The sequence below is a fragment of the Cupriavidus sp. 05T41 genome (genome assembly GCF_056396525.1).
In genome coordinates, this window is sequence record NZ_JBFTLQ010000018.1 from 1 (window position 1) to 102,764 (window position 102,764).

The 102,764-nt window shown below is 67.5% G+C and carries 95 protein-coding genes, 1 tRNA gene and 1 pseudogene; 60 read left to right on the forward strand and 37 right to left on the reverse strand.

Annotation, left to right across the window (positions count from 1 at the left end; all coding sequences use genetic code 11):
- From AC1DKV_RS13105 to AC1DKV_RS13140, 8 genes are all read left to right on the forward strand, one after another.
- The coding region (locus tag AC1DKV_RS13105; RefSeq protein WP_477137619.1) for an acetate--CoA ligase family protein at positions 1 to 723 on the forward strand (723 nt) is incomplete at its 5' end.
- A gap of 54 nt (positions 724 to 777) precedes the next feature.
- On the forward strand, positions 778 to 1,764 hold the full coding sequence (locus AC1DKV_RS13110) for a tripartite tricarboxylate transporter substrate binding protein (RefSeq protein WP_441624333.1): 987 nt from the start codon (positions 778 to 780) through the stop codon (positions 1,762 to 1,764).
- Positions 1,765 to 1,801: 37 nt separating this feature from the next.
- Entirely contained in the window at positions 1,802 to 2,686 is an 885-nt protein-coding gene (locus AC1DKV_RS13115) for an SDR family oxidoreductase (RefSeq protein ID WP_441643362.1), read from the forward strand.
- Between the two features lies 1 nt (position 2,687).
- Complete coding sequence (locus AC1DKV_RS13120; RefSeq protein ID WP_441643363.1) at positions 2,688 to 3,854, forward strand: acyl-CoA dehydrogenase family protein; 1,167 nt, start codon at positions 2,688 to 2,690, stop codon at positions 3,852 to 3,854.
- Positions 3,855 to 4,041: 187 nt separating this feature from the next.
- Positions 4,042 to 5,292, forward strand: a complete 1,251-nt coding sequence (locus AC1DKV_RS13125) for a SpoIIE family protein phosphatase (protein WP_441624338.1) — start codon at positions 4,042 to 4,044, stop codon at positions 5,290 to 5,292.
- 59 nt (positions 5,293 to 5,351) lie between these two features.
- Positions 5,352 to 5,921 carry a SiaB family protein kinase gene (locus tag AC1DKV_RS13130; protein ID WP_441624340.1) on the forward strand — a complete coding sequence of 190 codons (570 nt, stop codon included), beginning with the start codon at positions 5,352 to 5,354 and terminating at the stop codon, positions 5,919 to 5,921.
- 21 nt (positions 5,922 to 5,942) lie between these two features.
- The gene (locus AC1DKV_RS13135) at positions 5,943 to 6,332 is read left to right on the forward strand and encodes a DUF1987 domain-containing protein (protein WP_441624342.1); all 390 of its coding nucleotides are present in this window, start codon (positions 5,943 to 5,945) and stop codon (positions 6,330 to 6,332) included.
- A 17-nt stretch (positions 6,333 to 6,349) separates the two neighbouring features.
- Entirely contained in the window at positions 6,350 to 7,084 is a 735-nt protein-coding gene (locus AC1DKV_RS13140; RefSeq protein WP_441624344.1) for a GGDEF domain-containing protein, read from the forward strand.
- 19 nt (positions 7,085 to 7,103) lie between these two features.
- Here the strand turns inward: AC1DKV_RS13140 and AC1DKV_RS13145 are convergent, their stop codons facing one another.
- Together AC1DKV_RS13145 and AC1DKV_RS13150 are read right to left on the reverse strand one after the other, a co-directional pair.
- On the reverse strand, positions 7,104 to 8,075 hold the full coding sequence (locus AC1DKV_RS13145) for an ABC transporter substrate-binding protein (RefSeq protein ID WP_441624352.1): 972 nt from the start codon (positions 8,073 to 8,075) through the stop codon (positions 7,104 to 7,106).
- 28 nt (positions 8,076 to 8,103) lie between these two features.
- Positions 8,104 to 9,201 carry an LLM class flavin-dependent oxidoreductase gene (locus tag AC1DKV_RS13150; RefSeq protein ID WP_441624346.1) on the reverse strand — a complete coding sequence of 366 codons (1,098 nt, stop codon included), beginning with the start codon at positions 9,199 to 9,201 and terminating at the stop codon, positions 8,104 to 8,106.
- Positions 9,202 to 9,463: 262 nt separating this feature from the next.
- Between AC1DKV_RS13150 and AC1DKV_RS13155 the strand changes: the two genes are divergently transcribed.
- Entirely contained in the window at positions 9,464 to 9,721 is a 258-nt protein-coding gene (locus AC1DKV_RS13155) for a hypothetical protein (protein WP_441624348.1), read from the forward strand.
- A 74-nt stretch (positions 9,722 to 9,795) separates the two neighbouring features.
- Here AC1DKV_RS13155 and AC1DKV_RS13160 read toward each other — a convergent pair whose 3' ends face one another.
- Positions 9,796 to 10,566, reverse strand: coding sequence for a ferredoxin--NADP reductase (locus AC1DKV_RS13160; protein ID WP_441624350.1), 771 nt, complete (start codon positions 10,564 to 10,566; stop codon positions 9,796 to 9,798).
- A gap of 391 nt (positions 10,567 to 10,957) precedes the next feature.
- Between AC1DKV_RS13160 and AC1DKV_RS13165 the strand changes: the two genes are divergently transcribed.
- On the forward strand, positions 10,958 to 11,824 hold the full coding sequence (locus AC1DKV_RS13165; protein WP_441643364.1) for a class I SAM-dependent methyltransferase: 867 nt from the start codon (positions 10,958 to 10,960) through the stop codon (positions 11,822 to 11,824).
- Positions 11,825 to 11,980: 156 nt separating this feature from the next.
- Here AC1DKV_RS13165 and AC1DKV_RS13170 read toward each other — a convergent pair whose 3' ends face one another.
- A complete protein-coding gene (locus tag AC1DKV_RS13170; protein ID WP_441620495.1) occupies positions 11,981 to 12,919 on the reverse strand; it encodes a LysR substrate-binding domain-containing protein in 939 nt (312 codons plus the stop codon).
- A gap of 157 nt (positions 12,920 to 13,076) precedes the next feature.
- Between AC1DKV_RS13170 and AC1DKV_RS13175 the strand changes: the two genes are divergently transcribed.
- From AC1DKV_RS13175 to AC1DKV_RS13195, 5 genes are all read left to right on the forward strand, one after another.
- A complete protein-coding gene (locus AC1DKV_RS13175; RefSeq protein WP_441620497.1) occupies positions 13,077 to 14,096 on the forward strand; it encodes a tripartite tricarboxylate transporter substrate binding protein in 1,020 nt (339 codons plus the stop codon).
- 7 nt (positions 14,097 to 14,103) lie between these two features.
- Positions 14,104 to 15,672 (forward strand): UxaA family hydrolase, encoded by a 1,569-nt coding sequence (locus tag AC1DKV_RS13180; RefSeq protein ID WP_441649855.1) that lies wholly within the window; start codon positions 14,104 to 14,106, stop codon positions 15,670 to 15,672.
- Positions 15,673 to 15,726: 54 nt separating this feature from the next.
- Positions 15,727 to 17,205, forward strand: coding sequence for an NAD-dependent succinate-semialdehyde dehydrogenase (locus AC1DKV_RS13185; protein WP_441620500.1), 1,479 nt, complete (start codon positions 15,727 to 15,729; stop codon positions 17,203 to 17,205).
- A 61-nt stretch (positions 17,206 to 17,266) separates the two neighbouring features.
- A complete protein-coding gene (hpaI, locus tag AC1DKV_RS13190; RefSeq protein ID WP_441620502.1) occupies positions 17,267 to 18,070 on the forward strand; it encodes a 4-hydroxy-2-oxoheptanedioate aldolase in 804 nt (267 codons plus the stop codon).
- Between the two features lie 123 nt (positions 18,071 to 18,193).
- Positions 18,194 to 19,642, forward strand: coding sequence for an FAD-binding oxidoreductase (locus AC1DKV_RS13195; protein WP_441620504.1), 1,449 nt, complete (start codon positions 18,194 to 18,196; stop codon positions 19,640 to 19,642).
- Between the two features lie 69 nt (positions 19,643 to 19,711).
- On the opposite strand, the gene AC1DKV_RS13200 is transcribed toward AC1DKV_RS13195, so the two are convergent.
- Entirely contained in the window at positions 19,712 to 20,515 is an 804-nt protein-coding gene (locus AC1DKV_RS13200) for a 5'-3' exonuclease (protein WP_477137620.1), read from the reverse strand.
- A gap of 192 nt (positions 20,516 to 20,707) precedes the next feature.
- Here AC1DKV_RS13200 and AC1DKV_RS13205 point away from each other — a divergent pair, with 192 nt between their 5' ends.
- Both AC1DKV_RS13205 and AC1DKV_RS13210 read left to right on the forward strand, forming a co-directional pair.
- Complete coding sequence (locus AC1DKV_RS13205; protein ID WP_441620507.1) at positions 20,708 to 20,950, forward strand: hypothetical protein; 243 nt, start codon at positions 20,708 to 20,710, stop codon at positions 20,948 to 20,950.
- A 325-nt stretch (positions 20,951 to 21,275) separates the two neighbouring features.
- A tRNA-Met gene (locus AC1DKV_RS13210) sits at positions 21,276 to 21,351 on the forward strand.
- An 89-nt stretch (positions 21,352 to 21,440) separates the two neighbouring features.
- On the opposite strand, the gene AC1DKV_RS13215 is transcribed toward AC1DKV_RS13210, so the two are convergent.
- From AC1DKV_RS13215 to AC1DKV_RS13250, 8 genes are all read right to left on the reverse strand, one after another.
- Positions 21,441 to 22,610, reverse strand: a complete 1,170-nt coding sequence (locus tag AC1DKV_RS13215; RefSeq protein WP_441620509.1) for a xanthine dehydrogenase family Fe-S subunit — start codon at positions 22,608 to 22,610, stop codon at positions 21,441 to 21,443.
- Positions 22,611 to 22,618: 8 nt separating this feature from the next.
- Positions 22,619 to 23,446: an FAD binding domain-containing protein gene (locus AC1DKV_RS13220; protein ID WP_441620511.1), complete on the reverse strand. Its 828-nt coding sequence runs from the start codon at positions 23,444 to 23,446 to the stop codon at positions 22,619 to 22,621.
- Positions 23,447 to 23,448: 2 nt separating this feature from the next.
- A complete protein-coding gene (locus tag AC1DKV_RS13225) occupies positions 23,449 to 25,911 on the reverse strand; it encodes a xanthine dehydrogenase family protein molybdopterin-binding subunit (protein WP_441620513.1) in 2,463 nt (820 codons plus the stop codon).
- A 247-nt stretch (positions 25,912 to 26,158) separates the two neighbouring features.
- Positions 26,159 to 26,800 (reverse strand): isochorismatase family protein, encoded by a 642-nt coding sequence (locus AC1DKV_RS13230; RefSeq protein WP_441620648.1) that lies wholly within the window; start codon positions 26,798 to 26,800, stop codon positions 26,159 to 26,161.
- A gap of 14 nt (positions 26,801 to 26,814) precedes the next feature.
- Complete coding sequence (locus AC1DKV_RS13235; protein WP_441620515.1) at positions 26,815 to 27,861, reverse strand: 2,5-dihydroxypyridine 5,6-dioxygenase NicX family protein; 1,047 nt, start codon at positions 27,859 to 27,861, stop codon at positions 26,815 to 26,817.
- 26 nt (positions 27,862 to 27,887) lie between these two features.
- Positions 27,888 to 28,733, reverse strand: a complete 846-nt coding sequence (locus tag AC1DKV_RS13240) for an alpha/beta fold hydrolase (RefSeq protein WP_441620517.1) — start codon at positions 28,731 to 28,733, stop codon at positions 27,888 to 27,890.
- A gap of 23 nt (positions 28,734 to 28,756) precedes the next feature.
- On the reverse strand, positions 28,757 to 29,509 hold the full coding sequence (locus tag AC1DKV_RS13245; protein WP_441620518.1) for a maleate cis-trans isomerase family protein: 753 nt from the start codon (positions 29,507 to 29,509) through the stop codon (positions 28,757 to 28,759).
- Between the two features lie 38 nt (positions 29,510 to 29,547).
- Positions 29,548 to 30,510 (reverse strand): amidohydrolase family protein, encoded by a 963-nt coding sequence (locus AC1DKV_RS13250; RefSeq protein ID WP_441643365.1) that lies wholly within the window; start codon positions 30,508 to 30,510, stop codon positions 29,548 to 29,550.
- A 278-nt stretch (positions 30,511 to 30,788) separates the two neighbouring features.
- Between AC1DKV_RS13250 and AC1DKV_RS13255 the strand changes: the two genes are divergently transcribed.
- The 10 genes from AC1DKV_RS13255 (at position 30,789) to AC1DKV_RS13300 (ending at position 40,903) form a co-directional block, all read left to right on the forward strand.
- Positions 30,789 to 32,393 carry an MFS transporter gene (locus tag AC1DKV_RS13255; RefSeq protein WP_441620522.1) on the forward strand — a complete coding sequence of 535 codons (1,605 nt, stop codon included), beginning with the start codon at positions 30,789 to 30,791 and terminating at the stop codon, positions 32,391 to 32,393.
- Positions 32,394 to 32,579: 186 nt separating this feature from the next.
- Positions 32,580 to 33,857: an ABC transporter substrate-binding protein gene (locus tag AC1DKV_RS13260; protein ID WP_441620524.1), complete on the forward strand. Its 1,278-nt coding sequence runs from the start codon at positions 32,580 to 32,582 to the stop codon at positions 33,855 to 33,857.
- Positions 33,854 to 34,621 (forward strand): ABC transporter ATP-binding protein, encoded by a 768-nt coding sequence (locus AC1DKV_RS13265; protein WP_441620526.1) that lies wholly within the window; start codon positions 33,854 to 33,856, stop codon positions 34,619 to 34,621. The genes AC1DKV_RS13260 and AC1DKV_RS13265 overlap by 4 nt, the downstream gene beginning before the upstream one ends.
- On the forward strand, positions 34,618 to 35,349 hold the full coding sequence (locus tag AC1DKV_RS13270; RefSeq protein WP_441620528.1) for an ABC transporter ATP-binding protein: 732 nt from the start codon (positions 34,618 to 34,620) through the stop codon (positions 35,347 to 35,349). Before AC1DKV_RS13265 ends, AC1DKV_RS13270 begins: the two co-directional genes overlap by 4 nt.
- A 77-nt stretch (positions 35,350 to 35,426) precedes the next feature.
- Positions 35,427 to 36,311, forward strand: a complete 885-nt coding sequence (locus AC1DKV_RS13275; RefSeq protein ID WP_441620530.1) for a branched-chain amino acid ABC transporter permease — start codon at positions 35,427 to 35,429, stop codon at positions 36,309 to 36,311.
- The gene (locus AC1DKV_RS13280; protein WP_441620532.1) at positions 36,311 to 37,369 is read left to right on the forward strand and encodes a branched-chain amino acid ABC transporter permease; all 1,059 of its coding nucleotides are present in this window, start codon (positions 36,311 to 36,313) and stop codon (positions 37,367 to 37,369) included. The genes AC1DKV_RS13275 and AC1DKV_RS13280 overlap by 1 nt, the downstream gene beginning before the upstream one ends.
- A gap of 85 nt (positions 37,370 to 37,454) precedes the next feature.
- Positions 37,455 to 37,772 carry a non-heme iron oxygenase ferredoxin subunit gene (locus tag AC1DKV_RS13285; protein ID WP_441620534.1) on the forward strand — a complete coding sequence of 106 codons (318 nt, stop codon included), beginning with the start codon at positions 37,455 to 37,457 and terminating at the stop codon, positions 37,770 to 37,772.
- An 11-nt stretch (positions 37,773 to 37,783) separates the two neighbouring features.
- Positions 37,784 to 39,070 carry an NAD(P)/FAD-dependent oxidoreductase gene (locus tag AC1DKV_RS13290; RefSeq protein ID WP_441620536.1) on the forward strand — a complete coding sequence of 429 codons (1,287 nt, stop codon included), beginning with the start codon at positions 37,784 to 37,786 and terminating at the stop codon, positions 39,068 to 39,070.
- Between the two features lie 13 nt (positions 39,071 to 39,083).
- Complete coding sequence (locus tag AC1DKV_RS13295; protein ID WP_441620538.1) at positions 39,084 to 40,373, forward strand: aromatic ring-hydroxylating dioxygenase subunit alpha; 1,290 nt, start codon at positions 39,084 to 39,086, stop codon at positions 40,371 to 40,373.
- A gap of 5 nt (positions 40,374 to 40,378) precedes the next feature.
- Entirely contained in the window at positions 40,379 to 40,903 is a 525-nt protein-coding gene (locus tag AC1DKV_RS13300) for an aromatic-ring-hydroxylating dioxygenase subunit beta (RefSeq protein ID WP_441620540.1), read from the forward strand.
- 48 nt (positions 40,904 to 40,951) lie between these two features.
- Here the strand turns inward: AC1DKV_RS13300 and AC1DKV_RS13305 are convergent, their stop codons facing one another.
- Both AC1DKV_RS13305 and AC1DKV_RS13310 read right to left on the reverse strand, forming a co-directional pair.
- Positions 40,952 to 41,482 carry a MarR family winged helix-turn-helix transcriptional regulator gene (locus AC1DKV_RS13305; protein ID WP_441620542.1) on the reverse strand — a complete coding sequence of 177 codons (531 nt, stop codon included), beginning with the start codon at positions 41,480 to 41,482 and terminating at the stop codon, positions 40,952 to 40,954.
- 87 nt (positions 41,483 to 41,569) lie between these two features.
- On the reverse strand, positions 41,570 to 42,790 hold the full coding sequence (locus AC1DKV_RS13310; RefSeq protein WP_441620650.1) for an MFS transporter: 1,221 nt from the start codon (positions 42,788 to 42,790) through the stop codon (positions 41,570 to 41,572).
- Positions 42,791 to 43,128: 338 nt separating this feature from the next.
- Between AC1DKV_RS13310 and AC1DKV_RS13315 the strand changes: the two genes are divergently transcribed.
- Positions 43,129 to 44,106, forward strand: coding sequence for an aldo/keto reductase (locus tag AC1DKV_RS13315; RefSeq protein WP_441620544.1), 978 nt, complete (start codon positions 43,129 to 43,131; stop codon positions 44,104 to 44,106).
- A gap of 30 nt (positions 44,107 to 44,136) precedes the next feature.
- Here the strand turns inward: AC1DKV_RS13315 and AC1DKV_RS13320 are convergent, their stop codons facing one another.
- Positions 44,137 to 45,486 (reverse strand): MFS transporter, encoded by a 1,350-nt coding sequence (locus tag AC1DKV_RS13320; protein WP_441620546.1) that lies wholly within the window; start codon positions 45,484 to 45,486, stop codon positions 44,137 to 44,139.
- 295 nt (positions 45,487 to 45,781) lie between these two features.
- Between AC1DKV_RS13320 and AC1DKV_RS13325 the strand changes: the two genes are divergently transcribed.
- From AC1DKV_RS13325 to AC1DKV_RS13335, 3 genes are all read left to right on the forward strand, one after another.
- Positions 45,782 to 46,543, forward strand: a complete 762-nt coding sequence (locus tag AC1DKV_RS13325) for a metallophosphoesterase (RefSeq protein WP_441620548.1) — start codon at positions 45,782 to 45,784, stop codon at positions 46,541 to 46,543.
- Between the two features lie 338 nt (positions 46,544 to 46,881).
- Positions 46,882 to 47,295: a MarR family transcriptional regulator gene (locus AC1DKV_RS13330; RefSeq protein WP_441620550.1), complete on the forward strand. Its 414-nt coding sequence runs from the start codon at positions 46,882 to 46,884 to the stop codon at positions 47,293 to 47,295.
- A 265-nt stretch (positions 47,296 to 47,560) separates the two neighbouring features.
- Positions 47,561 to 48,919, forward strand: coding sequence for a BON domain-containing protein (locus tag AC1DKV_RS13335; protein ID WP_441620552.1), 1,359 nt, complete (start codon positions 47,561 to 47,563; stop codon positions 48,917 to 48,919).
- Here the strand turns inward: AC1DKV_RS13335 and AC1DKV_RS13340 are convergent.
- Positions 48,916 to 49,854 carry a LysR family transcriptional regulator gene (locus AC1DKV_RS13340; protein ID WP_441620554.1) on the reverse strand — a complete coding sequence of 313 codons (939 nt, stop codon included), beginning with the start codon at positions 49,852 to 49,854 and terminating at the stop codon, positions 48,916 to 48,918. The two genes, AC1DKV_RS13335 and AC1DKV_RS13340, sit on opposite strands and share 4 nt — an antisense overlap.
- 197 nt (positions 49,855 to 50,051) lie before the next feature.
- Here AC1DKV_RS13340 and AC1DKV_RS13345 point away from each other — a divergent pair, with 197 nt between their 5' ends.
- Both AC1DKV_RS13345 and AC1DKV_RS13350 read left to right on the forward strand, forming a co-directional pair.
- Entirely contained in the window at positions 50,052 to 51,032 is a 981-nt protein-coding gene (locus tag AC1DKV_RS13345; RefSeq protein ID WP_441620556.1) for a tripartite tricarboxylate transporter substrate binding protein, read from the forward strand.
- Positions 51,033 to 51,034: 2 nt separating this feature from the next.
- Positions 51,035 to 52,480, forward strand: a complete 1,446-nt coding sequence (locus AC1DKV_RS13350) for a M81 family metallopeptidase (RefSeq protein ID WP_441620558.1) — start codon at positions 51,035 to 51,037, stop codon at positions 52,478 to 52,480.
- Positions 52,481 to 52,554: 74 nt separating this feature from the next.
- Here the strand turns inward: AC1DKV_RS13350 and AC1DKV_RS13355 are convergent, their stop codons facing one another.
- The 3 genes from AC1DKV_RS13355 to AC1DKV_RS13365 form a co-directional block, all read right to left on the reverse strand.
- On the reverse strand, positions 52,555 to 52,875 hold the full coding sequence (locus AC1DKV_RS13355; RefSeq protein WP_441620560.1) for a high-potential iron-sulfur protein: 321 nt from the start codon (positions 52,873 to 52,875) through the stop codon (positions 52,555 to 52,557).
- A 478-nt stretch (positions 52,876 to 53,353) separates the two neighbouring features.
- Positions 53,354 to 53,719, reverse strand: a complete 366-nt coding sequence (locus AC1DKV_RS13360; protein WP_441620562.1) for an RcnB family protein — start codon at positions 53,717 to 53,719, stop codon at positions 53,354 to 53,356.
- Positions 53,720 to 54,083: 364 nt separating this feature from the next.
- A complete protein-coding gene (locus tag AC1DKV_RS13365; RefSeq protein WP_441620563.1) occupies positions 54,084 to 55,214 on the reverse strand; it encodes a methyl-accepting chemotaxis protein in 1,131 nt (376 codons plus the stop codon).
- A gap of 203 nt (positions 55,215 to 55,417) precedes the next feature.
- Between AC1DKV_RS13365 and ku the strand changes: the two genes are divergently transcribed.
- The 3 genes from ku (at position 55,418) to AC1DKV_RS13380 (ending at position 57,727) form a co-directional block, all read left to right on the forward strand.
- Complete coding sequence (ku, locus tag AC1DKV_RS13370) at positions 55,418 to 56,308, forward strand: non-homologous end joining protein Ku (protein WP_441620565.1); 891 nt, start codon at positions 55,418 to 55,420, stop codon at positions 56,306 to 56,308.
- Positions 56,309 to 56,338: 30 nt separating this feature from the next.
- Positions 56,339 to 57,157, forward strand: coding sequence for a tetratricopeptide repeat protein (locus AC1DKV_RS13375; RefSeq protein WP_441620567.1), 819 nt, complete (start codon positions 56,339 to 56,341; stop codon positions 57,155 to 57,157).
- A gap of 171 nt (positions 57,158 to 57,328) precedes the next feature.
- The gene (locus tag AC1DKV_RS13380; protein ID WP_441620569.1) at positions 57,329 to 57,727 is read left to right on the forward strand and encodes a hypothetical protein; all 399 of its coding nucleotides are present in this window, start codon (positions 57,329 to 57,331) and stop codon (positions 57,725 to 57,727) included.
- An 11-nt stretch (positions 57,728 to 57,738) separates the two neighbouring features.
- On the opposite strand, the gene AC1DKV_RS13385 is transcribed toward AC1DKV_RS13380, so the two are convergent.
- From AC1DKV_RS13385 to AC1DKV_RS13410, 6 genes are all read right to left on the reverse strand, one after another.
- Positions 57,739 to 57,867, reverse strand: coding sequence for a hypothetical protein (locus AC1DKV_RS13385; RefSeq protein WP_441620571.1), 129 nt, complete (start codon positions 57,865 to 57,867; stop codon positions 57,739 to 57,741).
- Between the two features lie 256 nt (positions 57,868 to 58,123).
- Positions 58,124 to 58,954: an MlaA family lipoprotein gene (locus tag AC1DKV_RS13390; RefSeq protein WP_441620573.1), complete on the reverse strand. Its 831-nt coding sequence runs from the start codon at positions 58,952 to 58,954 to the stop codon at positions 58,124 to 58,126.
- A 540-nt stretch (positions 58,955 to 59,494) separates the two neighbouring features.
- Positions 59,495 to 59,695 carry a hypothetical protein gene (locus AC1DKV_RS13395; RefSeq protein ID WP_441620575.1) on the reverse strand — a complete coding sequence of 67 codons (201 nt, stop codon included), beginning with the start codon at positions 59,693 to 59,695 and terminating at the stop codon, positions 59,495 to 59,497.
- Between the two features lie 39 nt (positions 59,696 to 59,734).
- The gene (locus AC1DKV_RS13400) at positions 59,735 to 60,295 is read right to left on the reverse strand and encodes a carboxymuconolactone decarboxylase family protein (protein ID WP_441620577.1); all 561 of its coding nucleotides are present in this window, start codon (positions 60,293 to 60,295) and stop codon (positions 59,735 to 59,737) included.
- 195 nt (positions 60,296 to 60,490) lie between these two features.
- Positions 60,491 to 61,414 carry an isocitrate lyase/PEP mutase family protein gene (locus tag AC1DKV_RS13405; RefSeq protein ID WP_441620579.1) on the reverse strand — a complete coding sequence of 308 codons (924 nt, stop codon included), beginning with the start codon at positions 61,412 to 61,414 and terminating at the stop codon, positions 60,491 to 60,493.
- Between the two features lie 5 nt (positions 61,415 to 61,419).
- Complete coding sequence (locus AC1DKV_RS13410) at positions 61,420 to 62,382, reverse strand: tripartite tricarboxylate transporter substrate binding protein (protein WP_441620581.1); 963 nt, start codon at positions 62,380 to 62,382, stop codon at positions 61,420 to 61,422.
- A gap of 146 nt (positions 62,383 to 62,528) precedes the next feature.
- On the opposite strand from AC1DKV_RS13410, the gene AC1DKV_RS13415 reads away from it, so the two are divergent.
- Positions 62,529 to 63,440 carry a LysR family transcriptional regulator gene (locus AC1DKV_RS13415; protein WP_441620583.1) on the forward strand — a complete coding sequence of 304 codons (912 nt, stop codon included), beginning with the start codon at positions 62,529 to 62,531 and terminating at the stop codon, positions 63,438 to 63,440.
- Positions 63,441 to 63,549: 109 nt separating this feature from the next.
- Here the strand turns inward: AC1DKV_RS13415 and AC1DKV_RS13420 are convergent, their stop codons facing one another.
- Positions 63,550 to 65,484 carry an FTR1 family iron permease gene (locus tag AC1DKV_RS13420; RefSeq protein ID WP_441620586.1) on the reverse strand — a complete coding sequence of 645 codons (1,935 nt, stop codon included), beginning with the start codon at positions 65,482 to 65,484 and terminating at the stop codon, positions 63,550 to 63,552.
- Between the two features lie 214 nt (positions 65,485 to 65,698).
- Complete coding sequence (locus AC1DKV_RS13425) at positions 65,699 to 66,793, reverse strand: NADH:flavin oxidoreductase (RefSeq protein WP_441620588.1); 1,095 nt, start codon at positions 66,791 to 66,793, stop codon at positions 65,699 to 65,701.
- Between the two features lie 283 nt (positions 66,794 to 67,076).
- Here AC1DKV_RS13425 and AC1DKV_RS13430 point away from each other — a divergent pair, with 283 nt between their 5' ends.
- A complete protein-coding gene (locus AC1DKV_RS13430; protein ID WP_441620590.1) occupies positions 67,077 to 67,859 on the forward strand; it encodes an IclR family transcriptional regulator in 783 nt (260 codons plus the stop codon).
- A gap of 21 nt (positions 67,860 to 67,880) precedes the next feature.
- Here the strand turns inward: AC1DKV_RS13430 and AC1DKV_RS13435 are convergent, their stop codons facing one another.
- Entirely contained in the window at positions 67,881 to 68,855 is a 975-nt protein-coding gene (locus AC1DKV_RS13435; RefSeq protein WP_441620592.1) for a homocysteine S-methyltransferase family protein, read from the reverse strand.
- A gap of 376 nt (positions 68,856 to 69,231) precedes the next feature.
- Positions 69,232 to 70,107: a LysR family transcriptional regulator gene (locus tag AC1DKV_RS13440; protein ID WP_441620594.1), complete on the reverse strand. Its 876-nt coding sequence runs from the start codon at positions 70,105 to 70,107 to the stop codon at positions 69,232 to 69,234.
- A gap of 96 nt (positions 70,108 to 70,203) precedes the next feature.
- Between AC1DKV_RS13440 and AC1DKV_RS13445 the strand changes: the two genes are divergently transcribed.
- From AC1DKV_RS13445 to AC1DKV_RS13490, 10 genes are all read left to right on the forward strand, one after another.
- The gene (locus tag AC1DKV_RS13445; protein ID WP_441620651.1) at positions 70,204 to 71,082 is read left to right on the forward strand and encodes an HpcH/HpaI aldolase/citrate lyase family protein; all 879 of its coding nucleotides are present in this window, start codon (positions 70,204 to 70,206) and stop codon (positions 71,080 to 71,082) included.
- Between the two features lie 78 nt (positions 71,083 to 71,160).
- On the forward strand, positions 71,161 to 72,111 hold the full coding sequence (locus tag AC1DKV_RS13450; protein ID WP_441620653.1) for a tripartite tricarboxylate transporter substrate binding protein: 951 nt from the start codon (positions 71,161 to 71,163) through the stop codon (positions 72,109 to 72,111).
- 37 nt (positions 72,112 to 72,148) lie between these two features.
- Entirely contained in the window at positions 72,149 to 73,342 is a 1,194-nt protein-coding gene (locus AC1DKV_RS13455) for a CoA transferase (RefSeq protein ID WP_441620596.1), read from the forward strand.
- A complete protein-coding gene (locus AC1DKV_RS13460) occupies positions 73,335 to 74,243 on the forward strand; it encodes an amidohydrolase family protein (RefSeq protein WP_441620598.1) in 909 nt (302 codons plus the stop codon). Before AC1DKV_RS13455 ends, AC1DKV_RS13460 begins: the two co-directional genes overlap by 8 nt.
- Before the next feature lie 25 nt (positions 74,244 to 74,268).
- The gene (locus tag AC1DKV_RS13465) at positions 74,269 to 75,234 is read left to right on the forward strand and encodes a tripartite tricarboxylate transporter substrate binding protein (RefSeq protein WP_441620600.1); all 966 of its coding nucleotides are present in this window, start codon (positions 74,269 to 74,271) and stop codon (positions 75,232 to 75,234) included.
- A 458-nt stretch (positions 75,235 to 75,692) separates the two neighbouring features.
- Positions 75,693 to 76,001 carry a c-type cytochrome gene (locus AC1DKV_RS13470; protein WP_441620602.1) on the forward strand — a complete coding sequence of 103 codons (309 nt, stop codon included), beginning with the start codon at positions 75,693 to 75,695 and terminating at the stop codon, positions 75,999 to 76,001.
- A 73-nt stretch (positions 76,002 to 76,074) separates the two neighbouring features.
- The gene (locus tag AC1DKV_RS13475) at positions 76,075 to 76,692 is read left to right on the forward strand and encodes a twin-arginine translocation signal domain-containing protein (RefSeq protein ID WP_441620604.1); all 618 of its coding nucleotides are present in this window, start codon (positions 76,075 to 76,077) and stop codon (positions 76,690 to 76,692) included.
- A 108-nt stretch (positions 76,693 to 76,800) separates the two neighbouring features.
- The gene (locus AC1DKV_RS13480; RefSeq protein ID WP_441620606.1) at positions 76,801 to 78,369 is read left to right on the forward strand and encodes a GMC family oxidoreductase; all 1,569 of its coding nucleotides are present in this window, start codon (positions 76,801 to 76,803) and stop codon (positions 78,367 to 78,369) included.
- 41 nt (positions 78,370 to 78,410) lie between these two features.
- The gene (locus AC1DKV_RS13485; protein WP_441620608.1) at positions 78,411 to 78,761 is read left to right on the forward strand and encodes a ribbon-helix-helix domain-containing protein; all 351 of its coding nucleotides are present in this window, start codon (positions 78,411 to 78,413) and stop codon (positions 78,759 to 78,761) included.
- Between the two features lie 20 nt (positions 78,762 to 78,781).
- A complete protein-coding gene (locus AC1DKV_RS13490) occupies positions 78,782 to 79,177 on the forward strand; it encodes a VOC family protein (protein ID WP_441620610.1) in 396 nt (131 codons plus the stop codon).
- 38 nt (positions 79,178 to 79,215) lie between these two features.
- Here AC1DKV_RS13490 and AC1DKV_RS13495 read toward each other — a convergent pair whose 3' ends face one another.
- The gene (locus AC1DKV_RS13495; protein ID WP_441620612.1) at positions 79,216 to 80,169 is read right to left on the reverse strand and encodes a glycosyl hydrolase; all 954 of its coding nucleotides are present in this window, start codon (positions 80,167 to 80,169) and stop codon (positions 79,216 to 79,218) included.
- Positions 80,170 to 80,238: 69 nt separating this feature from the next.
- Positions 80,239 to 82,305 (reverse strand): di-heme oxidoreductase family protein, encoded by a 2,067-nt coding sequence (locus AC1DKV_RS13500; protein WP_441620614.1) that lies wholly within the window; start codon positions 82,303 to 82,305, stop codon positions 80,239 to 80,241.
- 757 nt (positions 82,306 to 83,062) lie between these two features.
- On the opposite strand from AC1DKV_RS13500, the gene AC1DKV_RS13505 reads away from it, so the two are divergent.
- From AC1DKV_RS13505 to AC1DKV_RS13520, 4 genes are read left to right on the forward strand one after another with little or no spacing between them, the layout of a single operon-like run.
- A complete protein-coding gene (locus tag AC1DKV_RS13505; protein ID WP_441620616.1) occupies positions 83,063 to 84,337 on the forward strand; it encodes an ATP citrate lyase citrate-binding domain-containing protein in 1,275 nt (424 codons plus the stop codon).
- A 21-nt stretch (positions 84,338 to 84,358) separates the two neighbouring features.
- Complete coding sequence (locus AC1DKV_RS13510) at positions 84,359 to 87,058, forward strand: CoA-binding protein (RefSeq protein WP_441620618.1); 2,700 nt, start codon at positions 84,359 to 84,361, stop codon at positions 87,056 to 87,058.
- A gap of 18 nt (positions 87,059 to 87,076) precedes the next feature.
- Complete coding sequence (locus AC1DKV_RS13515; protein ID WP_441620619.1) at positions 87,077 to 88,390, forward strand: CitMHS family transporter; 1,314 nt, start codon at positions 87,077 to 87,079, stop codon at positions 88,388 to 88,390.
- 12 nt (positions 88,391 to 88,402) lie between these two features.
- Entirely contained in the window at positions 88,403 to 89,614 is a 1,212-nt protein-coding gene (locus AC1DKV_RS13520) for an ABC transporter substrate-binding protein (RefSeq protein WP_441620621.1), read from the forward strand.
- 2 nt (positions 89,615 to 89,616) lie between these two features.
- Here AC1DKV_RS13520 and AC1DKV_RS13525 read toward each other — a convergent pair whose 3' ends face one another.
- Complete coding sequence (locus AC1DKV_RS13525) at positions 89,617 to 90,711, reverse strand: ABC transporter substrate-binding protein (protein WP_441620623.1); 1,095 nt, start codon at positions 90,709 to 90,711, stop codon at positions 89,617 to 89,619.
- A 93-nt stretch (positions 90,712 to 90,804) separates the two neighbouring features.
- Here AC1DKV_RS13525 and AC1DKV_RS13530 point away from each other — a divergent pair, with 93 nt between their 5' ends.
- From AC1DKV_RS13530 to AC1DKV_RS13540, 3 genes are all read left to right on the forward strand, one after another.
- A complete protein-coding gene (locus tag AC1DKV_RS13530) occupies positions 90,805 to 91,485 on the forward strand; it encodes a response regulator (protein ID WP_441643367.1) in 681 nt (226 codons plus the stop codon).
- Positions 91,469 to 92,875: a sensor histidine kinase gene (locus AC1DKV_RS13535; RefSeq protein ID WP_441620627.1), complete on the forward strand. Its 1,407-nt coding sequence runs from the start codon at positions 91,469 to 91,471 to the stop codon at positions 92,873 to 92,875. The genes AC1DKV_RS13530 and AC1DKV_RS13535 overlap by 17 nt, the downstream gene beginning before the upstream one ends.
- 509 nt (positions 92,876 to 93,384) lie before the next feature.
- On the forward strand, positions 93,385 to 94,932 hold the full coding sequence (locus tag AC1DKV_RS13540) for a sensor domain-containing diguanylate cyclase (protein ID WP_441620629.1): 1,548 nt from the start codon (positions 93,385 to 93,387) through the stop codon (positions 94,930 to 94,932).
- A 179-nt stretch (positions 94,933 to 95,111) separates the two neighbouring features.
- Here the strand turns inward: AC1DKV_RS13540 and AC1DKV_RS13545 are convergent, their stop codons facing one another.
- Entirely contained in the window at positions 95,112 to 96,683 is a 1,572-nt protein-coding gene (locus AC1DKV_RS13545; protein WP_441620631.1) for a methyl-accepting chemotaxis protein, read from the reverse strand.
- A gap of 423 nt (positions 96,684 to 97,106) precedes the next feature.
- Positions 97,107 to 98,333, reverse strand: a complete 1,227-nt coding sequence (locus tag AC1DKV_RS13550; RefSeq protein ID WP_441620633.1) for an MBL fold metallo-hydrolase — start codon at positions 98,331 to 98,333, stop codon at positions 97,107 to 97,109.
- Positions 98,334 to 98,518: 185 nt separating this feature from the next.
- Here AC1DKV_RS13550 and AC1DKV_RS13555 point away from each other — a divergent pair, with 185 nt between their 5' ends.
- From AC1DKV_RS13555 to AC1DKV_RS13575, 5 genes and pseudogenes are all read left to right on the forward strand, one after another.
- A complete protein-coding gene (locus AC1DKV_RS13555) occupies positions 98,519 to 99,205 on the forward strand; it encodes a M24 family metallopeptidase (RefSeq protein ID WP_441620635.1) in 687 nt (228 codons plus the stop codon).
- Positions 99,206 to 99,304: 99 nt separating this feature from the next.
- Positions 99,305 to 99,472, forward strand: a complete 168-nt coding sequence (locus AC1DKV_RS13560) for a rubredoxin (RefSeq protein WP_441643368.1) — start codon at positions 99,305 to 99,307, stop codon at positions 99,470 to 99,472.
- Between the two features lie 10 nt (positions 99,473 to 99,482).
- Entirely contained in the window at positions 99,483 to 100,637 is a 1,155-nt protein-coding gene (locus tag AC1DKV_RS13565) for an FAD-dependent oxidoreductase (RefSeq protein ID WP_441620639.1), read from the forward strand.
- Positions 100,638 to 100,671: 34 nt separating this feature from the next.
- Positions 100,672 to 100,872, forward strand: a pseudogene (locus tag AC1DKV_RS13570) (porin); the annotation flags it as partial.
- Positions 100,873 to 101,209: 337 nt separating this feature from the next.
- Positions 101,210 to 101,683 carry a DUF6130 family protein gene (locus tag AC1DKV_RS13575; RefSeq protein WP_441620640.1) on the forward strand — a complete coding sequence of 158 codons (474 nt, stop codon included), beginning with the start codon at positions 101,210 to 101,212 and terminating at the stop codon, positions 101,681 to 101,683.
- A gap of 399 nt (positions 101,684 to 102,082) precedes the next feature.
- Here the strand turns inward: AC1DKV_RS13575 and AC1DKV_RS13580 are convergent, their stop codons facing one another.
- On the reverse strand, positions 102,083 to 102,340 hold the full coding sequence (locus AC1DKV_RS13580) for a hypothetical protein (protein ID WP_441620644.1): 258 nt from the start codon (positions 102,338 to 102,340) through the stop codon (positions 102,083 to 102,085).
- A 62-nt stretch (positions 102,341 to 102,402) separates the two neighbouring features.
- The gene (locus tag AC1DKV_RS13585) at positions 102,403 to 102,669 is read right to left on the reverse strand and encodes a hypothetical protein (protein WP_441620646.1); all 267 of its coding nucleotides are present in this window, start codon (positions 102,667 to 102,669) and stop codon (positions 102,403 to 102,405) included.
- Positions 102,670 to 102,764: the final 95 nt, after the last annotated feature.

The window sequence follows — 102,764 nt, forward strand, 5'->3', positions numbered from 1 at the left end:
GCGCTGCGTGCCGCGCGCGGCCAGGCGCGCACGCTGCCGGCGCCCGCGCCGTCGTGCGCGCGCATGGACGAGTACGAGGCGAAACAATACCTCGGCGCCCATGGCGTGCCGGTCGGCGACGTGCGCGCGGCCACCACGCCCGCGGCGGCCGCGGACGCCGCGGAGGCGCTTGGCTACCCGGTGGTGGTCAAGATCCTGAGCCCCGATATCCCGCACAAGACCGAGGTGGGCGGCGTGCGCCTGCACCTCGCGGACGCCGCATCGGTCCGCGCGGCTGCCGGGGAGATTGCGGCGGCCGCGAGCCGGGCCGCGCCCGCGGCGGAGCTGCGCGGCGTGCTGGTGCAGAAGATGGAAGCCGGCGAGTGCGAGCTGATCGTCGGCGTCACGCGCGACCCCGTGTTCGGGCTTGCGATGACGGTCGGCCTGGGTGGCATCTTCACGGAGGTGTTCCAGGATGTGTCGCACCGCCTGCTGCCGGTGGACCAGGAGATCGCGCACGCGATGCTCGCCGAGCTGCGCGGCTATCGGCTCATGACCGGCTACCGCAACCGCCCACCCGCCGACGTCGAGGCGGCGGCGCGCGCGATCGCCGCGGTTTCCGATGCCGCCCTCGCGCTGGGCGACACGCTCTCGGAGCTGGAGATCAACCCGCTGCTGGTCAAGGCGGCGGGCCACGGCGCGGTGGCGCTCGACGCACTCGTTCTCCAGGAGCACCACGACTGAAACCGCGCGCAGTACCTCGCTGATCGGAACCACAAAATCAAGACGGAGACACCGATGAAACCAGCAGCCTTCGATCGCAAACGCCGCCAGACCATGTTGACGCTGGCGCTCGGCACTGCCCTGCCGGCGCTCTCGCGGCACGCGGCAGCGGCCGCATTCCCGGCCCAGCCGGTCACGCTCACCGTGCCCTTCGGCGCGGGCGGCGCCACCGACACCGTCATCCGCGCCCTGGCGGAAAGCGCGGGCAAGACCCTGGGCAAGCCCGTGATCGTCGAAAACCGCCCGGGCGCGTCCGGGCTGCTCGGCGCGAACCTGGTGGCGCGCGCCCGCCCCGACGGCTATACGCTCACCGTGATGCCGGAGCCGGTCTTCCGCCTGCCGCACCTGCAGAAGACGCAGTTCGACCCGCTCCAGGACTTCACCTACATCATCCATCTCAGCGGCTATCCGCTCGGCGTGGCCACGCGCAGCGAAACGCCCTGGAAGACCTGGCAGGACCTGGTCGAGGACGCCAGGCGGCGCCCCGGCAAGATCAGCTACGGCACCACCGGCACGGGCGGCACCATGCACGTGACGATGGAGGAGATCTGCCAGAAGGCGGGCATCCAGCTCAACCACGTGCCCTACAAGGGCGAGGCGGAGATCATCACGGCGACGCTCGGCGGGCACATCGACCTGGGCATCACCGCGGGCACCATCGGCAGCTACGTCGATGCCGGCAAGGCGCGCTGGCTGGTGCTGTGGACGGCCCGGCGTTCGCGCCACTGGCCCGCCGTGCCCACGCTGCGCGACCTCGGCATCGATATCGTCTCGACCGGCCCGTTCGGCATCGCCGGCCCGCGCGACATGGACCCGCAGGTGGTGCGCGTGCTGCACGACGCCTTCAAAAGCGCGCTCTACGAGCCGTCCACGGCCAGGCTGCTCGACCGGCTCGACCAGGAAATGGCGTACCTCGACAGCGCCGACTACACGGCGTTCGCGCGCCAGCGCTTCGAGAGCCAGGGCAAGCTGGTCAAGCGGCTGGGACTGAGCGCCGGCTGAACGACATCCATCGCGAATCCAACCGAAAGGACAAGGCATGCAATACCGATCCGTATTCCACCGGGACCTGTTCGCCGGGCAGACGGTGCTGATCACCGGTGGCGGCAGCGGCATCGGCCGCTGCACGGCGCACGAACTGGCCAGTCTCGGCTGCCGGCTGGCGCTGGCCGGGCGCAAGCTCGAGAAGCTGGAGCAGGTGCGCGCGGAGATCGTCGCCGCGCAGCCGGATGCTACCGGCCGGGTCAGCGTGCACGCCTGCGACATCCGCGATGAAGCCCAGGTGCGCGACACCGTGGCCGCGGCGCTGGCGGCACATGGCCGCATCGACGGCCTCTTCAACAATGCCGGGGGCCAGTATCCGTCGGCCCTGCGCGATATCAGCCTCAAGGGCTGGGAAGCCGTGGTGCGCAACAACCTGACAGGCGGCTTCCTGGTCGCGCGCGAATGCTTCACGCAATGGATGGAGGCCAACGGCGGCGCCATCGTCAACATCATCGCCGACATGTGGAACGGCATGCCGGGCCTCGGGCACTCCGGCGCGGCGCGCGCCGGCATGTTGTCGTTCACCGAGACGGCCGCGTGCGAATGGGCGGCGTCGGGGGTGCGCGTCAATGCGGTGGCGCCCGGCTGGATCGCCTCTTCCGGCTTCGATACCTACCCCGAGGCGTTCCAGCAGAAAATCCGGCAACTCGGGCGCAAGGTCCCCCTGCAGCGCCTGGGCACCGAGGCGGAGGTCTCGGCCGCCGTGGTATTCCTGCTCTCGCCGGCGGCGGCCTTCATCACGGGATCGACGCTGCGCGTGGATGGCGGCGTGCCCAATGCCAAGCACACCTGGCCGCTGCCCGAGCACCGGCGCTCGGTGCCGTTCGACGGCTTTCCGCTCTACCAGGCACCGCAATGCCTGGACCCGTCCGCACAATGAGATGCCCAGCCACGATATGATCCTGCAGCCGCCGAACCCCCGTTACTACACCGCCGAGCACGAGGCCTTCCGCGCCTCCGTGCGGCGCTTCTTCGACAAGGAAGTCGCGCCCAATGCCGAGGCCTGGGACGAGGCCGAGAGCTTTCCGCGCGAGCTCTACCGCAAGGCCGCCGAGGCGGGCCTGCTGCAACCCGGCTTTCCCGAGGCCTATGGCGGCGCGCCCTGCGACGCGTTCTATCGCATGATCCTGTTCGAGGAGCGCGCCTGGGGCGGCTCCGGCGGCATCGCGTCGGGGCTGTTCTCGCACACGATCGGCGCGCCGCCGATCGCCGCGGCCGGCAGCGAAGCGCTCAAGGCCAGGGTCCTGCCGCAGATCCTCGCGGGCGAGAAGATCTCCGCGCTCGCCATCAGCGAACCCGCGGCGGGCTCCGACGTCGCGCACCTGGCCACCACCGCAAGGCGCGACGGGGATCACTACGTGGTGAACGGCACCAAGCTGTACATCACCTCGGGCATGCGGGCCGACTATTTCACCGTGGCGGTGCGCACCGGCGGCCCGGATGCCAGGGGTGTTTCGCTGCTGCTGATCGAGCGCGATACCCCGGGCTTCACGCGCACGCCGCTCAAGAAGATGGGCTGGTGGGCTTCCGACACCGCGCAGCTGTTCTTCGAAGACTGCCGGGTGCCGGCGGAGAACCTGATCGGCGAGGAAGGCAAGGGCTTTGCCGCGATCATGAAGAACTTCAATCATGAGCGCCTGGCGCTCGCGGCGGCGGCTTGCGGCTACGCGCAGGTCTGCTTCCACGACGCGCTGGCGTGGGCGCGCGAGCGGCAGACGTTCGGCAAACGGCTGGTGGAACACCAGGTGGTGCGGCACCAGTTCATCGATATGGCCACCCGTATCGAATCGACGCGCGCCATGCTGGACGACCTGGCCAGCCGGCTCGACGACGGCGCGGCGCCGGTGGCGCAGATCGCCATGGCGAAGAACCTCGCCACGCAGACCTTCCAGTTCTGCGCCGACCGCGCAGTCCAGTTGCTCGGCGGCATGGGCTATATGCGCGGCAGCCGGGTGGAGCGCCTGTATCGCGAGGTCAAGGTGATGATGATCGGCGGCGGCGCCGAGGAGATCATGAAGGACCTGGCCGCGCGGCAGCTCGGCCTCTGAAGGCGCGCCCGCCACTCCGCCGCGCGAGCCCGTCGCAGCGGGCCGGCGCGTGCCGGCGCGTGTCGGCGGCCGGAGCGGTCCTTCTTGAAATACCCCCGTAAATCCCCTCTTTTCTTCAAACCGTCACAAAGCCGACATACGCCACTCCTAGAATCGGCGGTTTCCAAATCATCCGGATTCCCTGGCGATGTCTGACGTTCCGGCCGGTTCCAGTGGGGTTGAAACCCGTGCAGGGCGTGCCCGCTTCCGGCAGCCTTGCGCGGAGGATCTGTGCGCCGCCACGCCATCCGTGACCACGGAGCAGACCAACCAGGACGTCCTGGATGTCTTCGGCAAGCACCGCGACCTGGACAGCCTGCCGGTGACCGAGGATGACAGGCCGATCGGGCTGATCAACCGCGCGATCTTCATGTCGCAGATGAGCAAGCCCTATCACCGGGAACTGTACAACCGCAAGAGCTGCATCGCCTTCATGGACAAGGAGCCGCTCGTGGTGGACGCGGCCATGAGCATCGAGGCGCTCACCTTCAAGGCGGTGGAATACGGTGAAAAGGCGCTCGCGGACGGCTTCATCATCGCGCGCGACGGCCATTTCCTCGGCCTCGGGCGTGGCCTGCAGCTGATGCGGGTGGTGGCCGACATGCAGGCGGAGAAGAACCGCCAGATCATGCACAGCATCGACTACGCCAGCATCATCCAGCGCTCGATGCTGCGGCCCTCGCGCGAGGCCATGGCCCGCACGCTCGGCGATGCCGGGCTGGTGTGGGAGCCGCGCGACGTGGTGGGCGGGGATTTCTATCACTTCGCGGCATTCGAGGACGGCTGGTTCGCGGCCCTGGCGGATTGCACCGGGCACGGCGTGCCGGGCGCCTTCATGACGCTGATCGCCTCGTCCATCCTGACGCAGGCGATCGAGCAGCGCGGCCCGCGCGACCCCGGCGCGCTGCTGATGGCGGTCAACCGCGGCATCAAGCAGATGCTCGGCCAGGTGGAATGCAACGGCGATACGCCTGAATCCAATGACGGCCTGGACGCGGCCTTCTTCTGGTTCGACAACGCCAGCCGGCGGCTGTCCTTCGCGGGGGCGAAGAGCTCCCTGTTCGTGCTGCATGCGGGCGACGACGACGGCGAGATGGTGGACGGCGAGCGCATGGGCGCGGGCTATGTCGACACCGGCATGGATTTCGCATGGCGCAACCGCACCGTGCAGACCGCGCCGGGCAGCCTGGTGTTCGTGACCACCGACGGGCTGGTCGACCAGATCGGCGGGCCCAAGGAGATCGCCTTCGGCAAGCGCCGTATCCGCGAGGCGGTGCGGGCCGCCCGGCTCGAGCCGGCCGCGCGCATCAACCAGGCCGTGCTGGCGCAGTACGGCGCCTGGCAAGGCCAGCAGAGCCGCCGCGACGACCTCACCTTCTTCTGCTTCCGCGTTCAATAGCCGGGAATGCGTGGCGGGGCCTGACAACAACGCCGATGACAACGTCGATGACAACGCCGATGAGCGGTACTTCGATTGACCATGAATACGGGGCCTTCTTCGAAATGGCCCGGGAACGCAACGTGATCTTCTACTACGTGGGCTATTTCTCCCAGAACATCATCGCTGCCATGTCGGACGCGGTGCGGCTTCAGCTGGCGGTCAGCGGCGTGGACAACGGCACGCGGCGCAAGCTGTTCTCGTCGTTCGTGGAGATGGCGCAGAACATCGTCCATTACTCGTCTGACGCGCTGACGCCACCCACGCAGGACACCAACCAGCTGCGCCACGGCTCGGTGTGCATCAGCATGATCGACGAGCGCTACCGCCTGATGTGCTCCAACCCCGTGGCGATCTCGCGCGTGGCACAGCTGCGCGCCGCGCTGGAGCCGCTGCGCACGATGACGCTGGACCAGATCAAGCAGGCCTACAAGGAGACCATGCGGGCCGAGGCACCCGAGGGAAGCAAGGGCGCCGGCCTGGGCTTCCTGACCGTGGCGCGCGACGCCAGCGCGCCCCTGGAGTACAACTTCCAGCCGATCGACGCCGATCCGGCTTCGACCATGTTCCACCTGGTCGCCACGATCTGAGCAGGACGAGAAAAGAACGTCATGGAAAACCTGTTCATCGCCGCAACCCCCTCCTCGCCCGAGGTGAATCTCGACTTCGCGCGGCATACGCTGTCGCTCAAGGGCGAGTCCTATCCCGAGAACGCCGCCGTGTTCTACGGCGATGTGATCGTGCGCCTGCGCAAGTACCTGGCCGCCTGCGAGGACACCGAGGTCACCGCGCATGTGGCGCTGACCTACTTCAACAGCTCCAGCACCAAGGTGCTGTTCAGCATGTTCGACGCCATGAACGACGCCGCCGACAAGGGCAACCACGTGATCGTGAACTGGTACCACGACGTCGACGACGACACCATCCTGGAGTTCGGGCAGGAGCTGCACGCCGATTTCCCTGCCATCGAGTTCATCGACCACGCCACCACCGCAGGCTGATACGCGCCGATCCGCCGATGTCCGAGCCTGATCTTTTCGAGTCGGAGAACAGCGCCCTGGCCGGGGCGCGCGCGGTCTTCGGCGACCCGCGCGCCAGCGCCGAGGCGTACCGCCGCACGCTTGGCGAGCTGATTGGCCACTACGAGCGGCTGATGCGCGAGACGCGGCGCCTGATCCGGCGCAGCGACCGCGAGGAACTGGAAATGAACCGGCTCAACCAGCGCCTGCAGGAGCTGGCGCGCGAGCTTGCGTTCCGCGCCACGCGCGACACCCTCACCGGCGCGCTCAACCGCGGCGCGGTGATCGAGCAGGCCGGCATGGTCCTGGCCGGCGGCAGCATGGCGCTGATCGTGCTGGACATCGACCACTTCAAGCGGGTCAACGACACACTCGGCCACCCGGTGGGCGACGCGGTGATCCGCGGCATCACCGACTGCCTGGCGCAGGCCGTACTGGATGCGGGCACCGTCGGGCGCATGGGCGGCGAGGAGTTCGCGGCCTTGCTGCCGGCGCGCTCGCTCGCCGCCGCGATGGAACTGGCCGACCGCATCCGCCTGCGCATTGCGGCCTGTGTCTTTGCCGAGGCGCCCGGGCTGCAGGTGACGGCGAGCTTCGGCGTGAGCTGGAACCCGCGCGGCACCAGCTTCGAGCACGCCTACGGGCGCGCCGACGAAGCACTCTACGAAGCCAAGCGCAGTGGCCGCAACCGGGTGGTGTGCGCGCTGGCGCCCGAACCCGTCCTGCCGCTCTGAGCGCCGGGCCGGCGGCTGGCTACGCCGCCGCCTGGGCGGCCAGCGGGAAGCCCGTATCGAAGGTGGTGCGCACATCCAGCCGCTGCCGGAGCAAACCCGCCTTCAGGTAGAAATCCGCCGTGCGCTGCTGCTCCGCGATCAGCGTGGCATCGATATTGCGCCACTGCGTGCGGCGCCGCTCGAACTGCAGCCGTGCCGCTTCGGGCGGGATGCCGATGATGCGCGCCAGCGCCGCGGAGAAGCCATCCACATGCTGGTAGGACCACGCCTGCGCGCGCGCCGCGCGCTGCAGGAAGTCGCGCAGCACTTCGCGCCTGGCAGCCAGCGCGCTGTCGGTGGCGGCCAGGTAGCTCAGGCCCGACCACAGGCCGCGGCCGTTGACCAGCACGCGCGCGTGCCCGCTGGTCTCGGCCAGCGCGGTGTAAGGCTCCCACGTGGCCCAGGCATCGATCGAGCCGTTGACCAGCGCCAGCTTGGCGTCCGCCGGCGGCAGGAAGCGCAGGTTGGCGTCCTCCGGCTTGAGCCCCGCCGATGCGAGCGCCTTGAGCGTGACGAAGTGGCCGATGGAGCCGCGGTTGGTGCCGATGTTCTTGCCGCGCAGGTCCGCCGCGGTCTTCAGGGGCGAATCCGCGCGCACCAGGACGGCGGTGCCGAACGGGTCCGAGCGGTTGGCGCCGATGATCTTGATGGGCGTGCCCGCGGCCAGCGCGAAGATGACCGGCGCGTCGCCGATGGGGCCGCAATCCACCGCGCCGGCGTTGAGCGCTTCGGCCAGTGGCGCGGCGGCGGGAAACTCCGTCCACTGGATGTCGTAGGACAGGTTCTTCAGTTCGCCCGCGCTCTCCAGCAAGGCGCGCAGGCCGCCCTTCTGGTCGCCGGCCTTGAGCACGGGACGCGCCTGCGCCGCCGCGGCCAGCGGCAGCGTGCCGCTTGCCACTGCCACGCCCGCCGCCGCGCCCAGGCGCAGGAATTGTCTTCTGGATGCCGTCATGTTGCGGTTCGTCATATGCCTGTCGTCGTCACGCCGCGCGGCGCCCGGCGCCGGTTGCCGCCTCGCGCTGCGCCACCAGTTCGCGCACGCGCGGGATCAGCTCGCGGCCGTAGTCCACCGCGTCTTCCAGCGGATCGAAGCCGCGGATCAGGAAGGTGGTGACGCCAAGGTCGTAGTAGTCCAGCAGCGCATCGGCCACCTGTTCGGGCGTGCCGACCAGCGCGGTCGAGTTGGAGCGTGCGCCGGTCAGCTTCGCGATCTCGGTCCACAGGCGCTTGTCCACGCGCGGGCCCTGCCCGGCCGCGGCCAGCAGGCGGCGCGCGCCTTCGCTTTGCTGCGGGCCGCCCTGCCCCAGGCCCGCCGCGTCGCGCAGGCTGCGCGTCTGCGCGAGGATGCGCTCGGCGCGCTCCCAGGCCAGCGCTTCGGTCTGCGCCAGGATCGGGCGGAACGAGACCGAGAAACGCACCTGCCGGCCGTTCTGCGCGGCCTGGGCACGCACGCGCGTGGTGATGTCGCGCACCTGGTCCAGCGATTCGCCCCACAGCGCGTAGACATCGGCATGACGCCCGGCGACCTCGATGGCGGCGTCCGAGGCGCCGCCGAAGAAGACCGGCACATGCGGGCGCTGCGCTGGCTTGACCTCCGAGAAGCCCTGCGTGAAGCGGTAGTACCTGCCTTCATGATCGAACGGTTTGTCCTCGGTCCAGATGCGGCGCAGGATGCCGAGGTACTCATCGGTGCGCGCGTAGCGCTCGTCATGGCTGAGGAAATCGCCGTCGCGCTGCTGCTCCGAGTCCGAGCCGCCGGAGATGAAATGCACGCCGAGCCGGCCGCCGCTGAACTGGTCGAGCGAGGCGATCTGCCGCGCCGCCAGCGTGGGCGCGGTAAAGCCGGGCCGGTGCGCCAGCATGAAATGCACGCGCTCGGTCACGGCCGCCGCGTAGGAAATGGTGAGCGTGGCCGAGGGCCCGGTGGAGTGATGTGGCACCAGCACGCGGTCGAAGCCGGCCTGTTCGTGCGCCTGCGCGAAGGCTCGCACATAGTCGCGATCCACCACCGGCCCGCTGGCCGGATGGATCTCCGACTGCTTCTGGGTCTGGATCATGCCAATGATTTCCACGCTCATCGAAGACTCCTGTTCCTGGTTCGGGATGCGGCGGCATGGGCGATGGGCCCGGTCCGCGCGGACAAGCCGTGAACATACGCCGCGCCTGCGCGGTTCTTAACGAATAAGAACGCAAGTGAATATGCGGTTCACGCCAGGGCGCCCAAAGCCGGTGGGCGCATATCGATGGGCAGTTTCCTTCTTTGCGCCGGCGCTCAGGCGCGCGGTAGCCTGCCGGGCGCGAGGCATGACGGCCTTGCCGGCAAAGCGGGGAAGCAAGGCAATGGAACGAACGACGGAACAAGCGAGCGCGATCGCGCAAGGGGCGGCAGGCCCCGTACCGGCTGACGAAGCGGGTGGTCCGGCGTGCGCGGGACATGGCGTGCGGCGCGGCGCCTGGCGCGGGCGCGCAGGCGCGGCCGCAGGCGCGGCGGGACTATGCCTGGCGCTGGGAGCGGACTCGGGATGGATGCAACTGGCGGGGGTCTTCCTGACCACCCTGGGCATGCACTTCTGGGTGATGTCCCGCCAGCAGGCCTAGCCGCCGGGAAAAACCCCGCCGGGAAGCGAGGGCGACATCCCTGTCGCCCGTCGTATCAGGTGTGAGCGGCAGGCTCAGCCGACGAAGGCCTTTTCCAGCACAAAGTGGCCCGGGTGGTTCATATTGCCTTCGACGAAGTGCTGCTCGACCAGGATGTTGCGCACATCCTTGAGCATGTCGGGGCTGCCGCACAGCATGATGCGGTCGTTCTCGAGCGAGAACGAGGGCACATCCAGGCGCTCGAACAGTTCGCCCGAGGCGATCAGGTCGGTGATGCGGCCCTGGTTGTCGAATTCCTCGCGGGTCACGGTGGGGAAATACACCAGCTTGTCGCGCACCAGTTCGCCCAGGTATTCATGCTGCGGCAGGTGCTCCTGGATCAGTTCGCGGTAAGCCAGTTCCTCGACGAAGCGGCAGGTGTGGGTCAGCACGATCTTGTCGTAGCGCTCGTACACTTCCGGGTCGCGGATGATCGACAGGAACGGGGCCAGGCCGGTGCCGGTGGCCAGCAGCCACAGGGTCTTGCCAGGCAGCAGGTTGTCGACCAGCAGCGTGCCGGTGGGCTTCTTGCCGACGAAGATCTGGTCGCCTTCGCGCAGGTGCTGCAGGCGCGAGGTCAGCGGGCCGTCAGGCACCTTGATGCTGAAGAATTCCAGCGTTTCCTCGTAGTTGGCGCTGGCGATGCTGTAGGCGCGCAGCAGCGGGCGGCCGTTGACCTCCAGGCCCACCATGGCGAACTGGCCGTTCTCGAAGCGGAAGCCAGGATCGCGGGTGCAGGTGAAGCTGAAGAGCGTGTCGGTCCAGTGGTGGACGGAGAGGATGCTTTGCTGGTTGAGATTGCTCATGAAAAAGGCGCTGGAGAGCGCTTTGTAGCGCCGGCGTCGAAGGGCCTCGTGCCAATGGCGGGCGAAAGCTTGCCGGTTGCGTTCAACAAGGCGGCTCCGGTCCGAAGGCTGGAAGACACGCCGACTCAAAAGTGAGAAAGATAGCGGATTTTAGGAGAAAACGCAGGCCGCGTGCCAATTCATGCCCGATAACATGGTCTTATGCGGGTTTCGGGGCGTCCGCACCGGCGTTTTTCGCGCGCCTTCGCGCTGCCCGCCCTGCTTTGCGGTGATCCAAAAGACACTTATGCATGCTTGACACGATGCAGCACCGCGTCCGGAATCGTGTGCGATGATGCACTTCAGCACGCCGCGCGGCCGCCGCCGCGCCCTGCCTCAGACAAGGAACACCATGATCCAGATGTCTTCACTGCACATCCCGGCGCGCAAAGCCGTGCTGCTGGCGTGCGCCGCCGCGCTCGGCCTGGCGGCCGGTGCCGCCCGCAGCGTCGGGGCCGCGGGCGGCGATGCCGCGCTGGCCGCGGCCATTGCCGGCCCGCAGCGCAGCGCGGCCAATAAAGCGCGCGACGCCTGGCGGCATCCGCGCGAGACGCTGCGCTTTTTTGGCCTGCAGCCAGGCCAGACGGTGGTGGAGATCGCACCGGGTGGCGGCTGGTACACGGAAATCCTGGCGCCCACGCTGCGCGAACACGGCAAGCTGTACGCCGCGCACTACGCGGTGGGGCCGGCCAGCGAGGAAAGCATGAAATCGAGGGCGAACTTCGCGCAAAAGCTGGCGCGCGATCCGGCCAGCTACGACAAGGTGGTGGTCGGCACGCTGCCGCTGCGCAGTGCCGGCGATTTCGCCCCGGCCGGCAGCGCCGACCTGGTACTGACCTTCCGCAATATCCACAACTGGATCAAGGATGGCCACCTGGACGAGAGCCTGCGCGCCTTCCATGCGGTGCTCAAGCCCGGCGGCGTGCTGGGCGTGGAGGAGCACCGCGCCCCGCCGGGCACGTCGCTGGAGCAGATGATCGCCACCGGCTATGTCACCGAGGATTTCGTGATCGACCACGCGCGCGCGGCGGGCTTCGCCCTGGCCGGCCGCAGCGAGATCAACGCCAACCCGCGCGACGACCACGACCACCCCGACGGTGTGTGGTCGCTGCCGCCCACCTTGCGCGGCGGCGATCGCGACCGCGCGGCCTTCCAGGCCATCGGTGAATCGGACCGCATGACGCTCAAGTTCGTCAGGCCGCCCGCGAGCCAGCCTTAGTCTCGCCGCCGTGCGCTCATCCGTGGCGCCGGCGCAATCTCCGGAAACCGCCCGGCCAGCCAATTCCGCCCGCCGCGCAAGGGGGTGGCGAACGATCGGGTCCGGCCGGATTCGCCCGCGCGAGGCGCGAAGCAGGCGACTATCGAGGCCGCGATATCAGGCGGCAAGTTGCGCCGCGGCCGCGCGCAGGCACGCCACCAGCTGGACGCTGCTGGGCGTGGGCCGGCCTTCGCGCAGCGTGATCACGCCGACCGGCGGCAGTTCCAGCGACAGGTCCATGGCCAGGACGTGGACGCGCTCCTCGCGCTCGAGCTGCCGCGCCACGGAGCGGGCGAGGAAGCCCACCGCCTCGCCCTGGCCGACGAAGGTGCTGATGGCCAGGTAGGACGAGGATTCGATCAGGTCGGTGGGCGGCTGCAGCCCATGGCGGTAGAACTCCTGCTCGATCTTGACGCGCAGCGATGCCCACGGCGGCGGCACCACGCACGGCACGCCGGCCAGGTCCGGCCAGCCCGGACGCCGCTTGCGCGCCAGCGCGTGACCCTTGCGTACCACCGCCACCATGGGCTCGTTGTAGAGCGCTTCGGTGAGCAGGTCGGGCGCCGCGTAGCCAGGCTCGAGCCGGCCCACGATCAGGTCCAGCTCGCTCAGGCGCAGCTTGGGCAGCAGGTGCGGCAGGTCGCCCTCTTCGACCAGCACGGTGGCCTGTGCCGAGCGCTGCTTGAGCAGGCTCACGGCCTGCGCCAGCAGCACCGGCAGCGCGGCGCCCATCGATCCCACGCGCGTGCGGCCGGCGGCGCCGCTGGCCTCCGCGGCGATCTCGTCGCGCGTGCGCTCGTATTGCGCCAGCACCGAGCGGGCAAAGCGCACCAGCGATGCGCCCGCCGGCGTGGGCTCGGTGCCGCGCGTGGAACGCGTGAACAGCGTGAGGCCGAGCGTCTTCTCCACTTCGGTGAGCATCTTGGACACCGCCGGCTGGCTCACCGAGAGGAAGTCGGCGGTGTGACCGAGGTGGCGGAACTCGTCCAGCGCCACCACCAGTTGCAGGTGGCGCAGCTTGATATTGGAGCGCAGGGCGCGGTCGATCTGGGGCATGGACCGATTCTACTTAACTTTCAGGTTATGAAGCCATTCCGATCTTTGATTGGATTGTTATGAAGCGGACCCCCACAATCGGGCCTCGCCGATGCGCAACCGTTGCTGCGCGATCCATCCGGCCCACGACACCTATAACGACCTGCGAGGACGACACATGACCGCACCCCACGGCTTCAATCCCGGACGCCGCCGCCTGCTCATCGGCGGCGCCGCTGCCACCGCTGCCTCGGTCTCGGGCGCCGGCCTGCTGCTGCCGGCCCTGGCCCGGGCCGCCGCGTACCCGGAGCGGCCGATCACCTTCATCTGCCCGTGGCCCGTGGGCGGCACGGCCGACCAGTCCATGCGCGCGCTGTGCCAGGTGGCTTCGGTCGTGCTCAAGCAGTCGATCGTGGTGGAGAACCGCGCCGGCGCCTCGGGCATGATCGGCACCAAGGCACTGGCGCGCGCGAAGCCGGACGGCTACACCATCGGCCAGGTGCCGATCTCGGTGACGCGCTTCTCGCAGCTCGGCATGCTGCAGATGGACCCGCGCAGCGAGCTGACCTACCTGGCGCGCACCTCCGGCCAGACCTTCGGCATCGCGGTGCCGGCGGGTTCGCGCTTCAAGTCGCTCGGCGAAGTCGTGGCCGAGGCCAAGGCGCACCCCGGCAAGCTCACCTACGCGCATGCCGGCATCGGCGGCGCCACCCACGTGGGCATGGAAGAGTTCGCGCAGGCCGCGGGCATCCGTTTCAATGCGATCGCCTACAAGGGTGGCGCGCAGGCCCTGCAGGATGTGCTGGCCGGGCAGGTCGACCTGCTGGCCGATTCCAGCTCGTGGGCGCCGCACGTGGAAGCCGGCAAGCTGCGCCTGCTGGCCACCTGGGGTGCCCAGCGCACGCCCCGCTTCAAGGACACGCCCACGCTCAAGGAGCTTGGCTACAACGTGGTGGTGGAAGCGCCCAACGGCATCGGCGCGCCGGTGGGACTGGACCCGGCCATCGAGAAGACGCTGCGCGATGCGTTCCGCCAGGCCGTGGCCAGCAAGGAATTCCAGCAGGTGGCGGCGCGCATCGACGCGCCCGTGATGTACCTGGACGGCCCGGAATACAAGCGCTACGTCAGCACGGTGTACGAACAGGAGACCCACCTGATCCAGCGCCTCAAGCTCAAAGAACTGCTGCAACAAGGTTGACCGCCCCGTGAACACTGCCGCCCCCGCCACGCCCGCCACGCCCGCCACGCCCGCAGCCCCCGGCTGCCTGATCCGCCTGCACGCGAACGACAACGTGCTGATTGCCCGCGATGCGCTCGCGCTTGGCCAGAGCCTGCCCGGGCTGGGACTGCGCGTGCGCGCCCAGGTGCCGGCCGGGCACAAGATCGCCGCCTGCGCGATCGCCAAGGGCACGCAGATACGCAAGTTCGATACCGTGATCGGCGTGGCCGCGCGCGATATCGAGGCCGGCGACCACGTGCATTCGCACAACCTGGCGCTGGTGGACTTCTACCGCGACCCGGCCTTCTGCGAGGACGTGCGGCCGGTGGATTACGTGCCCGAGGCCGAGCGCGCCACCTTCATGGGCTTCGTGCGGCCCGACGGCCGCGTGGGCACGCGCAATTTCATCGGCATCCTGTCTTCGGTGAACTGCTCGGCCACGGTGATCCGGCATATCGCCGACCATTTCACGCCGCAGCGCATGGCGGCCTATCCCAACGTGGACGGCGTGGCGGCCTTCGCGCAGAGCAGCGGCTGCGGCATGTCGTCGCCCAGCGAACACTTCGACGTGCTGCGCCGCACGCTGGCGGGCTATGCGCGCCACCCCAACCTGGCCGGCGTGCTGATCGTCGGACTGGGCTGCGAGCGCAACCAGGTGGCGGCGCTGGTGGAATCGCAGGGCCTGGTGCCCGGCAGCCACGTGCGCACCATGGTCATGCAGGAAGTCGGCGGCACGCTCGCCACCATCCAGGCGGGCATCCGCGCCATCGAGGAAATGCTGCCCGAAGCCAACGCCGCGGTGCGCCAGCCGGTGCCGGCCAGCCACCTGAAGATCGGCCTGGAGTGCGGCGGCTCGGACGGCTTCTCAGGCATCAGCGCCAATCCGGCGCTGGGCGCGGCGATGGACATCCTGGTGCGCCACGGCGGCACCGCCATCTTGTCCGAGACCCCGGAAATCCATGGCGTCGAGTACATGCTCACGCGCCGCGCGGTAACCCCGGAGGTGGGCCAGAAGCTGCTCGACCGCCTGGCCTGGTGGGAGCGCTACACCGCCGGGCAAAACGCGCAGTTCAACGGCGTGGTGGGCCACGGCAACCAGCAGGGCGGGCTGGCGAACATCTTCGAGAAATCGCTGGGTTCGGCCATGAAGGGCGGCACCACGCCGCTGCAGGCCGTCTACGAATACGCCGAGCCCATCGACCAGGCGGGCTTTGTCTTCATGGACTCGCCCGGCTACGACCCGGTGGCCGCCACCGGCCAGATCGCCAGCGGCGCCAACCTGATCTGCTTCACCACGGGGCGCGGCTCCATGTTCGGCTCCAAGCCAGCGCCCACCATCAAGCTGGCCAGCAACACGCCGATGTACACGCGCCTGGAAGGCGACATGGACATCAACTGCGGGCTGGTGCTGGACGGCGAGCTGAGCGTGGCCGAGATGGGCCAGCGGATCTTCGAGCATATCCTGCGGGCCGCCTCGGGCGAGGCAACCAAGAGCGAAGCGCTGGGCCTGGGCGACAACGAGTTCGTGCCCTGGCACCTGGGCATCGTCAGCTGAGTCCCCGCCCAAACGCGCGCCAAACCCGAACAACCCCTGAATCCCGGCAAGCCCATGACCTCGCTTCCCCTGTCCTATCCCGCGCTGCTGCGCACCGGCAACTTCATCCAGGGCGCATGGTGCGCCAGCGATGCCGGCCAGCGCTTCGACGTCCGTAACCCGGCCACCGGCGCCGCCTTCGCCTGCGTGCCCGACAGCACCGCCGCCGACGCGGCGCGCGCCGCCGATGCCGCGCATGCCGCCTTCCCGGCCTGGAGCCGCCGCCCGGCGCGCGAGCGGGCGCAACTGATCAAGCGCTGGCACGCGCTGATCCTCGAGCACCGCGACGACCTGGCAAGCATCATCTCCAGTGAGCAAGGCAAGCCTCTGCAGGAGAGCCGCGGCGAAGTGCTGTATGGCGCGTCCTATGTGGAGTGGTTTGCGGAGGAAGCCACCCGCATCAGCGGCGAGATCGTGGCCGAGGCCGTGCCCGGGCGCAAGATGCTGGTGCTCAGGGAGCCGGTCGGCGTGGTGGCGGCGATCACGCCGTGGAATTTCCCGCTGGCCATGATCGCGCGCAAGATCGCGCCGGCGCTGGCCGCCGGCTGCACGGTGGTGGCCAAGCCGGCGGAGGACACGCCGCTGACCGCGCTGGCGCTGGTCTACCTGGCCGAGCTGGCGGGCTTCCCCGCGGGCGTGCTGAATATCGTCACCGCCTCGCGCGAAGGCACGCCGGCGGTGGTGGACAGCTGGCTGGCCGACAGCCGCGTGCGCAAGATCACCTTCACCGGCTCCACGCCGGTAGGCAAGCACCTCGCGCGCGAATCCGCCGGCACGCTCAAGAAGCTCTCGCTGGAGCTGGGCGGCAACGCGCCCTTTATCGTGTTCGACGATGCCGACCTCGATGCCGCGGTCGACGGCCTGATGGCGTCCAAGTTCCGCAACGGCGGCCAGACCTGCGTGTGTCCGAACCGGGTCTACGTGCAGGCCGGCGTGCACGACGATTTCGTCGAGCGGCTGGCGCTGCGCGTGGCGGCGCTGCACGTGGGCCCGGCCACCGAGGAAGCGGCCCAGATCGGCCCCATGATCAATGCCCGCGCGGTGGAGAAGATCGCCCGCCACGTGGAAGACGCCGTCGCCAAGGGCGCGCGCCTGGTGGTCGGCGGCGAACGCGTGCGCCGCAACGACGGCCCGCACTACTACGCGCCCACCGTGCTCACCCACGCCACCCCGCACATGGCCCTGTCCAGCGAGGAGACCTTCGGCCCGGTGGCCGCCGTGTTCCGCTTCACGCACGAAGACGAAGTGGTGCGCGACGCCAACGACACGCCGTTCGGCCTGGCGGCCTACTTCTACTCCAGCGACGTGCGCCGCATCTGGCGCGTGGCGCAGGCGCTGGAGACCGGCATCGTCGGCGTCAACGAAGGCGCCATTGCCTCCGAGGCGGCGCCGTTCGGCGGCGTGAAGGAATCGGGCTACGGCCGCGAGGGATCGCGCCACGGGCTGGATGACTACATGCACACCAAATACATCTGCCAGGGCCAGTTGGGCTGAGAGGCGCGCTAAACTTCAGGCCACCCACCGCCGCAACCCGACCAACACCATCCGGAACATCATGCCCGCAAACAACCCCTTCAAGGCCGCGCTCGCGGCCGGCAAGCCCCAGATCGGCCTGTGGCTGTCGATGGCATCGCCCTACCTGGCCGAAGTCTCGGCCACGGCCGGCTTCGACTGGCTGCTGGTCGACGGCGAGCACGCGCCCAACGAGCTGGGCGACATGCTGCATGCGCTGCAGGCGATCGCGCCCTATCCCTCCCAGCCCGTGGTGCGCGCGGTGGCGGGCGAAGTGCCGCTGATCAAGCAGTTGCTCGATATCGGCGCCAAGAGCCTGCTGGTGCCGATGGTGGATACCGCCGAGCAGGCGGCCGCCATGGTGGCTGCCACGCGTTATCCGCCGCAGGGCGTGCGCGGCGTGGGCAGCGCGATCGCCCGGGCCTCGCGCTGGAGCGCGCGCACCGACTACCTGGCGGTGGCCGACGATGAGATCTGCCTGCTGGTGCAGGCCGAGACCGTGACCGCGCTGAAGAACCTGCCAGCCATCTGCGCGGTGGACGGCGTGGACGGCGTGTTCATCGGCCCGGCCGACCTGGCCGCGTCGATGGGCCACCGCGGCAACCCGGGCCATCCCGAGGTGCAGGCCGCCATCGAGGGCGCCATGCGCACCATCGTCGCCAGTGGCAAGGCCGCCGGCACGCTGACCTCCGACACCAGCCTGGCCCGGCGCTACCTGGAGCTGGGCTGCACCTTCGTGGCCACCGGCGTGGACGTGATGCTCTATGCCGGCGCGGCGCGCCGCCTGGCCGCGGAATTCATCGGTTCCGCCGCGGCGCCGGCCGCCGGCCCTTCGGCAGCCTACTGAACGCCGCCCGCCAACCGGCTCATTTCCCGCTCAACCTCCGCTCTCCGCTCTCCTGAGCGCCCGGCCGCGCGCGACACCCGCGCGCGCGCCGCGCCTGCCCTCCTGGCCACGCCACACACCGACATGCCTGCCACCACCCCCGACCACAGCCCCGCAACCACGCTCGAAGCCATGCGCGCCATCGTCGGCGCCGGCGCCTGCCTCAGCGGCGACGCCGACACCGAAGCCTTCGTCACGGACTACCGCCGCCTCTATCGCGGCAAGGCCCAGGTGGTCGTGCTGCCCTCCACCACCGAGCAGGTCAGCGCGGTGATGGCGTGGTGCCACGCGCACGACGTGCCGGTGGTGCCGCAGGGCGGCAACACCTCGCTGATGGGCGGCGCGGTGCCGGACGCCAGCGGCAGCGCCGTGGTGCTCAGCCTGGCGCGCATGAACCGCGTGCTGGCGGTGGACACCGTCAACGACACCATGACCGTGCAGGCCGGCGTGACGCTCAACGCGGCGCGCACCACCGCCGAGCAGGAACAACGCCTGTTTCCGCTGCGCATCGGCTCCGAGGGCTCGTGCCAGATCGGCGGCAACCTGGCCACCAACGCGGGCGGCACCGCCGTGCTGCGCTACGGCAATATGCGCGACCTGGTGCTGGGCATCGAGGCGGTGCTGCCCGATGGCCGCATCTATTCGTCCCTGCGCGGGCTGCGCAAGGACAATACCGGCTACGACCTCAAGCAGCTTTTCATCGGCTCGGAAGGCACCCTCGGCATCATCACGGCCGCCGTGCTCAAGCTGATGCCGCTGCCGCGCGCCAGCGCCGTGGCCCTGGTGGCGGTGACGGACCCGGAGGCCGCGGTGCGGCTGCTGGGCCTGGCCAAGCAGCATGGCGGCCAGGCTGTCACCGCCTTCGAGCTGATCTCCGCGCCGGCGCTCGAGCTGGTGCTGGAATACCTGGGCGACGTGGCCTCGCCGCTGTCCGGCCAACCGGCCTGGATGGTCCTGATCGAGCTGACCTCCGGCGGCAGCAGCGAAAGCCTGGATGCCACCCTGATGGAAATCCTGGAAGCCGGGCTGGAGCAGCAACTGGTGCAGGACGCGGCAGTGGCCGCCAGCGTGGCGGATGCGCAGTCCTTCTGGCGCATCCGCGAGGAAATCTCGGACGCGCAGACCCGCACCGGCGGCAGCATCAAGTGCGATGTCTCGGTGCCGCTGTCGCGCATCGCCGCCTTTATCGGCGAGGCGTCGGCCAGGGTGCTGGCGCTCGAGCCGGCCGCGCGCATGGTGATCTACGGCCATATGGGCGACGGCAACGTGCACTTCAACCCGCTGCGGCCCAGGGACACCAGTGCGGCGGATTTCCTTGGCCGGTGGTATGCGCCCATCACCGAGGCGGTGGACTCGCTGGCGCACGCCGAACATGGCTCGATCTCCGCCGAGCACGGCATCGGCGTGGCCAAGCGCGACGACCTGAAGCGCTACAAGTCGCCGGTGGAGCTGGAGCTGATGTGGCAGGTCAAGCGCGCGCTCGACCCCAAGAACCTGCTCAACCCGGCCAAGATGCTGCCCGCGCTCGACTAGGCGAGGCCGCGGGCACGGCATGCGCAAGGCGTGCGCAGGGCATGCGGGAGCCACGTCGCGGCATCGCCGCTAGGCCTGCTCGGGCAGCCGCAGCATGTTCCATGTGAGCCCGAGCTGCGAATCGGTCCTGAGCGAAAGCAACTGGCGCGACAGGCGCGCGAGATGGGCCTGTTCCGCCAGGTTCTTGCCGATCACGCCCTTCTCCTCGCCCGCGTTGGCAAGCACGCCTTCGAGGTCGCCGTACTGCACCAGGAGCCGGGCGGCGGTCTTGGCGCCGATCTTGCTGATGCCGGGGATATCGTCCGAACTGTCACCCAGCAGGGCAAGATAGTCCGCCAGCTGGTGGCTGGCCACGCCGAACTTGTCCATCACGTAGGTCTCGTCGAACCAGGACCGCTCGCCGTTCTTCGCGGTGGCGAAGTGGTTGCGCACGACGGCGCCGTCGGCGATGAGCTGGAGCACGTCCTTGTCGGTGCTCACGGGAATCGCCGCGCCGTCCTTGGCGGCAATCCAGCGGTAGTAGGCGGTGCCGATGATGTCGTCGGCCTCGTAGCCGTCGATGGCGACGGTCTGCAGGCCCAGCACCTCGGTCAGCGTCAGGCGGAAATCGGGAATCACCTCGGCCAGTTCGGGATCCATGGGCTTGCGGTGCTGGCGGTACTGCGGGTACAGATCGTGGCGCCAGGTCTTGCCGCCGGCGTCGAAGGCAGCCAGCGCATGCGTGGTGCGGCACTCGGTGAGCGCGCGCCGGAACGAGGCCAGCGCCGAGATCACGGCGCCCTCGACCTTGGCCGGGATGTCTTGCGCCGGGTTGGCCTCGTAGACGCGGCGCAGGATGTTCAGGCCGTCGATCAGCAGGAGAGTTTGCGTCATTGTGCTTGTGGTGCATCTTGCGTCAGACCCTCTATTCTGACGTGCCGGGCCGGCGGCGCAACCGCGCCGCGCGGCGCGCAGCCGCGCAGGCCGGCATAAAACAGCGACGGCACCGGCGGGATTGGCGAGAACCCGGGCTTGCGCGCGCGCCTCAGTCCGTCTAGTCTGAGCAAATCCAACCCGCGCCCGGAAATGAACAACAATCACGACACCCGACAGGCAGTAATCGACGCCCTGCAGAAAACGGGCACCCCGATGGATGCATATCAGGTCGCCAAGGCCGCGGGCGTAAGCCCGATCCAGGCCGCGCGCACGCTGACCAAGCTCAGCACCAAGGGCATCGTCCAACCCCAGGATCCGCTCAGCGGGGAAGCCGACCTGTCGGCCCGGTTCACGCTGGCGCCCGTACAGAAGGCGGACGGCAGCACCGGCTAAGTCTGCGTTCCCTGCGCGAGTGGGGATCCTGCGATCCTTTGTGGCCGCTTGTGGCCGCCTATGGCCGCTTGGTGCCTCTTGTGAGCGCCTTGCGGCCCCTGAGCCGGCGGCATTTTGCCTGCGCAGCAGCGGCCGGGCGCTTCCCCGCACGCCTCGACGTTGACCGCGAATGCGGTTTTTCCCACTTCGTACCGCGCAGATGCCGGGCGTTTCGGGATCTTTGCGCGCTGGAACGGCTGAATTCACGCCCCACTCCCACCTGCGACGAAAAAAGAAAATCCAATGAGGACTTTCCATTACGCCCCGATCCGGGTATATTTCGTTTCGCGGGGTGGAGCAGTTGGCAGCTCGTCGGGCTCATAACCCGAAGGTCGCAGGTTCAAGTCCTGCCCCCGCAACCAGATTCCCAAAGCCCGTACGGTTCACCCCGTACGGGCTTTTTGCATTGGGCTTTTTGCCTTGGCCGGCCGCGCCGGCGCGGCCGCCCGCCTCAATCCCCGCCCGCGCCGAACAGGCGCTTCACGCGTTCCCACATCACGCCGAGCATCATGGCCACCGGGTTCATGGTCGCCGCCTTGCTCCGCTCGCTCTCCGAGAGCGACGGATCCATCCTGCGGGTGACGTTCTTGCCGAAGTCCGCCATCATGCGCCGCACGAAATCGCGCACCAGGCCCGAGCGGGAAAACTGCGCGAGCGGGCCCTGCAGGGAGTACTGCAGGTCGATCAGCACCTCGGTCTCGGCCGGCGAGACGGCCTTGAGCACGTAGGTGATGTCGCCGGCCGCCTTGGAGTTGCTCAGCGAGTCCTGGCCGGCGCCCTTGAGCACCCCGCGCCGGTTCTGCTCGTCGCGCTCCAGCCGCGCGGCGCCGTTGAAGCGCGCGGCCATGGGGCCGAACTTGATGGCCACATGGCCCTTGACGCGCTCGCCGTCCTGCTCGGTCAGCGCGGCGCCAGGCAGGCAGCTCGCCACGGCCGGCAAGTCCGCCATGAAGCGCCATACGTCGTCGACCGGGAACGGCACCTTGAAGCCGCCGTCGATGCGCGACCAGCCCTTCTTGTCGGCACTGCGCCCCGACTCTTCCGGGGCCGGGGCCGCACCCGCGGCGACCGCGGCGCCATCGGCGTCCGGCGTGAAACAGGCGAAGCCGCGGGGCGTGCCCCCTGGTGCCGCCTGCGCTGCGTTTGCCGCGGCGGGTGGCTGCCGCTGCGCCAGCACGGAACGGATCGCGGCCACGATGCCCATGTAGCCGGTGCAGCGGCACAGGTTGCCGGACAGCTCGTGGCGGATGGTGGCCTCGTCGGCATGCGGCAGGCGCAGCACGATATCGCGCGCGGTGGCCAGCATGCCGGGCGTGCAGTAGCCGCATTGCAGCGCGTGATGCTGGTTGAAGGCCACGCGCAGTTCGCGCATCACGGGATCTTCGTCATAGCCTTCGATGGTCACCACCTTGCTGCCGGCGCAGCCGGCGGCGAAGGTGATGCAGGAACGCACCGGCTTGTCGTCCACCAGCACGGTGCACGCGCCGCACACGCCGTGCTCGCAGCCGAGGTGGGTGCCGGTAAGGCCCTGGCCGTCGCGCAGGAAGTCGCCCAGGTGGGTACGGTGCGCGCAGGCACCGCTGGCGGCGCGGCCGTTGATGGTCAGTGCAATGGTTTCCACTGCGGCCCTCAGTTGAAAAGTTGTTCGATGCAGCGCGTCGCCGCGGTGCAGTAGAGCTTGCGGTCGATCGCGTCCTTGCCTGGCGTGGCCTGGGCCACGGCGGCAGCGATGGCCTGCGCGTCCAGCGCGGCTGGACCGCGCGTGGCGACCTCGCGCGCCAGCCCGGGCAGCAGCGCGGGCGCGCCGTCGAGCGCGCCGAGCACGATGCGGGCGAAGCGCGCGGAAGGATCGAAATACGCGGCGCAGCTGGCTTCGGCGAACTCGCCGGTCTTGCGGCACAGCTTGTGGTATCCCCAGCGCGCGCCATCGCCCTGGCGCGGCACGTGCACGGCGGCGATGACCTCGCCCTCGCCAAGCGCGGTGGTGTAGGCGCCCAGCATGAACTGCGTCATCGGCACCATGCGTGTGCCGGCCGCGCTGGCCAGCTCGATATCGGCGCCCAGCGCGGTCAGCGCCACCACCCAGTCGGCGGCGGGATCGGCATGGGCAAGGCTGCCGCCGATGGTGCCGCGGTTGCGGATGGCGCGGTAGGCGATGCCGCGCGCCACGGACTGCAGCATGGCGCCGCGCAGCTCGGCGAAGACGCCGTCCTCGATCTGCGCGTGCGTGACCGCCGCGCCGATACGCACACGCTGGCCCTGCGGCCCGACCGTGCGCAGCTCTTCGAGCTTCGACAGGTCATAGATGGTGTCGGGCCGGGTCAGGCGCAGGTTGAGCATGGGGCCCAGCGACTGGCCTCCGCCCATGACCTTGGCGTTGTCGGTGCGCTGCGCCAGTTCGGCGCAGGTGGCGGCCAGCGTGGGGGCCGCGTGATAGGTGAATGCAGCTGCTTTCATGGTCAGGCCGCCTCCCTCGCCGGCACGGGTTGCGGAGATGGCGCGGTTCTGCGCGGCGCCTGCTGCTCCGCGCGCGCCAGCGCTTCGAGCACCTTGCGCGGCGTGAGCGGCGTTTCCAGCAGCTCCACGCCGAACTGGCCAAGGGCATCGTTGACCGCGTTGAAGATGGCGGCCGGCGGCGCGATGGCACCGCCCTCGCCCATGCCCTTGGCGCCGAACTCGGTGTGCGGCGACGGCGTCTCGAAATGATGGATGCGGATCGACGGGATCTCGGTGGGCCCGGGCAGCATGTAGTCGGCCAGCGTGGAGGCCAGCGGCTGGCCGTTGCCGTCGTAGCGCATCTCCTCGAACATCGCGGTGCCGATGCCCTGCGCCACGCCGCCGTAGGTCTGCCCTTCCACCACCATCGGGTTGACCATGGTGCCGCAGTCTTCCACCACCACGTAGTCCAGGATCTCCACGTGGCCGGAGTCGATGTCGACCTCGACCAGCGCGGCGTGCGTGGAGTAGGTGAAGCTGCCGGTATCCACCCCGGGCTTGTAGCCCATGGTGGTTTCCAGCCCGGCGGGGTCCACATCCGCGGGCAGCCGCTGGGGGTTGATGTACCAGGCATTGGCGATCTCGGCGATGGCCACGGCCGCATCGCCGGCCTTCACCGCCCCGCTGCCGAGCGCCGCCTCGTGCTCGGGCTGCTGCAGCATGTGCGCGCCGATCTTGAGCAGGCGCGGCACCAGCGCCTTGCAGGCGCGCGAGACCGCGCCGCCCGACATCACCAGCGAGCGCGAAGCGTAGGTGCCGGTGGAAAACGGCGTGATGCCGGTGTCGCCGTGCACCACCTTGACCCGCGCCACGTCGATGCCGAGGATCTCGTGCGCGATCTGGGCGAAGGTGGTCTCCATGCCCTGCCCGTGCGAATGCACGCCCACGCGCACTTCCAGGCCGCCATCGGGCGTGATACGCACGGTGGCGGAGTCAAAGCCCGGAATCACCGGCGTGCCCCAGGCGGCGAACACCGAGGTGCCGTGCGCCGATTGCTCGGTGTAGGTGCCGAAGCCCACGCCCAGGTAGCGCGCGCCGTCAGGGCCGGCACGCTGGCGCTCGCGCACGCGCGCCAGGCCGATCATTTCCGCGGCCTTGCGCACGCTGGCCGGGTAGTCGCCGCCGTCGAAGTGCTTGTTGGTGACGTTGACGTAGGGCATGGCCTCGGGCTGCACCAGGTTCTCGCAGCGGATCTCCCACGGCTCGCGCCCGACCTCGCGCGCCAGCGCATCCATCAGCAGCTCCATGGCAAAGCACACGCCGGTGCGCGCCACGCCGCGGTAGGGCACGAAGCCCGGCTTGTTGGTGGCGACGCACTCGGTGATGCAGCGGTAGCCGTCGAAGGCATAGGGCCCGGGCAGGTTGCCGATGGCCTGGCCGGGCTCGAGGCCGATGGTGAAGGGCCATACCGAGTAGGCACCGCCGTCGATGGCGATCTTCGCGTCCAGCGCCAGCAGGCGGCCGCGCGCATCGGCATAGGCGGTCACCTCGTAGTGGTGCTCGCGCGAGTTGGCGCCGGCGGTCAGGTGCTCGCGGCGGTCCTCGATAAAGCGGAAGGGCTTGCGGTAGGTCATGGCCAGCCAGGCGATGCACAGCTCTTCCTGCTGCAACACGCACTTGTAGCCGAAGGCGCCACCCACGTCGGGCGAGATCACGCGCACCTTTTCCTGCTCGAGCCCGAGGCAATGGCTCAGCACGGTGCGGATCATGTGCGGCACCTGGGTGGCGCTGTAGACGATGAGCTGGTCGAACTGGTGGTCCCAGTAGGCCAGCACGGCCTTGCCTTCCATCGGCACCATGCACTGGCGCGCCAGGTCGATCTTGCGGCTGACCACCACCGTGGCGGTGCGGCTCAGCGCGTCGAAGTTCTTGTCGGCGCTGAGGGTGAGGAAGTGGTTGTCCTTCCAGTGTTCGTGCACGCGCGCGGTGGCGCTGGCCTGGCGGGCGCCTTCCACGTCGGTCAGCGCCGGCAGTTCGTCCAGCTCGGCGACGATGGCCTCGGCGATGTCCTCGGCCTCGGCGCGCGTGGGCGCGAAGGCCATCGCCACCGGCTCGCCGACGAAGCGCACCTTGCCGGCCGCCAGCGGCGGCTGCGCGGAGGGCTGGTACGACGGGAAAGCAGAGTCCGCCACGATATCGCGCGCGCCCTGCATGTCTTCGCGCACGATCACGGATGCCTCCATGCCCTGCGGCTTGCGCACCGAGAGCAGGCGCGCATGCGCCATCGGGCTGCGCAGGAAGGCCACTTCCTGCAGGCCCGGCATGGCGATATCGGCCACGAAGCGGCCCTTGCCGTGCAGGTGGCGCGCATCTTCCTTGCGCGCCACGCGCGCGCCGACGCCTTGCCCGCCGCGGCCACCGTGATCGCCGTGATCGCTGTGATCACCGCCGCCGCCCTGGCTGGCGTGCGCTCCTTGCTTGTCCATGTCGTCTTTGTCCATACATTATTCAGTCCGGCATTGCCGCCTGGGTGGCCGCCGGGGCTGTTTGTGGGGTTCGTGGATCGCGACCAGGCCGGGAAACCGGAAGAAGCCTGATGCGGCCTCCAAAGGAGGCCTCCAAAGCAATTTCCGTACGCCCCGCAGCGCACATATTCAGTGCACTGAACTTATCGCCAGATTGGCGAAGCGTGCGGCACGCGTCAATCGGGACTTCAGCCGATCCCGCCGCCGCTCACAGCGCGGCCAGTGCGGCCAGCGCCTGTTCGCGCGGCATCACTGCCGCGTACTTCTGCTCCATATCGAACAGGTTGGCCTCGTGCGGCTGCAGGGCGCGGTCGCCCACGCAATCCGACACCACCAGCGGACGGAAGCCGTGCGACATGGCATCCACCACGCTGGCGCGCACGCAGCCGCTGGTCACCGCGCCGGCCACCAGCAAGGTGCGCACGCCGCGCTGCGTCAGCCACGCCGCCAGCCCGGTGCCGAAGAAGGCGGACGGCACGGTCTTGCGCACCACCAGCTCGCCCGCGCGCGGCGCGAGCTGCGGCACGATGGCGCTGGCCGGCGCATGCTCCTTGAGCGTGAGCATGCCGGGCACCTTGAGCGTGAAGATATTGTGGTCGCCGTCGTCGTCGGCAAAGACGATGCGGCTGTGCGCCACGGCCCAGCCCTGCGCGCGCGCCGCCGCCAGCAGCGGCACCGTATTGGCGATCGCCGCAGCGATGTTGCCGCCGCCGAACACGGCCGGATCGGCAAAGCCGTTGACGAAGTCGACGATCAGCAGGCCCACGGGCGCCTGCAACGGCAGTTGCGTGCCGAAGCCCTGGCGCGCGTAGGTGGGGAGTTCGCTGTGCGCGGTGGTGCTTGCAGTCATTACAGTCATTGCGGTCATTGCGATGTCCATCCGTCCAATACCTTGCCTTGCCTGACCACTTCCTCGCCGTCCAGGCGCACGGTGCAATGGCGCAGCGGGATATCGATATGGCAGGCGGTGGTGCGGCTGCCGCCGGCTTCGTTGTTGGGGCCGAGCGAGAACAGGAAATTGCCCTCGTAGGCGCGCGCGTCCATGCCGATGGAGGCCTCGCGGTCATACAGGCCGAGCGTGGACCAGCGTGCGCGCGGCTGCAGGCCCCAGCCGATATGCGCGATGGCATAGGCCTGCGGATCGTTGAACGAGGCCATGTAGTCGTTGAGCAGCTCGGCGTCCAGGCCACCCTCGATGCGCGTGGCGAAGCCGTTCTCCACGGTCAGCTCCACGCGGTCCGCCACATAGCCCTTCTGCGGCAGCAGGATGTCGCCGCGGTCGAGCACGATGCGGCCGCTGGCGCCGCCTTCGTCGGGCCAGGTCAGCACGAAGCCGCTGGGCCAGTGGTCCCAGCGCCCGGGCTCATCGACGAAACCATACTCGCTGATGACGGGGAACTCACCGAGCGGGCAGCGCAGATCGGTGCCGGCGGCGGAGGTCACATGCATCTCCCTCGCGCGCGACAGGCGCGCGTTGGCGCTGGCCACGCGCTCGCGGTCGGCCTCGGTGGGCACCATGCGCACCAGCACTTCGGGCGGCTCCACGGCCAGCAGTATCTTGGTGCCGGTCTTGAGGATGTCGTGCTGCTCGGGCGAGAACAGCAGCGTCATCAGGTCCAGCACCAGGTCGCTCTCCTTGAGCGCGGCGATGGCGGCGCGGTTGCCGGTGAGCGCCGTGGTGCCAAGGTAAGCCAGCGGATCGCGGCTCAGGGCCTTGTCGCCGTTGACCGGCGGCAGGTCGAGCCGGTTGACGATGGCGCCCATGGCCTGCGTGGCGACCAGCGCGCACGACAGCGTTTGCGGATGCGTGGCCGCGCTGGTGAGGATGGTGACGGTCTGCCCGGCTTCGAGGCGGGACAGCGTGAGGACCTGTTTCCAGGCCTGGATAAGGGCGTGATCGCTGACTGGCATGTTCGTTCTCTGCGGTTGGGGGCGGCTCAGGCTGCGGCAGCGCTTGGGGAGCCAAGCCCGGCGCCAAGGAAATCGCCGAGTGCGCCGTAGAAGCCTTCCTCGTCGTCCCACGGGATCATGTGGCCTGCGCCGGGCACATGGCTGGTCTGCAGCGCCGGCAGCAGCGCGCGCAGCTCCGCGATATCGCCCGGGCGGACCACGTCGCCGCGCCCCGCCGTCATCAGCAGCGTCGGGACCGCGATGCGCGGCACATCGGCGTGGATATCGTCGATATGGAAGCCCTGGAAGCTGGCGAGCACCGCGCGCTCGTCGCAGGTGTGCAGCCATTCGGCGCGCAGCGCGAGCTGCGCTTCGGTCCAGGTGGGGCAGAAGCGACGCATGGTGTGCGCATCCACGCCGTGGCGCGCCACCGCCATCGAATCCACGTACCAGGCCAGTTGCGCGGGATACTCGCGGCGGCCCGGGCCGGACACCGGCGGGTCCACCATCACCAGGCGCGCCAGCGCAGCCGGCCGGCTGCGCGCGGCGCGGATGCCGATGCGCGCGCCCATGGAGTGGCCCAGCACGCTGTAGCGCTGCAAACCGAGTGCTTCGGCAAAGGCCAGCAGGTCGGCCGCCTGCGCATCGAGGCTGTAGTCGAGCGTATCGCCCGCGGACGACAGGCCGCGGCCGCGCACGTCGAGGGCGTAGGTATCGAACTGTTCGCCCAGGCGCTCGCCGACAAAGCCCCAGGTGATGGCCGGGCTGGTGATGCCCGGCACCACGATCACCGGGTCGCGCCGTGCGCGCGCGCCGTCGCTGCCACCGTAGCGCAGGTAGTGCTGGCGGATGCCATTGGCTTGGACATTGCCGCCGCAGACAAGATTGGTCATCGCTTGGCTCCCTGTGCCCGCGCTCAATACGCGCCGGACAGCAGCGCGCCCGCGCCGGGCACCACCGGCTCCAGGTCGAGCGACCTGAGCATGGCGTAGGTGGTGGCAATGGCGGCGGTGATCACCGGCTTGCCGGTCATGGCTTCCACCCTGGCCACGGCCGGCAGCGACGGCATCTGCACGCAGGCGGACAGCACGATGGCATCCACGTCCTTCGTGTTCATCTGCGCGACGATGCCCGGCAGCTTCGCGGGATCATGGCGGCCCACTTCGAGGTTGTCGGGAATTTCCAGCGCGCGCCAGTCCACCACCTCGTAGCCTTCGTTGCGGATGTAGTCCACCACCAGTTCCGTGAGCGGCTTCATGTACGGCGCCACCAGCGCGATGCGCTTCGCGCCGATCACCTTGAGCGCATCGACCAGCGCGCCGGCGCTGGTGATCACCGGGGCATCGGCGCCGTTGGCCGCGGTATGGGCCTGCAGGCGCTTCTCCGAGACGCGGTGATAGCCGTGTCCCATCGCCATGATCGCCACCAGGCAGGCATAGCCCAGCACATCGACGCGCGCATCGCTGAGCTCGACCGCGCAGCGGTCGGACTCGGCATCCATCGCCGCCAGCTCCTCCTTGACCACCTTCTTCATGCGCATGCGGCTGGAGTGAAACGTGAACCGCTCGGGCCGCACCAGCTGGCGCGCGGTCAGCATGGCGGGGATCTCGGTTTCCATCGTGGTGTTGGAACTCGGCACGATCTGGCCGATCCGGAAAGTCTTTTGCACGGGGGCGCTCCGTTATGAAAAGGAAGGGAAGTCGGTGTTCAAAGCTTGAGCAGGCGCTCGGCGTTGCCGTGGCAGACCAGCCGGCGGGTCGCTTCGTCCATCGGTGCCTGCTCGATGAAATCGGCTGCGATGGCGGTGGATTCGTAGGGATAGTCGACCGAGAACAGCACGGCGTCGGCGCCCATCTCGCCGATGGCGCCGGCCAGCGCGGCCGGCGAGCACACGCCGGAAGTGGTGATGACGATATTGCTGCCGATGTATTCGGAAGGCGCGCGCGCCAGCCTGATGCCGTGCGAGTAGACGGCGAAGCGGCTGTCGAAGCGCCAGCGCTGGTACGGCAGACCCTCGCCCATGTGGCCGAGGATGATCTTCAGGCGCGGGAAGCGGTCGAACACGCCGCCGAACAGCAGGCGCAGCGCATGGCCCGCGGTTTCCACGCCCCAGCCCCAGGACGCACCGGCCATCTCGGGATGGCCCGAGTACACGTGCGGCGCCACGTAGGCATCGGTGGGGTGGAGGTACATGGGTACGTCGAGCGCCTGCATGCGTTCCCAGAAGGCGTCGTAGGCGGGGTCGTCGTAGTAGACCCCCTGCGTGTGGCCGTTGACCAGCGAGCCCTTGAAGCCGAGCTGCGTGACCGCGCGTTCCAGCTCTTGCGCGGCCTTGCGCGGATCGTGCATGGGCAGCGCGGCGAAGCCGGCGAAACGGGTGGGATGGCGCGCGATCTGCGCCGCCAGGAAATCGTTGCTCTCTTGCGCGCGGCGCACCGCGGCGGCGTGGTCGGCTTCGGCCTGCACGCCCGGGCCGGTCTGCGAAAGCACGGTGATATCGATGCCGGCGCGGTCCATCTCGCCGATGCGGATATCGTCGAAATCGGCCAGGCGCCTGGCAAGGTCGGCCATGACTGCGGCATCGATATGCTGGAGATAGCCCTTCGAATAGGCCTGGAAATCCGGCGTCATGAAGTGTTCTTCGAGGGCGATCTTGCGGATTCTCGTCATGCTGGGACGGCTCCTGAGGGTGGTGGGGGCGGGCATGCGCAAGGCCTGTGACATCGCAGCGAAGGCGTCTTTCACGGGCTTTCCGCTTAATTGATCAGTATGCTGAGTATTTTTAGCATAGCAACCGCGATATCGAATGTCCAGACCGTGACGGCGAGGGGTTAACCCTCATAACACTCACAAATTCTGATCAGTACACTGATCGAAATTAATCAGCATGCTGACAGTGTAGAGCAAAGCACGACAGCACGGCTGCGACGCCCCCGGAGAGTACGACCATGACAGCAAGCCTCACCAGCGACGGCACCGCCGCGCGCACGCAAGGCATGACCCGGGAGGAGCGCAAGGTGATCCTTGCGTCCTCCTTCGGGGCCTTGATGGAGTGGTACGACTTCTACATCTACGCCGCGCTCGCGGTCTATTTCGGCGCACTGTTCTTCCCGCCCGGCAACGAGACCGCTGCCTTCCTCGCCAGCCTGGCCACCTTCGGCGCGGGCTTCCTGGTGCGACCCGTGGGCGCCCTGCTGTTCGGCCGCCTGGGCGACCTGATCGGGCGCAAGTACACCTTCCTGGTCACCATCCTGCTGATGGGCATTGCCACGGTCGGCGTGGGCCTGCTGCCCACCTACGGGCACATCGGCATCACCGCCACCATCCTGCTGGTGTCCCTGCGGCTGCTGCAGGGCCTGGCACTGGGCGGCGAGGTGGGTGGCGCGGTCACCTACGTGGCGGAGCACTCGCCGATGGAAAAGCGCGGGCTCTACACCAGCTCGCTGCAGACCACGGCCACGCTCGGCCTGCTCTCTTCGCTGCTGGTGGTGTACCTGCTCAAGACCTTCCTGAGCGAGGCGCAGTTCCGCGAATGGGGGTGGCGCCTGCCCTTCCTGGTGTCCTTCGTCATGCTGGTGGTGTCGGTCTACATCCGCGGCAAGCTGCACGAATCGCCGATCTTCGCGCGCATGAAGGCCGGCAACAACACCTCGAAATCGCCCATCCTCGACAGCTTCACCAACTGGGCGAACCTGAAGTACGTGCTGTTGCTGTTCGTGGTGTCGGCCGGGCTTGGCGCCATCTTCGGCACCGGGCATTTCTACACCATGTTCTTCGTCAACAAGACGCTGCATGTGCCGCTGGAGCTGGTACACATGCTGATCGGCATCGCGCTGGTGGTCGCCACGCCCTGCTACCTGTTCTTCGGCTGGCTGTCGGACCGGATCGGCCGCAAGCACATCATGATGGCCGCCTGCCTGCTGGCCGCCCTGGGCACCCAGCCCATCTTCAAGGGACTGACGCACTATGCCAACCCGGCGCTGGAGCAGTTCCAGCAGCGCAACGCCGTGCAGCTGCGCGCCGGCGACTGCCATTTCCGCCTGTTCGCCGAGCCGGTGTCGGCCTGCGACAAGGTCAAGGGCTACCTGACCGATCTCGGCGTGGGCTACGAGTTCACGCAGGACGACGCTCGGCCGGCGCCCGAACTGCGGGTCGGAGGCCAGGTCCTGCAGGACTTCGACAGGGCCGCCATCAAGCAGGCCCTGGTGGCGGCCGGCTGGCCGGAGCGCGCCGACCCGGCCGCCATCAACCGGCCGATGTTGTTCCTGCTGCTGCTGATCCCCATCCTGTTCCTCGCCATGGTGTACGGGCCGCTGGCGGCCTTCATGGTGGAACTGTTCCCGGCCCGCATCCGCTACACCTCGTTGTCGCTGCCCTTCCACCTCGGCGCCGGCTGGGTGGGCGGCATGCTCTCCTTCGTGGTGACGGCGATGAATGTATCCAGCGGCAATGTCTACTTCGGCCTGTGGTATCCGGTCTCGATCGCGGCACTGGCTTTCGTGATCGGCATGCTGTTCGTGCCGGAAACCCGCGGGCGCGACCTGGATACCTGAAGCGCGGCCAAGGCCCGAAACCGATTCACGACCCGCGCCGCATGGCCCGGAATTTGCTCAGTACACTGCATTATTAATCAGCATGCTGATCGATGCACCAAGGCAAGGCCCGCAGCGCGGGCCGCGCAGGAAAACGGTGCGGGACAGCATGCCCACCTTCCCTTGAAACCTGTCTGGAGCGCCCCCATGAAGCCCATGAAGTCTCTGCATGCAGCATCCCGCCTCACCGTGATTCCCGCCCTGCTGCCGGCCCTGGTCGGGCTGTTGTGCAGCACCGCCGCGTGGGCCGACGCCAACGGCGTCAAGGTGGGTGTAATCACCGACATGTCCGGCTCCTACGCCGACCTCTCCGGCCGCGGCTCGGTGCTGGCCGCGCAGATGGCGGTGGACGAGTTCGGCGGCAAGGCACTTGGCAAGCCGGTCACGGTGTTGTCGGGCGACCACCAGAACAAGGCCGACATCGCCTCGTCGCTGGCGCGGCGCTGGTTCGACACCGACGGCGTGGACATGGTGATCGATTTCCCCAATTCCTCCACCGCGCTGGCGGTGCAGGAGATCGCCAAGCAGAAGCAGAAGATCAACATCGTCTCCACCGGCGGCGCCATGGCGCTGACCAACCAGAACTGCTCGCCCACCGGCTTCCACTGGGGCTGGGACACGTATTCGGTGTCGGCGCCGCTGGTCAAGCGCCTGATCGAGCAGGGCAAGGGCACCTGGTACTACATCACCGTGGACTACGCGCTGGGACAGTCGCTGGAGTCGGACTTCCGCAAGGAGGTGGACGCCAGCGGCGGCAAGAACGTGGGCAGCACCAAGCACCCGCTCAACGCCAGCGATTTCAGCAGCCCCATCGTGGCGGCTTCCGCCTCCAAGGCCAAGGTGGTGGTGCTGGCCAACGCCGGCAACGACATGATCAACGGCGTCAAGGCGGCCGGCGAATTCGGCCTGATCAAGGGCGGGCAGACCGTGATCACGCCGTCCACCTTCATCACCGACCTCAAGAGCCTCGGCCCCAGCGTGGCGCAGGGGCTGACCTACGTGGACCCGTTCAAGACCGACCTGGACGCCAGGTCGAAAGCCTTCGTCGAGCGCTTCTACGCCAAGCACAAGGCCTACCCCACGCACGGCCAGATCGGCGTCTACTCGGGCGTGCTGCACTACCTGAAGGCGGTCGAGGCAGCCAAGACCGTGGACGGCCCGGCGGTGGCGGAGAAGATGCGCGCGCTCGCCGTCAACGACGACTTCGTGCATGGCGGCAAGGTGCGCGCCGACGGCCGCATGGTGCACGACATGTACCTGGCGCAGGCCAAGTCGCCGGCCGAATCCAAGGGCCCGTGGGACCTGGTCAAGTACATCGGCACCATCCCGGGCGACTCGGCCTTCCGCCCGCTGTCCGCAAGCGAGTGCCCGCTGTTGAAGAAGGGCATGGAGGCACGCAACGACAAGAGCAAGGATCCTGCATGAGCCAGTCCGACGTGATCCTGGAAACGCGCGGGCTGACCAAGGAGTTCAAGGGCTTCACCGCGGTCAGCCAGGTGAACCTGCGCGTGCGGCGCGGCGCCATCCATGCCCTGATCGGGCCCAATGGCGCCGGCAAGACCACCTGCTTCAACCTGCTGACCAAGTTCCATGCGCCGTCCGCCGGCGCGATCCTGTTCAACGGCGCGGACATCACGCGCGAGCGGCCGGCGCAGGTTGCCCGCCAGGGCGTGATCCGCTCGTTCCAGATCTCCGCGGTGTTTGCGCAGCTCACGGTGATGGAGAACGTGCGCGTGGCCTTGCAGCGCAAGCTGGGCACGACCTACCACTTCTGGAAGAGCAAGCGCGCGCTGGACGAACTCAACGAGCGCGCGCTGGCCCTGCTGCGCGCGGTCGGCCTGGAGAGCTTCGCCGCCCTGCCCACCGCCGAGCTGGCCTACGGCCGCAAGCGCGCGCTGGAGATCGCCACCACCCTGGCCATGGACCCCGAACTCATGCTCCTCGACGAGCCCACCCAGGGCATGGGCCACGAAGACGTGGAAACCGTGACCGCCCTGATCAAGCAGGTGTCCGCCGGACGCACGGTGCTGATGGTCGAGCACAATATGAACGTGGTGTCCTCCATCGCGGACCGCATCACGGTGCTCCAGCGTGGCGCCATCCTGGCCGAAGGCTCGTACGACGAAATGACGCGCAACCCGCAGGTGATGGAGGCCTACATGGGCACGACGGCGGAGACGGTGCAATGAGCCGCCCCACCCCCGCCCTCGACATCAAGGACCTGCACGCCTGGTACGGTGAATCGCACATCCTGCACGGCGTGGACCTCACCGTCCAGCCGGGCGAGGTGGTCACCGTGCTGGGGCGCAACGGCGCCGGGCGCACCACCACCATGCGCGCCATCATGGGACTGGTCGGCGCGCGCAAAGGCTCGGTGCGCGTCAACGGCACCGAGACCATCGGCATGAAGACGCACCGTATCGCGCCGCTGGGCCTTGGCTACTGCCCGGAGGAGCGCGCCATCTTCTCCAGCCTGTCTTGCGAGGAGAACCTGCTGCTGCCGCCCGTTTTCAAGGAGACCGGCGCGGCCGGCGGCCGCGAGCCGATGCCGCTGGACGAGATCTACGCCATGTTCCCCAACCTGTGGGAGCGCCGCAAGAGCCAGGGCACGCGCATGTCCGGCGGCGAGCAGCAGATGCTGGCGGTGGCCCGCATCCTGCGCACGCGCGCCAGCGTGCTGCTGCTCGACGAGATCTCGGAAGGCCTTGCGCCGGTCATCGTGCAGACGCTGGCGCGGATGATCACCACGCTCAGGAAGCGCGGCTACACCATCGTGATGGTGGAGCAGAACTTCCGCTTCGCGGCGCCGCTCGCGGACCGCTTCTACGTGATGGAGCACGGGCGCATGGTGGAGTCCTTCGATGCCGCGGCGCTCGAACGCAAGATGCCCACGCTCAACGCCCTGCTCGGCGTGTAAGGCGGCCCGCTTCAACGGCGGCGGCGCCCGCGCGCCGCCTCGCCCTCCCCGATACAAGCTCCCCAGGAAGACCCCTTATGGAATTACTTGGCATTCCCATGCCCGCGCTGCTGAGCCAGTTGCTGCTCGGCCTCGTCAACGGCTCGTTCTACGCCATCCTCAGCCTGGGCCTGGCCGTGATCTTCGGCCTGCTCAACGTCATCAACTTCGCCCACGGCGCCCTGTTCATGCTGGGCGCGATGCTGGCCTGGGCCGGGCTGCAATACCTCGGGCTGAACTACTGGCTGATGCTGCTGCTCGCCCCGCTCGTCACCGGCGCGCTCGGCGTGGCGCTGGAACGCACCATGCTGCGCCGGCTCTATCGCTTCGACCACCTCTACGGCCTGCTGCTCACGCTGGGCATCGCGCTGCTGATCGAGGGACTGGTGCGCTCCGGCTACGGCGTGTCCGGCCTGTCGTACGCCACGCCGGACGCGCTCGGCGGCGCCAGCGACCTCGGCTTCATGGTGTTGCCCAACTACCGCGCCTGGGTGGTGCTGGCCTCGCTGGCGGTGTGCTTCGCCACCTGGTTCGTGATCGAGAAGACACGCCTGGGCGCCTACCTGCGCGCCGGCACCGAAAACCCGCGCATGGTGGAGGCATTCGGCATCAACGTGCCCTTGCTGGTGACGCTGACCTACGCCTTCGGCGTGGGGCTGGCCGCCTTTGCCGGCGTGCTGGCGGCACCGGTGATGCAGGTGTCGCCGCTGATGGGGCAGAACCTGATCATCACGGTCTTTGCCGTCGTGGTGATCGGCGGCATGGGCTCGATCCTCGGCTCGATCTTCACCGGCCTGGGCCTGGGCGTGCTCGAAGGGCTGGCCAAGGTGTTCTATCCGGAGGCTTCGGCCACCGTCGTCTTCGTCGCCATGGTGTGCGTGCTGATGGTGCGCCCCGCCGGCCTGTTCGGAAAGGAAAAATGATGAGCAACGATTCACGCGCAAGACTGGTCCTGGCCGCGCTGCTGGCGGCCGTGGCGCTGGCGCCCTTCCTCGGCGCCTACCCCGTACTGGCGATGAAGCTGATGTGCTTCGCGCTGTTTGCCTGCGCCTTCAACCTGCTGCTGGGCTTCACCGGCCTGCTGTCGTTCGGCCACGCCGCCTTCTTCGGCGGCGCGGCTTATGCCTGCGGCTACCTCATGAAATCGCTGCAGGTCACGCCGGAGCTGGGCCTGCTGGCCGGCACCGCGTTCGGCGCGCTGCTCGGCCTGGCCTTCGGCGCGCTGGCGATCCGGCGCCAGGGCATCTACTTCGCCATGATCACGCTGGCGCTGGCGCAGATGTTCTACTTCTTCTGCCTGCAGGCGCCGGTCACCGGCGGCGAGGACGGCCTGCAAGGCGTGCCACGCGGCCGCCTGTTCGGCCTGCTGCCGCTCGACAACGACCTTTCCATGTACTACGTGGCGGCGGCCGTCACGGTAGCCGCGCTGGCCCTGATCGCGCGCGTGGTCAACTCGCCGTTCGGGCAGGTGCTGCGCGCCATCAAGGAAAACGAGCCGCGCGCCATCTCGCTTGGCTACGACACCGACCGCGTCAAGCTGCTGGCCTTCGTGCTGTCGTCGGCGCTGGCCGGACTGGCCGGCGCGCTCAAGACGCTGGTGCTCGGCTTTGCCACCCTGACCGATGTGCACTGGGCCATGTCGGGCTCGGTCATCCTGATGACGCTGGTCGGCGGCATGGGCACTTTGTCCGGGCCGGTGCTTGGCGCGCTGGTGATCGTCGCGGTGGAGAACAAGCTGGGCGACTTCGGCAGCGGCCTGGCCGCGCTGACAGGCGTGGACTGGTTCAACACGCTCGGCGAATCGGTCAGCATGGTCACCGGGCTGATCTTCGTGGTGTGCGTGCTGACCTTCCGGCGCGGCGTGATGGGCGAAGTGCAGGCCTTGTTCGCACGGCGCGCGGCTGCCGCGCGGCCGCGCGCGCCAGGCGGCAACACGCCGTTCCATGCCGCTTCCGCCTCCGCCGGCACGCCCGAGGGCTAGCCAAGGGTTTACGCTGATTCAGTTGCCAATTTAAATCAGTACACTGAATATAAATACTCAGTGTACTGAACAAAGGAGATGCATCATGGCTTGGACCAAGATTGCCACCACCGGCCAGCTTCAGGACGACGAAGTGATGCCGCTCACGCTCGGCGACGCCCAGTTGGCCCTCTACCGCAGCGAAGGCGAGTTCTTCGTCACCGACAACGTCTGCACCCACCAGTACGCCCTGCTGTCCGACGGCTACCTGGAAGACGGCTGCATCGAATGCCCGCTGCACCAGGCCCGCTTCGATATCCGCACCGGCCAGGCCATGTGCGCGCCCGCCACGCAGCCGATCCGCGTCTACCCGGTCAGGATCGAAGGCGCCGACGTGATGGTCGATGTCCTGGTGGCAGCCTGAGGCCCGCGGCCATGTCACACGACGCCCCCATCCTCATCATCGGCGCCGGCCAGGCTGGCGCCACCGCGGCTGCCGCGCTGCGCGCGCTGGGCCATGCCGGCGGCATCGTCATGGCCGGCGGCGAGGCGCACGCACCCTATGAGCGGCCGCCGCTGTCGAAAGCCGTGCTGGCGGACGAGGAGCAGGACGCCCGCATCGGCGTGCATGCCGCGGGCTTCTACGCCGAGCAGGGCATCGACCTGCGCCTGGGCACCACGATTGCCGCGCTCGATCCCGCCACCGGCACCGCCCACCTCGCCGACGGCGGATCGATCCGCTTCAGCCGCTGCCTGCTGGCCACCGGCGGGCGCGCCCGCACCCTGCCCGCCCTGCCCGAAGGCACGCCGCGCGTGCACTACCTGCGCTCGCTCGGCGATGCGCGCGGCCTGCGCACGGCCATGCGTGCCGCGGCCCATGCCGGCGGCCGCCTGCTGGTGATCGGCGGCGGCTTCCTGGGGCTGGAGACGGCCTCCACCGCGCGCGCCCTGGGCCTGCAGGTCACGGTGATCGAAGCCGCTGCGCTGCTGCTGCAGCGCGCGGTGCCGGCAGTGTTCTCTGCCTGGCTGGCGGAGCGCGCCCGCGCCTTGGGCATCGACCTGCGCCTCGGCAGCGCGATCGCCTCGGTGCAGACCGGCGCGCAGCAGGTCAGCGTGGCGCTGGCGGACGGCAGCGCCCTGCAGGCACCGCTGGCGGTGGTGGCCATCGGCCTGCAGCCCGAAGTTGCCCTGGCGCAGGCCGCCGGCCTGGCGCTCCACGCCACCAACGGCGGCATCCGGGTCGACGCCCGGTGCCGCACCAGCGCGCATGGCGTGTTCGCCGCCGGCGACTGCGCCAGCCAGTACCAGCCGCTGTTCGGCCAGGAGATGCGGCTGGAGTCGTGGCAGAACGCCAACGAGCAGGCCCGCATCGCGGCGGCGGCCATGCTCGGCGTGGACACCGCGCCGCCCGCCGTGCCCTGGTTCTGGACCGACCAGCTCGGCTGCAATATCCAGATGCTGGGCGCCTTCGCACCGGACCTGCACTACACCCTGCGCGGCAGCACCTCGGCGGAGCACGACAAATTCTTGCTGCTTGGCATGGATGGCGCGCGACTGCGCCATGCCATCGCCGTCAACGCGGGCGGCGACCTGAGGCAATTGCGCAGCCTGATCGATACGCGCGCCGCCTGCGATATCGCGCGGCTCTGCGACACCACCCTGCCCCTGAAGCAGGCGGTGCGCGAAGCCACCGCCGCGCCTGCGTGCCAAACCCCATCCTGAACGAGGAACAGACATGTACCAGACCCATGCGGTCATCAACCGCACGCCGCGCGCCAAGGATGCCGAACTGGCCGCCTGCCGATGGCCCGACGACGCCCTGCACTTCATCCCGGACTGGGTGTACACCAGCAACGCCGTGTACGACCGCGAACTGGAGAAGATCTTCCGCGGCCGTTCGTGGAACTTCGTCGCCCTGGAAGCCGAGATCCCCGCCGCGGGCGACTTCAAGCGCTCCTACGTGGGGCCAACGCCGGTGGTGGTGGCGCGCGCCGAGGATGGCTCGATCAATGTCTTCGAGAACCGCTGCGCCCACCGCGGCGCGGAATTCTGCCGCCATGGCCAGGGCAACGCCAAGGAATTCGTCTGCCCGTACCACCAGTGGTCCTACGATCTCAAGGGCAACCTGCAGGGCGTGCCGTTCAAGCGCGGCGTGAACCGCGCCGGCGGCATGCCCAAGGATTTCCGCAACGAGGACCACGGCCTGGTCAAGCTCAACGTGACCACGCGCAACGGCGTGATCTTCGCCTCGTACGCCAGCGACATGGAGAGCATCGAGGAATACCTCACGCCGGAGATCCGCAAGGACTTCGACGTGGTCTTCAACGGCAAGCCGCTCAAGATACTCGGGTATTACAAGAACGAGCTGCCGTGCAACTGGAAGATGTACCACGAGAACCTGAAGGACCCGTACCACGCCACGTTGCTGCACTCCTTCCTGGTGGTGTTCGGCCTGCTGGTGGCCGGCAACGAGTCGGCCATGATCGCGGATCCGGTGCACGGCCGCCACGGCACCATGGCCTCGGCCAAGAAGGAAGACAAGTACGCCGCGGTGAGCGAGGAGAACAAGAAGGAAATGCGCTCCTTCCACGAAGGCATGCGCCTGCAGGACGACCGCTTCCTGGAGTACGTGAAGGAGTTCGATTCGCCGTGGTCGGTGACGATGCAGACCATCTGGCCCAACCTGGTCGTGCAACGCGAGATGAACACGCTGGGCGTGCGCCAGATCGTGCCCAACGGCCCGGACAGCATGCTGATGCTGTGGACCATGTTCGGCTATGAGGACGACACCGAGGAAATGACCCGCCACCGCCTGCGCCAGGGCAACCTGATGGGCCCGGCCGGCTTCCTGGGGCTGGAGGACAACGAGGCGATGAAGTTCGTGCAGGAAGGCGTGCGCCGCTCCAGCAGCGACGTCAACGTGCTCAAGCTGGACCCGGGCCACGTGGGCACCGCCAACTCGCTGATCTCGGAATCCGCGATCCGCGCCATGTACCAGTACTACCGCAGCGTGATGGGATTCTGAGCACCATGACACCGACGACGCATACGCTCTACCGCCCCCGCACGCTGCCCGCCGCGCGCGCCCTGCCCCTGCGCATGGAGGTCGAAGCCTTCCACGCCGAATACTGCGCCGTGCTCGACGCCGGCCTGGTGGAGTCGTGGCCGGACTTCTTCACCGAGGACTGCATCTACCGCGTCACCTCGAGGGAGAACGCGGAACTCGACATGCCGGTCGGCCTGGTCTACGCCGAAGGCCGGCGCATGATGCACGACCGCGCAGTGGCCATCTCCCGCACCCAGATGTTCGCCCCGCGCTATATGCTGCACCTGGTCACCAATACACGCGTCACCGACGAAAGCGCCGATGGCTCGATCCACGCCCAGGCCAGCTTCCTGTTGCTGCAGACGCTGGTCGAAGGCGCCACCACCATCCACATGGCGGGCAGCTACCACGACCGCTTCGCCCGCGCCGGCGACGGGCTGCTGCTGGCCGAACGCCAGGTCATCTACGACACCACCATCATCGCCAACGACCTGGTGTACCCGGTCTAGACCACCCTGCCCGGGCCGGCAACGAAGCCGCGGCCGCCGGGCCGCGCATCACAAGATGCGCAGCACCGTGCGGCTGTAGTCGTTGTTGGCTTCCACCAGCGTGGACAGCAACTCCATGAACACCTTGCGCTGCGCCGGGCGCAGCGGCGCCAGCATGCGCTCCTGCGCGCGCTCCATGTCCGCGCGCAGCGACGCCACCACGGCCTGCCCTTCCTTGGTCAGGTGCACGTGGCGGGTACGCCGGTCGGCCGGATTGTCCTTGCGCTCGAGCAGGCCGCGCTCTTCCAGCCGGCGCACGACATCGGCGGTGGTGGTGCGGTCGAACCCCACTTCCTGGCCGAGCGCGGTCTGGTCCAGTCCGGGCAGCACGGACAATACCGTCAGGATGGCGTACTGCACCGGCGTGATGCTCGCCGACTTGCACTCCTCGAAAAACATCGCCACATGGATCTGGTGCAGGCGGCGCACCAGGAAGCCAGGGCGTGCCCACAGGAGCTCCTTGGCCGGATCGGCGTCGGGTGAGGCCGGTGCCTCGGCCTGGGCTGCCGGGCGCGGCGCTTGGCGTTTCGTTGCAGACATTCCACTCACCAAATTGTTAGCATGCTGACAAGTATAGACCAGGGATGCGGCGGACAAGGCATTGCACGCGCGCCGCGCCCCGGCCCTTCACGCCAGCACCGCGCCCTTGCGCTCGGGAATCAGGAACAGCGTGGCGACGATATCCAGCACATAGATCGAAGCCAGCACGGCGATTGCGGTATCGAACGAATAGCTGGCCGCCAGCGCTCCCACCGCCAGCGGGCCGAAGCCGCCCACGCCACGCCCGATATTGAACAGCACGTTCTGGGCGGTCGCCCGCGCCTGTGTCGGGTAAAGCTCGGAGATCAGCGCCCCGTAGCCGCCGATCATGCCGTTGACGAACAGCCCCATCACCGCCCCGCCAAACAGCAGCGCGTACGGCGAGACCAGTTGCGAGTAGACCAGCACCATGACCACCGACCCGGCCTGGTAGATCAGGAAGGTAGGCCGGCGGCCGATGCGGTCGGCAAGCTGGCCGAAGACCCAGATGCCGATCGCCATGCCGACGATGGTCACCGACGTCCACAGCGCCGACTTGGTCAGCGAGTAGTTGAACTGCCTGGAGAGGTAGGTCGGCATCCAGATCATCAGCCCGTAGTAGCCGAAGTTCTGCACCGAGCACAGGATCACCACGCCGAGGCTGGCGCGCGCCGTGGCGGCATCGGCCACCAGCATCTTGAGGGGGTTGCCTTTGCGCGGCGCCTTGCTGCCCTGCACGAAGACCTCGGGCTCGCCGATAAAGCGCCGCACCACGAAGGATGCCAGCGCCGGCAGCACGCCCACGGCAAACATGCCGCGCCAGCCGATATGCGGCAGCAGCACCGGGGTGAGCAGCGCCGCGGCCAGCACGCCCGCCTGCCACCCCAGCCCGACATAGGAAGAGACACGCGCCCGCTGGCCAGGCCGGCAGGCTTCGGTGGCCAGCGCCATGCCGATGCCGAACTCGCCGCCCAGGCCGAAGCCGGCGATGGTGCGGTAGGCCAGCAGGTCCCAGTAGCCCTGGGCCAGCGCGCACAGGCCGGTGAAGGCGGCGAACAGCAGGATGGTCCAGGTCAGCACCTTCACCCGCCCCACATAGTCGCTCAGGATGCCGAAGAAGATGCCGCCGGCGACCGCGCCCACCAGGGTCCAGGTCACCAGCGAGCCCGCCTGGGTGCTGGTCAGCCCCAGCCCGGCGGAGACCGCGCTGAGGATGAAGCCGAGGATCAGCAGGTCGAAGCCATCCAGCGCGTAGCCGACCGCCGAGGCGATGACCGCCTTGCGTGCATAGGCATCCTGTTCCCGCTCGCTGCGCGCGGCGTGCGCCATGTCCGCGGTGTGCGCGGCGCCCGCGCCCATGCCGGCCGTCCCGGCGCCAGCGTTGCCCTGAGTCATGTTCCCCATCCCTGTGTCCCGTCTTCCGTGCATCCGTTGTTCCGCCGGGCGGAAAAATGTGGCGAGATTCTACTCTCGCGGCATGCGCCCGGATGCACGACGCCATGGAACGCCGCAACGGCGCGAGGAAAAAGCGCCGGGGGACGCCATCGCCCGGGCGCCGTGCGGCCGCCTGCAGGCATGCGGGGATTCGCATACCATCCGGGGGTGCGTCGGCGGCCGCGCGGGCTGGCCGGCATCCATGGCATCGATCAACGGCAAGGAGTGGCAAGATGGACTACGTGCGGTTTGGCTCGACAGGACTGAAGGTATCGCGGCTTTGCCTGGGTTGCATGACCTATGGCGTGCCCGAGCGCGGCAAACATCCGTGGACGCTGGGCGAGGAAGCCAGCCGCCCGCTGATCCGCCAGGCGCTGGAAGCCGGCATCAACTTCTTCGACACCGCCAATGTCTACTCGGACGGCACCTCGGAAGAGATCGTGGGCCGCGCGCTCAAGGACTTCGCCCATCGCGACGACGTGGTGATCGCCACCAAGGTGCAAGGGCGCATGCGCGCCGGCCCCAACGGCGCCGGCCTGTCGCGCCGCGCCATCCTGGCCGAGATCGACAACAGCCTGCGCCGGCTTGGCACCGACTACGTCGACCTCTACCAGATCCACCGCTGGGACCCGAACACGCCGATCGAGGAAACGCTGGAAGCGCTGCACGACGTGGTCAAGGCCGGCAAGGTCCGCTATATCGGCGCGTCATCGATGTTCGCCTGGCGGTTCTCGCGCGCCATCTACACTTCGCGCCTGCACGGCTGGACGCAGTTCGTCAGCATGCAGAACCATGTCAACCTGCTCAACCGGGAAGAAGAACGCGAGATGCTGCCGCTGTGCGCGGCCGAGGGGATCGCGGTGATGCCGTGGAGCCCGCTGGCGCGCGGCCGCCTGACGCGCCCCTGGCAGGCCGGCAGCGCGCGCGAAGCGAGCGACGAATTCGGCAATACGCTCTACCACGGCGCCGAGGACTCGGACCGTGCCGTGGTGGAGCAGGTGCATGCCATCGCGCAGGCGCGCGGCGTGCCCGCCGCCCAGGTGGCGCTGGCGTGGGTGCTGCAGAAACCGGGCATCACCTCGCCCATCGTCGGCGCATCCAGGCCGCACCATCTGGAAGATGCGGTGGCCGCATTGTCGCTCGGCCTCACCGCCGACGAGATCAAGGCGCTCGAAGCGCCCTACGTGCCGCACGCACCCGTCGGGTTCTGAGCAGACTGCGGCGGCCGGCCCGCGGGCCGGCTACGCCTTCGCCGTGCCGGGATCGCGCGTGATCAGCCGCAGGCCGCTGGCAATGCTCGCTACGCCAGCGAAGCCCGCGCCCAGCCCCAGCGCCAGCGTGGGGCCGTGGCGCCCGGCAATGCCGAAGCTCAGCGCCACCAGCGCCGCGCCGGTGGCCTGGCCCAGCAGGCGCGCGGTGGCGATCACGCCGCTGGCGCCGCCAGCGCGCTCGCGCGGCGCGCTCGACATCAGCGCCTTGAGGTTGGGCGACTGGAAGAAGCCGAAGCCCGCGCCGCAGATCGCCATGCGGATGCCGATATCGAGCGCGCTCGGATGCGCCGGCATCAAGGCCAGCGACGCCATGCCCGCGCTCATCACCGCCAGCCCCACGCCGCCGAGCAGACCCGGCGGATAGCGGTCCGACAAGCGCCCGGCAAGCGGCGCCATCAGCGCCACCACGGCGGACCACGGCGTCATCAGGAATCCGGTTTCGATCGGGCTGCGGCCCAGCACGCTCTCGAAGAAGAACGGCAGCGAGACAAAGGCCAGCCCCTGCGCCGCGAACGAGCAGATCGCCGTCATGGTCGACAGCGCGAACATCGGCCGCTTCATCAGGTCCACCGGCAGCATCGGCGCGGGGTGGCCGCGCTCGCGGCGCAACAGCAGCACGAAGGCCACGGCGAACACCGCCACCGCCGCCAGCGACTGGCCCACGGGCGCGCGCTGCGCCCCCTCGCCCAGCGCGAAGATCAGCGCCGCGAAGGTGACCACGTTGAGCCCCGCCGCCACGCGGTCGAAGCGGTGCTTGCCGCGCGCGGTGTGCGGCAGCGACGGCCACGCGATGAACAGCGCCAGCAGGCCGATCGGCAGGTTCACCGCGAACAGCCACGGCCACGGCCCCAGCGACAGGATGATCGACGCCACCGTGGGTCCCACCGCGAACGACACCCCCACCACCAGCGCGTTCAGCCCCACCCCGCGCCCGAGGCGGTGCGGCGGGAAGATCGCGCTGATCAGCGCCGCGTTCACGCTCATGATGGCGCTCGCGCCCACGCCCTGCAGCAGGCGCGCCGCCGCCAGCGTGGGCAGCGACCACGCCAGCGCGCATACCACCGAGGCGCCGATGAACAGGACCAGCCCGCCCAGGTAGACGCGCCGGTGCCCGACGATGCCGCCCAGCGCCGCGAACGGCAGCAGCGTCGCCACCATCGCGAGCTGGTAGGCGTTGATGATCCAGACCGAGGCCGCCGGCGTGGCGTGCAGGTCGGCCGCGATGGCCGGCAGCGCCGTGTTGGCGATCGCCGTATCCAGCGTGGCGAGCGACACCGCCAGCAGGATGGCGGCCATGCCGCGGCGCTCAATCGATGTCATGCGCGCGTCCGCTGCGCGCGCTGCGAGGTTGGAATCCGCTAAATTCGACACTGTCTCTGCCCGTGACCGCTTCGGACGCGGCGCGCGCGCATCGCGCGCCATCCGCCCACCATGTCTGATACATGGACCGCGGTTCAGCGCTGGACCGGCCAAAGGCCGCGGCAAGCCGACACGATAAGGGAAAACGCGAATATCTGCTGAAGGCGCGCTCGCCCTGCCCCGTCGCACCTAGCGCCGGAACGGCATAATGCGTCCCAGCGAGACACCCAAGAAAAACGCCACCAAGGAGACCCCAGTGAAGATTGGCCTGGTATCGGACCTGCACCTATCCGTCCATCCGATGGACTACCCCACCCCGGATGTCGATGTGATGGTGCTGGCCGGTGATATCTGGCGCCCCAGGGAAGCCATGGCCTGGGCCGCCGCCGCCCCCGTGCCCACGCTGTACGTGGCCGGCAACCACGAGTTCTACGGCGGCGACCTCGCCACCACCATGGACGCCCTGCGCGCAGGCGCGGCCGGCACGCGCGTGCGGGTGCTGGAGCGCTCGGAGTGGCATCACGGCGGCGTGCGCTTCCTCGGCTGCACCCTGTGGTCCGACTACAGCCTGTTCGCGTCCGCACAGCAGCGCGAGGAAGGGCTGCGCGACGCCCAGACGCTGATGCGGGACTTTTCGCGCATCCGTATCGCGCCGGATTTCGAGGACCGCTTCACGCCGGCGGTTTCCCAGGCCCTGTTCCGCGAATCGGTGGCCTGGCTGCGCGAGCGTTTCGCGGCCGGCCACGATGGCAAGACCGTGGTCATCACGCACTTCGCGCCATCCCCGCAGAGCATCAGCCCGCAGTTCGCCGGTTCCGCGCTCAACGCCTGCTTTGTCTCCGACCTGAGCCGCGAGATCGAGGCATGGCAGCCCGCGCTGTGGGTGCATGGCCATACCCATGACAGCTTCGACTATCGGGTGGGCGCCACCCGCGTGGTGTGCAACCCGCGCGGCTATGCGCGCGAGGGCAAGCTGGAGAATCCGAAGTTCGATCCCGGCCTGGTGCTCGAAATCTGAGCGCCCGCGTGATCGAAGGCACATCCGCGCCGCGGCGCGGTGAAGCCCGCAGGCACAAGCCCGGGCTTGGGATTTTCCCTTGGTTTAGTGCGCCAAGCGCAGTGTCGTGCCTTTTTTGGCCCGTCACGCGGGCACTCGATTGCGCCATTGTCATCATTGTCTGCTAATGTCGCATCCGCAGGAAACGCGGGGGGAGGAGGAGCGCCGCGTTCCCGCGCCGCCCGGGCCGGCCAAGCACCGGCGCTGGTCTGCGGCAATGCCCAAAGACAGGAGACAAATCAATGCGGCCTAAGGCTCTAGAACCGACTGAGTCCGTGCTTCTTGCCTTGATGGAGAGCGTGCGTGAGTGGCAGGGTGCGCTCGACCAGACCCTTTCCGAAGTCGGTCTCGATTATCCAGGATGGATCCTGCTGCGCGCGATACGCCAGGAAGAATTCGTGCGCCATGCGCCCTATTTCGGGCTGATGCTGATTTCCGTCACGCAATCCGAACCCATGCTCGGCGCGCTGCAGGCCGATGGCTGGATTGCCTTCGACCCGGCCGGCCAGCCCTTCGTCCCGGCCACCGCCCTGCCCCGCGTAGACCGCGTCTACAGCGCACTGAAAGCGCTGCATTCGGTCTCGGTGGCGCCGTTCAGCAGCGAAGAGCGCACCGCGCTCACGGCCTCGCTGCTGCGCATGAAAGCCACCTTGCACGACCATAGCGTGCGCCGCGGCCGGCAAGCCGAGCGCCAGGTCGAATCGCAGCACTGACGATCGGCCGGGTGTCCGGGCAGGCACATCGCCCGCCCGAATCCGCGCACGCCATCGCGCAGGATTTACACAAGCACCCGCCAATGCTTCCAATCTCCCCCGCCGGTACAGGCACTCGCGCGCCTTGCGCGCGCGCCCGCAGCCCGCGCCTGTGGCCTGCCCCGCACCCACGCGGCGGCGGTACGTTTCTTGCGCCTCTTCTGGAGTTCCCGTGCGGCGCGCGTCGTTTGCGCGCCCATGGCCAACCCGACACTAGGAGACAAGCATGGACGACCGCTACAACGAACGCTATCGCCGCGGCCAGGCCTGGCGCGGCTACGAGCAGGGCGGCACGGACCGCGATGCACGGCAGCCCGAATCCGATGCCGACGACTGGCAAGCGCAACGCCGCCGCCAGCGCCTGGCGCCCGGACAACTGAGCGACGGCGGAGCGGCCCGCGACGAACGCAGCTACGGGCGCGAACAAAGGCAGGAGTACGGGCGCGAATACGGGCGCGACAGCTATCCGGACCACCCGTCCGAGCGGGCAGACCAGCGCCGCGGCGAATACCGCAGCGACCTGCGCTATGGCCTCAACGGCCAGTACGACCGCGCCGACGAGGAGGCCTGGCGGCTGGGCGAGAGCTACGGATCCGGCAACCGCGACCAGGAGTGGCTGCGCGAGGTCGACCGGCCTTATGAAGACATGCGCCGGCACGCCGCACGCGGCTACTTCAGCGATATCGGCGGGCGCGGCGAGCGCGGCGGCTATGGCAACGCGCCGGAAGGCGAGCGGCAAGGCCACGGGTACACGATGCCGTACCGGGGTGCCTACGGCAACCAGCGTGGCGACGAGTACGCCGGCGGGTATGGCGGCGAATATGGCCGCGGGGCAAGCGGCGGGGCAGGCGGCGGGTATGGCGAGTCCGGCGGCAAGCGCGGCGATGCATATGGCCGGCCATCCCGTGACGAATATGGCGACGCATACCATGACGATCCGCGTCGCGGATATCGCGGCGAGCGCGACGACCCGCGCGAGGATTTCCGCGACGGCGGGCAGGAGCACGGCGCGCTCTACAACCTCGGCCGCCGCATAGGCGAGGTGGTGGGCGAAGTCTTCGGCAACGACAGCGACCGCTCCGATGAGCGTGAAGCCCGGCGCGAAGGCCAGGCCCCGACCCGGCGCATGGGCCCCAAGGGCTACCAGCGCAGCGACGAGCGCATCCGGGAAGCCATCTGCGAGCAGCTCGCCTACGCGCGCGGCGTGGATGTCAGCCAGGTCGGCGTGGAGGTGACCGCAGGCGTGGCCACGCTGAGCGGGATCGTGCGCAGCCGCAGCGAGAAATACGATATCGAGGACCTGGCCGACCATGTGTTCGGCGTGACCGAGGTGCAGAACAGCATCCGCGTGCAGCGGGACGGCGGCGCCGGCGTCAGCGGATATGGCGCCGCGACCGCATCGAAGAGCGGACCGGCAAACAGCGGACCGGCAACCAGCGGACCGACAACCGGCGCCGCCCCCTCGCCCGGGGCCGGCACGTCGAGCGCGGCAGTGGCGCCATCGGGCGGCAACGGCAGCGGCGTCGCCGCATCGACCGCCACGCCAGCCAGGATGACCGACCTGAAGACCTGGACGCCGGACTAGACGCCAGCCCGGGGCGCCCGCCCGCCGCCGTCGAACAGGGCCGACGCCTCGATGCGCGCGAGTATCGCGCGCATCGCGCTGGTTGGCGGCCGGTTGGCCCGCACGAGCAAGCGCGACTGCGCGGCTTCGAAGATCGGATTGCTGGTGCGCAGCGCGACCAGCTCGCCGCGGGCGACCTCCTTCACCACCGAATTCGCCGAGGTGAAGGTCAGCCCGAGCCGGCATTCCACGTAGCGCTTGAGCGTCACGATGGAGTTGGCGACGAAGCTCGGCGTCAACACGATGTTCTCGGACAGCTCCGCCATCTGGATCAGCTGGCGCAGGCCGAACCCTGGCGCCATCAGCGCCACCGGGTAGCGCGCCACATCCTTGAGCGTGGCGCGCCTGCGCTGGCGCGCAAGCGGATGATCCGGCCAGGCGATCACGCACAGCGGATGGTTGCGCGCGCTGACCACGCGCACGGCAGGATCGGCCGGCGGCCCGAACACCACGCCGATATGCGCATCGTCATGCGCCACGGCGCGCACCGCGTCCGATGCGCCGGCCACGCGCAGCGAGACGCGCACGCCGGGAAACTCGCGGCAGAACGCGTCCACCACCCCGCCCATCAGGATATCGACAAACCCTTCGCTGGCGACGATGTGGATATCGCCGCGCTGCAGGCCGTTGACCTCGTCGAGCCGCGCCATCATCGCCTGCTCGCTGGCCTGGCGGTCCCGGTAATGGTCCATCACGATCGAGGCCATCTCGGTAGGCACGATGCCCCTGCCCTTGCGCTCGAGCAGGGCCACGCCCAGTTCGGACTCCAGCAACTGGATCTGCCGGCTGACGATGGATGGCTCCACGCCCAGCCGTTCGGCCGCGCCGCGCACCGAGCCGGCGGTCACCGCCTCGAAGAAATACTGCAGGCGCCGCGCGCTCAGCCCTCCCTCCATCGCTTCCCTCCTGGTTCACTTCGTTTTCCGTGCGTCTCTTCGTTGCTGCTGTCCGGGGCTGTCCGGGGCTGTCAAGGGCCGGTCCGCCGCCGCCCGATCGTTGCCAAATAGGCAACAAAATTCCGGATAGCTTACATTGATTCAGGACACCGGAATTGCGAATAATCAGTGGCCACGAACTCCTCGCACCCACACTCATGAAACCCTTTGCTTCCCTCCTGGCCGCCACGGCCCTCGGCATGTTCTGCGCGCAACCGGCAAGCGCGGCCCCGCCGGACGGCGCGTACCCGAACAAGCCGGTCAAGATCGTGGTGGGCTATGCGCCGGGCGGCTCCTCCGATGCCGTGGCCAGGCTGGTCGCCAACCGGCTGTCCGAGCGGCTCGGGCAGAGTTTCGTGGTCGAGAACCGGCCCGGCGCCGCCAGCAATATCGCCGCCGCCGGCGTGGCGCGCGCGCCCGCCGATGGCTACACCATCCTGCTGGGCTCCAACGCCAGCACCATCAATGTCTCGCTGTACAAGAAACTGCCGTTCGATTTCCAGAAGGACTTCGCGCCGGTGGCGCTGCTCACGCGCTTTCCCAACATCATGGCGGTGAACCCTTCGGTACCGGCGACCACGGTGGCGGAATTCATCAGCTATGCCAGGGCGCATCCGAAGGGGATCTTCTTCGCCTCCTCGGGCGCGGGCTCGTCCACGCGCTTGTCCGCGGAACTGTTCAAGATGATGGCGGGCATCCAGATGGAGCACGTACAGTACAAGGGCAGCGCGCCGGCGCTTACCGACCTGATGGCCGGCCAGGTGCAGGTGATGTTCGACACCGCGCCGTCGGTCATCCCGCTGATCAAGAGCGGCAAGCTGCGCGCGCTCGGGGTGACCAGCGCCACCAGGGACCCGTCCGCGCCGGAGATCCCCACCGTGGATGCCAGCGGCCTGAAGGGGTATGAAGTCACCTCGTGGTACGCGCTGTTCGTGCCCGCCGGCACGCCGGCCGGCGTCGTCGACACGCTCAACAAGGAGGTCAACGCGATCATGGCCGAGAAGGACACGCGCGAGAAGCTCGCCGCGATGGTCGCCACGCCTGGCGGCGGTAGCCCCGATGCGCTGCGCCAGCACGTGGCCGCCGAAATCACCAAGTGGGGCGCGGTGGTGCGCAACTCGGGCGCGACCCCGGAGTGACCATGCGCGTATTCACCGGCTCGCTCGCCACCGAGACCAACACCTTCGCCCCGCTGCCCACCTCGCTGGAAGCCTTCGTCGACCGCGGCTACTATCCCGCCGGCACGCACCCGCCCGAGATGGCCGTGTTCAGCGGCCCGCTGTGGGCCGCGCGCCAGCGCGCGCGCGAGCATGGCTGGGAAGTGATCGAGGGCATGGCCGCCGGCGCGCAGCCGGGCGGCGTGACCACGCGCCATGCCTACGAGACCCTGCGCGACGAACTGCTGGCGGACCTGCGCCGCGCGCTGCCGGTGGACATGGTATTGCTGGGCCTGCACGGCGCCATGGTGGCCGATGGCTATGAAGACTGCGAGGGCGACCTGCTGGCGCGCGTGCGCGCGCTGGCCGGCCCCGGCGTGGTGATCGGCGCGGAGATCGACCCACACAGCCACCTCACCGAGGCCATGGTGGCGCAGGCGGACATCCTGGTGGCCTACAAGGAATATCCGCACACCGATATCCGCGAGCGCGCGCTGGAACTGGTGGACCTGTGCGCGGCGCAGGTGGCCGGGCGCATCGCGCCGGTGGCGGCGGTGGCCGACTGCGGCATGATCGTCACCATCCGCACCAACCAGGAACCGGCGCGCAGCTATGTCGACCGCCTGATGGCGCTCGAAGGCCGTGACGGCATCCTCTCGATCTCCGTCGCGCACGGATTCCCCTGGGGCGACGTGCCCGACATGGGCACCAGGCTGCTGGTCTACGCGGACGGCGACGGCGCCGCCGCGCAGCGGCTCGCGCAGCGCCTGGCCGCCGAGCTGGCCGGCCTGCGTGAACTGCTCATGCCGGCCTGTCCCGGCCCGGACGAAGCCATCGACGAGGCGCTGGCCGCCGACGCCACGCCGGTGGTGATTGCCGATGCCGGCGACAACCCCGGCGGCGGCGGCGCTGGCGATGCCACCTTCCTGCTGCGCCGGCTGCATGCGCGCGGCGTGCGCAACGTGGCGCTGGGCCCGCTGTGGGATCCGGTGGCGGTGCGCATCGCGTTCAGCGCCGGCACGGGCGCGCGGCTGCCGCTGCGCATCGGCGGCAAGGTCAGCCCGATGTCGGGCGACCCGATCGATCTCGATTGCACGGTGAAGGCACTGGTGCCGGACATGGTCATGACCGGCCTGTCGGGAGCGCCGGCGCCGGTGGGCAACGCGGCGCTGGTGGAGGCCGACGGCATCGAGATCGTGCTGATCACGCTGCGCGCGCAGGCCCTGCACACCGATGTGTTCACGCAGCTGGGCTGCCGGCTCGAGGACAAGACGCTGATCGTGGTCAAGTCGGCGCAGCATTTCAACGCCGCGTTCGCGGGCGTGGCGCGCAAGGTCATCTACGCGGACGCGCCGGGCTCGGTGGCGCTGGACCTGCGCACGCTGCCCTATCGCCGCATACGCCGGCCCCTCTGGCCGGTCGACCGCTGAAAGGCAAAACAGGCGGGCGCGCCTGGATGCGCGCCCGCCTGCCTGACTTCACCGGGCCCTGCCCAGGCACCCGGTCAGGCCTTCTTCGCCCACGCGCTGCACCAGCCCTTGCCGGCGACCTGCTTGCCGGCGAACAGCGGACAGCCGCCGCTGGCATCGGTCGCCTTGCCCTGGAACAGCTGGCAGTTGCCGCAATGCTGGCTGGCCTCGTGCTTCGGGTACTTGGCCTTGTCCACCTTGGTGGTATCGGCCTTGTAGCCGAGTCCGACAGCCTGCGGGTCTTTTTCATCCACCATGGGCCCGCTGCCCTGCGCGCGCGCCGATACGGAAAAACCCAACGCGCCCGCGGCGGCGACGATTGGGATGCCTTTCAGGAAATGACGGCGAGTTGACATCTTTATTCCTTTTTTCTGTGGGGGAACAACCCGGGCGGGAACACGCGCGCAAGCGCGCGGCGCGGCCGGCCCGTCGGCTTGCGGCGCGCCATGCGGCGCACCGCTGCACCAGCCGGAGCACGGCGCGCGCTGCTGCGGGTATCCAGGCGCCAGACACACCTGGAAACGCAGCGGGGGGCGCCGTGCCGCCGGCCGGTGCTGGATTGATTCTAGGCCACGGCAATAACGCGGCGCCCAGGGCCTGGCGCGCGCGTCGCACCGGCTTTGACGCAGGCCAATGGAAAGCGGAAAAAAGCGCGGAAAAGGCGTGGAAAGACGGAAAAACACGGAAAAAAGCGGGGGACAAGGCAAGCCGAACGGAAAGCCGGCGTGCGAGAAAAGGTGCGCGCCGGCCTGCTTGCCCGGCTACACGTTCATCGTGCGCGGGGCAAGCGTGGTGGCATGGGCCGCCGGACCGCCGGCGAGAGGAATCGACCGCCTAGCGGCCGCCCGGTCCCATGTCCATGATCGCGCCGTTGGGCGCCACCAGATAGAAGTCCGCGCCGACGCCCACCCAGTGGCGTCCCTTCGGCGGCGCGGGGAGGTTGTACTGGCGCCAGTCCTCGACCATGTACTGGCGGTCGCGGTACTCCGTCGGGAGCCGGTCGCCCTTGTGCCAGCGCTGCGGGGTCATGCGGTTGTTGTTGCGGTCATCACCGGGCCCCGGGCCACCGGGGCGGCGCTGGTCCTCACCGGACTTGTCCTGGTACTGATAGCCGCGCTCGGGGCCGGGCTGCGCGCTGACCTGCGCGCAGACCACCAGCCCGGAGGCTAGCAGGAGACCCGCCAGCAATCTGCTTTTCACGGTTTTTGTCATAGAGCACTCCTTTGGTCGGCCACGATAGCCGCGGTGGCCGCGCGGTGGCGGCGCGTCGACACGTCCGTCCGGGCACGCGCCATGTCACGAGCTAGCCACGCGCGGTGACTCGTCGCACCAGGATGGCTCGCAACATCGATGCCCGGTTCAAGGATAGTGGCTGGAGAGTGACCGTGGCGCGCAATACCGGCGCCATGCGCCGCTTCAGGCGCGCGAGATCCGGCTGGCGGGCGGGCACGGCGGCCCGGGAGTGCGGCGGGCACGAACGGCCCGCGCGGCAGGTAAAAATTTCAATCCACGTGCAAAGCTGCGCGAACGGGCCCGCATCGCGCGGGCCCGTCCCGGTACGGCCTCAGTCGAGCTTGAACTCGCCTACCGCAGCCTGCAGTTGTTGTGCCTGCTCTGCCAGCGCCGACGACGCGGCCGCGGCTTGCTCGACCAGCGCCGCGTTCTGCTGCGTGACCGAATCCATCTGCATCACGGCCTGGTTGACCTGGTCGATGCCGCTGCTCTGCTGCGCCGAAGCCACCGAGATCTCCTTGAGGATGGTGGTCACCTGGCGCGACGCTGCCACGATCTCGCGCATGGTCTCGCCGGCCTGCTCCACCCGCACGGAACCGTTGCGCACCTGGTCGGCGGAGTCGCCGATCAGCGCGCGGATTTCCTTGGCGGCGGAAGAGCTGCGTTGCGCCAGCGTGCGCACCTCGCCCGCCACCACGGCAAAGCCGCGCCCCTGTTCGCCGGCACGTGCGGCTTCCACGGCCGCGTTGAGCGCGAGGATATTGGTCTGGAACGCAATGCCCTCGATCACGTCGATGATGTCCACCACTTTCTTCGAGCTGGCGCTGATCGCCTGCATGGTCTGCACCACCTCGCCCACCGCCGCGCCGCCGCGCTGCGCGATCTCGGAGGCATTGGCGGCAAGGTCGTTGGCCGCATGCGCGCGCTCGGTGTTCTGGCGGACCATGGCGGTCAGCTCGCCCATGCTCGAGGCGGTTTCCTGCAGCGCGGCGGCCTGTTCTTCCGTGCGCTGGGACAGATCGGTGTTGCCCACCGCGATCTGCCTGGATGCATCCGTGATGGAATCGGTGGAACCCTTGATGCGGCTGACCAGGTCGGTCAGCATGTCCTCCATCTCGCCCATGCCCCGCAGCAGGCGGCCGAACTCGCCACCGCGCTCGGTCTCGAACTCCTGGCTCAGGTCGCCGGAGGCCACCGTCTCGGCAATGAAGACCGCCTCGCCCAGCGGCTGCTCCACCCCGCGCGCGATGCCGAAGGTGAAGACGGCGGCGGCCAGCAGCGCCACCACCCATAGCCCGTACATCCAGGTCCGCGCGGATGCGACCGCCTGCGCCAGGTCACCGCCCGACGCATCCGGCAGGCTGCCCAGCCCCGCCGCGATCCCCGCCGCCATCAGCACCAGCACCACCGCGAAGCCGGCGCCCAGTCGCGCGCGGATGCTCAGGTTGCCAAAAGACATCATTGCTCTATCTCCCCGTTGTCATGGACTTCGCCCGTTTCGTCCGACTGGATAACGACGCGGGACGGCAGAACTTTAGGGATTTTTCGCCACAATGTGCAGTGCGCGCTCCAGCCCCGGTGCCCGCGCGGCGCGGGCACGGTATAAGCTGGACGATATCGTTCCGGTACGGCGCACGTACCGGCTCCCGACCCAAGGGGACTGCCATGGCCGCGCGCTCCATCGCCTCTCTCTCGCTGAGTTTCGGGCTCGTCTCGATCCCGGTCAAGGTGTACTCCGCCACGGAAAGCAAGGCCGGCGTGAGTTTCAACCTGCTGCACAAGGGCTGCGGCTCGCGGCTCAAGCAGCAATATGTCTGCCTGCGCGAGGACGTCGTGGTGGACCGTGCCGACATGGTCAAGGGCTACGAGTTCGAGAAGGACCACTACGTGGTGTTCGAGCCGGAAGAGCTCGAAGTGCTGGACGCAACGGCCCAGCACACCATCGACATCGTCTCGTTCATGCCGTCCGGCGCCATCGACCCGATCTATTTCGAGAAGGCCTACTACCTCGGCCCGGACCGGCGCGGCGCCAAGCCGTACAACCTGCTGGCCGAAGCGATGCGGCAGACCGGCACCTGCGCGCTGGCGCGCTGGGTCTGGAAAGGCAAGCAGGCCATGGTGCAGGTGCGCGTGGGCGCAGACGGGCTGATCCTGCAGCAGTTGCTGTACGCCGATGAAGTCCGCTCCATGACCGACCTGCATGTGGAGAAGGCGGACGTGCAGCCGGCCGAGCTCGCGCTGGCCCAGCAACTGATCGAGCAGAACTCGGTGGACGGCTACGACTCGTCGGCCTATGTCGACGAGGAGAAGGAGCGCATCCTGGCCGCCATCGACAAGAAGATTGCCGGCAAGAAGATCACGGTGGCCGAGGAACGCACGGCCGAAGGCGGCGGCGCCGAAGTGATCGACCTGATGGCAGCGCTGCGCGCCAGCGTCGGCCAGCGCAAGCGCGCCGCGGCCACCGCAGCCACCGCCGAGCCGAAGGAGCGCAAGAGCGCAAAGCGCGCCACCCCCGCGGCGCCCGCCCCGGCCCGCCGCACCGCGGCCAAGAAATAGCGCGGAAGGTAGCGCGAACAGGTAGCGCGGATGCCCACCTATACCCTGCGGGAAGTGCAGGCCATGCTCGGCATTTCCCGGGCCGTCGCGTCCCGGCTGATCGCCGCGGGCATCGTCACGCCTTCGCGCGGCGCGCGACGCGAATTCCGCTTCACCTTCCGCGACGTGGTCATGCTGCGCACCGCGCGTTCGCTGCGCGCGGCCAAGATCCCGAGCCGGCGCATCCTGCGCTCGCTGGCACACCTGAAAGCGTCGCGCGGCGACGGGCAGCCGCTGTCCGGCGTGCGCGTGATCGCGGTGGGCAACCAGGTGGCCGCACGCGAGGGCCGGCTGCAATGGCATGTGGATTCGGGCCAGCTGCTGATGGATTTCGAGCCCGAGGCGGATGCCGGCGTGGCGCCGCTGCAGCGGCCCGCCTCGCCCGAGGCCAGTCCCAGGGCGGCCGTGGACCACTTCGAGGCTGCCTGCGAACTGGAGGCCGGCGCGCCCGCCGAAGCCGAGGCGGCATACCGCCAGGCGCTCGCGGCCTTTCCCGGCTACCTGGACGCTTACTTGAACCTCGGCTGCATGCTCTGCGACGCGGGCCGCTACGCCGACGCCATCACGCTGTACCGCGAAGCGCTGGCGCACCTGCCTGGAGAGCCGCTGCTCCACTTCAACCTGGCCGTGGCGCTGGAGGACGACGGCCACCCGCGCCAAGCGCTGGCCAGCTACGAGCGCTGCATCGCCCAGCTGCCGGACTTCGCCGACGCGCACTTCAACGCGGCCCGCCTGCACCAGGAACTGGGCAATGCACGCGGCGCGATCCGGCATTTCAACCACTACCGCAAGCTGCAGCCGCGCTCTTGAGCGCGCTGCGAGCCGGCCTGCTGGCTGGTCCGGCGGGCGATTCAAGCGTTTCCGGTCCCCATGTGAAAAGTTTCGCGAGGCAGCCACGGTGGCGGCACGCCGGCTTATCCTTGCCCATGCAACCGCGGCGTCGCCACCCCTTCACGCATGGCAGACAATCCTGCTACCGCCATGTCCGCACCTTGCCTCCCTGCTTTCGCCAGGCTCGCCGCCGCCTGTGCAGCCTTGCTGAGCGCCGCCTGCGCGCCGGACGCCATCGACAACATCCAGGCGCGCGGTTTCGACGCCTACCTGGACGGCCTGCGGCGCGAATGCCCGAACATGATGATCGGCGACAACAATGTCAGCGAATGGCTGCGCACCAACGGCGCACAGGGCGGCAGCGACTACGTCTACTGGCTGGACCAGACCTCGCGGCTCTACTACCAGCGCATCACGCCGGCCCAGTACCGCGACTCCGTGACCGGCGGGCTCGGGCAGGGCAAGTCCGACACGCGGGCGGTGGACTGCATCGTCCGCAACCTGCCCGCGCGGCGCCCCACCACCCCGGCCGCAGACAAGGCGCGCTGAGCGCACCGCCGTCATTCCGCCTGCACCTGCTGCCTGCGCGCGAGTTGAATGCCGGGCAGCAGCATCGCCGCGATGACCTCGGGCGGTTGATACGAGGTGATTGCAGCATGGGCGTGGGGAAAAGCGAATGCCGGCACCATGCGCCTGGATGCGGCCGCGGGAAAGCCTCCGGCCGGGGATACTCGTCTGTGCCGTGACAATAGCCAGTCGTCAGGCCTGCCCTTACGACATCGAGAACCACTGCGCGAATGCGCCGGTCAGCCAGCCACAACCCACGCATACCACCAGCCATCCGCACACAATGGCTGCACAACTCTTCAGGTCCATCTTCGTCACTCCGGTAAGGCGGCCGCCGTGCGGCGGCCCGCTGGTTCATGTCCGGCCGGCGCGCACCGGTCAGTCGCCGCCCTGCGCCGGTGCCGGCGCCGGCGCCGCGGCCGTTCCCGGCTCCGGCACCGGCTCGGAAGTGGAGGCGGCAAGCGCCGAACCGGCGTCGGGATCGTCATAGACCGGCAGCTCGGTCTTGCCGTCGCTCAGCAGATAGTTGCGGCGCTGCAGATACGCATCGCGCACGAAGGTGTACTTGTCGAGCGCAGCCAGCGAGAGCAGGTCGGTAGCGCCCAGCACGTTGGTGCGCCCGTTGACGATGGCCGTATCCGTCGCGCTATTGCGCCAGGCGGGATCCAGGTAGCTGACGGGCGCCAGCCAATGGTCCGCGAGCAGGCCGACGCCGTCGCGCCCCGTGCTCGGCCCGAACAGCGGCAGGACAACGTACGGCCCGGCCGGCACGCCCCACGCGCCGAGCGTCAGGCCGAAGTCCTGCGAGTGCTTTTGCAGCCCCGCCGGCGTCGCGATATCGATCAGGCCGCCGATGCCGAATACGGAGTTGATCGCCACGCGCATCAGGCTTTCCGAAGCCGCCACGCCCTTGCCCTGCAGCAGGTTGTTGGCGAAGTTGCCGACGTCCGAGAGATTGGAGTAGACATTGCTCACCGCGGTGCGCACGGGGCTGGGCGTCACGGCCTTGTAGCCCTTGGCGATCGGCGCGGCCACATATTGGTCGAGATGGTCGTTGAAGGCGAAGACCGCGCGGTTCACCGGTTCCAATGGGTCGGACGGCGTGGCCGGCGTGTTGGCGTAGGCCGCGGACATGGTGGCAGCGGCGATCAGGAGCAAGGCGGCCCCGTTGCGCAACAGCGGGCGGGTTGAGGAAGAGCTGGGATACATGGCGATCTCGTGACGGGGGTTGGAACGCCCGGTCCCGGGATCGGTGATGTGCGTTCGGTGTCTTTCCATCCCGGCCGGACAATCGTCCTGCCGGGAACCGGCACCTGAAGGTATCCGGTGCAGGGATTATGGTTGCCGGATGCCCGCGGATAAATGGTCGGAAATGGGATTCTTTATCTCGATTCCAACGACAAAACGAAAGTGACCCCGCAGTCAGGCACAAGAGGCCGGCAGATGCGCGAGGGCGCGCAGCGTCCGCCAAGTCAGCCAGGCGCCCCGTTGTTGGCAATCGCAGAACAGTGTGTTCCCGTCCGGCGGCTTTTTCCGCGCGGCCCCGCTTGATATCGTGCTGCACAAGGCCCGGCATCCTCCTCCCCGGGTCCCGACGTGGAACGCAAGCGTCCTTTTCTGTCCTTACTGGAAGCAGCAAGCTTGTTGTGCTCCTCTCCGTGACAACAGTCTGGTTCTGCTTCAAGCGCAGCTTTCGCTGCGCTTTTTTTTGCCCCGGCGAGATCCTCCGGCGGTGGCACCGGGCAAGGACTACCTGGCCGGAGCCGCCGGCGCCGACGACGCGTGCGCGACGTGCAGCGGCCGCGCATGGCTGTGGTGCTTGTCCACCGGCGGCTTGCCGCCGGCCATCCTGCCCAGCGCCACGTAGAACACCGGCGTGAGCTTCAGCGCAACGTGTCCGGGACCGGACCGGGCGCCTCCCCCACCCCCGGACTGCATGCCGCTACGCATTGCGCAGGGGCCGCGACGCGCGGCCCGTGGCGCCTGGCGTCACGCGGCGGCGCGCGTCCAGCGGTAGGCTTCCAGCTCGGGATTGAGCGGCGTTTGCGCCAGGTTGTTGCCGAAGTTGCACAGTGTGGCGAGGCTGACACCGAGCACCACCTCGAGCGCCTGGCCGGCGCCGAAGCCGGCCGCCACGAAGGCATCGAAATCGGCTTGCGGTACCGCGCCCCGGTCGCGGATCACCGCGCGGGTGAATTCGGCGAGTGCCTCGAGGCGGGCGTCCGGCAAGGCGGCCTGGGCACGCAATGCGCCGACCGTGTCGGCATCGAATTTCACCTTCTTGATGGCAATCGCCGTATGGCCGGCCACGCAGAAGCTGCAACCATGCGTGGTGGCGGCGGTGATCTGCACCACCTCGCGCTCGGCCAGCGTCAGCGAGCCGCGGCTGTTGATCTCCGATAGTGTCAGGTAGGCTTCCACCGCGGCGGGCGCATTGGAAAGGACAGCGATCAGGTTCGGCAGGAAGCCGTTGCTCGCGATGGCGCGGTCGACAAAGGGACGGCTGGCTTCGGGTGCAGTTTCTGCGGTCTGGATCGGCAGGCGGGTCATGGCGTATGGGAGATGGCGTTGGACACGAGCCGAGTGTGCGGTGCGCCGGTGCGCGCGGCCATGCGCCAACGTCGCGATTTCTTGCTGTTGCGTCTTTGCTTCGTACATGTGGCCGTGCCGCCCCCCTCCGGCGGCAACCGGCGGCAACCAGTGGCAGCTACCGGCCGCCACTGAAAGTCCGGGCGGCCAAGGCGGCTAAGGCACCTGGAGCAGCCCGTCAAGCAACGATGCCTCGAACGCTGCCTGCGAAGGCGCATCGAACAGCGCATCGAAGCTGCGCACGCCCCGCACCGCCGGCGCATCCCCGGGCCCCGGGATCTCGCCTTGCAGTGCGCGGCGCAGGGCGTCGAGGCCGTCGGCCATGCCCTGGGTCGCGGCACCGGGCAGCAGCGTCGTCAGGCTCACCCTGCGCACGCCCAGGCTGCGGATCCGCTGCAGCGACAGGCTGGCCGACGCGGGACTCGGCGCCAGGCCTGTCCCGATGCTGAGCGTGACCGGAATCTCCAGTGCCTTGACCAGCCTTTCCACGTTTTCCCCGGAGCGCGGCGCGATCGGCAGCAACAGGTCCGCACCCGCCTGCTCATACGCCCTGGCGCGCGCGATCACCTGTTCCGCCGGCTCGCAGGCGAAAGCATCGGTCCTGGCAATGATGAGGAAGTCCGGGTCGCGGCGGGCTGCGCATGCCGCCCGGATCTTCGACACCATCTCGGGCACGCAGACGACTTCCTTCGGCGCCGTGGCGCCCCAACGCTTCGGCACCACCTGGTCTTCGAGGTTGAGCCCGGCCGCGCCGGCTTCCTCGAACAGCGCCACGGCGTGGTGCACCCCTCTTGCGTTGCCGAAGCCGGCGTCGCCATCCGCGGTGATCGGGATCGAGGACGCGCGCGCGAGGCGACGGCAATGCTCGACCGTTTCCGTAAGGCTCAGCAGCCCGATATCCGGCACGCCCAGCATGGCGTACGAGAGCATCGCGCCGCTGATGCATGCGCTCGCATAGCCGGCCTGCTCGACCAGCCGCAGGCTGAAGACGTCATGCACCGCGGGCGCGACGACAAAGGACTCCTCCCGGAGCAGCTTGCGCAAGGACGCCTTCGTCGAAGCCGGTGTTGCTGCACGCATCGCCATCACTCCTTCGGCATGCTGTCGGCCAGCTTGCGCATGACCGCCCGGCGGCCCGCGATCTCCCTGGCCCACTCGTCGCCGTTCAGATAGGCGAGCACGGGCGCGTCGTTGCCCGCCTTCCTCAGGTATTCGGGGTCCTTGAGCGTCGCCTGGATCGCCAGCCTCAGCTTCGCCACCAGTTGCGGCGGAACGCCCGCCGGCAAGGCGATACCGCGCTCCGCCGGCATCACGTCGTCGATGCCCTGTTCCCTCGCGGTGGCAACGTTCGGCATCGAGGCGGCACGCCGGTCGCTCATCTGCGCGAGGATCTTCAGTGGTACCGCCTCCTTGCCCGCGTCCTGCATCTCGCCCGTGGTGACGGCGGCAAAATCGATATGGCCGCCGAACAGCGCGGTCTTCGACTGCGAGGTGCCGTTGAAGGAAATGTCGTTCAGCTTCACGCCGCCGGCATTCTGCAATTGCAACAGCGCAAGGTGGCCGTTGGTACCCACGCCGTTATGGCCGAACGACAGCGAGCCGGGGCGCTTCTTCAGCGCTGCCACCACATCGCCCAGGGAGTTGTAGGGAATGTCCTTCCTGGCGACGAGAATGGTGGGATCGCTCAGCACGCGGGCGACGAGCTGGAGCGCATTGGGGTCGAACTGCGTCTTGCGGTACAGGGGCCCGAATGCCATGGCGGGCAGGTTCACCACGCCGACGGTGTAGCCGTCCGCCGCCGCATGCATCAGGCCGATGTTGGAGATCTCTCCCGCGGCGCCCGGCTTGTTCTGCACGACCAGCGTGGCATGGCCGCCCAGGTGCTTCTGGATGAAGGGCGCCATGGTGCGCGCCATGGTGTCGGTGCCGCCGCCGGCCGCAAAGCCGACAAACACCTGGATCGGCCGGTCGTTGGGCCACTCCGCGAACGCCCCGGCGCAGCCGCACGCCAGCAGACCACAAAGCAATATGCGCAGACCACGTTTCATGTCATTCCTCACCAGGCATCGTCGAACAATGCGCCAACGATACGCAGCACCGGATGATGAAGAAAGCGACAATTATTCAATATGGCATATGAACAAAAGGAATATGATGCGTTCCGCTCCGTTCCTGTCGACAAGCGAGGATGCCGATGACACTCAAACAGCTGGAAGCGTTCTTCTGGGCCGCCAGGCTCAGCAGCTTTTCCGTGGCGGCCAAGCGCCTGCACGTCACGCAATCGACGCTGTCCAAGCGGATCGCGGAGCTGGAAAGCGACCTCGGCAAGGCTTTGTTCGACCGCACCGGGCAACGCGCCGTGCTGACGGATGCCGGCGCGCAACTGGTGGAGCACGCCATGCGCATGCTGGACATCGAGAGCCGGATCCGGGCCGACCTCGACGTGGCGGCTTCGCTACGCGGCAGCACCCGGTTCGGCATCAGCGAACTGGTCGCCTCGACCTGGTTTCCGCGCTTCGTGGCGCGCGTGCGCGACCTGCATCCGAACCTTGTGCTCGAACCACAGGTCGACCTCACGCGAAACCTGGAAAAGCGGCTCGAGCGGGGCGAACTGGACTTTGCGATCGTGCCCGGCCCGATTGCCTCGATGGCGCTCTCCTTCGACGTCCTGGGCGAGCTCGAATACCGCTGGATGGCCGCGCCACAGCGGCTTGCGCCGGGGACCGTCCTGACACCGGCGCACTTCGAAGACAATCCGGTGATCATGCTCAGCGCCGAGGCCGGCCTGTCACGCGCGCTGGAAAACTGGGCCGACAGCCAGCAGATCGTCATTTCGCGGGCCGTCGTGTGCAACAGCCTGGCGGCGCTGATCGCGCTGGTGATCGCCGGCGTGGGCATCAGCCTGTTTCCGCGCGCCTACGTCGCGCCGCTCGTCCGCGCCGGCAAGCTGGCTGAACTCGCCAGCACCCCGGCCCCGCAGAACCTCAAGTATTGCTTTCACTGGCGCGGCGGCGATGCCCGGTCGCTGGTATCGAACCTGAGGGCAATTGCCGGCGAAGAGGCGGATTTCTCGGCAACGTCCGCCTTGTGGCCCGGCACGCACTGACGAGGCACCCGCCGGGCAAGGCGACGCCGGCCACCCTCTGCCGGCGCGTCGTGCCGGACCAGCGCCGCCTCAGCAGCCGGACGGTCCGGCGCCTCGCGTCGGTGCATGCTCATTTCGCCCCGGACTTGCGCGCCGTCATCACATTGAAGCCAAACCCGAGCAGCACGATCGCCAGCACGGCAAGCTGCGCGCCGAGGGTCTGCACCGTGGGAAACAAGCCGAGGATATCGAGCCGCGGTCCGTCGATCGGCGTGGCGCCGATCCAGCCGGCTTCCTGCAGCGCCACCGCGCCTTTGCCGATCAGTACCACGGACAGCACGCCGACGAGTATCGACGTCACGGAGAAGAACTTGCCGATCGGGATGCGGGCGCTGGTGCGAAGCAGGATCCAGCCCACCACGACCAGGACCAGGGCGGCGGCGAGAAAGCCTGCCAGCAAGGCCGCATGGCTGCCGTTCGCCGCCAGGGCGGAATAGAACAGGACGGTTTCGAACACTTCCCGGTAGACCGCGACGAACGACAGCATGAACAGCGCCCACGCGGAGCGCCGGTCCATCGCCGACGAGAGCTTCTCCTTTAGGTAAGCCTGCCAGCGGCCGGCGCTGCTCTTCTGGTGCATCCACAGGCCGACGCTCAGGAGCACGAGCGCGGCGAAGACCGATCCGACCCCCTCGGTCAGTTCCCGGCTGGCGCCGCTGATGGTGACCAGGTAGGTTGCCGCCGCCCAGGTCAGCGCGCCCGCCACCAGCGCCGCCATCCATCCGCCGTGCACGTAGCGCAGTGCGTCGCGGCGATCGGCCCGCTTGAGCACCGCAACCATGCCGACCACGATCAGCAGCGCCTCCAGGCCTTCGCGCAGCAGGATCGTCAGCGCACCCAGGAAGGTCGCCGTCGGGCTGGCGGGCGTATCCTCCAGCTCGCGCTCGACCCGGCCGAACAATTGTTCCAGCCGCTGTGCGCCCTGCTCTGCCTCCTGCTGCGTCCCCTTCGAGATGGCGGAGCGGTAGCTAAGCATGGCCTCCTCGACCTCGGCGAGCAGCGCCTTGTTCCGCGCGCCCACGGTCGGCTCGATCGGCTCGAAGCCATCCAGGTAGGCCGACAACGCAAAGCGCGACGCATTGTCGCGTTCGCCCGCGCGCAGCGCGGCAACGCTTTCCTGCAGGCGCTGGCGGGACAGGGCAAGACCGGACGGCTTGCCCGCATTGATGACTTCCGGGTGCGCGCGCAGATAGGCCATCACGTCACGCGCGCTGCCCTCGGGCAGCTTGCGCGCCGCCTCGGCCTCGGTCGCGCCTGTCATGGCGCCGAGATCGGGAAAGACCTCCCGGGCCGCGGCATCGGATTTCCACAGCGCCTTGCCGCGTTCGCGCATGGCGTCGCTGTGCGACAAGCCGCCGGCGAAGAAGGCGAGCGCCCAGCGGTCTTCGTCCGGCAAGGTCGCAAAGGCCGGCATCGCCGTGCCTTTCACACCCTGGGTGATGGCCTGGTACAGCGCCATGAGGCTGCGCGAGCGCGCGCGCCCCGCATCCGTGAAGGCAATCGGTGGCGGCTCCAGCCTGGCGCCCAACGGACCGTCGCCGGCACCGGCCGCGCCGTGGCAGGCCGCGCACTGCGCGGCGAAGAGCGCCGCTCCCCGGGCCAGTTCCGGCGGCTTCGCCGGCGAGACCGGTATCGCATACGCACCGACCAGCAATGCGTTGGCCTGGTGCGCAAGGCCCGCCACCTCGGCGGCATCGGCCTTGCGCACGATGGCGGCGCGCAACTGTTCGATGATCCCCGCGATCTTGGCCTTGGCCGCGCCATCGGGCAGCGCCCTGGCCTGCCGGGCCGCGTCCTCGGCAAAATCCAGCATCTCGCGGTACTCGCTGTCACTGACCACCGCGCCATTGGCGACCGCGCCGTGGTAGTCGACCGCGACATAGTCGAGCAATTGCCAGAGCTGCTTCGCGTCGGCGACGGGTGCCACGGGCTGGGCCGTGGCGGCTCCGGCCAGCAACGCCCAGCACAGCGCGCCGATCCAGCAGAATTTCACGGTCGTCCGCATACGATGCTTTTCAAATGGAAATGATAAGCATTGTACTTAGACCGGCCGCGCCGGCACCGACAGGAACCCGCAATCGTTTGCCCCATCGTCTCAATGTGACGCGGGGCAGTGCCGTATCGCCAGGTCAGTGCCTGCCATTGCACTCGCGGCGCGCAACTGCCCGATGCGTCCCGGCCGGCCCTCCCCCGATTCCCCCAGAAAGGGCCGGCCCTGCTCAGTACAGCGTTGCCATGCTGGCGCGCTCGAAATCACCGAGCTCCGCGGTCCGGTTCTCCTTGATCTTGACCACCCATTCCGGGTCCGCCAGCAGCGCGCGTCCGACCGCCACCAGATCGAACTCGCCGCGGTCGAGGCGTTCGAGCAGCGCCTCGATCGAGGCCGGGCGGGAACTCTCCCCGCCGAATGCGCCGATGAAATCGCCGCTCAGGCCAACGGAGCCAACCGTGATGACGGCCTTGCCGGTCAGCTTCTTCGCCCAGCCGGCGAAGTTCAGGTCCGAGCCGTCGAATTCCGCGTCCCAGAAGCGCCGCTGCGAGCAGTGGAAGATGTCCACGCCGGCGTCCGCCAGCGGCTCGAGCCATTGCCGCATCTCTTCCGGCGTCGCGGCCAGCCGCACGGTGTAGTCCTGCTGCTTCCACTGGCTGAGGCGAATGATCAGGGGTACGTCGGGGCCGATGGCCCTGCGCGTCTCGCGCACGATCGCCGCCGCGAAGCGCGCCCGCTCGGCCAGGCTCTGGCCGCCCCATTGGTCTGCTCGCGTGTTGGTGCCCGCCCAGAGGAACTGGTCGATCAGATAGCCATGCGCGCCGTGCAGTTCGATGGCATCGAAACCCAGTGCCACCGCATCCCTGGCCGCGCGCCCGAATGCCGCTACCGTATCCGCAATGGCCTCCTCGGTCATGGGCGCACCGAAGACCTTGCCGGGCCTCGACATGCCGGACGGCGAATCTACCGGCTGCGGCTTGTAGTGTTCATGGCGGCCCCTCACGGCGCCGACATGCCACAACTGGGGCGCGATCACGCCGCCCTGCCCGTGCACCGCCTGCACCACGCTGCGCCAGGCCGGCAGTGCCTCGCCATGGAAATCCGGCACGTCCGGGTCGTTCTTCGCCGCCTGGCGTTCCACCGCGGTGCCCTCGGTCACGATCAGGCCCACCTCCGCCGCCGCCCTGCGCGCGTAGTAGGCGGCAACGTCCGCGGTAGGCACACCGCGCGGCGAGAAGGAGCGGGTCATGGGGGCCATGACGATCCGGTTCTTCAAGCGAAGGGATTTGCACTGGAACGGTTCAAACAACGGGCTGGCCGACATCTGGGCTCCTTGCTGGTCAGGTCAGGAGCGCAAGATTAAGCCGGCTTTTCTCCAAGCGCCATGCTTATGCGGCCGGTGCATTCACCGTGTGCACCGGCTCGATAGTGCCGGGCGCAACCGGACAAATATGCCAGATGCCGCGCCAGCGCCGGTCCGCACCGGATGGTGGCCCGGCCGGGCTGCCATCATTGGCGGTGGCGCCGGCCATGCAGGTCTGCCTGTCGATGTATCGAACACAGGCACACTTTCTCAAAAGCGGTACGAGTGTTCTATATTCGGGAACATGAACAACACCCTGCTCAAGGGGCTGGCCGTGCTGGAATTGCTCTCGCGCGCCGACCGCCCCCTCAACCTGACCCAGATCGCCACCGAACTCGGCATGGTGAAAAGCAATGTGCACCGGCTCATGCAAGGGCTGACCGGGCTGCGCTATGTGATTCGCGACGAGGACAGCGGCACATACTCGGCGTCCATCAAGCTATGGGAGCTGGGCTCGGCGGTGCTGGCGCGGCTGGACCTGCGCCGCCACGCCGAGCGCCAGATGGAGGCGCTGCTGAATCGGACCGGCGAGAGCGTGCACCTGTCCGTGCTGGACCGCGGCGAGGTCGTGTACGTGCACAAGGTGGAAAGCCTGGCGCCCGTGCGCGCGTACACGCAGATCGGCGGCCGTGCACCGGCGTACTGCGTGGCGACGGGCAAGGCACAGCTGGCGTTTGCCGGGGAATCGGTGCTCGCGGAGATGGCGCGCCACCTGCAGCCGCAAACGCCGCATACCATCGCGCGGCCGGCGGCCTTCATGAAGGAAATGCGCACGGTGCGCGAGCAGGGCTACGCCGTCAATCGCGGCGAATGGCGCGAGACCGTATGGGGTGTGGCGGCGCCGATCCTGGACTCGCGCGGCACCGTGATCGCCGCGGTGGGCATTTCAGGGCCGGCCGAGCGCGTGCGCCAGGCGGACCTGGGCGCGTGCGCCGCGCTGGTGATTGCGGCGGCGGCGGACATCTCCGAGGCGCTTGGCGGCCAGCCCGGCCTCGGCGTGCTCGGGCGGCTCGGGGCGCGGCTGTAGCCCGGCCCGACGGACGCGCTATCAGGCGCCGGCGCCGCCCTGGCGCGCGCGGGGATTCTGCGCAAAGGCGTCACAGATCGCGACGATATGCCGGTGATCGGTGCCGCAACAGCCGCCAACCACCGCGAGTTGCTTCAGGTGCCGGCACAGCCCCAGGTAGCGCCCGGCAAGGTCGGCGGGATCGCCCGGGTCAAGCGTGTCGGACTCGTCGAGTTCCGCGTGGCTCTTGGTGGATGCGTTTGCCCGCACGCCGCCGATGCGCCCGGCCCACCCGGTCCCGCCCGACACCACGCCATCGAAGTGGCTCGGGTGCGCGCAGTTGATCATGTAGTAGAGCGGCCCGTCGGCGGTGTCCCGGTCGACGCGCCCGATCGCCTCGCCCAGCGCGTCGCCCGACGGCAGCCTGCCGTCCGTCTCCACGGTGAAGGACACCACCACCGGCGCATTGACTGCCCTGGCGGCACGCACGATGCCGATCGCCTCTTCCGGATACGTCATGGTGACGGCGGTGATCATGTCCACCCCCGCGTCGCAGAGCGCCTCGATCTGCAAGGCATGATATTGCTGCGCTTCAGCATCGCTCATGCGGGCGCTGACCTCGTAGCCGTCCCCGCGCGGGCCCACCACGCCGTTGATGACGATATGCGTCGTTGCCGTGGCATGGGCTTGTCCGAGCCCGGCGGCCCACGCCGCCGAGCGGCGGTTGGCGTCGGCAATGGCCTGAGGCGAGAAGCCGAGCCTTTTGCCCCAGTCGGGGTTCGCCCGCCAGGTCGGGGTATCGAGGATAAAGCCCAGGCCGCGCTCGGCGGCCGTGCGAAGGTATGGCGCGAAGTAATGCCCGAGCCGCTGGCGCCCCTCATCGGTCAGTACCAGCGGAAACGCCGCAAAGCATGGCAGCTCGATCCCCTCCAGGAACACCAGGGTGGTTTCGAGCCCGCCATCCGTCAGATAAAGGGGACCGCCCAGCCTGGGAAGGGAATGTGAAGCGCGTGGCATGGCGGCACCTCCAGAACTGAATGCCATGACTCGAATGCGAGCGGCAGCCGCGTCCGCGTGGCGTGGACCGTGCGCCGCGGCCAAGCCGCTATTGCGCCACAGGTGGCGCGCCTGCCGGCGGCGCCGCCGCGAAGGGCCCGGAAGACGCGGCCATCCGCTTGCGCGCCGGGCATCCTCCTCGTCTGTCCATAGCATAGTAGTAGCGCGGCGCAGATGCGCACCGGTCGCGCACCGGTCGCGCGGCAGGCGCCGTGGCCGGATGCCGGAAACGACACGGCCGCAGCCTTGAGGCGCACCTCGTGCCGGCCGACCGCGTGGCGACACGATGGTGCACATCCGGCGGCGTTCGCGGATGTGCCACAGGCCTGTGCCCGCTTCAGGTCCGCGCCGCGAGGCGGGCCTGCTCGAGGAACGATCTGATCAGGGCGGCGCGCGGCGACGTCCTTCGCCAGAGCACGCCGAACCGGCGCGGCTCCGGCTCCGACGGCAACGCAAGCTTCACGATACGCAGCGCCGAGGTGAGCGGCGACGCGATATCCGGAACCAGCGAGACACCCAGGCCGCGATCCACCATCATCGCGATCGCGAGCAGGGAGCTGAGTTCGAAGCGCTCTTGCGATGGCACGATGCCAGCCTTGCGCAGGTACTCGTCGGCCTGCCTCCCTCCGCCGAGGTTCCGGTCATAGCGGATAAGCGGCCTGGTCCGCAGCAGCTCATGCGCCGCGACGCGCCGGTCGCGCTCCGCGGCCAGCACCACCAGCGGCTCCTGGCGCAACAGTTGCCAGGCGATGGCTTTCGGGATCGGGAAAGGCGGATGCAGGCAGACGGCGGCATCGAGCTCCGACTGCTTGATCGCGTCGTAAAGCTCGCCCGACATCGCCGACTGTATGTAGACCGACACGCCGGGATGTTCTGCCGTGAAGCGCGCGAGCGCATCCGGCAGAAGGCTGTGGAGCGCGGTGTTGATGGTTCCGATGCGAAGCTCGCGCACCTCGTCGGCCTGGTTCACCCATCCGCGCAGGCCATCGACCTCCCTGAGCAGCGATACGCAGCGCTCGGCAAGACGGCGCCCCGACTCCGTGGGCGCCACGGTCCTGCCGGCCCGCCCGAGCAGCTTGGTCCCGAGTTCTCGCTCGAGCACCTGGATCTGCTGGGAAATCGCCGCCGGCGTGACGCCAAGCCGTCGTGCGGCTTCGGCCAGCGACCCTGTCCCGGCGACCAGCGAAAACGCCCTGAGATATGCGGTTTCCATAGATTCTCTATTGTACGAATATAGAAAAGCATAGTTTATCTTCGTTATCGCATGTCCCACACTGCACTGCATTCCCACAGAACAACGGTGTTGGCCATGAGAAGCAAGCTATTCGTCCCCGGGTCGCGCCCCGAGTTCTTCCCGAAGGCGCTGGCAGGCGACGCGGATGCCCTGTCCTTCGACCTGGAAGACGCGGTCGCCGAGGAGAGGAAGGCCGATGCCAGATCCCTCCTGTCACGGCTCCTGCGGTCCAGCGAGGCACGGGCGGCCGGCAAGGTGCTGATCGTTCGCGTCAACGGCATCGCCACGGCGCACTTCGAGGCGGACCTTGCTGCTGTCGTGGTGCCCGGACTGCATCTGGTGAACGTGCCGAAGCCGGAATCCGCCGATGACGTCCGCCGCGCGGCGCTGGCAGTCGAGCAGGCGGAGCGGGCCAACGGCTTCACCGAGGCCGACGCCAAGGTCCGGTTGCTGCTCAACATCGAGTCGCCGGCGGCGCTGCGTCGCGCCGCCGAGCTGGCTTGCGCGCATCCGCGTGTCGCGGGGCTCCAGCTCGGGCTCGGGGATCTCTTCGAGCCTGCGGGCATCCATCGACGCAACCCGGCAGCCATCGCGGCGGCCATGTTCGCCGTGCGGATGGCCGCCGCCGAAGCCAATGTCTTTGCCTGCGATACCGTGTTCGCCGACATCCGGGACGCCGCGGGCTTCCGGGCCGAGGCGGAAATGTCCAGGCAGATGGGCTTTGTCGGCAAGAGCTGCATCCACCCGAGCCAGATCGCACTCGCGAACGAGGTCTATCGCCCGTCCGACGAGGAGATCGCGCATTCGCTGCGGGTTGTGCAGGCCGCCGCCCAGGCGCAGGAAAAGGGGATCGGCGCCTATGTCGTCGACGGGAAGATGATCGACGCGCCCTTCGTGCGGCGGGCGCAGGCCATCGTCGATATCGGCAGGCGACTGGGACTGGTCGCGGCCTGAAGCGGCAATACACACAAGAAATACAGGAGACAGACCGTGAAGACCTCAACGTCAAGCCATGCCGCCGCATATTTCGCGCTGATCGCCGCGTCCGGCACGCTGGCCGCGTCGCCCCATGCGCACGCCGCGCAGGAATATCCGTCCAAGCCCATCACCATCGTCGTTCCCTATCCGCCAGGCGGCTCCAATGACACCTTCGCGCGGATCGTGGCGAAGGAAATCGGCGAGGAGCTCAGGCAGCCGGTGATCATCGACAACCGGCCCGGCGCAAGCGGCAACACCGGTACCGGGATCGTGGCAAAGGCGGCGTCCGATGGCTACACCCTGGTCGCGGTGTCCTCGAGCATGACGACCAACGCGGCCATACAGAGCAAGCTGCCCTACGACGCGATCAAGAGCTTTGCGCCGGTAGCGATGCTGGCCCAGGGCCCCTTCATCGTGGCGGTCAGCAATGACTTTCCCGCCAGGACGCCGCAGGATCTGGTCAACGCGATCCGGGCCAATCCGGGCAAGTTCAACTATGCGTCTTCGGGCCCCGGAAGCGTCAATCAGTTCGGCACGGAACTGCTCAAGGCCAGGGCCGGGAAACTCGCCATCACACATGTGCCCTACCGCGGCATGGGGCCAGCCATCACCGACCTGATCGGCAACCAGACGCAGGTGCTGATCTCGAGCGGCCCCTCGCTGCTGCCCATGGTCAGGGCCGGCAAGGTCCGGGCCGTTGGCATCACCAGCCTGAAGCCCAGCCCCATCGCGCCGGACCTGGTCCCCATGGCCAGCGCCGTCCCGGGCTACGAGTTTGAACTCTGGTGGGGCTTTCTCGCGCCCGCGGGCACACCCGCGGCGGTCGTCGACCGGCTCAATGCGGCAGTGAACACGGCCCTGGCCAAGCCATCCGTCAAGGCCGCCATCCTCAAGGAAGGCGCCGAGGCAAAACCCGTCACCCCCAGGCAATTCGCCGACACCATCGCCGCCGATGTCGCCAGGTGGAAGCAGCTTGCCAGGCAGCAGAACATTGTCGCGGACTGAGTTTCCATCCGCATCCGGAGGCTTTATGCAAACCAACATGACTGCCGCAGACTGCGCATTCGGCGCATTCGGCGCATCGCGGCCAGGACAGCCTGGCCCGCTGAGCGGCGTGCGCGTGCTCGACCTGAGCGCCTATATCGCCGGCCCGTATGGCTGCTCGCTGCTCGCGGACCAGGGCGCGGAGGTCCTCAAGGTCGAACCGCCGGCGGGCGACAACCTGCGCAAGTATCCTTCGACGCTGGAAGCCGAGAGCCGGGCCTTCCTGGGCGTCAACCGAAGCAAGCTGGGCGTGGTGCTCGACCTGAAAGATCCGGCCGGCCTGGAGCGGCTGCTTGCGCTGGTGCGCAACGCGGACATCCTGGTCCACAACTTCCGCCCCAGCGTCCCGGACCGGCTCGGCATCGGCTACGAGCAGCTCCGCGCCATCAATCCGCGCCTGATCTACTGCGCCGTCACCGGCTACGGCGAGACGGGCCCGCTCAAGGACAAGGCCGGCTACGACCAGGTGCTGCAGACCATGACGGGTATGTGCACGCTGCAGGGCAAGCACGGCGGCCCGCCGGAGATCCTGTACGGCTCCGTGGTCGATTACTACGCGGCGGCGCTGGTCGCGGGAGCGGTTGGCTCGGCGCTCTACGAGCGCGAGAAGAGCGGCGTGGGGCAATATGTGGGCGTGTCGCTGCTGCGTGCGGCGCTGACCATGCAGTCGGCACGGATGGTGTGGGCCGACTCGGAACCCCGGGAGGTCGGGCGCGACATGCGCTCCGGCGGGATCACGGGCATCCATCCCACCAGAGAGGGCTATATCTACATCTCCGCCAATACCCCGCATTTCTGGAAGGCGCTGTGCGAGAAGACCGGCCTGACCGAGCTGCTGTCGACCGACCGCTACGATACCGTGCGCAAGCGAGCCGAGCACCAAGAGGAAATCGTGCCCCGGCTGCACGCCGCCCTGGAGGGACGGACGGCCCTGGACTGGGAAGCCGTGTTCGGCGAAGAAGTTCCATGCGCGGCCGCGCGCTCGGTGGAAGACATGTTCGACTTCCCGCAGGTCGCCGCGGAGGACATGGTCACCACGTTCGACCACCCCGTGGTCGGCCGCTATCGCGGCTTCACGCGCGCCATCAGGTTCGGCCGTACGCCCGGCCCCGAGCCATTCGCCGCGCCTACGCTCGATCAGCATGGCGACAAGGTCCGCGACGCAGCGGACAGGCTGGGACGCGATGCCTGATCCCATGGCGGGCCGCACCGGGCCGCTGGTGCCGCCGGTGCCGCTGGTGCCCAACAGCTCGGCGACTGGCGCCCCGCGCAGCGCGGCGCTCGCCGATGCCTGCGACTCCCACCTGCACATCTACGACACGCGTTTCGCCGCGGTCGCCCCGGTTCTGGCGCAGGCCACGGTGGAAGACTACCGTCGCGTGCAGGCATTGACCGGCACCACCCGCGCGGTCATCGTGCAGCCGCGCTGCTACTGGACGGACAACAGCGCCACGCTCGACGCGATCCGGCGGCTGGGCGCCGCCAGCACGCGCGGCGTCGCGGTGATACGGCCCGATATCACGGACGATGCGTTGCTCGCGCTCCACGCGGGCGGCATCCGGGGGATACGCTTTTCGCTCTACACGGCGGCACACGCCGTGGTGGGATTCGACATGGTGGAATCCCTTGCAAGCCGCGTCGCCGGGCTCGGATGGCATTTGCAGCTGCATTGGACCGCGGACCAGATCGTCGGACACCGTGACTTGCTGTCGCGGCTGGACACCCCCCTGGTCTTCGATCACCTGGCCCGCTTGCCCCTGCCCGGGGGAACTGCCCACCCCGCGTTTGCCGTCGTGTCCGGCCTGCTGGATGGCGGCAAGGCCTGGCTGAAGCTGTCCGGCGCCTACCTCGACTCCCTCGCCGGCGCCGCCGGGCGCTATGCGGATATCGATCCGGTGGCAATGGCATGGGTGCGAACCGCCCCCGACCGACTGGTCTGGGGCAGCGACTGGCCTCACCCCACGGAGACCCGGCACAAGCCGGACGATGCGCTGCTGTACGACTTGCTCACCCATTGGTCGGGCAGCGAGGAGGTCCGCCGCAAGATCCTGGTGGACAACCCTGCCTTGCTGTACGGATTCGAGGCCGCATAAGCCGGCCATCCTCAAAGGAGACAATATGAAAAAGACGCTGCATGGCCTTGGCAAGAGCCTGGCCATCCTGGCCGCCCTGCTGCCGCTCGGCGCGCTCGCCTTCCCCGACAAGCCGATCCGCATGGTGGTGCCCTACTCGGCGGGCGGCGGTGCCGACAATACCGCGCGTATCGTGGCGCAGAAGATGGGAGAGATCCTGGGGCAAACGATCGTCATCGACAACAAGCCGGGCGCCGGCGGCGTCATCGGCGCCGACGCCGTGGCGAAGGCCACGCCAGACGGCTACACCGTGCTCTATGACGCATCGGCATTCGCGGTCAACGGGGCCCTGCGCAAGCTTCCGTTCGATCCGGCCAGGGATTTCATTCCCGTCTCGCTGGTGGCAACCGCGCCGCAGATCCTCGTGGTAGCAGCAAACGCACCCTACAAGTCCGTTGCCGACTTCGTTGCCGCGGCCAAGAAGGCGCCCGGCAAGCTGACCTACGCGTCCGCCGGCGCAGGGACCGGGTCGCATCTTGCCGCGGAGATGTTCAACGAACAGGCAAGGATCGAGCTGCTGCACGTGCCGTACAAAGGCGGAGCGCCGGCGCTCACCGATGTGATGGGGGGACAGGTCGCATCCTATTTCGGCAACACGGCCTCGACGCTGCAATACGTTACCGGCGGCAAGCTCAGGGCGCTCGCGGTGACCTCCAGGACGCGGATGAAGGCCTTGCCCAATACGCCGACCCTGGCCGAGAGCGGCATGCCCGATTACGAAGTGCTCGAATGGAACGGCCTGTTCCTGCCCAAGGGCACCGCACCGGACCGCATGCAGGCCATCGCCAACGCCGCGCAGAAGGCAGTTGCCGATCCAGGCGTGCGTGCCAGGCTGCAGCAGGCCGGGCTCGATCCGGTCGGGAACGCCCCGCAGGCCTTCGCGGGCTTCCTGCAGACAGAGTCCTTGCGCTGGCATGCACTGGTCAAGGCCCGCAGCATCCGGGTCGAATAACACCGGCTGCCTTCGCTGCGCCGCCGCTTCACCCGCTATTGCCCGGCCCGGGCAGGCGCGAGGCGCATCGCCTGAGACGAGAATCAAGGCAGGCTCCAGGCGATTCTCATAGGATGGCGCGGCGGTTCCCGCCGGCCTCGCGCCACGGCATCGCGGCGAGCGCGAGGCGGGACACATCAAGGACTGACTGAACCCGCCCGGCACGGCAACGCGGCGGCACGGTTTCTTGCTGCTATGCAACAGCCCGCATGCCGTGCGCGGGCGCGCAGCAGAATCGCCGCTCCGGCTCACGCGAGTCGGCGCGCGTTGCCGCCAACGGGATAGCCAGCGCAACGTGGCTGCCCCTCAGGGTTTTCCCTGCGAATAGCGGGCTGTGACCCGCGTATGCCAGCTTGCTCCTATAGTCAAATCCAGTCCCGCACCGAACGGGTACAGCAGATTATTCAGGAGCTCCCCCCATGACATCGATCCCCGCATCGTCAGCGCGAAGGCCCGCGCCATGCCCTGGCGCGGCAGCGCGCGGGCATGGCATTCGCAAGCAGGCTGCTGCCACACTGGCCGGCGGCGCATGGCTGGCGGCCGGGCCTGCGTACAGGGAGGCCGCCGCGAAGTACGAGGGGATGGATCCGGCGATGTTGGCCGCCAGCATCCAGGCGCGCAAAAAGGGCAAGCGGGGCCAGCCTGAAATGCCGCCCCGGCCGGGCCTGTCGGATGCCGCTGCCAGGGTGTTGGCGCGGCAGGTGCCGGACGGAAGCCCCGACAAGTAACCGCCTGCATCGCATCCATGCGGTACCGGGCCGGCACAGGACGGCCACGACCAACACGCTGGAGACCCCCACCATGCAAATCATCCCCGTTTTCCCGGTTGCGCAAGCGCCCGATGGCGGCACCGTCGCGCCCCGCAAGACACTCGCCATCACACGCAGGAACCTGCTCAAGGGCACGGGCGTGCTGATCGGCACGTTGGCCGTGGGCAGCCCGTTGGCGCTGCTGGCGCCCTCCACCGTGTGGGCGGTCGAGCTCAAGACGCTGAGCAAGGCCGATGGCGACACCCTGCTCCAGATGGGGCGCGTGCTATTCCCCCACGACAAGCTGCCCGATGCGGTCTACGCGCTGCTGGCCAAGGACCTCGACCAGGCCGCCACCGCCGACGCGCAGGTGGCCAAGCAATTGCAGGACGGCATTGCCGCGCTGAACCAGCAGGCCGGCGGCAGCTTCGTCAAGGCCGGCGCCGAGCAGCGGCTCGCGGCGGTGAAGGCGCTGGAGGGCAAGCCCTTCTTCGACACCGTGCGCGGCAAGTGCGTGACCTCCCTCTACGACAACGAGATGGCATTCGCCACCTTCGGCTACCCCGGCTCGTCCTGGGAAAAAGGCGGCTATATCGCGCGCGGCTTCCAGGACCTGAAGTGGCTGCCCGATCCGCCGGCCAAAGCCAGTCCTGCCCCCTACATGGGCTGACCGCCGCACAAGGTCGCCGCGGCAAGTGCATATCCCGGTCCGGCGCCATGGCGTGCCGGACAAAAGCGGGCCCGGGCCAGGCGCCGGGGTTCGACATAGGAGACAAGCATGGCGAAGTTCGACTTCAAGGACGACTCGGTGGTGGTCATCATCGGCTCTGGCGCGGGCGGCGGCACGCTGGCCAACGAGCTCTGCCGCAAGCGCATCAAGGTCGTGGTGCTGGAGGCTGGTGGCAAGCAATCCAGTGCCAGCTTCATCAACGACGAATGGAAGGCCTTCAGCCAGCTGGCCTGGCTGGACAAGCGCACCACCTCGGGCAGCTGGCGCGTGGCCAAGGACTTCGCCGGCCTGCCCGCGTGGACCTGCAAGACCGTGGGCGGCACCACCACGCACTGGGCCGGCGCCTCGCTGCGCCTGCAGGATCATGAGTTCCGCGCGCGCACGGTGTATGGCGAGATCAAGGGCGCCAACCTGATGGACTGGCCGCTGACGCTCAAGGAACTGCAACCCTACTACGCGAAGGCCGAGGACAAGATGGGCGTCACCCGCACCAGCGGGATTCCGGGGCTGCCAGGCAACAACAACTTCAAGGTCATGTACAACGGCGCCACCAAGCTGGGCTACAAGGAAGTGCACACCGGCAACATGGCGATCAACAGCCGCCCTCGCGCGGGGCGCGCGAGCTGCATGCAGCTCGGCTTCTGCTTCGAGGGCTGCAAGAGCGGCGCCAAATGGTCGACCCTGTACACCGAACTGCCCCAGGCAGACGCCACCGGCCGCTTCGAGCTGCGCACCCAATCGCACGTGACGCGGATCGAACACAATGACAAGGGCCGTGTCAACGCCGTGGTCTACATCGACCAGGACGGCAAGGAACAACGCCAGATGGCGCGCATCGTCTGCGTGGCCGGCAATGCCATCGAAACGCCGCGCCTGCTGCTGCTGTCGTCGTCGAACCTGTTCAAGGACGGCCTGGCCAACTCGTCGGGCCAGGTGGGGCGCAACTACATGCGCCACATGACGGGGTCGGTCTATGCCGCATTCAACGAACCGGTGCACATGTATCGCGGCACCACCATGGCCGGCATCGTGCGCGACGAGGCGCGCAACGACACGCGGCGGGGATTCGCAGGCGGCTACGAGCTGGAGACGCTGTCGCTCGGCCTCCCGTTCATGGCGGCGTTCCTGAACCCCGGCGGCTGGGGCGCGGACTTCACCTGGTGGATGGACCGGTACACCAACCTGGCCGGCGCCTGGCTGGTGGGCGAGGACATGCCCCGCGAAAGCAACCGCGTCACGCTGAACACCAGCGTGAAGGACCAGTTTGGCAACTACGTGCCCAACGTGCATTTCGACGACCACGACAACGATGTCGCCATGCGCACCCACGCCTATACCCAGGCCGAACGCATCTACGGAGCGGTGGGGGCAATCAAGACCTTCCGCACACCACCGTATCCGTCGACCCATAACCTGGGGACCGCCCGCATGAGCGCGCGTGCGCAGGACGGGGTCTGCAACAAATGGGGACAGACCCACGACATCCCCAACCTGTTCATCAGTGACGGCAGCCAGTTCACTACCGGTGGCGCCGAGAACCCGACGCTGACCATTGTCACCCTGGCGATCCGCCAGGCCGACTACATCGCTTCGCAGATTTCGCGACGCTCGATCTGAGCACCTCGAGCATTCAGCACCGATCCCGCCAGGAGCCGCCCATGTGCGAATTCTTCATCACCGCCGATCCCATCCTGTACGAATCGCGCACGCGCTCCATCCGCATTCATGGCGTGCAGTCCAGCATCCGGCTCGAGAACTTCGTCTGGGACACGCTCTCGACGCTGGCCGCGGAGGAAGGCATGACCACCAATGCGCTGATCGTGCAGTTCCACGACGAGATCCTGCGGCACAGGGGCGACGTGCTGAACTTCACCTCCTTCCTGCGCGTGACCTGCCTGCGCTACCTGCGCCGCAAATGCGACCGGCTGGAGGGCGGCGCCAGGCCCGCCGACAGCCCGGCCGAAGCCCAGGTGTTCCCGCACCCCAAGCCATCGCGCATCACCCACTAACGCTCCTCGAGCCCATCACCATGGCCAAGTTCATTCATACGATGATTCGCGTGCGCGATCTCGAAGCGTCCATGAAGTTCTACCGCGACGTCCTCGGCATGACGCCGTCGCATACGCTGGACTTTCCCGATTTCGCGCTGGTGTACCTGCGCAATGCCGAGAACGATGCCGAGATCGAGCTCACCTGGAACAAGGGCCGCCAGGAGCCCTACACCCATGGTGACGGCTACGGCCACGTTGCGGTCGTCGTGGACGATGTGGCGGCCCGGCATGCCGAACTGGTCCAGGCCGGCTACCAGCCGCTTGCCGTCAAGGAGTTCAAGGACGGCGACACGCTGCTGGCCCGCTTCTTCTTCATCCAGGACCCCGATGGCTACAAGATCGAGGTGCTGGAGCGCCATGGCCACTATCGCTGAATGCGGCTGGTCTAACAGGGAACCGGCCCCGAGTCGAATCAGTACGGCAAGCTCAGGTAGTACCGGCCAAGCGCCGTCAACTGGCCGTCGGCGGCAAGCAGGCCCGTGAAATGGACATCGCTGCCCCATCGACCCGTGAACCACGCGTACCGGAACACGTCGGGGCGCTGCTCGCATGTCGCCACCATGTCCTGCATTTGCTGCTTCTGCTTGTCCGGCGTGTCGATCTGCGCGCCATCGCTGCCTGAGTGCCAGTTGGCAAACTCGGTTACCCAGAACGGCTTTCCGTATTTGGCAAGGCGATCGAGCTGACCGCCCAGGCCATAGTCATACCAGTGGAAGGCCAGGTAGTCGATCTGCGGATCCCGGTTGCCGTTGGCTGCGCGATACGCCGTGTAGAACGCGTCGAGCCACGTCACCGGATCCTCGAAGCCAGGCATTGTTCCCCATGTCACGGTGGGACCCACCAGCTTCACGCCGGTATGGGCGCCAATGCTCTCGTAGCGAGGCCACGCGGCAGCGGCGGCGGCTGGCGCAAGGTTGGCCTGGTCGACCAGGTTCGGCTCGTTCATCAACAGCAGATACCGGATCCCTGGATGGGCGCGCAGATACGCCTCTATGGCGGCAGCGTCGAAGCTCCCGTTCCAGAGCATGGGAATGTAGTCCATCCCATAGGCAGCCTTGACGTCGGCAGGCGCCGCGGCAGCCGGTTGCGATGCCCAGTTGTACCACCAGGATACGCCGGGTGCGAGAGCGGCGAAGTCGGCCGCGCTGGCCAGATCGTAGACCACGCCTCGCTTGGCGCTCTTGTTGATGGTTGGCGTCGATACAGGCGGCGTGGCAGGCGTGGCGGGTGCGATGCTCCCCCCATTGCCGGCGGCTCCGTTGCCGCTGTTCGGTGCGGAGGCATCCTCGCCGCCACCGCATGCCGCCATGGCGAAGGCCATCGCCATGGCCAGCAGACCGTGGCCGATCACGTTGCGCGCATTCATTGGAAATTCCGAAAGAAGACTGTGAGAGCCTGCTCACGCCAATCTGCGGGAGCGAGCAGGCGACCCGGATTACAAGGACTGCAGAAACGCTGCGATCGCGTTGCGGTCGTCCTTCGGGAGGGCCTCGTAGCGCGTGCGGCTGTCCGTCGCCTCCCCCCCGTGCCAGAGGATGGCTTCCGCCAGGCTGCGCGCCCGACCGTCATGGAGCAGGCGCACACTGGTGTCGGCGCCCTGGACAAAGCGCAGCGACCCAATGCCCCACAGCGGCGCGGTCCGCCATTGACTGGGATAGGCGCGTGCTTCCGCCAGCGTGTCGGCCAGCCCCGGACCCATGTCGTGCAGCAGCAGATCGCTGTATGGATGGATCGTCTGTTCGCGCAGTTCGGCAAACGGGTGCGTATTGCCGGTCTTCATGGTCGGGGTGTGGCAGGCCACGCAGCGGACTTGCGTGAACAGATCGCCGCCGCGTGCGATCAATGGCGGGTCGACATCATGCTCGGGCGACACGCGCACGCCATCCGGGAAGCCGCTGCGCAGCTTGCGCTGGGCGGGCACGCCGATGAGCGACAGATAGGTCGACAGGCGCTGCAGTTCAGTCTCGCTGACCGAGGTGGGGACGGTCGAGCCGCGGCAATCCGGCGCGCCACGCTGGCAACCACGATCCGGCAGTACCGGCGAGGTGACACCCATGTCTTTCATCAGCGCATCCGCCGCCTGTTGCCGGATGCTTCCCTTCGAGGCCTTCCAGCCGAACCGGCCAAGGTGCGTCTTGCCCGTCTCCGGATCGACGACGAAGTTCGGCACGCCTTTCACGCCGTCGCCATTGGCATCGTCCGGATCGGCCAGGGCGAGAATGGTTGGTTCGGCAACGGCCTCGAGCAGGCCCATGCCGATGACCTGCGGCGCCTGGCGCGTCGAAAAGCTCGCCGGCGTGGGGCCCTTGAACGCATAGACCGGCTTGACCAGTTCCACCTTCTCGCCCTCGGGCAATGTGCGCACCGTCGTCTCGTACGACTGCACGGTCACGTCATAGGCAGGCGCGGCGGGGTTCTGCGCATGCTGTTGCACGTTGTGGCCATAGACGGGATCCGGCTTGCCATCGGCCGTTGCCGTCAGGAACGATATCGTATCAAGCCCGGCACCAATGCCCGACGCCTTGCTGCGCCCGTTGTTGGTATGGCACTCGATGCAGCGCGGCTGGTTGTAGCGCGGGCCGAGCTGGCCGATGTGCGCCGTGAATACCGGGTTGTCCTTGTCGTGCTCCGAGTGCGTGCCATCCGCGAACGACGTGTGGAACAGGCGGCGACCTTCGACAAAACGCTGCGTATTGGCAATGCCGATGTTGTTCGCCATCTGCTGGAAGACCCGCATCGGCTCCTCCGAGTAGTTGTACGAAATGCTGGCCTGGCCGCCCAGCAGCGTGTCGTCGGGCAACGGCTCGGAGTCGAGATTGGGCGCAATGCCGTACCACGGGCGCATGCCCACGCCCACGATGTAGAGCTGTTCGAACGAATAGTAGCGGCTGCCCCCGCCATCGACGACCGGATCGCGCTTGAGCCTCGGCGCCGGCGCAAGTTCGACCTTGTCGCCAATCTTCAGCGGACTATGCGGATCCGTACGCCAGTTCGAATCGACGACCATCATGCAGTCTTCGCGTGGCTGGGCCTCGCGGCAGATCGGCAGCCCACCTTCCTTCGGATTATTGAAGCCATAGTTCAGCGACCAACCGTAGTCGCGCACCGTGGGGTCGAGCACATTGCGGAAGAGACTGAACGTGGTGCCATCGAAGATGCCCTGGTTGACGCGCAGGTACATCTCGATGCGCTGGCGGCCGGCAGGCACGCCGTCGCGAATCTCGATGCCGAACGTACGGTTCTGAAAGTAGAACGTCGGAAACGTCAGGTAGCGGCCGGGACCCGCATCGGGCGCGTCCCATGGTTCCCCGCGCTCGCGCGCGTGACGCTCGGTCGGGCGAGAGCCCATCAAGGTCACGAGTGTGCCGTCCGGTTCGCGATACTGGATCTGCTCCATGAGCGGCGTATCGGAGGTGAACAGCGGCGTATAGGCTTGCGCCTGCGGCGTGGACGACTGTGCCGCGGCGCCATCGCCACCGCCGCCTCCGCCACATGCGGTCACAAGGAAAATCGCGGCCAATAGGGAGGCCGGCCCACGTTGATGAGCAAGGAATTGCATGGCGTTGTTGACCCTTCTTTTTATATGGGAACGCTAGATTTATCTATGTCTTATATGTATCCGGCGAACACATTTCACCATTCAATTCGCGGGATAAGGCCACCGTTCCCTGTGGCCGCGAGCGATCATGGTTGACACCTAAATCGATGTCAATTGACATGATTTAGCACGCGAGGTGACAAATTTTTCATGTCTGGTCACGAAGATTGTCATTCGTATTGCCCACGCCGGTTTTATGCCTGCCCCTATTCAATTTGTCTTATTCATCAGTCGGCCGGCGTATTTGAAAGGCTGTAGTTTTTTTTCAACCGGAGTGGATCTGCATCTGATGCCGCCATCGACGGATGGATCTGGATTCAACCGATTCCGGCTCGGGCAGACGGAATACGGCCGCCATGGCAATACCGTTCCGGATTGGCGCTGACGCAGATCGCGTGCGGCGGGAGATCCACTTCGGCGCCGGCTCGGGTGCCGTGACCTCACTCGACTGACTCGCCCCCGGCCGCAACCTGCCGTGCATGAAGGCAGCGGGGCTTGTCCGCGAACCGCGCGCGGGAAAAAGCGCAACGCAGTGCTCATGCGAGGCGCCGCTCGCGCGGCAGGCATGCGGGAAATCCCCTAGCCCCGGATGAAAGGCTGGCGAAAGCTTCGGTGAACTAGCATTGGTTCCCATCAGTGGTCAATAGATGTAGGAGACACCATGCAAATCACCGGCATGCTTCACGGCGCGCGGTTGCTGCAGCTCGTGGGTTTTCCCACCGCTGAAGTGCTCGGGCCCGACGCCAACGACGACCAGATCAAGGACCTGATCGAACGCCACAAGCAAGTCTTCATCAAGCCCGTCTTCCGCGGGGGCGTCGGCAAGAAGGGCAAGGCCGGCCTGCTTGGCCGCGTCAGCGACCTGGCTTCGGCGCTCAAGGAAAAGGAACGCCTGTATTTCGTCGAACACCAGCACGGCTACCAGCGCGCCAAGGCCAATGGCGTGACGTTCGAAGGCGGCGTGCCTTCCGACCATGAAATCTATTTCTCGCTGACCGATTCCACCGAATTCCGCGCGCCGACCATGACCCTGACCCATCACGGCGGCATGGAGATCGAGGAGCTCGACAACAGCCAGATCGCGCGCGTGCCGTTCAGCCCGCTGACCGGTCTCAAGGCCTTCGTGGTGGCGAACGCGCTGAGCCGCCTGAACGCACCGAAGGAAATCATTTCCCCGCTGGTGCAGTTCCTGCCCAACCTGTGGGACCTGTTCCACGACTACGGCATGACCACGCTGGAACTCAACCCGATCCGCATGCGCGCCGACAAGCGCGGGCGGCTTACGCCGGTGGCCTGCGACTTCAAATGCGGCTTCGACCACGACGATCCGCGCTGGCAACGCCTGAACCTGCCCGCGCATTTGTTCGCCGCCGACACATCGCCCTTCGAACAGGAGATCAATCAGCTGCGCACGTACCAGGGCCAGAGCGACGTGTACATCATCAACGACAAGGGAACCATCCTGGCCCCGACGTTCGGTGGCGGCGCCAACTCGCTGGTCACGCAGATGCTGGGCGACGACGCGATCATCTCATCCGATTTCGGCGGCAATCCACCGTACGAAAAAATGAAGGCTGTCGCCAGTATCTGCTTCAAGCACTGGCTCAAGCAGAGCAACGTCCTGTTCATCATCGGCGGCAAGTCCAACAACACGGACATCTTCGAGACCTTCCGTGCCATGGCCGACGCGTTGCGTGAGCACTTCGGCAAATACGGCCCCTCACCGCTGTATGTGGTGGTCGGGCGCGGCGGCCCGAACCTGGTGCGCGGCATGGCCGTGCTGCGCGACACCTGCGAGTCGCTGGGCCTTCCCTACGTCAGCTTTGGCTTCGACTCGGCCATGAGCGAGGTGGTCGACCATGCCCGCAAGGTGGATGCGTGGATGAAAGCCGGTGGCCGTGAGCAAGTCGCGGCCCGATTGAATGTGACCGCCTGAAGTCACTGTCTGGAGACTGCGATGCGCATCAAGGGTGTAAGCGATTTCAAGTATTTCGTCGGCATCAATTCATTGGCCGAGGTGGCGACACGCGAAGATCGCGTGTGTGTGCTGAATATCATGGGAGGGGAATCCAGCGACGTCACGCCCGTAGGCCATGCCTACTCGGGCGGCAATGTGGTGTTCGGCACCTCGCCCGGCCGCAGGGGCCAGGTGCTCGACACCCCCGCCGGGCCGATTCCCGTCTACAACAACGTGCGGGAAGGCCTGGAGGCAGGGCATCGCTTCAATTGCGGCGTGGTCTACCTGCCGCCGTCCGCGGCCGACGATGGCGTGGTCGAACTGGTGCGGGTCAATCCGGAGCTGAAGAAGATCTTTATCCCGACCGAGAAGATGTCGGTGCACGATGCCCGCGAGATCCGGGCCCTGGCCCAGTTGAACGGCATCGATATCTTCGGTGGCAACAGCCTCGGCGTGGCCGATGCCTGGAACCAGGTACGCATCGGCGGCGCCCTCGGCGGCGACGCGCCGGGCGATACGCTGCGCAAGGGTTCGATCGCAATCCTGTCCAACTCCGGCAGCTTCACCACCACCATTGCGCAGTACATGCGCATGGCGGGCTGGGGCACGACCACGCTGATATCGAGCGGCAAGGACGTCTACATCCACTATGCCGCGCCGGAATTCGCCCACGCGCTGGCCAACGATGATCGCAGCAAGGCTGCCGTGCTGTACTGCGAGCCAGGCGGCTTCTATGAGCGCGATGCCACCTTCACCAAGCCGGTGGTGGCCTGCGTGGTGGGGCGCTGGAAGAGCAGGCTCACCCGCGCGGTCGGCCATGCCGGCGCCATGGCGGGCGGCGGCGACGACGCCGAATCCAAGGAACGCTGGTTTATGGAGAAGTTCGGCGTCGACGGACTGTTCACGCCCAGGAACCCGGTGTTCTCGGCCAAGGGCGCGGTTGTGGTCAATATTGCCGACATTCCTGCCGCACTGACCGCCGTGATGCGCGCCAACGGCGTGGAACCCGATTTCGAGCCCGAAGGCACCATGGAGCTAAAGCCCTGGTTCAGCTCCAGCCAGGGCCTGTCGCTGCCGGCCGATCTCGACCTGCCCGTGGTGCAGGCACCCGCGCCGTACGGCCAGCAGATCAGCGCGCTCGACCAGCAGATCGGCGCCGTGCTGCCGCGCCAGCCGATGAAGGATACCTCGGGCGTTTCGCAGATGGATGCCAGGACGCAGCTGACCAGCCTGCACGGGGTATCGATGCTCGATGCGGCGCAGTATCCGCTGGAAGTCAACGTAAGCCTTGCGCTGCTGCACGAGCCCGGCGGCATCAACGATCAGAAGCTGATCAACGTGGCCGTGGCTGCCTCGCTGAACCTGCACGGCCACCCTGCCCTGGCGGCGGCCCAAGCCTCGCGCGATGCCGGCAATGCGCCCAACAGCGTGTTGGCCGCGGCCGCCAGCATCCTCGGTCCACGCACGCAGGAGCGCGCGCGCGCCCTGACGCGCATGCTGATCGACGCCTTCGCCGCGGCCGGCCTCGGTGACGCGATGGACGAAGACTTCGACACCGGCAGGGTCCGGCTTGAATCGCCGGGCCTGTTCGTCGCGGATCGGCCCGACGACCGTGCTGCCGCCATGCTCAAAGGGCTGGAAGCGCGGGGGGCCAGATCGGTGTTCGTGCGTTACCTCCAGGCCTTGCCCGGACATCCGACGGAAGATGCCGTACTGGCCGCCATCGCCACCACGCTGGCCTGGGGCCCGCTCAAGCGCAAGCGCGTGTCGCGGATCACCGCGGAGAGCCTGCCATGGTGGATACGCCTGTTCGGCGCGCTGATCGGCGCCTCCGTTCCGGCGGACCAGCACACGGCCGATGGCTTCTGCGGCATGGCGACCCGCGACATCCTCGAGCAGCGCTCGATCAGCGAGGTTGCCTTCATCGCACTGCTGGGCCTGCCGGCCAATGCGGCAGATCTGCACGCATTCCAGGTGCTGGTCGGGCTGCTGTTGAGCAACGGGCCGGGCACGATCTCGGCGCAGGGCGCCAAGGGCGCGGTGTCCGCCGACGGCCCGGAAGACCCGGAGCGCGTGCAGCTCAACAAGGGGCTGGTCGGCTTCCTGACCCACACCGGCTATGCGCATGGCGGCAACGGCTACGAGGGCATCGCGTTCCTGATCGAGCAGTTCAGGGATGCGGGACTCAAGGACCCGGGCAACCCCAACCACGGCATCGACCTCAAAGCACTCGCGCAGCGCTACGTCAAGCACTATGCTGATTACAAGGCAAACAAGAAGAATACGGGCAGCCTTGACATCCAGAAAATCCCTGGCGTCAACCACCCGGTGTTCAAGGACAAACCAGTGAACCACGACCCGCGTGAAGTGTTCATCGCGACGCTGTTCGCCGAGCGCGGCGAGTACAACGTGTTCCACGCGTTCTACCGCACACTGGTGCAGACCTTGTTCGACGAGGGTGTGTCGCGCAATGTTTACTGCGTGAATATCGACGCCGTGATCGCCGCGCTGCTGCTCAAGATGTTGTGGCAGCCTTACCAGAGCGGGCAATACACGGAAAGTGCGCTGGAGACGGCTGCCTTCACGATCTTCCTGTACCCGCGCATGCTCGGCTGCGCCGCCGAGATCGACGATCACCTCAACCGGGGCCGGAACATGGATACGCGCACGGCGGCTTCCAAGTGCCAGTTCGTGGCCTAGGAACAGGAGGAACGCGGTATGTTGACCCTGCTTGCCTACTCGATGGTCATCGTGTTCATGGCGCTGATCATGACCAAGCGCCTGTCGGCCATGGTCGCCCTGATCCTGGTGCCGATCGTATTCGGGCTGATCGGGGGCTTCGGCATGCAACTAGGCCCGATGATGCTGGATGGCATCAAGAAGCTCGCGCCGACCGGCGTGATGCTGATGTTCGCCATCCTGTATTTCGGCCTGATGATCGACGCCGGGCTGTTCGACCCTGTCGTGCGCCGGATCCTGCGGCTGGTGGGCGGCGATCCGATGAAGATCGTGGTCGGTACCTTCGTGCTGGCGGTGCTGGTGTCGCTCGACGGCGACGGGTCGACCACCTATATGATCACCTGCGCCGCCATGCTTCCGCTCTACAAGCGGCTGGGCATCAGCCGCCTCGTGCTGGCCTGCGTGATCATGATGGCCGGCGGGCTGATGAACATCCTGCCCTGGGGCGGACCCACCGCGCGCGCGGCAAGCGCGCTGGGCGTGGACGTGGGCCTGATCTTCGTGCCGATGATCCTGCCGATGGTCGTTACCGGTTGCTGGGGCCTGTTCGTGGCGTTCATCCTTGGGCGTCGCGAACGCAGGCGGCTCGGTGCGATCGCCCTGGACGGCGCGGCCGCCGGCCTTGCCGCGCCCGACGTGGCGATGGGCGACCCGAGCATCGCCCGGCCCAGGCTGTTGTGGGTCAACCTGCTGCTGACGGTGGTGCTGATGGTACTGCTGATCCTCGGCACGCTGCCGCTGCAGGTCCTGTTCATGGTGGCCTCGGCCATTGCGATCATGATCAACTACCCGAACCTCGCCGAACAGAAGGAACGAATCAGCACGCATGCGGGGAATATCGTGCCGGTGGTGGCCCTGATCTTCGCGGCGGGCATCTTCGTGGGCATCTTGTCGGGCACCAAGATGGTCGATGCGATCGCGGCCAGCGTGATTGCCGCGGTGCCGCCCTGGATGGGTCCTTACATGGCGATCGTGACCGGCGTGCTGAGCGTCCCCTTCACCTTCTTCATCTCTAACGACGCATTCTACTTCGGCATCCTGCCGATCCTCGCCAAGGCGGCCGCGGTCTACGGCATCGGCGCCGCCGAGATCGGACGCGCATCCTTGATCGGCCAGCAGGTGCATCTGCTTAGCCCGCTGGTGGCTTCGACCTATCTGCTGGTGGGCCTGGCCGAGGTGGAGTTCGGCGACCACCAGCGCTACACCATGCTCTGGGCGCTGTCGGCGGCGCTGGTCATGCTGATCGCCACCGTCGTACTCGGCGTCATTCCCCTCGTTGGCCATGCGCCTTGATGGCATCCCTCCATGCACGACGACATCCAATCCATCCCGTCCACGCAGGCGATTGCCGCCGCTGCGCGCACCGTACGCACCCGAAGGCAAGGCATGAAGCTCCTTGTCGCCATGGGACTGGGACTGTTGTGTTCGCTCGGCCAGGCACAGGAACCGGGGGAATCCGGGGAGCTGATGGGCTATGCGGCCAGAGGCAGGGTGCCGGCAGGCTATGCACCGGCCTATGCGACGACCGTCCGGGCCGCTGAAGACGAAGGGCGGCTGGTGATCTACTCGACCACCGATGCCAGCGTCGCCAACGTCCTGATCGCGGATTTCCGGACGATGTACCCGCGCATCGATGTCACGTACGAGGACCTGAACAGCACCGTGCTATACCACCGGTTCGTCGCCGAAACGCAGCTTGGCGGCGAATCGGCCGACGTGCTGTGGAGTTCGGCCATGGACCAGCAGGCGGCGCTGGTCAGCAATGGCTACGCGATGCGCTACGACTCGCCGGAGAAGGCCAGCCTGCCCAAGTGGGCGAACTGGAAGGACCAGGCCTTCGCCACCACCTACGAGCCGGTCGTCCTTGCCTACAACAAGGCGCAACTGAAAGCCGGCGAGGTGCCGCAGACGCACGCGGATCTGGCGCGGCTGCTGAATGCGGACCCGAAACGCTTCCAGGGCAAGGTGGTCAGCTACGACATCGAGAAGTCCGGGCTCGGCTTCTTCCTGGCAACGCAGGATGTCGCCGTGTCGCAGGACTTCTGGGATGTCGCCCGCGCCCTGGGCAAGAGCAGTGTGCGGCTCGACCTGACCACCGACGCCATGGTCAGGCGCGTGGCTTCCGGCCAGGCCCTGATCGGCTACAACCTGCTCGGCGCATACACGCTCGCGCAGGCGCGCAGGAACCCATCGATCGGCTATGTGTTTCCGAAGGACTACACGCTGGTGATGTCGCGCATCATGGTGGTGAGCAAGAAGGCGGCGCATCCGAATGCCGCGAAGCTGTGGGTCGACTATCTGCTGTCAAAGCGCGGCCAGACCGTGATTGCCAATAACGCGCGCCTGTTCGCCGTGCGCGACGACGTCGAAGGCGAAGACACCGCGGCGCGCCTGAGACAGACGCTTGGCGCCAGCCTGCGGCCGATCGCGGTCGGCCCCGACCTGATCGGTTACCTCAACAATCAGAACTACCGGGATTTCATCCTGCAATGGCGGCAAGCGCTCGCGCACCCATAGGGTCAGGGCGAGCGCGCCAGCGCATCGTTCCAGCGCCTTAGGAAGTCCTGCCGCTTGTTTCGGTCGAGGTAGGCCATCAGGCCGACCCCGATTGCGATCGGCCGGATGTTGCTGCCTGCGTCAAGCCGAAACACCGCCGCGTTGCCGCCGCCGGCCACATCGCTGCGCAACGCAAACAAGCCCATCTTGTTCGCCAGCACGCCCTGCCCGCGCTTCGAGAGGATGTAGTCGAGCCAGAGCCTGGCGGCATTGGGATGCGCCGCGCGTCGCTGGATAAAGGCAATGCGCGAGCCGACCAGCACGTAGTCCTGCGGATAGACCAGGCCGATGGCGGGATCGGCGAGCATCCTGCTGGCAGCGTAGGAACCGAGCACGTTGTACGCCAGCAGGCTTTCACCGGAGGACAGGCTCTGCAGCATGGCATCCGTGCTGGGCGCCTGCCGCGCGCGACTGGCACCCAGCGCCTGCGCTACCTCCCACAGCATGCCGGACGCCTTGGCGTCCTGCGTGGCCAACAGGAAGCCGAGGCTGGAGGCCGCCGGGTCATAGGTGACGACGCGGCCCTTGAAGCGCGCGGGATCCGCCTTGAGCAAGCGAATGAAACCGGCATGCGTGCGTGGCACCTCGGCCGCGGGCAGCGCGTGCTTGTTATAGGCAAAGCCGGCCGGCTCCAGCGTCGTGCCCCAGGCCTCGTTCTTCCACACGGACCAGTCCGGCAGGTGGGCGCGTTCGGGGGAGGCATACTGCAAGGCATGGCCGTCATTGACCAGCTTGACCTGCAGGTCCATGGCCGAACTCCACAGCACGTCGGCCGTGGCGCTGCGGCTCTGGATTTCCCTCAGGAAGCGGTCGTAGATCTCGGTGCTGTTGAGGTCGTGGTACTCCACCTCCACGCCGGGGTACATGGACTTGAAATCGGCAATCAGGTACCTGGCCTCGGCCATGTCGGTGGGAGAATAGACGACGACCCTGCCCTCCTGGCGGGCGGCCGTGATGGTTGCCGCATAGTCACCGGGATAATTCTGCGGGACCTGCGCCTTCGCCGTGACCAGTGTCAGCAACAAGAGGAGACCGCTCAACCATGCTCTCAATGCCATGTTCCCCCCCAAGTCTGCCCGAGTCGGCGCATCATTATATCTACGCCGATGCATTTCCCGCGGGCGCTGGCGTTTCCTCCCGGGAGTAAGCCCATGCGCACACTACTCGTCGAAGACAACCCGAAACTGGCCCGCTCGCTGATGGAGGCGCTGGGAGCCGCAGGCATGGTGCTCGATGTGGTTTCCGACGGGCTCCATGCCGATCAGTTGCTGCAGGCCGAAAGCTACGACGTGGTCGTACTCGACCTGGCATTGCCGGGCCTGAGCGGCATCGAGGTGCTGCGCCGCGCCAGGGCGCGCGGCGACGATGTCCCGGTCCTGATCCTTACCGCCTCGGGGGAGACGCCCGATCGCGTGCGCGGGCTGAATGCCGGCGCCGACGACTACCTGCCCAAGCCATTCGACCTGACCGAACTGGTCGCCCGCCTGCGCGCCATCGCGCGGCGCCGGCAGGGACGCACCCATGCGCTGTTCGAACTCGGCCGCCTGTGCTTTGACAGCGTGGCCATGGAGTTCACCGTGGCGGGCCAGCCGCTGGTATTGCCGCGGCGCGAGCACGGCGTGCTGGAAACGCTGATCACCCGCGCCGGCCGGCCGGTCAGCAAGCAGGAGATGTGCGCGCAGTTGTGCTCGCTGGACGACGCCGTCAGCGCGGAGGCCGTGGAAATCTATGTGCACCGGCTGCGCAAGCGCCTGGAGGGCAGCGGCACGCTGATCCGCACCTTGCGCGGACTGGGTTATCGCCTGGAAGCCAGCGATGATCCGGCTGCGTAACCATCTTCTTCGGTGGCTGCTGATTCCCCTGGTGATCGTCTGGGCGGTCGGATTCTGCATCAGCTACGTGCGCACGCTGGAGCAGGCCAACCAGGCTTACGACCGCACGCTGCTTGGCTCGGCGCTCGCCATCGCCGAGCGGGTATCGGTGCAGAACGGCGAGCTCAGCGTCGACGTGCCATACGCCGCGCTGGAGATGCTGGAAACCCGCTCGCAGGACCGCATCTTCTACAAGGTGAGCTGTCTCGACCCGCCCAAGGTGTTCACCGGCCACGAAGACCTTCCCGATCCACCCAGGCCGCCGCAGGACGATGCGCCGCTGTTCCTCGACGCCGTGTACAACGCGGAACCCGTGCGGCTGGTGGCGCTGCGGCGGCCCGTCTACGACGCCAGGATCTGCGGCCCGTTACTGATCGAGGTCGGCGAGACCACGGGCGCCCGCGAGGCGTTGTCCAAGCGCATCCTGGTCGACGCCAGCGCGATGCAGCTGACCCTGATCGTTGTGGCTGCGCTGCTGATCGCGCTCGGCGTGCGGCGCGGCCTGCTGCCCTTGCGGCGCATCCGGGACGAGATCAAGGGCCGCGACGAGACCGACCTCACGCCCATCGCGACGCAGACCGTGCCGCGCGAAGTGGTTCCGCTGGTCGAGGCAATCAACCTGCACACCCAGCGCCAGCGCCAGATCAACGAGGCGCACCGGCAATTCATCGCCGACGCCTCGCACCAGCTGAAGACGCCGCTCGCGGTGCTCAGGACCCAGGCCGCGCAGGCGCTGGCGCAGTCCGATGCGCAACGCATGCGCCAGATCGTCGAGGAGATACACGACAGTACCGATGCCACCTCGCGCATGATCCAGCAACTGCTGGCATTGGCGCGCAGCGAGGCGGGGCATATTGTCGACGACGAGGAACTGGATCTGGTGGAACTCGCCCGTCAGGCGAGCTTTGATTTGTTGCCGCAGGCACTCGACAAGCGGATCGACCTCGGCTTCGACGGCAGCGCACCCGTGTGGATGACAGGCAAGGCCCTGCTGCTGCGCGAGCTTGCCTCCAATCTTGTGGACAATGCGATCCGCTATACGCCTGAGGGCGGGAAGATCGATGTGTCGGTCACGCGTGATGCGGCGGGTGACGCCGTGCTTGAAGTCGATGACAACGGGCCGGGCATCCCGCCCGACGAGCGAGACAAGGTCTTCGGCCGCTTCTATCGCGCACGCGGCGCGCGGGCCGATGGCTGCGGCCTTGGGCTGTCGATCGTCAAGCAGATTGCCGACCGGCACGGTGCCCATGTCGAACTGGGCCAGGCCCCCGGCAACGCAGGCCTGCGCGTGCGCGTGCGATTTCCGTCGTCCCGGCCGTCGGCAGCGCGGGATGGCAAGCGACTCGATTGAGACGGCGTAGTTGAAGTCCTTGCCCATGGGGTCGGAGAGGAGCGAGTGTTGGTGCAGGATCTTCAGGTTCAGTTGATTGGGCCACCAGTCCCGGTTCGACGTGCCGCTGCCCGCGGCATGCATGAACGGGCATTTCGTTTCCATCGACATGTGCTTTCCCTTTCATCGGGAATGGAGCGAGCTTCGTCGTTCTTGGGCTTGTCCCATTTTGCGGGAGGCGTGTGTATTGCCGAATCGCACTACGGAATGTGTTTGCGAACACGGTTTTGCAGGCACGCGCCGCCCCGGCAATACGGGCCGCCGCCAGTACGGTGCGTAGACGGGCCCGTCAGGAATTTTGTGCTTAGGGCACAACATGTCGCCTAGGCGCATGTCATGCCACGCAAAACCAAGACGAGCCAGGCCGTCGGCCGTTAGCTGCCCACGCCATCCGTGCGCGATACTCACCGGCGGTCATCGCAAGTCCAAGCGGCACTACAATGACGCCTGATTAGAGAACGGAAGAGTGGATGAGGTTATTTAGTCACTTACCAAAGAAGCGTCGTCCTCGCCACTCCCCTGCAGCATTCATCGTTCCGGCTGCGATTGCGCTGACGTGTGCCGTTGCGGGATTGGTTGCATTCGCGCTCATCCAGATGCGCAGCGACGCCCTGGTCGGCGCCGGCGAGGCGTCTTCGAACGTCGCCCTGACTTTGGAACGAAGCATCTCGCGCAACCTGCACATCTATGAGCTAGCGCTCGGTGGCGTCATGGAGACCATGCAGGATCCGGTAGTCATGGCGATGCCTGCCCAGTTGCGGCAACGCGTTATCTTTGACCGCTCCATGAACGCCGAGGATATGGGTTCGCTGCTAGCAACCGACGCGCAGGGAAACCTCGTGCTGGATTCTACGAGTTGGCCGCCTCGGCGCAACAACGTCTCGGACAGGGACTACTTTCAGGTCCATGCCGAAGCGGCATACAGCGGCGTGTTTCTTAGCCGGCCGTTTCAACCGCGACTGACAACGGAAAACAAGTCCATCGCACTGAGCCGACGCCTCGAGACCCGCGACGGCACTTTTTCGGGCATCGTAGTCGGCACGCTTCGCCTGGACTACTTTCGCAAGCTCTTTGACGGCGTCAATCTAGGCGCGGGCGGAACCCTCACCTTGCTCCGGACCGACGGCACCGTCATCATGCGCCGGCCGTACGGTGAGGACGATATTGGACGCAACATTTCAGATAGCGCCTCCTTTGGGCCCCTGCTCCAGGGCACCGATGGCAACTTCATCGGTGTGGCCGCGGTCGATAGCGTGCGACGTCTCTACAGCTATCGTCGGGTTCCCGACTATCCGCTTGTGATCGTGGTTGGCCTCTCCGTTCATGATGTCCTTGCGCAGTGGCATCGGCGAGCGTGGTTGTTTGCTGGTCTTGTCGTTGGCGTTGGCACCTTGATCATTGGCCTCGCTGTCATGCTGTCGCGTCAGTGGCAGCGCCGCCTCAAGATGGAAGACCATCTGCGATGGATGGTCGATACTGACGGGCTCACCGGCGTTGGAAGCCGGCGGGCTCTTGACGACGCCGCAGACAAGGAATGGCGTCGGGCCCGGCGCGCCGGTACGCCGCTCTCCTTGCTGATGGTCGACGTCGACCACTTCAAGCAGTTCAATGACCGATACGGTCATCTAGCCGGTGACGACGCCCTGGCCGCCGTCGGGCACTGCATCCAGCAACATATCCGCCGACCGGGCGACTATGCAGGTCGCTACGGAGGCGAAGAGTTCGCCATCTTGCTTCCGGATACCGATGCGCAGGGTGCGGTCATGGTTGCCGACAGCATCCGGGTCGCGGTTCAAAGTCTGCATATCGGGGCCAGCAGTGTTCCGGCGAAATTGACCGTCAGCATTGGGGTCGCAACGGACGCTCAAGATAAACTCGGATGCCGTACCTTTGCTGACCTGCGGCACTTCTTCCGTGTCGGAGACGAAGCTCTCTACCTGGCAAAACGCGAAGGACGTGACTGCGTGGTTGAGTCGCGCGAGAATGCCCGGATTGCTTTCCAGAATTGCGGGCACTAGTTTCGGCTCACCTTGGCTCTCGTTGTCCATCGTGCTTGCGTCCGCAAATGGTGGTTGCGCAAGCAAGCCTGCCCACGCTCAGCCGCAAATGCCAGGTGGGTTCAATTTCGCGCTTGCAAACGTGCCACTACTCCGCCGGACTGATGCGAGGGCTCCTATCTGCCTGAACGCAGGCAAGCTTACCGTGCGAGCCTCGGCCCAATCCCCATATTGAACACGCTCACCACTTGCTTGAGCCTGCCTGCCTGATCTTCCAGCGAGCCGGCGGCGGCAGCTGCCTGCTCGACCAGCGCGGCATTGTGCTGCGTCACTTCATCGATCTGCGTGATTGCCTGGTTGACCTGCTCAATGCCCGATGTCTGCTCCTGGCTTGCCGCCGAGATCTCGGCCATGATGTCGGTGACTCGCTTGACGCTCTGGACAATCTCGTTCATCGTCGCGCCCGCCTGCTCGACGAGCTGGCTGCCGGTGGTGACCTGCTCCACCGAATCGTCGATCAGTGCCTTGATCTCCTTGGCCGCGGACGCCGAGCGCTGCGCCAGACTGCGGACCTCGGCGGCCACCACCGCAAAGCCCTTGCCTTGTTCGCCAGCGCGCGCGGCTTCCACGGCCGCGTTCAGCGCCAGGATGTTTGTCTGGAACGCGATGCCTTCAATCACGCTGATGATGTCGACAATCTTCTTTGACGACGCGTCGATTGACTCCATGGTCTGTACCACATCGGACACTACCGCCCCGCCTTTGGCGGCGACGTCCGATGCGGAGACCGCAAGCTGATTCGCCTGGCGAGCGTTGTCGGCGTTCTGCCTGACGGTGGCGGTGAGCTCTTCCATGGACGAAGCCGTCTCCTGGAGGGAGCTGGCTTGTTGTTCCGTGCGTGCCGACAGATCAGCGTTGCCGGCCGCGATCTGTCGGGACGCGACCGTAACCGATTCGGTGGACGCACGGACAGAGCCAATCACCTCGATGAGGCCGTCCTGCATGCGCTTCCCGGCGGCGGCGAGCGCACCGATCTCATTGTCCGCGTTCTGTTCGAAACTACCCGTCAGGTCGCCGCCGGCCACCCGGTCCAGGCGTTGGCCAATTGCCTTCAGCGGCAACAGCAGGATATGACCGAGCGCCCAGCGCGCGGCCACGGCAATCAGGATCATCATCAGCAGCATGACCGCAAGCACCATTTGCGTCGTTTCCAGCGTGCTGCGCGCTTCGTTCTGCGCCGTATCGCTCTTGAGTGCCGAGCGCTTGGCGAGCTTTTCAAGCTCGGCATTGAAGGCGCGAGATGCGGCAATGCTCTGGACCGCGGAAAGTTTGTCATACAGCGCGGTGTCGCCCGCGACAACGGCGCTCTGCTCGGCCCTGACGCTCTCATTGAGCGCCTGGTACGTAGCCACCACCCTCTTGGCAAGTTCGACGTCCTCAGGGTTATCCCTGGGCGACGCGGCGAACACCTCGATTTGCCGCTGCCCCTGCTCCAGCCGCGCGGCCACCGTCTTGATCAGATCCTTGGCGGCATCCTCCTGACCCGAGCGCGCGGCGCTCTGCGTGCCCGCAAGGGAGACACGGGCACGCTGCGTGGCGGCAAACGCCGCGTTCGCGGCCTGGATTTCCTCGGTCGAATGGATCATGCGCGCGAGGGATCCGGTGGTGTCGTGCAGGCCTCGCCAAGCCAGGAGACTGTTGATCGCCATGAGGACGACAAATAAGCCAAGTATGACCATCAAACTGGTGCTAACCCGCAAGTGCTTCATCATTCACTCTCAATGTAGGGGGGGAATCGATCCCACCCGGTGGGCGATGGCTCGACGGGGCAGATAGCGCGCCTTGCTCCGATTTACGGTTTCAACGGCAAGGCCGCGCCAATCTTTAGGGCGCTTGTGGTTCCTTCGTAACAAGCGCCAATGGCTCCTGCCATCACCGTTCCCACGGCGATCGCCACGCGATGGGGAAGTGCAATCTTTCGATTCCCGTCCCGTGGAGCTGATGAGTGTTTGTTGAGGGGCTGTTGCCGCAATGGCGATCCGCGGAGCAACTGAAGCTGAACAGACCCCGGACTTGCCGCGTCGTCAGCAGTTCGGGCGGGCGCGTCACGAACTCAATATCGGGAACATCTGCTTCATGCGGGGGTGATGATGGGACATCGCGCCGCCCCCGTTGGCGGGGGGCGGCGGATGCCCTTAGAGGCCGGCGTAGACCATTTTCGTGAACTGGTCGCCGTTGAACACGAAGTTGCCCCATTTCGCGTCGAAGGCGGCCGTCGGCCTGGCGGCGATGATCTCGTCGAGCGACTTGCCCTGTTGCTTCAGTGTGGCCACGTTGTTGCGGACCGTGACCAGCATGTCGCGAAATTCGATCAGTTGCGTGCGCGTGCCGACCGCACCGTGACCGGGAATGACGATGGTGCGCGCGGTGGTACGGGCTACGGCCTGGTTGGCCCACTTGATCGCGCCATCGATGCTGCCGCCATCCTCGTTGTCGATATAGGGGTAGAAGCCGTTCCAGAAGGTATCGCCGAGAGCCAGTACATCCGCCTTGCGGAAGTAGACCCACAGATCGCCGTCGGTATGCCCATGGCCGAAGTTCTCGACCTCGACCCGGGTACCGCCGAAATCGAAGGTCTTTTCGTTCTTGACCAGCAGCGTCGGGCGGGCGGCTTCCGGTACCGGATCGAAGGTCCAGTTCCACGCGTTTACATGCGTGGTCTCGGTCAGATGCCGGAAGGTGTTCTCCTGCGCGACGATGGTGGCGCCCGCCTCATGCATGCCGGCATTGCCGTCGGTGTGATCCCAGTGCCAATGCGTGTTCACGACGAACTTCGGCGGTGACGGGCTGATCTTCGACAGCGCCGCGCGCAGTTTCTCCTGCGACTTGCTGATGCCGGCGTCGACCAGGAATTTTCCTTCCTTGCCGGAAAGGACCGTGATGTTGCCGCCGGAACCCATCAGCACGGTGATGTTCCCGCGCAAGGGTTGAACCACGAGATCTGCGTCAGCGCGACGCAGATACCGGGCCCCTGCGCCGGTATGGAAGTAGTCGTCGGGCGTGACTTCGGCGGGCTCGGCGGTAGCCGCGCTGGCCAGCGCGGAGGCCAGCAAGGGGCTCGCCACAATGAGGATAAACAGGGAGGATCGCTTGAACATGACGTCGTCTGCCAAATGAGTGGATGCGAGCCGGGTTGCGCGCATCGCGGACGAGTATGGCGATCGCGGACGCGCGGCGGCATCGCCGCAGAGGGGGATTCCGGCCAAATGGCGGTGGTTTTCGGCCAGTCCCCGGATCGATCTCGGCGCGCGTGGACAGCCGGGCCGCGGCCGGCGTGGAGACGTTCCTGCTCGATATTGCTGCGGCGACACCCCGAACCGTCTCCTGAAGATCTGCCGCATGTCGTTGCCCACGATGCGCATAGCCGGAATCCCACGCCTTTTGGCACGAAAAACACGACTACCGTCATGAGCAGCCGCAGCTGGCATGAAAGCCACGCAGATTGGCGCTTCCCGGCCGTCCGTCAGCGCTGTCTTCCAAGGTGATCGCGGGAACAATCTCACCCAAGGTTCGAAGCCGTTTCGGCCTTCCCACTGGAGAAAACAGAATGAGCGCAGTTCCCGCATCCCTCGCCGAGCGCGTCGGCCCGGCCTTTTCCGTCGATGGCATGCTGCTGGCCCGCAACAAGACCCGCGAGGCTGTCGCCAGGATCGCCTCGCGCGTCAAGCCGGGCATGGTCGAGGAAGATGCCGTCGAAATGGCCAAGCGCGTCATGCTCGACGCCGGCCTCGCCCTCAGCTGGCACCCCACGCGCGTCCGCTTCGGCCGCAACACCATCAAGCCGATGAAGCAGGCTTCCGAGCCCGGCGTGATCCTGCAGGAAAACGACATCTTCTTCGTCGACATCGCCCCGCGCGTGGATGCATGGGAAGGCGACGGCGGTGCGTCGTTCGTGGTGGGTCAGCATGAGGAATACGAGCGTTGCGCGCGCGATGCCGAGGCGCTGTTCCACGAGGTACGCAATATCTGGAAGCGTGACCGCCTGACCGGCCAGGCACTCTATGCGGAAGCCGACCGCATCGCCAGGTCGATGGGCTGGGAGCTCAACTTCGACCTGCCGGGTCACCGCGTGTCGGACTTCCCTCATGCCACGATCCACACCGGCTCGCTGGCCGAACTCGAAGCCAGCCCGTCGTCCATGCGCTGGATCCTCGAGATCCACGTACGCGATCCGCAGAAGCGATTCGGCGCGTTCTTCGAAGACATGCTGCTGCAAGACGAAGACTACCTGTAAGCGCGGCCCTGTCCGCCGGTGCGGTCGACTTCCCTTCACACCACGGTGCCGCTCCGCGCGGGCGGCACGTCGTCACCTCATTTTAAGAAGGAACCTCTCATGAAAGTCTGGCAATGTATCGTCTGTGGCCTCGTCTACGATGAGGCCCTCGGCGACCCCGAGCACGGGCTTGCTCCCGGCACGCCCTGGAGCGATGTGCCGGACGACTGGGCCTGCCCGGAATGCGGCCTCAGCAAGGAAGCCTTCGAAATGACTGAAATTGGCTAAAGAACAAACCATGGACCCTTTGATCATTATTGGCGCCGGGCATGGCGCCTTTGCATTTGCAGGCGCGTATCGCAAGCTCGACGCCACCCGGCCGATCCTGCTGATCACCGAAGATGGCGGCGATGCGTACAGTAAACCCATGATCTCCAACGCGTTCGCGCAGAACAAGGCTTTCGGCGACCTGATCACGGGCACCTACGAGGCGATGATCGAGCGGCTGAATCTCACGCTGCTCCGCCAGACGCGTGTGGAACGGATCGATACCGCAAGCCGCTGCGTGCACACATCCGCCGGCACCCACGCCTATAGCGACCTGATGCTGGCGCTGGGCGCGATACCTGTCAGGCTGCCCATCGAAGGCGATGGCGCTGCCGACGTGATGTCAGTCAACACCTTCAACGACTACCAGTCATTCCGCGCGCGGATCGACGGCGCGCGCCGCGTATTGATCATGGGCGCCGGCCTGATCGGTTGCGAGTTCGCCAACGACCTTGTCCATGGCGGCATCGCGTCGGTGATGGTGGACCCGTCGCCCCAGCCATTGGCATCGCTGGTACCGGCGACCCTGGGCGAAGGCATGCGCGGCGCGCTGTCGCGCGAGGGCGTCGCGTGGAAACTCGGCACGACCGTGCGCCGCATCGACCGCACCGCCGATGGCTATCGCGTGTCGCTGGCCGATGGCAGCCACGAGGACGTGGATGCCGTGCTGTCGGCCATCGGACTGCGTCCGCGCACCGACCTGGCGGCGGCTTCCGGCATCGCCGTCGATCACGCCATCCGCGTGGACGATCACGGCCAGACCAGCGCACCCAACGTCTACGCGATGGGCGACTGCGCGCAGTACGCCGATGGCCGCTGGTTGCCCTACATCCGCCCGATCCTGGTCGCTGCCCGCAGCATCGCTGCCACCATCGCCGGCACGCGCACCCCGATTGACTTTCCTGCCATGCCAATCATGGTGAAGACGCCGGCCTACCCGATCTCGGTGGTACGGCCTCCGCAGTCCACGGCCGGGACCTGGAAGGAGGAAACCGTCGACGGCGGCCGCCGGCTCGTGTTCCAGGATGACAGCGGCGTACTGCACGGATTCGCCGTCAGCGACAAGGCCGTCGCCGCGCAGCAGGCACTCCTGAAGGCGCTTGGCACGCCCTACACGCCGCAGTAGTTTCTCGCGCGTGCCAGGGGGGTGGCGAAGTTCCGGGACAGTTCCGGGACAGTTCCGGCGCGATTCCGGCCATGGCGCCGGCCTGGCCTACAGTGCGGGTCCTTTCGGCGTCACGGCCGCCTACGACCAGTACAACCCGACGCTCACCGCAACGGGCAATACGGGAACGGTCAAGAAGGCTGCCGCAGCGGCCGGCTACACCGTTGGCAAGGCCAAGGTGGTGGCCGGCTATCGACCCACTGATTTGACGAACTAACCGTCAGGGATAGCGGGAATCCTCTCCTTGCGGCAACAAGGGAAAACACTGGATCCGCTCAAGGAACGTGCTGGCCCCTGAAGCAGGATTTTCGTATCGGTGTGTATCTCCCCGCGGTGGCGACACATGCCCTTACGTCGACGCCCCTCGCGCGCTACAGGCGGGATACATCCGTCGCGTCAAATGCGTCCGGTAGCCCGGCAGCGAGCAGCATCAATGCGATCCTCCGCTGCGCGCCGACTGTGACCAACATTGCCGCGATCAATTCCAGTCGATTGGTCTGGCGCTTTTTCCGTTCGCAACCCAGGAGTTCCCCATGAAGCGCTCAAACGCTCTTTTCGCGGCCACGCTCGCTCTCTCGATCAGCGTCCTCGCCAATGCTGCCCATGCCGCGGAGCCGGCCAAGACCGCGGAAGGCCGTCCGCCGGCTGTGATTCCCGTGGAATCGGAGCCGGCGCCAAAACTCATTGCGTATCCGCCGCTAGCCGAGGCATTGGCTCGCGGGGTCGTCATCATTCAGTACCGGACCGAGAACATGCGAATCATGCCGGTATTCGGCAAGAACGCCGTTGAGGTATCGCCGCATCTCGGCCACCTTCACGTGACGGTCGATGATTGGCACGGAACCTGGGCCCACACAAGCGAGGATCCGATCATCCTGGTTGGATTGAAACCCGGCGCGCACAAGATCCTGCTCGAGCTGTCCGATCCGGTTCACAAGATCATTACCAGCGAAACTGTCGCCGTTACCGTCCCGGAGCTAAAGCCATCCAAACCCCACGAGCACTGATAGCCCGCGCAGGAAAGGGATCGTCCCGGGGTACCTTGCCATCGGCGAATCCGACCGTTGCTTCGCTTCGCGAAACCAGGGTTGCCCCGTTTCCTGCGTAGCCATGAGCGAATTACCGTGGAAGCCAGCGGGCTTCCACGGGGCGCGGCGCGTGTCGTTCAGACCTTGGCGTGGGTGGCCGCCCATTGCGAAGGATTGACATCGATCGCCAGCCCGAGGCCGGAGCCGATCACGCCGACGTTGTTGAGCGTGTTCACGTTGACGCTCTGCAGCTGGAGGATGTTCTGGTTGACGTTGACATTGACGTTGGCCGCCGGGCCCAGTCCCTGACGGTCAGATGCGGTTGAATGGCTTGGCTGGCTGCGGAGGTGGCAAGGCCGCCTCCGCGAGCCGGGCCGTTCAACGATAGATGTTGTTCTGGGCGTTCTGGGTCGAGTTGACATGCGACTTGATGTCGTCCACGAAGGCAGCGTTGTTGCCGTTCATGTTGACCACATTCTGGGTCTGGCCGATCAGCTGCGAGGCGTTGAAGGTCGAGTCGACCTTGACCGCGCTGAACACGGGCATGAAGGGCACGAAGCCGCCGCGCACGGCGCGCATGGCGCCGGCGTCGAGTTCTTCGGTGACGGACAGGTCTTTGATGGCGATGGTAGTCATGGCAGTTCTCCGGTACTCAGTGATGTGCGAATTCGGTTGGCGCGCTCGGCGGGGCCGGCGGCTTAGCGGTAGATGTTGTTCTGGGCGTTCTGGGTCGAGTTGACATGCGACTTGATGTCGTCGACGAAGGCTGCGTTGTTGCCATTCATGTTGACGACGTTCTGGGTCTGGCCGATCAGTTGCGAGGCGTTGAAGGTCGAGTCGAGCTTGACCGAGCTGAACACCGGCACGAAGGGCACGAAGCCGGTGCCGCCGCGCACGGTGCTCATGGCGCCGGCGTCGAGTTCTTCGGTGACGGACAGGTCCTTGATGGCGAGGGTGGTAGTCATGGCAGTTCTCCTTGGGAGCGATTGAACTTTGGGTTCGGTTGGTTTGAGCAGTGTTTCTGCGCTCGGGAGGTACAAACGCATGGAGTGTGCCAAGG

What these genes read in the sequence shown, in the direction of transcription:
- AC1DKV_RS13110 (WP_441624333.1), top strand. Translation starts at nt 778, where the DNA reads ATGAAACCAGCAGCCTTCGATCGCAAACGCCGCCAGACCATGTTGACG.
- AC1DKV_RS13115 (WP_441643362.1), top strand. Translation starts at nt 1,802, where the DNA reads ATGCAATACCGATCCGTATTCCACCGGGACCTGTTCGCCGGGCAGACG.
- AC1DKV_RS13120 (WP_441643363.1), top strand. Translation starts at nt 2,688, where the DNA reads ATGCCCAGCCACGATATGATCCTGCAGCCGCCGAACCCCCGTTACTAC.
- AC1DKV_RS13125 (WP_441624338.1), top strand. Translation starts at nt 4,042, where the DNA reads ATGTCTGACGTTCCGGCCGGTTCCAGTGGGGTTGAAACCCGTGCAGGG.
- AC1DKV_RS13130 (WP_441624340.1), top strand. Translation starts at nt 5,352, where the DNA reads ATGAGCGGTACTTCGATTGACCATGAATACGGGGCCTTCTTCGAAATG.
- AC1DKV_RS13135 (WP_441624342.1), top strand. Translation starts at nt 5,943, where the DNA reads ATGGAAAACCTGTTCATCGCCGCAACCCCCTCCTCGCCCGAGGTGAAT.
- AC1DKV_RS13140 (WP_441624344.1), top strand. Translation starts at nt 6,350, where the DNA reads ATGTCCGAGCCTGATCTTTTCGAGTCGGAGAACAGCGCCCTGGCCGGG.
- AC1DKV_RS13145 (WP_441624352.1), bottom strand. Translation starts at nt 8,075, where the DNA reads ATGACGGCATCCAGAAGACAATTCCTGCGCCTGGGCGCGGCGGCGGGC.
- AC1DKV_RS13150 (WP_441624346.1), bottom strand. Translation starts at nt 9,201, where the DNA reads ATGAGCGTGGAAATCATTGGCATGATCCAGACCCAGAAGCAGTCGGAG.
- AC1DKV_RS13155 (WP_441624348.1), top strand. Translation starts at nt 9,464, where the DNA reads ATGGAACGAACGACGGAACAAGCGAGCGCGATCGCGCAAGGGGCGGCA.
- AC1DKV_RS13160 (WP_441624350.1), bottom strand. Translation starts at nt 10,566, where the DNA reads ATGAGCAATCTCAACCAGCAAAGCATCCTCTCCGTCCACCACTGGACC.
- AC1DKV_RS13165 (WP_441643364.1), top strand. Translation starts at nt 10,958, where the DNA reads ATGATCCAGATGTCTTCACTGCACATCCCGGCGCGCAAAGCCGTGCTG.
- AC1DKV_RS13170 (WP_441620495.1), bottom strand. Translation starts at nt 12,919, where the DNA reads ATGCCCCAGATCGACCGCGCCCTGCGCTCCAATATCAAGCTGCGCCAC.
- AC1DKV_RS13175 (WP_441620497.1), top strand. Translation starts at nt 13,077, where the DNA reads ATGACCGCACCCCACGGCTTCAATCCCGGACGCCGCCGCCTGCTCATC.
- AC1DKV_RS13185 (WP_441620500.1), top strand. Translation starts at nt 15,727, where the DNA reads ATGACCTCGCTTCCCCTGTCCTATCCCGCGCTGCTGCGCACCGGCAAC.
- hpaI (WP_441620502.1), top strand. Translation starts at nt 17,267, where the DNA reads ATGCCCGCAAACAACCCCTTCAAGGCCGCGCTCGCGGCCGGCAAGCCC.
- AC1DKV_RS13195 (WP_441620504.1), top strand. Translation starts at nt 18,194, where the DNA reads ATGCCTGCCACCACCCCCGACCACAGCCCCGCAACCACGCTCGAAGCC.
- AC1DKV_RS13200 (WP_477137620.1), bottom strand. Translation starts at nt 20,515, where the DNA reads ATGACGCAAACTCTCCTGCTGATCGACGGCCTGAACATCCTGCGCCGC.
- AC1DKV_RS13205 (WP_441620507.1), top strand. Translation starts at nt 20,708, where the DNA reads ATGAACAACAATCACGACACCCGACAGGCAGTAATCGACGCCCTGCAG.
- AC1DKV_RS13220 (WP_441620511.1), bottom strand. Translation starts at nt 23,446, where the DNA reads ATGAAAGCAGCTGCATTCACCTATCACGCGGCCCCCACGCTGGCCGCC.
- AC1DKV_RS13225 (WP_441620513.1), bottom strand. Translation starts at nt 25,911, where the DNA reads ATGGACAAGCAAGGAGCGCACGCCAGCCAGGGCGGCGGCGGTGATCAC.
- AC1DKV_RS13230 (WP_441620648.1), bottom strand. Translation starts at nt 26,800, where the DNA reads ATGACTGCAAGCACCACCGCGCACAGCGAACTCCCCACCTACGCGCGC.
- AC1DKV_RS13235 (WP_441620515.1), bottom strand. Translation starts at nt 27,861, where the DNA reads ATGCCAGTCAGCGATCACGCCCTTATCCAGGCCTGGAAACAGGTCCTC.
- AC1DKV_RS13240 (WP_441620517.1), bottom strand. Translation starts at nt 28,733, where the DNA reads ATGACCAATCTTGTCTGCGGCGGCAATGTCCAAGCCAATGGCATCCGC.
- AC1DKV_RS13250 (WP_441643365.1), bottom strand. Translation starts at nt 30,510, where the DNA reads ATGACGAGAATCCGCAAGATCGCCCTCGAAGAACACTTCATGACGCCG.
- AC1DKV_RS13255 (WP_441620522.1), top strand. Translation starts at nt 30,789, where the DNA reads ATGACAGCAAGCCTCACCAGCGACGGCACCGCCGCGCGCACGCAAGGC.
- AC1DKV_RS13260 (WP_441620524.1), top strand. Translation starts at nt 32,580, where the DNA reads ATGAAGCCCATGAAGTCTCTGCATGCAGCATCCCGCCTCACCGTGATT.
- AC1DKV_RS13265 (WP_441620526.1), top strand. Translation starts at nt 33,854, where the DNA reads ATGAGCCAGTCCGACGTGATCCTGGAAACGCGCGGGCTGACCAAGGAG.
- AC1DKV_RS13270 (WP_441620528.1), top strand. Translation starts at nt 34,618, where the DNA reads ATGAGCCGCCCCACCCCCGCCCTCGACATCAAGGACCTGCACGCCTGG.
- AC1DKV_RS13275 (WP_441620530.1), top strand. Translation starts at nt 35,427, where the DNA reads ATGGAATTACTTGGCATTCCCATGCCCGCGCTGCTGAGCCAGTTGCTG.
- AC1DKV_RS13280 (WP_441620532.1), top strand. Translation starts at nt 36,311, where the DNA reads ATGAGCAACGATTCACGCGCAAGACTGGTCCTGGCCGCGCTGCTGGCG.
- AC1DKV_RS13285 (WP_441620534.1), top strand. Translation starts at nt 37,455, where the DNA reads ATGGCTTGGACCAAGATTGCCACCACCGGCCAGCTTCAGGACGACGAA.
- AC1DKV_RS13290 (WP_441620536.1), top strand. Translation starts at nt 37,784, where the DNA reads ATGTCACACGACGCCCCCATCCTCATCATCGGCGCCGGCCAGGCTGGC.
- AC1DKV_RS13295 (WP_441620538.1), top strand. Translation starts at nt 39,084, where the DNA reads ATGTACCAGACCCATGCGGTCATCAACCGCACGCCGCGCGCCAAGGAT.
- AC1DKV_RS13300 (WP_441620540.1), top strand. Translation starts at nt 40,379, where the DNA reads ATGACACCGACGACGCATACGCTCTACCGCCCCCGCACGCTGCCCGCC.
- AC1DKV_RS13305 (WP_441620542.1), bottom strand. Translation starts at nt 41,482, where the DNA reads ATGTCTGCAACGAAACGCCAAGCGCCGCGCCCGGCAGCCCAGGCCGAG.
- AC1DKV_RS13310 (WP_441620650.1), bottom strand. Translation starts at nt 42,790, where the DNA reads ATGGCGCACGCCGCGCGCAGCGAGCGGGAACAGGATGCCTATGCACGC.
- AC1DKV_RS13315 (WP_441620544.1), top strand. Translation starts at nt 43,129, where the DNA reads ATGGACTACGTGCGGTTTGGCTCGACAGGACTGAAGGTATCGCGGCTT.
- AC1DKV_RS13320 (WP_441620546.1), bottom strand. Translation starts at nt 45,486, where the DNA reads ATGACATCGATTGAGCGCCGCGGCATGGCCGCCATCCTGCTGGCGGTG.
- AC1DKV_RS13335 (WP_441620552.1), top strand. Translation starts at nt 47,561, where the DNA reads ATGGACGACCGCTACAACGAACGCTATCGCCGCGGCCAGGCCTGGCGC.
- AC1DKV_RS13340 (WP_441620554.1), bottom strand. Translation starts at nt 49,854, where the DNA reads ATGGAGGGAGGGCTGAGCGCGCGGCGCCTGCAGTATTTCTTCGAGGCG.
- AC1DKV_RS13345 (WP_441620556.1), top strand. Translation starts at nt 50,052, where the DNA reads ATGAAACCCTTTGCTTCCCTCCTGGCCGCCACGGCCCTCGGCATGTTC.
- AC1DKV_RS13350 (WP_441620558.1), top strand. Translation starts at nt 51,035, where the DNA reads ATGCGCGTATTCACCGGCTCGCTCGCCACCGAGACCAACACCTTCGCC.
- AC1DKV_RS13355 (WP_441620560.1), bottom strand. Translation starts at nt 52,875, where the DNA reads ATGTCAACTCGCCGTCATTTCCTGAAAGGCATCCCAATCGTCGCCGCC.
- AC1DKV_RS13365 (WP_441620563.1), bottom strand. Translation starts at nt 55,214, where the DNA reads ATGATGTCTTTTGGCAACCTGAGCATCCGCGCGCGACTGGGCGCCGGC.
- ku (WP_441620565.1), top strand. Translation starts at nt 55,418, where the DNA reads ATGGCCGCGCGCTCCATCGCCTCTCTCTCGCTGAGTTTCGGGCTCGTC.
- AC1DKV_RS13375 (WP_441620567.1), top strand. Translation starts at nt 56,339, where the DNA reads ATGCCCACCTATACCCTGCGGGAAGTGCAGGCCATGCTCGGCATTTCC.
- AC1DKV_RS13380 (WP_441620569.1), top strand. Translation starts at nt 57,329, where the DNA reads ATGTCCGCACCTTGCCTCCCTGCTTTCGCCAGGCTCGCCGCCGCCTGT.
- AC1DKV_RS13385 (WP_441620571.1), bottom strand. Translation starts at nt 57,867, where the DNA reads ATGGTGCCGGCATTCGCTTTTCCCCACGCCCATGCTGCAATCACCTCG.
- AC1DKV_RS13390 (WP_441620573.1), bottom strand. Translation starts at nt 58,954, where the DNA reads ATGTATCCCAGCTCTTCCTCAACCCGCCCGCTGTTGCGCAACGGGGCC.
- AC1DKV_RS13395 (WP_441620575.1), bottom strand. Translation starts at nt 59,695, where the DNA reads ATGCGTAGCGGCATGCAGTCCGGGGGTGGGGGAGGCGCCCGGTCCGGT.
- AC1DKV_RS13400 (WP_441620577.1), bottom strand. Translation starts at nt 60,295, where the DNA reads ATGACCCGCCTGCCGATCCAGACCGCAGAAACTGCACCCGAAGCCAGC.
- AC1DKV_RS13405 (WP_441620579.1), bottom strand. Translation starts at nt 61,414, where the DNA reads ATGCGTGCAGCAACACCGGCTTCGACGAAGGCGTCCTTGCGCAAGCTG.
- AC1DKV_RS13410 (WP_441620581.1), bottom strand. Translation starts at nt 62,382, where the DNA reads ATGAAACGTGGTCTGCGCATATTGCTTTGTGGTCTGCTGGCGTGCGGC.
- AC1DKV_RS13415 (WP_441620583.1), top strand. Translation starts at nt 62,529, where the DNA reads ATGACACTCAAACAGCTGGAAGCGTTCTTCTGGGCCGCCAGGCTCAGC.
- AC1DKV_RS13420 (WP_441620586.1), bottom strand. Translation starts at nt 65,484, where the DNA reads ATGCGGACGACCGTGAAATTCTGCTGGATCGGCGCGCTGTGCTGGGCG.
- AC1DKV_RS13425 (WP_441620588.1), bottom strand. Translation starts at nt 66,793, where the DNA reads ATGTCGGCCAGCCCGTTGTTTGAACCGTTCCAGTGCAAATCCCTTCGC.
- AC1DKV_RS13430 (WP_441620590.1), top strand. Translation starts at nt 67,077, where the DNA reads ATGAACAACACCCTGCTCAAGGGGCTGGCCGTGCTGGAATTGCTCTCG.
- AC1DKV_RS13435 (WP_441620592.1), bottom strand. Translation starts at nt 68,855, where the DNA reads ATGCCACGCGCTTCACATTCCCTTCCCAGGCTGGGCGGTCCCCTTTAT.
- AC1DKV_RS13440 (WP_441620594.1), bottom strand. Translation starts at nt 70,107, where the DNA reads ATGGAAACCGCATATCTCAGGGCGTTTTCGCTGGTCGCCGGGACAGGG.
- AC1DKV_RS13445 (WP_441620651.1), top strand. Translation starts at nt 70,204, where the DNA reads ATGAGAAGCAAGCTATTCGTCCCCGGGTCGCGCCCCGAGTTCTTCCCG.
- AC1DKV_RS13455 (WP_441620596.1), top strand. Translation starts at nt 72,149, where the DNA reads ATGACTGCCGCAGACTGCGCATTCGGCGCATTCGGCGCATCGCGGCCA.
- AC1DKV_RS13460 (WP_441620598.1), top strand. Translation starts at nt 73,335, where the DNA reads ATGCCTGATCCCATGGCGGGCCGCACCGGGCCGCTGGTGCCGCCGGTG.
- AC1DKV_RS13465 (WP_441620600.1), top strand. Translation starts at nt 74,269, where the DNA reads ATGAAAAAGACGCTGCATGGCCTTGGCAAGAGCCTGGCCATCCTGGCC.
- AC1DKV_RS13470 (WP_441620602.1), top strand. Translation starts at nt 75,693, where the DNA reads ATGACATCGATCCCCGCATCGTCAGCGCGAAGGCCCGCGCCATGCCCT.
- AC1DKV_RS13475 (WP_441620604.1), top strand. Translation starts at nt 76,075, where the DNA reads ATGCAAATCATCCCCGTTTTCCCGGTTGCGCAAGCGCCCGATGGCGGC.
- AC1DKV_RS13480 (WP_441620606.1), top strand. Translation starts at nt 76,801, where the DNA reads ATGGCGAAGTTCGACTTCAAGGACGACTCGGTGGTGGTCATCATCGGC.
- AC1DKV_RS13485 (WP_441620608.1), top strand. Translation starts at nt 78,411, where the DNA reads ATGTGCGAATTCTTCATCACCGCCGATCCCATCCTGTACGAATCGCGC.
- AC1DKV_RS13490 (WP_441620610.1), top strand. Translation starts at nt 78,782, where the DNA reads ATGGCCAAGTTCATTCATACGATGATTCGCGTGCGCGATCTCGAAGCG.
- AC1DKV_RS13495 (WP_441620612.1), bottom strand. Translation starts at nt 80,169, where the DNA reads ATGAATGCGCGCAACGTGATCGGCCACGGTCTGCTGGCCATGGCGATG.
- AC1DKV_RS13505 (WP_441620616.1), top strand. Translation starts at nt 83,063, where the DNA reads ATGCAAATCACCGGCATGCTTCACGGCGCGCGGTTGCTGCAGCTCGTG.
- AC1DKV_RS13510 (WP_441620618.1), top strand. Translation starts at nt 84,359, where the DNA reads ATGCGCATCAAGGGTGTAAGCGATTTCAAGTATTTCGTCGGCATCAAT.
- AC1DKV_RS13515 (WP_441620619.1), top strand. Translation starts at nt 87,077, where the DNA reads ATGTTGACCCTGCTTGCCTACTCGATGGTCATCGTGTTCATGGCGCTG.
- AC1DKV_RS13520 (WP_441620621.1), top strand. Translation starts at nt 88,403, where the DNA reads ATGCACGACGACATCCAATCCATCCCGTCCACGCAGGCGATTGCCGCC.
- AC1DKV_RS13525 (WP_441620623.1), bottom strand. Translation starts at nt 90,711, where the DNA reads ATGGCATTGAGAGCATGGTTGAGCGGTCTCCTCTTGTTGCTGACACTG.
- AC1DKV_RS13530 (WP_441643367.1), top strand. Translation starts at nt 90,805, where the DNA reads ATGCGCACACTACTCGTCGAAGACAACCCGAAACTGGCCCGCTCGCTG.
- AC1DKV_RS13535 (WP_441620627.1), top strand. Translation starts at nt 91,469, where the DNA reads ATGATCCGGCTGCGTAACCATCTTCTTCGGTGGCTGCTGATTCCCCTG.
- AC1DKV_RS13540 (WP_441620629.1), top strand. Translation starts at nt 93,385, where the DNA reads ATGAGGTTATTTAGTCACTTACCAAAGAAGCGTCGTCCTCGCCACTCC.
- AC1DKV_RS13545 (WP_441620631.1), bottom strand. Translation starts at nt 96,683, where the DNA reads ATGATGAAGCACTTGCGGGTTAGCACCAGTTTGATGGTCATACTTGGC.
- AC1DKV_RS13550 (WP_441620633.1), bottom strand. Translation starts at nt 98,333, where the DNA reads ATGCGCATCGTGGGCAACGACATGCGGCAGATCTTCAGGAGACGGTTC.
- AC1DKV_RS13555 (WP_441620635.1), top strand. Translation starts at nt 98,519, where the DNA reads ATGAGCGCAGTTCCCGCATCCCTCGCCGAGCGCGTCGGCCCGGCCTTT.
- AC1DKV_RS13560 (WP_441643368.1), top strand. Translation starts at nt 99,305, where the DNA reads ATGAAAGTCTGGCAATGTATCGTCTGTGGCCTCGTCTACGATGAGGCC.
- AC1DKV_RS13565 (WP_441620639.1), top strand. Translation starts at nt 99,483, where the DNA reads ATGGACCCTTTGATCATTATTGGCGCCGGGCATGGCGCCTTTGCATTT.
- AC1DKV_RS13575 (WP_441620640.1), top strand. Translation starts at nt 101,210, where the DNA reads ATGAAGCGCTCAAACGCTCTTTTCGCGGCCACGCTCGCTCTCTCGATC.
- AC1DKV_RS13580 (WP_441620644.1), bottom strand. Translation starts at nt 102,340, where the DNA reads ATGACTACCATCGCCATCAAAGACCTGTCCGTCACCGAAGAACTCGAC.
- AC1DKV_RS13585 (WP_441620646.1), bottom strand. Translation starts at nt 102,669, where the DNA reads ATGACTACCACCCTCGCCATCAAGGACCTGTCCGTCACCGAAGAACTC.